At 63.7% G+C, this 115343-nt stretch carries 105 protein-coding genes, 1 tRNA gene and 7 pseudogenes (2 of these 113 only partly in view); 36 read left to right on the top strand and 77 right to left on the bottom strand.

The genetic code is table 11. The features are described 5' to 3' along the window. The 4 genes and pseudogenes from IPN92_05085 to IPN92_05070 form a co-directional block, all read right to left on the bottom strand. A protein-coding gene (locus IPN92_05085; GenBank protein ID MBK8637673.1) for a CPBP family intramembrane metalloprotease crosses the window boundary here: on the bottom strand, positions 1 to 634 show its 5' portion. The gene continues 131 nt to the left of window position 1, outside the view; 634 of the gene's 765 nt are visible here — the first part of the coding sequence; the start codon lies at positions 632 to 634; the stop codon falls past the left edge of the window. A 481-nt stretch (positions 635 to 1115) separates the two neighbouring features. Continuing rightward, positions 1116 to 1721: pseudogene (locus IPN92_05080) on the bottom strand (hypothetical protein). Between the two features lie 63 nt (positions 1722 to 1784). After that, positions 1785 to 1967 (bottom strand): hypothetical protein, encoded by a 183-nt coding sequence (locus tag IPN92_05075; protein MBK8637672.1) that lies wholly within the window; start codon positions 1965 to 1967, stop codon positions 1785 to 1787. A gap of 271 nt (positions 1968 to 2238) precedes the next feature. Further along, positions 2239 to 2706: a hypothetical protein gene (locus IPN92_05070; protein ID MBK8637671.1), complete on the bottom strand. Its 468-nt coding sequence runs from the start codon at positions 2704 to 2706 to the stop codon at positions 2239 to 2241. Between the two features lie 424 nt (positions 2707 to 3130). Between IPN92_05070 and nifE the strand changes: the two are divergent. From nifE to IPN92_05040, 6 genes and pseudogenes are all read left to right on the top strand, one after another. After that, positions 3131 to 6071, top strand: a pseudogene (gene nifE, locus IPN92_05065) (nitrogenase iron-molybdenum cofactor biosynthesis protein NifE). A gap of 69 nt (positions 6072 to 6140) precedes the next feature. Next, positions 6141 to 6626, top strand: coding sequence for a nitrogen fixation protein NifX (locus IPN92_05060; GenBank protein ID MBK8637670.1), 486 nt, complete (start codon positions 6141 to 6143; stop codon positions 6624 to 6626). A gap of 91 nt (positions 6627 to 6717) precedes the next feature. Beyond that, positions 6718 to 7236, top strand: coding sequence for a SoxR reducing system RseC family protein (locus tag IPN92_05055; GenBank protein MBK8637669.1), 519 nt, complete (start codon positions 6718 to 6720; stop codon positions 7234 to 7236). Then, positions 7233 to 7706: a NifX-associated nitrogen fixation protein gene (locus tag IPN92_05050; GenBank protein MBK8637668.1), complete on the top strand. Its 474-nt coding sequence runs from the start codon at positions 7233 to 7235 to the stop codon at positions 7704 to 7706. The genes IPN92_05055 and IPN92_05050 overlap by 4 nt, the downstream gene beginning before the upstream one ends. Before the next feature lie 26 nt (positions 7707 to 7732). Further along, entirely contained in the window at positions 7733 to 8050 is a 318-nt protein-coding gene (fdxB, locus tag IPN92_05045; GenBank protein MBK8637667.1) for a ferredoxin III, nif-specific, read from the top strand. Between the two features lie 49 nt (positions 8051 to 8099). Beyond that, positions 8100 to 8942 (top strand): SIR2 family protein, encoded by an 843-nt coding sequence (locus IPN92_05040; GenBank protein MBK8637666.1) that lies wholly within the window; start codon positions 8100 to 8102, stop codon positions 8940 to 8942. A 35-nt stretch (positions 8943 to 8977) separates the two neighbouring features. Here IPN92_05040 and IPN92_05035 read toward each other — a convergent pair whose 3' ends face one another. The 22 genes and pseudogenes from IPN92_05035 to nifL all read right to left on the bottom strand — a co-directional run bounded on the left by IPN92_05035 (position 8978) and on the right by nifL (position 33231). Continuing rightward, complete coding sequence (locus IPN92_05035) at positions 8978 to 9457, bottom strand: RES domain-containing protein (GenBank protein MBK8637665.1); 480 nt, start codon at positions 9455 to 9457, stop codon at positions 8978 to 8980. Beyond that, positions 9457 to 9915 (bottom strand): DUF2384 domain-containing protein, encoded by a 459-nt coding sequence (locus tag IPN92_05030; GenBank protein ID MBK8637664.1) that lies wholly within the window; start codon positions 9913 to 9915, stop codon positions 9457 to 9459. The genes IPN92_05035 and IPN92_05030 overlap by 1 nt, the downstream gene beginning before the upstream one ends. 110 nt (positions 9916 to 10025) lie before the next feature. After that, entirely contained in the window at positions 10026 to 10976 is a 951-nt protein-coding gene (gene draG / locus IPN92_05025; protein MBK8637663.1) for an ADP-ribosyl-[dinitrogen reductase] hydrolase, read from the bottom strand. Continuing rightward, positions 10951 to 11613 carry a nitrogen fixation protein NifQ gene (locus IPN92_05020; protein MBK8637662.1) on the bottom strand — a complete coding sequence of 221 codons (663 nt, stop codon included), beginning with the start codon at positions 11611 to 11613 and terminating at the stop codon, positions 10951 to 10953. Before IPN92_05020 ends, draG begins: the two co-directional genes overlap by 26 nt. Position 11614: 1 nt before the next feature. Beyond that, the gene (locus IPN92_05015; protein ID MBK8637661.1) at positions 11615 to 11965 is read right to left on the bottom strand and encodes a (2Fe-2S)-binding protein; all 351 of its coding nucleotides are present in this window, start codon (positions 11963 to 11965) and stop codon (positions 11615 to 11617) included. A gap of 43 nt (positions 11966 to 12008) precedes the next feature. Next, complete coding sequence (locus IPN92_05010) at positions 12009 to 12293, bottom strand: 2Fe-2S iron-sulfur cluster binding domain-containing protein (protein MBK8637660.1); 285 nt, start codon at positions 12291 to 12293, stop codon at positions 12009 to 12011. Positions 12294 to 12421: 128 nt separating this feature from the next. Continuing rightward, complete coding sequence (locus tag IPN92_05005) at positions 12422 to 13726, bottom strand: FprA family A-type flavoprotein (GenBank protein MBK8637659.1); 1305 nt, start codon at positions 13724 to 13726, stop codon at positions 12422 to 12424. Between the two features lie 3 nt (positions 13727 to 13729). Beyond that, positions 13730 to 14007, bottom strand: a pseudogene (locus IPN92_05000) (ferredoxin). 23 nt (positions 14008 to 14030) lie between these two features. Further along, on the bottom strand, positions 14031 to 15545 hold the full coding sequence (gene nifB / locus IPN92_04995) for a nitrogenase cofactor biosynthesis protein NifB (protein MBK8637658.1): 1515 nt from the start codon (positions 15543 to 15545) through the stop codon (positions 14031 to 14033). 316 nt (positions 15546 to 15861) lie between these two features. Beyond that, complete coding sequence (locus IPN92_04990; protein MBK8637657.1) at positions 15862 to 19224, bottom strand: DUF499 domain-containing protein; 3363 nt, start codon at positions 19222 to 19224, stop codon at positions 15862 to 15864. Between the two features lie 71 nt (positions 19225 to 19295). Next, on the bottom strand, positions 19296 to 19856 hold the full coding sequence (locus IPN92_04985) for a transposase (GenBank protein ID MBK8637656.1): 561 nt from the start codon (positions 19854 to 19856) through the stop codon (positions 19296 to 19298). Positions 19857 to 19976: 120 nt separating this feature from the next. Next, positions 19977 to 20159, bottom strand: a complete 183-nt coding sequence (locus IPN92_04980) for a hypothetical protein (protein MBK8637655.1) — start codon at positions 20157 to 20159, stop codon at positions 19977 to 19979. Next, on the bottom strand, positions 20135 to 20437 hold the full coding sequence (locus IPN92_04975) for a HEPN domain-containing protein (protein MBK8637654.1): 303 nt from the start codon (positions 20435 to 20437) through the stop codon (positions 20135 to 20137). The genes IPN92_04980 and IPN92_04975 overlap by 25 nt, the downstream gene beginning before the upstream one ends. Continuing rightward, a complete protein-coding gene (locus IPN92_04970) occupies positions 20421 to 20732 on the bottom strand; it encodes a nucleotidyltransferase domain-containing protein (GenBank protein MBK8637653.1) in 312 nt (103 codons plus the stop codon). The genes IPN92_04975 and IPN92_04970 overlap by 17 nt, the downstream gene beginning before the upstream one ends. Positions 20733 to 20784: 52 nt before the next feature. Then, on the bottom strand, positions 20785 to 23904 hold the full coding sequence (locus IPN92_04965; GenBank protein MBK8637652.1) for a DUF1156 domain-containing protein: 3120 nt from the start codon (positions 23902 to 23904) through the stop codon (positions 20785 to 20787). After that, a complete protein-coding gene (locus IPN92_04960) occupies positions 23901 to 24530 on the bottom strand; it encodes a hypothetical protein (protein ID MBK8637651.1) in 630 nt (209 codons plus the stop codon). The genes IPN92_04965 and IPN92_04960 overlap by 4 nt, the downstream gene beginning before the upstream one ends. 3 nt (positions 24531 to 24533) lie before the next feature. Further along, entirely contained in the window at positions 24534 to 25655 is a 1122-nt protein-coding gene (locus tag IPN92_04955) for an AAA family ATPase (GenBank protein ID MBK8637650.1), read from the bottom strand. A 12-nt stretch (positions 25656 to 25667) separates the two neighbouring features. Beyond that, entirely contained in the window at positions 25668 to 26009 is a 342-nt protein-coding gene (locus IPN92_04950; GenBank protein MBK8637649.1) for a type II toxin-antitoxin system PemK/MazF family toxin, read from the bottom strand. Then, positions 25999 to 26229: a type II toxin-antitoxin system PrlF family antitoxin gene (locus IPN92_04945; protein ID MBK8637648.1), complete on the bottom strand. Its 231-nt coding sequence runs from the start codon at positions 26227 to 26229 to the stop codon at positions 25999 to 26001. The genes IPN92_04950 and IPN92_04945 overlap by 11 nt, the downstream gene beginning before the upstream one ends. Positions 26230 to 26300: 71 nt before the next feature. Further along, entirely contained in the window at positions 26301 to 29876 is a 3576-nt protein-coding gene (locus tag IPN92_04940; GenBank protein ID MBK8637647.1) for a DUF3883 domain-containing protein, read from the bottom strand. Positions 29877 to 29973: 97 nt separating this feature from the next. Further along, positions 29974 to 31575, bottom strand: a complete 1602-nt coding sequence (gene nifA / locus IPN92_04935) for a nif-specific transcriptional activator NifA (GenBank protein MBK8637646.1) — start codon at positions 31573 to 31575, stop codon at positions 29974 to 29976. A 15-nt stretch (positions 31576 to 31590) separates the two neighbouring features. Continuing rightward, positions 31591 to 33231, bottom strand: coding sequence for a nitrogen fixation negative regulator NifL (nifL, locus tag IPN92_04930; GenBank protein ID MBK8637645.1), 1641 nt, complete (start codon positions 33229 to 33231; stop codon positions 31591 to 31593). 579 nt (positions 33232 to 33810) lie between these two features. Between nifL and rsxA the strand changes: the two genes are divergently transcribed. The 7 genes from rsxA to IPN92_04895 are packed head-to-tail and all read left to right on the top strand — an operon-like array spanning position 33811 to position 39301. Then, entirely contained in the window at positions 33811 to 34386 is a 576-nt protein-coding gene (gene rsxA / locus IPN92_04925) for an electron transport complex subunit RsxA (GenBank protein MBK8637644.1), read from the top strand. A gap of 43 nt (positions 34387 to 34429) precedes the next feature. Continuing rightward, positions 34430 to 34969: an RnfABCDGE type electron transport complex subunit B gene (locus IPN92_04920; protein ID MBK8637643.1), complete on the top strand. Its 540-nt coding sequence runs from the start codon at positions 34430 to 34432 to the stop codon at positions 34967 to 34969. Positions 34970 to 34988: 19 nt separating this feature from the next. Further along, positions 34989 to 36485 carry an electron transport complex subunit RsxC gene (gene rsxC / locus IPN92_04915; GenBank protein ID MBK8637642.1) on the top strand — a complete coding sequence of 499 codons (1497 nt, stop codon included), beginning with the start codon at positions 34989 to 34991 and terminating at the stop codon, positions 36483 to 36485. Positions 36486 to 36490: 5 nt separating this feature from the next. Further along, positions 36491 to 37573 (top strand): RnfABCDGE type electron transport complex subunit D, encoded by a 1083-nt coding sequence (locus IPN92_04910; protein ID MBK8637641.1) that lies wholly within the window; start codon positions 36491 to 36493, stop codon positions 37571 to 37573. Next, a complete protein-coding gene (rsxG, locus tag IPN92_04905; protein MBK8637640.1) occupies positions 37570 to 38238 on the top strand; it encodes an electron transport complex subunit RsxG in 669 nt (222 codons plus the stop codon). Before IPN92_04910 ends, rsxG begins: the two co-directional genes overlap by 4 nt. Positions 38239 to 38271: 33 nt before the next feature. Further along, positions 38272 to 38988: an electron transport complex subunit E gene (locus IPN92_04900; protein MBK8637639.1), complete on the top strand. Its 717-nt coding sequence runs from the start codon at positions 38272 to 38274 to the stop codon at positions 38986 to 38988. A 49-nt stretch (positions 38989 to 39037) separates the two neighbouring features. Further along, a complete protein-coding gene (locus tag IPN92_04895; protein ID MBK8637638.1) occupies positions 39038 to 39301 on the top strand; it encodes an RnfH family protein in 264 nt (87 codons plus the stop codon). Positions 39302 to 39623: 322 nt separating this feature from the next. On the opposite strand, the gene nifM is transcribed toward IPN92_04895, so the two are convergent. From nifM to IPN92_04865, 6 genes are all read right to left on the bottom strand, one after another. Beyond that, a complete protein-coding gene (gene nifM, locus IPN92_04890) occupies positions 39624 to 40529 on the bottom strand; it encodes a nitrogen fixation protein NifM (protein ID MBK8637637.1) in 906 nt (301 codons plus the stop codon). Continuing rightward, the gene (locus IPN92_04885) at positions 40526 to 41020 is read right to left on the bottom strand and encodes a nitrogen fixation protein NifZ (protein MBK8637636.1); all 495 of its coding nucleotides are present in this window, start codon (positions 41018 to 41020) and stop codon (positions 40526 to 40528) included. Before IPN92_04885 ends, nifM begins: the two co-directional genes overlap by 4 nt. Then, positions 41004 to 41363: a nitrogenase-stabilizing/protective protein NifW gene (locus IPN92_04880; protein MBK8637635.1), complete on the bottom strand. Its 360-nt coding sequence runs from the start codon at positions 41361 to 41363 to the stop codon at positions 41004 to 41006. Before IPN92_04880 ends, IPN92_04885 begins: the two co-directional genes overlap by 17 nt. Before the next feature lie 48 nt (positions 41364 to 41411). Further along, positions 41412 to 42548: a homocitrate synthase gene (gene nifV / locus IPN92_04875; protein MBK8637634.1), complete on the bottom strand. Its 1137-nt coding sequence runs from the start codon at positions 42546 to 42548 to the stop codon at positions 41412 to 41414. A gap of 194 nt (positions 42549 to 42742) precedes the next feature. After that, on the bottom strand, positions 42743 to 43393 hold the full coding sequence (locus tag IPN92_04870; protein ID MBK8637633.1) for a GGDEF domain-containing protein: 651 nt from the start codon (positions 43391 to 43393) through the stop codon (positions 42743 to 42745). After that, complete coding sequence (locus IPN92_04865; GenBank protein MBK8637632.1) at positions 43320 to 45458, bottom strand: CHASE domain-containing protein; 2139 nt, start codon at positions 45456 to 45458, stop codon at positions 43320 to 43322. The genes IPN92_04870 and IPN92_04865 overlap by 74 nt, the downstream gene beginning before the upstream one ends. A gap of 206 nt (positions 45459 to 45664) precedes the next feature. Here IPN92_04865 and modA point away from each other — a divergent pair, with 206 nt between their 5' ends. The 5 genes and pseudogenes from modA (at position 45665) to IPN92_04840 (ending at position 49013) form a co-directional block, all read left to right on the top strand. Further along, the gene (modA, locus tag IPN92_04860; GenBank protein MBK8637631.1) at positions 45665 to 46420 is read left to right on the top strand and encodes a molybdate ABC transporter substrate-binding protein; all 756 of its coding nucleotides are present in this window, start codon (positions 45665 to 45667) and stop codon (positions 46418 to 46420) included. Positions 46421 to 46435: 15 nt separating this feature from the next. After that, the gene (modB, locus tag IPN92_04855) at positions 46436 to 47107 is read left to right on the top strand and encodes a molybdate ABC transporter permease subunit (GenBank protein ID MBK8637630.1); all 672 of its coding nucleotides are present in this window, start codon (positions 46436 to 46438) and stop codon (positions 47105 to 47107) included. A 40-nt stretch (positions 47108 to 47147) separates the two neighbouring features. Then, positions 47148 to 48262: pseudogene (gene modC / locus IPN92_04850) on the top strand (molybdenum ABC transporter ATP-binding protein). 305 nt (positions 48263 to 48567) lie between these two features. Continuing rightward, positions 48568 to 48764 (top strand): annotated as a pseudogene (locus IPN92_04845) (hypothetical protein). Continuing rightward, the gene (locus tag IPN92_04840; protein MBK8637629.1) at positions 48753 to 49013 is read left to right on the top strand and encodes a hypothetical protein; all 261 of its coding nucleotides are present in this window, start codon (positions 48753 to 48755) and stop codon (positions 49011 to 49013) included. Before IPN92_04845 ends, IPN92_04840 begins: the two are co-directional and overlap by 12 nt. A gap of 97 nt (positions 49014 to 49110) precedes the next feature. On the opposite strand, the gene IPN92_04835 is transcribed toward IPN92_04840, so the two are convergent. The 15 genes from IPN92_04835 to IPN92_04765 all read right to left on the bottom strand — a co-directional run bounded on the left by IPN92_04835 (position 49111) and on the right by IPN92_04765 (position 64753). Next, positions 49111 to 50691, bottom strand: coding sequence for a Fic family protein (locus IPN92_04835; GenBank protein ID MBK8637628.1), 1581 nt, complete (start codon positions 50689 to 50691; stop codon positions 49111 to 49113). A 78-nt stretch (positions 50692 to 50769) separates the two neighbouring features. After that, a complete protein-coding gene (locus IPN92_04830; GenBank protein MBK8637627.1) occupies positions 50770 to 52143 on the bottom strand; it encodes an AAA family ATPase in 1374 nt (457 codons plus the stop codon). 210 nt (positions 52144 to 52353) lie between these two features. Then, on the bottom strand, positions 52354 to 52974 hold the full coding sequence (gene ureG, locus IPN92_04825) for an urease accessory protein UreG (protein MBK8637626.1): 621 nt from the start codon (positions 52972 to 52974) through the stop codon (positions 52354 to 52356). An 11-nt stretch (positions 52975 to 52985) separates the two neighbouring features. Beyond that, positions 52986 to 53678, bottom strand: a complete 693-nt coding sequence (locus IPN92_04820) for an urease accessory protein UreF (protein MBK8637625.1) — start codon at positions 53676 to 53678, stop codon at positions 52986 to 52988. Between the two features lie 3 nt (positions 53679 to 53681). Continuing rightward, on the bottom strand, positions 53682 to 54200 hold the full coding sequence (gene ureE, locus IPN92_04815; protein MBK8637624.1) for an urease accessory protein UreE: 519 nt from the start codon (positions 54198 to 54200) through the stop codon (positions 53682 to 53684). Positions 54201 to 54209: 9 nt separating this feature from the next. Next, positions 54210 to 55913 carry an urease subunit alpha gene (gene ureC, locus IPN92_04810; GenBank protein ID MBK8637623.1) on the bottom strand — a complete coding sequence of 568 codons (1704 nt, stop codon included), beginning with the start codon at positions 55911 to 55913 and terminating at the stop codon, positions 54210 to 54212. Then, a complete protein-coding gene (locus IPN92_04805) occupies positions 55913 to 56221 on the bottom strand; it encodes an urease subunit beta (GenBank protein MBK8637622.1) in 309 nt (102 codons plus the stop codon). The genes ureC and IPN92_04805 overlap by 1 nt, the downstream gene beginning before the upstream one ends. 17 nt (positions 56222 to 56238) lie before the next feature. Then, positions 56239 to 56541 carry an urease subunit gamma gene (ureA, locus tag IPN92_04800; protein MBK8637621.1) on the bottom strand — a complete coding sequence of 101 codons (303 nt, stop codon included), beginning with the start codon at positions 56539 to 56541 and terminating at the stop codon, positions 56239 to 56241. Positions 56542 to 56579: 38 nt separating this feature from the next. Further along, entirely contained in the window at positions 56580 to 57554 is a 975-nt protein-coding gene (locus tag IPN92_04795; protein ID MBK8637620.1) for an urease accessory protein UreD, read from the bottom strand. After that, positions 57551 to 58246: an urea ABC transporter ATP-binding subunit UrtE gene (gene urtE / locus IPN92_04790; GenBank protein ID MBK8637619.1), complete on the bottom strand. Its 696-nt coding sequence runs from the start codon at positions 58244 to 58246 to the stop codon at positions 57551 to 57553. Before urtE ends, IPN92_04795 begins: the two co-directional genes overlap by 4 nt. Beyond that, entirely contained in the window at positions 58240 to 59079 is an 840-nt protein-coding gene (gene urtD, locus IPN92_04785; GenBank protein ID MBK8637618.1) for an urea ABC transporter ATP-binding protein UrtD, read from the bottom strand. Before urtD ends, urtE begins: the two co-directional genes overlap by 7 nt. Beyond that, a complete protein-coding gene (gene urtC, locus IPN92_04780) occupies positions 59076 to 60176 on the bottom strand; it encodes an urea ABC transporter permease subunit UrtC (protein ID MBK8637617.1) in 1101 nt (366 codons plus the stop codon). Before urtC ends, urtD begins: the two co-directional genes overlap by 4 nt. Continuing rightward, positions 60173 to 61768 carry an urea ABC transporter permease subunit UrtB gene (gene urtB / locus IPN92_04775; protein ID MBK8637616.1) on the bottom strand — a complete coding sequence of 532 codons (1596 nt, stop codon included), beginning with the start codon at positions 61766 to 61768 and terminating at the stop codon, positions 60173 to 60175. Before urtB ends, urtC begins: the two co-directional genes overlap by 4 nt. A gap of 109 nt (positions 61769 to 61877) precedes the next feature. Further along, positions 61878 to 63167, bottom strand: coding sequence for an urea ABC transporter substrate-binding protein (gene urtA, locus IPN92_04770; GenBank protein ID MBK8637615.1), 1290 nt, complete (start codon positions 63165 to 63167; stop codon positions 61878 to 61880). 266 nt (positions 63168 to 63433) lie between these two features. Continuing rightward, positions 63434 to 64753, bottom strand: coding sequence for a citrate synthase (locus tag IPN92_04765; GenBank protein ID MBK8637614.1), 1320 nt, complete (start codon positions 64751 to 64753; stop codon positions 63434 to 63436). Between the two features lie 274 nt (positions 64754 to 65027). On the opposite strand from IPN92_04765, the gene ahpC reads away from it, so the two are divergent. After that, the gene (gene ahpC, locus IPN92_04760) at positions 65028 to 65594 is read left to right on the top strand and encodes a peroxiredoxin (GenBank protein ID MBK8637613.1); all 567 of its coding nucleotides are present in this window, start codon (positions 65028 to 65030) and stop codon (positions 65592 to 65594) included. Between the two features lie 161 nt (positions 65595 to 65755). Here the strand turns inward: ahpC and IPN92_04755 are convergent, their stop codons facing one another. The 10 genes from IPN92_04755 to IPN92_04710 form a co-directional block, all read right to left on the bottom strand. Continuing rightward, the gene (locus IPN92_04755; protein MBK8637612.1) at positions 65756 to 67687 is read right to left on the bottom strand and encodes a nickel-dependent hydrogenase large subunit; all 1932 of its coding nucleotides are present in this window, start codon (positions 67685 to 67687) and stop codon (positions 65756 to 65758) included. Between the two features lie 128 nt (positions 67688 to 67815). Then, on the bottom strand, positions 67816 to 68928 hold the full coding sequence (locus tag IPN92_04750) for a hydrogenase small subunit (protein ID MBK8637611.1): 1113 nt from the start codon (positions 68926 to 68928) through the stop codon (positions 67816 to 67818). A 161-nt stretch (positions 68929 to 69089) separates the two neighbouring features. Continuing rightward, positions 69090 to 69512 (bottom strand): hypothetical protein, encoded by a 423-nt coding sequence (locus IPN92_04745; GenBank protein ID MBK8637610.1) that lies wholly within the window; start codon positions 69510 to 69512, stop codon positions 69090 to 69092. Positions 69513 to 69753: 241 nt separating this feature from the next. Beyond that, on the bottom strand, positions 69754 to 69987 hold the full coding sequence (locus IPN92_04740) for a hypothetical protein (GenBank protein ID MBK8637609.1): 234 nt from the start codon (positions 69985 to 69987) through the stop codon (positions 69754 to 69756). Positions 69988 to 70339: 352 nt separating this feature from the next. Further along, positions 70340 to 70627, bottom strand: a complete 288-nt coding sequence (locus IPN92_04735) for a hypothetical protein (GenBank protein MBK8637608.1) — start codon at positions 70625 to 70627, stop codon at positions 70340 to 70342. A 451-nt stretch (positions 70628 to 71078) separates the two neighbouring features. Beyond that, on the bottom strand, positions 71079 to 72455 hold the full coding sequence (locus tag IPN92_04730; GenBank protein MBK8637607.1) for a sensor histidine kinase N-terminal domain-containing protein: 1377 nt from the start codon (positions 72453 to 72455) through the stop codon (positions 71079 to 71081). Continuing rightward, a complete protein-coding gene (locus IPN92_04725) occupies positions 72452 to 73111 on the bottom strand; it encodes a response regulator (protein MBK8637606.1) in 660 nt (219 codons plus the stop codon). The genes IPN92_04730 and IPN92_04725 overlap by 4 nt, the downstream gene beginning before the upstream one ends. Before the next feature lie 21 nt (positions 73112 to 73132). After that, positions 73133 to 73759 carry a cytochrome b/b6 domain-containing protein gene (locus tag IPN92_04720; protein ID MBK8637605.1) on the bottom strand — a complete coding sequence of 209 codons (627 nt, stop codon included), beginning with the start codon at positions 73757 to 73759 and terminating at the stop codon, positions 73133 to 73135. After that, positions 73752 to 74246, bottom strand: a complete 495-nt coding sequence (locus IPN92_04715; GenBank protein MBK8637604.1) for a diheme cytochrome c — start codon at positions 74244 to 74246, stop codon at positions 73752 to 73754. Before IPN92_04715 ends, IPN92_04720 begins: the two co-directional genes overlap by 8 nt. A gap of 1 nt (position 74247) precedes the next feature. Beyond that, on the bottom strand, positions 74248 to 74664 hold the full coding sequence (locus IPN92_04710; protein MBK8637603.1) for a DUF1924 domain-containing protein: 417 nt from the start codon (positions 74662 to 74664) through the stop codon (positions 74248 to 74250). A 299-nt stretch (positions 74665 to 74963) separates the two neighbouring features. Between IPN92_04710 and IPN92_04705 the strand changes: the two genes are divergently transcribed. From IPN92_04705 to IPN92_04675, 7 genes are all read left to right on the top strand, one after another. Continuing rightward, positions 74964 to 75338: an energy-coupling factor ABC transporter permease gene (locus IPN92_04705; GenBank protein ID MBK8637602.1), complete on the top strand. Its 375-nt coding sequence runs from the start codon at positions 74964 to 74966 to the stop codon at positions 75336 to 75338. A gap of 4 nt (positions 75339 to 75342) precedes the next feature. Further along, positions 75343 to 75885 (top strand): nickel-responsive transcriptional regulator NikR, encoded by a 543-nt coding sequence (gene nikR, locus IPN92_04700; GenBank protein ID MBK8637601.1) that lies wholly within the window; start codon positions 75343 to 75345, stop codon positions 75883 to 75885. Positions 75886 to 76071: 186 nt separating this feature from the next. After that, complete coding sequence (locus IPN92_04695) at positions 76072 to 77328, top strand: putative DNA binding domain-containing protein (protein MBK8637600.1); 1257 nt, start codon at positions 76072 to 76074, stop codon at positions 77326 to 77328. A 317-nt stretch (positions 77329 to 77645) separates the two neighbouring features. After that, complete coding sequence (locus IPN92_04690; GenBank protein ID MBK8637599.1) at positions 77646 to 78722, top strand: hypothetical protein; 1077 nt, start codon at positions 77646 to 77648, stop codon at positions 78720 to 78722. A 175-nt stretch (positions 78723 to 78897) separates the two neighbouring features. Further along, entirely contained in the window at positions 78898 to 79722 is an 825-nt protein-coding gene (locus IPN92_04685) for a hypothetical protein (GenBank protein MBK8637598.1), read from the top strand. Next, positions 79713 to 80885: a PQQ-like beta-propeller repeat protein gene (locus IPN92_04680; GenBank protein ID MBK8637597.1), complete on the top strand. Its 1173-nt coding sequence runs from the start codon at positions 79713 to 79715 to the stop codon at positions 80883 to 80885. Before IPN92_04685 ends, IPN92_04680 begins: the two co-directional genes overlap by 10 nt. A 39-nt stretch (positions 80886 to 80924) precedes the next feature. After that, the gene (locus tag IPN92_04675; protein MBK8637596.1) at positions 80925 to 81779 is read left to right on the top strand and encodes a pentapeptide repeat-containing protein; all 855 of its coding nucleotides are present in this window, start codon (positions 80925 to 80927) and stop codon (positions 81777 to 81779) included. Positions 81780 to 81906: 127 nt separating this feature from the next. Here IPN92_04675 and IPN92_04670 read toward each other — a convergent pair whose 3' ends face one another. The 16 genes and pseudogenes from IPN92_04670 to IPN92_04595 form a co-directional block, all read right to left on the bottom strand. Further along, positions 81907 to 82218, bottom strand: coding sequence for a M48 family metallopeptidase (locus tag IPN92_04670; GenBank protein ID MBK8637595.1), 312 nt, complete (start codon positions 82216 to 82218; stop codon positions 81907 to 81909). Then, complete coding sequence (locus IPN92_04665) at positions 82215 to 85202, bottom strand: HsdR family type I site-specific deoxyribonuclease (protein ID MBK8637594.1); 2988 nt, start codon at positions 85200 to 85202, stop codon at positions 82215 to 82217. The genes IPN92_04670 and IPN92_04665 overlap by 4 nt, the downstream gene beginning before the upstream one ends. Positions 85203 to 85205: 3 nt before the next feature. After that, complete coding sequence (locus tag IPN92_04660; GenBank protein ID MBK8637593.1) at positions 85206 to 87185, bottom strand: hypothetical protein; 1980 nt, start codon at positions 87183 to 87185, stop codon at positions 85206 to 85208. Then, on the bottom strand, positions 87182 to 87736 hold the full coding sequence (locus IPN92_04655) for a hypothetical protein (protein ID MBK8637592.1): 555 nt from the start codon (positions 87734 to 87736) through the stop codon (positions 87182 to 87184). Before IPN92_04655 ends, IPN92_04660 begins: the two co-directional genes overlap by 4 nt. Next, on the bottom strand, positions 87733 to 88962 hold the full coding sequence (locus IPN92_04650; protein MBK8637591.1) for a DUF4297 domain-containing protein: 1230 nt from the start codon (positions 88960 to 88962) through the stop codon (positions 87733 to 87735). The genes IPN92_04655 and IPN92_04650 overlap by 4 nt, the downstream gene beginning before the upstream one ends. Continuing rightward, positions 88959 to 90080: a restriction endonuclease subunit S gene (locus IPN92_04645; GenBank protein MBK8637590.1), complete on the bottom strand. Its 1122-nt coding sequence runs from the start codon at positions 90078 to 90080 to the stop codon at positions 88959 to 88961. The genes IPN92_04650 and IPN92_04645 overlap by 4 nt, the downstream gene beginning before the upstream one ends. Positions 90081 to 90201: 121 nt before the next feature. Next, positions 90202 to 91248 carry a virulence RhuM family protein gene (locus tag IPN92_04640; protein MBK8637589.1) on the bottom strand — a complete coding sequence of 349 codons (1047 nt, stop codon included), beginning with the start codon at positions 91246 to 91248 and terminating at the stop codon, positions 90202 to 90204. A 52-nt stretch (positions 91249 to 91300) separates the two neighbouring features. Next, positions 91301 to 92845 (bottom strand): DUF4062 domain-containing protein, encoded by a 1545-nt coding sequence (locus IPN92_04635; GenBank protein MBK8637588.1) that lies wholly within the window; start codon positions 92843 to 92845, stop codon positions 91301 to 91303. A gap of 101 nt (positions 92846 to 92946) precedes the next feature. After that, a pseudogene (locus IPN92_04630) lies at positions 92947 to 93051 on the bottom strand (KilA-N domain-containing protein). 251 nt (positions 93052 to 93302) lie between these two features. Beyond that, on the bottom strand, positions 93303 to 93848 hold the full coding sequence (locus tag IPN92_04625) for an HTH domain-containing protein (GenBank protein MBK8637587.1): 546 nt from the start codon (positions 93846 to 93848) through the stop codon (positions 93303 to 93305). A 3-nt stretch (positions 93849 to 93851) separates the two neighbouring features. Beyond that, complete coding sequence (locus tag IPN92_04620; protein MBK8637586.1) at positions 93852 to 95423, bottom strand: SAM-dependent DNA methyltransferase; 1572 nt, start codon at positions 95421 to 95423, stop codon at positions 93852 to 93854. 152 nt (positions 95424 to 95575) lie between these two features. After that, positions 95576 to 96342, bottom strand: a pseudogene (locus IPN92_04615) (ABC transporter). A 43-nt stretch (positions 96343 to 96385) separates the two neighbouring features. Then, positions 96386 to 96982 (bottom strand): ABC-F family ATP-binding cassette domain-containing protein, encoded by a 597-nt coding sequence (locus tag IPN92_04610; protein MBK8637585.1) that lies wholly within the window; start codon positions 96980 to 96982, stop codon positions 96386 to 96388. A gap of 8 nt (positions 96983 to 96990) precedes the next feature. Then, complete coding sequence (locus tag IPN92_04605; protein MBK8637584.1) at positions 96991 to 97881, bottom strand: zinc ABC transporter substrate-binding protein; 891 nt, start codon at positions 97879 to 97881, stop codon at positions 96991 to 96993. A 15-nt stretch (positions 97882 to 97896) separates the two neighbouring features. Continuing rightward, complete coding sequence (locus tag IPN92_04600; protein MBK8637583.1) at positions 97897 to 99528, bottom strand: TonB-dependent receptor; 1632 nt, start codon at positions 99526 to 99528, stop codon at positions 97897 to 97899. Between the two features lie 81 nt (positions 99529 to 99609). After that, positions 99610 to 99873: a hypothetical protein gene (locus IPN92_04595; protein MBK8637582.1), complete on the bottom strand. Its 264-nt coding sequence runs from the start codon at positions 99871 to 99873 to the stop codon at positions 99610 to 99612. A gap of 157 nt (positions 99874 to 100030) precedes the next feature. Here IPN92_04595 and ovoA point away from each other — a divergent pair, with 157 nt between their 5' ends. The 4 genes from ovoA to IPN92_04575 all read left to right on the top strand — a co-directional run bounded on the left by ovoA (position 100031) and on the right by IPN92_04575 (position 106565). Then, positions 100031 to 102157 carry a 5-histidylcysteine sulfoxide synthase gene (ovoA, locus tag IPN92_04590; GenBank protein ID MBK8637581.1) on the top strand — a complete coding sequence of 709 codons (2127 nt, stop codon included), beginning with the start codon at positions 100031 to 100033 and terminating at the stop codon, positions 102155 to 102157. Positions 102158 to 102291: 134 nt separating this feature from the next. Beyond that, positions 102292 to 103704, top strand: a complete 1413-nt coding sequence (locus IPN92_04585; GenBank protein ID MBK8637580.1) for an alkaline phosphatase — start codon at positions 102292 to 102294, stop codon at positions 103702 to 103704. Positions 103705 to 103898: 194 nt separating this feature from the next. Beyond that, positions 103899 to 105350 (top strand): MBOAT family protein, encoded by a 1452-nt coding sequence (locus tag IPN92_04580; GenBank protein MBK8637579.1) that lies wholly within the window; start codon positions 103899 to 103901, stop codon positions 105348 to 105350. Between the two features lie 6 nt (positions 105351 to 105356). Next, the gene (locus tag IPN92_04575; protein ID MBK8637578.1) at positions 105357 to 106565 is read left to right on the top strand and encodes a hypothetical protein; all 1209 of its coding nucleotides are present in this window, start codon (positions 105357 to 105359) and stop codon (positions 106563 to 106565) included. Positions 106566 to 106574: 9 nt separating this feature from the next. On the opposite strand, the gene IPN92_04570 is transcribed toward IPN92_04575, so the two are convergent. Next, positions 106575 to 106662 (bottom strand) — tRNA-Ser (locus IPN92_04570). Positions 106663 to 106906: 244 nt separating this feature from the next. Between IPN92_04570 and IPN92_04565 the strand changes: the two genes are divergently transcribed. Then, positions 106907 to 107731: a methyltransferase domain-containing protein gene (locus tag IPN92_04565; protein ID MBK8637577.1), complete on the top strand. Its 825-nt coding sequence runs from the start codon at positions 106907 to 106909 to the stop codon at positions 107729 to 107731. A 77-nt stretch (positions 107732 to 107808) separates the two neighbouring features. Here the strand turns inward: IPN92_04565 and mobB are convergent, their stop codons facing one another. Then, on the bottom strand, positions 107809 to 108351 hold the full coding sequence (mobB, locus tag IPN92_04560) for a molybdopterin-guanine dinucleotide biosynthesis protein B (protein MBK8637576.1): 543 nt from the start codon (positions 108349 to 108351) through the stop codon (positions 107809 to 107811). Positions 108352 to 108526: 175 nt separating this feature from the next. On the opposite strand from mobB, the gene ettA reads away from it, so the two are divergent. The 4 genes from ettA to IPN92_04540 all read left to right on the top strand — a co-directional run bounded on the left by ettA (position 108527) and on the right by IPN92_04540 (position 113042). After that, the gene (gene ettA, locus IPN92_04555) at positions 108527 to 110194 is read left to right on the top strand and encodes an energy-dependent translational throttle protein EttA (protein ID MBK8637575.1); all 1668 of its coding nucleotides are present in this window, start codon (positions 108527 to 108529) and stop codon (positions 110192 to 110194) included. Between the two features lie 118 nt (positions 110195 to 110312). Next, positions 110313 to 111158, top strand: coding sequence for an ATP-binding protein (locus IPN92_04550; protein MBK8637574.1), 846 nt, complete (start codon positions 110313 to 110315; stop codon positions 111156 to 111158). Between the two features lie 43 nt (positions 111159 to 111201). Then, positions 111202 to 112350 carry a glycerol dehydrogenase gene (locus IPN92_04545; GenBank protein ID MBK8637573.1) on the top strand — a complete coding sequence of 383 codons (1149 nt, stop codon included), beginning with the start codon at positions 111202 to 111204 and terminating at the stop codon, positions 112348 to 112350. A 137-nt stretch (positions 112351 to 112487) separates the two neighbouring features. Continuing rightward, entirely contained in the window at positions 112488 to 113042 is a 555-nt protein-coding gene (locus tag IPN92_04540) for a hypothetical protein (protein ID MBK8637572.1), read from the top strand. Here the strand turns inward: IPN92_04540 and IPN92_04535 are convergent. Then, positions 113033 to 113794: an endonuclease/exonuclease/phosphatase family protein gene (locus IPN92_04535; protein MBK8637571.1), complete on the bottom strand. Its 762-nt coding sequence runs from the start codon at positions 113792 to 113794 to the stop codon at positions 113033 to 113035. The two genes, IPN92_04540 and IPN92_04535, sit on opposite strands and share 10 nt — an antisense overlap. A 150-nt stretch (positions 113795 to 113944) precedes the next feature. After that, complete coding sequence (locus IPN92_04530; protein ID MBK8637570.1) at positions 113945 to 114556, bottom strand: cytochrome c4; 612 nt, start codon at positions 114554 to 114556, stop codon at positions 113945 to 113947. A gap of 235 nt (positions 114557 to 114791) precedes the next feature. Between IPN92_04530 and IPN92_04525 the strand changes: the two genes are divergently transcribed. Further along, positions 114792 to 115343, top strand: the 5' end (the start) of a protein-coding gene (locus IPN92_04525) for an SEC-C domain-containing protein (GenBank protein ID MBK8637569.1). The gene runs 1425 nt beyond the window's last position; 552 of the gene's 1977 nt are visible here — the first part of the coding sequence; its start codon is at positions 114792 to 114794; its stop codon lies beyond the right edge, outside the window.

Below are 115343 nucleotides of genomic sequence, written 5' to 3'. Positions count from 1 at the left end.
GCGTTCCACCTGCGGCGCCCATGGTAAAGACGCCGAAATCCCACAGGCCATGAACGATGATGGCGGGCCACAGGGACCCGGTGCGCAACCGGATGGCGATGAATAAGAGTCCGCTCAGCAGGGCCGCGCCCGTTTGGTTCACGGAGGTCAGCAGGTGACCGGTGGTGAAAACATTCAGACTGTGGATACCGCCAAACAGGAGCGAGGTGACCAGGATGGCCGGCCAGATGGCCATGAGGTGGCGGAACGCCTGGAGCAGGATGCCGCGAAACATCAACTCCTCCGACAGTCCGACGAAAAAGGTATTGACAAGGACGAAGAAGATGACAGCGATTGGGGGCAGTCCCAGGAGAACCCCCAACATCAGGAACACCGCGATATAAAGGGCGGGCAGCCAGAGCAGGCGCAGACTGCCGGCCACGGGCGCGGTCTTGAGCCCCACGTCATCCCAACGCTGCCAGGCGACGACGGCCAGCAGCAAGGCCGCGGCGAGCGGATAGACCCAGTTGACCCCCTGGGTCACCGCTTCCACGAGCTCCGTCTCGCCACCGGCGCGCAGACGCCCGCCGATCACGGTGATGGCGGTCCAGATGACGAAGGCGCCCAGCGCATGCACGATGCGTCGGTTCGTCATCACTGATTCCCGTAGCTATAAGCCGGGGTCTCGCCGCGGGGATCGAACGTCTTCATCGGCATGGACTCCGTGCCAAGTGCAAGAGACGGATCAGAACGTGCAACCCGAGAGAGGGGGGAAAGACCCCGACCCGAAAAAGGCGGGCCGGGGCCGGCGATCGGAAAGAGATCCGCCCGGACGGGACCCTGGTCGCCGAGCGGTTGGTGACCAGACCCTACTCGCAGTCGGCCATGGTCACGTCCACGATGGACTTGTAATGTCCGTCCACGGTGCGCGCCGTGACGCAATGCGAGCCCTTGCGCCAGGTGGTATAGGCGCTGTCGCCGCCTTTGCTGGTGGAGATGAAGTCGTAGCCGCGCTTCTCGAACTCGGATTCGCCAGTGCTCGCCCGGCCTCCCACCAGGTCCTGAAGGCCCGCGGCACCCGCGCCCCCATGGTGGCTCCCACCCTGGTGGCTAGCGTCCCCGCAATCCTCCGTGCCGACATCGACGATAGAATCGAAGTGCCCGTTGGCCGTGCGCACGCTCACGCAGTGGGACCCCTTGCGCCAATTGACGAAGGAGTTGTGGCCGTCCTTGAAGCTCAGGGCACTGCGATAGCCGCGACTCTCAAGCTCAGCCTCACCGCCACTGGCCCGGGCGCCCACCAGATCCTGAAGGCCCGCGGCCCCAGGGGCGTCAGAGTGGGAGTGGCCCTCGCCGCCCTCCTTGCTCGCCTCGTTGATGGCGATCCCGGCGGCGATCACGGCGGCCGCGCCGATGGCCAGCTTCTCCGCCGTGCCCATGCCCTTGGGCTTGGGACCCGAGTACTCGGCGCTGGTCACATGACGGTTCTTGATCTCGCAAGTCCAGGGGTGCTTCTCACCGTCAACCTTGGCCAGGCCATGGACCTTGTAGTGATGCTCCGAGTCGTTGAGCCTCTCGGACTGGGCGTCGCGCAGGTCGCTCACGCCGTATTCGCTGCGGATGTGGCTTTCGCAGTCGCGGATGGCATCATCGTTGCCGTAGGCCAGGGCAATCCCGGGTAGCGCCAGGGTCAGGGTCAGCAGCCCAATGATCCGGGCGGGGGAGGTCTTGGTCGGATACATGGTCGGTGTACTCCAGTTGGGGAAAAGTTGTGTCTCGAATGCGGAGACGGGAGGAAAATCCTGTCAGTTGCGCTCTTCATAGCGGCCAGGCGCAACGGTGCATTGGGTGCCAGCACCCCATTGCAGCGATGGCCATCCGGTTGGCGCGAGGATGCGAAAGAGCCAGTGGGTCCTGATGTCCTCGCCGTATTTATCCCCAGCCACCATGGCGAAGCCATGGACCTGGTAGCGATGTTCCGAGTCCATGAGCTGCTTGGCCTGGGCATCGCGCAGGTCGGTTAATTGGTATTCGCTGCGCAGCTTGCTCTCGCAGTCGCGGATGGCGTCATGCTCGCCATAGGCCAGGGCGGCGGGGGGTGGCGAGGACTAGGGCCAGCAGGGCGGCGACCTGGGTATGGATGGGTTTGATCCGGGGCATCGTTGATAGTCTCCACGGGCGTTGATAGGCAGGATGGGTACTAACCAAGGGGGCGTAATCTATGGACAAGCGTGACCGGTGGCGCCAGGATACCGACCTTCATTTCGCGTGGATCGGCCCCTTGGTCTTGGCATCGGCATCGCTCCAATAGTCCTCGCCCTGCAGCCGGCGATCGCCCTGGATGGTGTAGGTGATGAAGCCTTGCTTGAATACCAGGGCGCCGTCGCTGCGCTTGGCCTTGACCCGCTTGCCGTTGACCCAGACTTGCTCCTTGGCGTCGATGCGGATGGTGGCTACCGTCGCGCCACCCTTCGCCTTGGCCACCCAGTTACCGGCATAGGGCGTCTTGCTCGCGGCGGCGCCGGTCGCGGCCGGAGCACCCGTCCCAAACCCGGCCTTGGCGTTTTCTTTTTTGGTCTTGTTGATGTCGCAGCCTTGCAACTCGCTGGCCTGGGTGCAGCCGGAGCGTTCGAGCTGCTTGGCGTAGTTGGCGTTGATCGCCGGCGCGGAGGTCGCGACCAGCAAGGACACGGCGGCGGCAATGAGGGGTAATGCCTTTCTACTCATGATGAACTCCTGAAGAGGGGGGTTGGACAAGCGGATTGGCTACTTGGGGATAGGCAACCCAACCGCGCGGCGGTGGGAGTGCGGGGCACGATATCCAGTCAGGCAGGATTAAGCAAGACTCGGCCTTGGCCGAGTGCGGATCAGACTGCAGGGGGCCGTGATGCCAAGCTGGGGTGAGGGCCCCGCTCATGAGATGAGCCTACAAGCGGCCGATGCGGCCAGATTTGCCGGGGCGCCACCGGGGGACTCAAGATTGATACCTGCGGGGGTCCGACCACCCCGGTGGCTCACCAGGGTCCGCGCTCCCGCTTGTCGTGAATGCGACAGCCAATTCCCGCTCATAAACTATAAGTTCTAAATATCAATCAGATATAAATTGGCACGCCCCCTGCTTAGGTTAGTACAAACCTAATTGAGGGTCCCCATGAAACAGCAACAGATCGCCGCCCTGCTCGACGAGCCGGCCTGCGCCCACAACAGCAAGGCCAAGTCGGGCTGCGCCAAGACCAAGCCGGGGGCGACGGCGGGCGGCTGTGCCTTCGACGGGGCCCAGATCGCCCTCCTGCCCATCGCCGACGTGGCCCACATCGTCCATGGCTCCATCGCCTGCGCGGGTAGTTCCTGGGACAACCGGGGCACCCGGTCCTCGGGTCCCGCCCTCTACAGGATCGGCATGACCACGGACCTGACCGAGCAGGACGTGATCATGGGCCGGGGCGAGAAGCGCCTCTTCCACGCCATCAAGCAGGCCATCGACACCTATCGGCCGGCGGCGGTCTTTGTTTACAACACCTGTATCCCGGCCCTGATCGGCGACGACATAGAGGCGGTGTGCAAGGAGGCCGCCAGCCGCTGGGGGACGCCGGTGGTGCCCGTGGACGCGGCGGGCTTCTACGGCACCAAGAACCTGGGCAATCGCATCGCCGGGGAGGCGATGGTGAAATATGTCTGCGGGACCCGGGAGCCCGACCCCCTGCCCGCGGGCAGCGAGCGGGCGGGTTTCAAGGTCCACGACGTGGCCCTGATCGGTGAATACAACATCGCCGGCGAGTTCTGGCACCTCCTGCCGCTTCTCGATGAGTTGGGCCTGCGGGTTCTGGGCAACCTCTCGGGCGACGCCCGCTTCCGGGAGGTGCAGACCCTGCACCGTTCGGCGGTCAATATGATGGTCTGCTCCAAGGCCATGATCAATGTCGCCCGCCTGCTCCAGGAGCGCTACGGCACGCCTTGGTTCGAGGGCAGCTTCTATGGGGTGGCCGATGTCTCCCAGGCCTTGCGGGACTTCGCCCGCATCATCGGCGACCCGGACCTGACCGCCCGCACCGAGGCCGTCATCGCGCGGGAGGAGCTGGCCATCCACCGCCAACTCGCACCCTGGCGGGCCCGGCTCCAGGGCCGCAAGGTCTTGCTCTACACGGGTGGCGTCAAATCCTGGTCCATCGTCTCGGCCTTGCAAGACCTCGGCATGGTGGTGGTCGCCACCGGCACCCGTAAGTCCACGGAGGATGACAAGGCCCGTATCCGCGCCCTGATGGGCAAGGACGCCGTCATGATCGATGATGGCAACCCCCGGGGACTCATCAATATCGTCCGTGACCAGGGGGTGGATGTCCTCATCGCCGGCGGGCGCAACCTGTACACGGCCTTGAAGGCGCGCATCCCCTTCCTGGATATCAATCAGGAACGCGACTTCGCCTACGCGGGTTATGGCGGCATGCTGGAGTTGGCCCGGCAACTCTGTCTCACCATAGAGAGCCCGGTATGGTCAGCGGCGCGTCAGCCGGCGCCCTGGTATCGCCCCCCGGATGCCCCGGCCAACGCCGGGCCCGCGAGGGTGCCCGTGGCTGGGGCCCACGCCACGCCCGCCGCCGCTGAGGCCCATCGGGGCTTCTCCCCGGTGGATGAGCATCTTCCTAAGCCCATAACGCCGGCTCAACCCGAGATCCTCAAGCGCGCCAAGGCCCTGTCGGTCAGTCCTCTCAAGGCCAGCGCCACCCTAGGCGCGGCCCTGGCCTTTCTGGGGTTCCGCCGCGCCATTCCCATGCTCCACGGCTCCCAGGGTTGTACCGCCTTCGGCAAGGTCTTCTTCGTCCGCCACTTTCGCGAACCTATCCCCTTGCAGACCACCGCCATCGAACAGGTCAGCGCCATCATGGGGTCGGAGGACCATCTGGTGGAGGGGCTGCGCGTCATCTGCGAAAAGAATGCCCCCGATCTCATTGGGGTGCCCACCACCGGCCTGGTGGAGACCCAGGGCTGCGATATCCGTATGGCGGTCAAGAACTTCCGGTCCCAGTATCCCCAGTACGCGCGGATCGCCGTGGTCCCGGTCGCCACCCCGGACTTCACGGGCTCCCTGGAATCCGGCTACGCCCTGGCCACCCAGGCCATCATCGATTGGCTGGTGCCCACCCAGGAGGCCATCGGGACCCAAGCCGGCCAACCCTCTCCCCCGACCTCGCGGGGGGGAGAGGGTCGAGCAGCCGCTGCAAGTCAACGTACTGGCGGGTTCACACCTCACCCCCGGCGATCTGGAACACCTCAAGGGGCTGATCGAGGCCTTCGGCCTCCAGCCGGTGGTCCTGCCCGATCTGTCGGATTCCCTGGATGGTCACCTGCCCGAGGAGGACTTCAGCCCCCTGACCCTGGGTGGCGCCTCGGTCGGGGCGCTGGCAACCCTCAAGGACGCGGTGGAGACCCTGGTGATCGGGGGCTCCATGAACCCAGCGGCGGATCTGCTCCAGGCTCGCACCGGGGTCCCTGACTATCGTCTCCCGCATCTCATGGGGCTGGAGGCGGTCGATGCCCTGGTGACGATCCTGGCGAACATCGCCGCGCGACCGGTCCCCTCGTCCCTGGAGCGGCAACGCGCCCAACTCCAGGACGCCATGCTGGATTGCCATTTCCTGCTGGGCCAGTCCCGCTTTGCCATCGCCGCCGAACCGGACCTCCTAGTCGGCTTCAGCCAACTCCTCGCCGGCGTTGGGGCCGAGACGGTGGCGGCGGTAGCCCCCATCAATGCCCCCTCCCTGGCGGCGGCGCGGTGCGCGCGGGTGAGGATCGGTGACCTGGAGGACCTGGAACAGGCCGCCCGCGCCGGGTCCGCCGAGCTGGTGATCGGCAACGCCCACGCGGCCCCGACCGCGGAGCGGCTGGGCGTGCCCCTGATCCGTGCCGGTTTCCCCCAATACGATCGGCTGGGCGGCTACCAACGCACCTGGATCGGCTATCAAGGTACGCGGGCCACCCTGTTCGATCTGGCCAACCAGTTGCTCAAGCTGGAGCGTGGGGAGGTCCATCCCTATCGCTCCCGCCTGTCGCCACGGGGCGAGGCGCCGGGCCCTGGCCAGGACCATGCCGCCTGAAGCCGTGGCCAGGCCAGGGCCTCACACCGGGCCGTGGCGAGCGCCGGCCCAGGGTATCGGGAGAGGGAGATGCGACTGACACGACGACTTAAGCTCATGACCCTGGGAGGCGATGCAATGGAGATCGAGACGGCGATCCGGGTGGCCTTTGCCAGCTCGGACAGGCAGCGGGTGGACCAGCACTTCGGGGCGGCGGTGGCCTTCGTCATCCATGCCATTGACAGCCATCGCTCCAGCCTGGTGGAGGTGGTGCAATTCGGGCCACTCCATCAGGACGGCAACGAGGACAAGTTGTCCGTCAAGATCGCCGCCCTGGAGGGCTGTGCCGCGGTTTACTGCGAGGCGATCGGGACCTCCGCCGTCAACCAATTGCGGGTCGCGGGCGTCCAGCCCCTGAAGGTCTCGCCCGGAACCCCGATAGCGGAGATCGTGACCGGGCTGCGGCGGGAGTTGCGGTCCGGACCCAGCGCCTGGCTGGCGCGGGCCGTCGGCGCCCAGCGGGGCCGGGATACGAGCCGCTTCGACGCCATGGTGGCCGAGGGGTGGCGCGAATGAAGCTGGCCTCCCCTGCCGCGACGGCACCTCGGACAGGAGGGCGCCACGCCGCGCCGCGGGCCACCTCCCCAGGCTGGGTGGGGGAAGGCTCATGATCGAGGAAACCGCGGTCGTGGTCGCCCATGAGCCCGGTATTGCCTGGGTCGAGACGAGCCGCCGTAACGCCTGTGGCGCCTGCCATCAGAGCGCGGGCTGTGGCGGCGCCCTCCTGAGCCGGCTCTTTGCCCCAGGCGCCAATCGACTGGCCCTGGAGGATCGCCTCGGGGTCGCGATCGGCGAGCGGGTGGTGATCGGCATCCCGGACAGCCTCCTGGTGCGCGCCGCCTTGATCGCCTACTTCCTGCCGCTGCTGACCCTGGTCCTGGGCGCGGTACTGGCCGAAGGGTGGCAACTGGCGGAGATCGAGGTGGCCCTGACGGGCATCGCGGGGCTCGGCGTCGGCATCTGGCTCACGGGTCATCTGACCGGTGGCGCTCAGGGGCGCCAGCGCTACCGCCCTCTCCTGCTGCGCCGCGAGCCCGGGACCCTTCCCATCCACTGCGCTTCCAGTACCGCGCCCCGCGCGGCAACCCCCACCACGAGACAACCCAACCCAGAGGTACCCAGATGAATACGACACTTGCCGAAGCCGGGACCGAGGACCCGGTCCTCTCCACGCTTTTCGCCAAGGAGATGGTGCGCCAGATGCGCGCCCTCGACAGTTATGGCACCTGCGACAGCTGGTCGGCGGCCGAGATTTTGGAACCCTTCATCCTGACCCCGGAAAAAAAGCGCGCCATCCCCCTGGTGGGGGACCCGGATGAAATCGTCATCGCCCGGGTCAAGGCCTTCTTCAACGCCATCGCGGCCCTCATCGAACAGGAGTGCGGGCTCATGGCGGTGCCCCTGGTCAATCTCAGCCACGAGGGCTTTGGCCGCGCCATCATCACCGTCGGCAAGCTGGTGGTCATGGATCGCACCCTGCGCGATGTCCACCGCTTTGGCTTCCCGTCCCTCTCCAAGATGAAGGACGAGGCCGACAAGATCCTGTCGGTGGCCCTGGAGATCATTGGCCTTTACCCGCGGGTCGCGGGGCTGTAAGGGCATTGCCAAGCGAGGTATGCGACATGAGCACGGTTACGGGCATTACACGGGGCGGGGCCTTCTGGACCCCGGCCTTCGTTACCGACCTGGACCAGGTCCGCTGCATCGGCTGCGGGCGCTGCTATAAGGTCTGCCCACGCGATGTCTTCGAGCTGGTCGATCGCGACGACCTGGATCTGGAGGACATGGCGATGGACGATGACAGCGATGACGATTTCGAGGAGGCCCCCGGCATGGTCATGAATCTCAAGGACCTGCTGGACTGCATTGGCTGCCAGGCCTGCGCCCGGGTCTGTCCCAAGAAATGCCTGAGCCACGAGCCCCTGCCCCTGGCGGCCTAGCCCGGCGGGTGGAAGCGACTCGGCCAACCACGCCATGGAGGACATCGGAATGTCACAAACACTGATCGAGCTGGTGCGGGGCATCGAGAGGGGCGAGATCATCCCCTTTTTAGGCCCCGGGGCCTTGGCCGGGGTCGTCGACCCTCTGAGCCAGGAACACATCCCCGCGGATAGCGACAGCCTCATCATCGGGCTCAACAATGGCCGCCCCATGTCGCCCCGACTCATGTGGGAATTTTCCAGGGCTGCCATGAACGTGGAGCTCAAACGGGGGCGCGGCGCCGTGCAGCGCTTCCTGGATCAGACTTACGGGCAGCGGACCTGGACGCGCGCGCCCCTGCATGACTGGCTGAAGTCCCTGGCGCTACCCTATGTGATTGATCTCAATCGGGATACCCAGCTCCAGGATTCCCACGCGAAGCGGCCCCATACGCTGGTGCGGGGTATCGCCAGGACGGGCGGCACCGATTTCCGCTTTCGCATCCATCATTACGATGGCGCCCGCTACCAGGAGGTGACCCAGGAGGTCGTGGTGCCCGGCCTGCCGGTGCTATTCAAGCCCATGGGCAGCCCGCGCCCCGATGCCACCTACATCGCCTCGGACGCGGACTACGTGGACTATCTCACCGAACTCATGGGCGGCTTTGCCATCCCCGCCTCTCTCAAGGCCTATCGCCCCGGCCGCCAATACGCCTTCCTCGGCCTGCGCCTGCTGCGCGATACCGAACGCATGCTGCTGTCGGATATCACCTATGGGTCGGGATCGCCCCGAGGCTGGGCACTGATCCCCGAGCCGACGGCCAAGGAGCGCCGCTTCTGCGCGGGAAAAGACATTGAGATCATCACGGCGGCCATACCCGACCTGCTCGCCGCGGCGGGTTGCGATGCGTGATGTGGGACATGACGCAGTTGGCCGCCACACCGCCCTCACCGGCCCGCGGGAGTCCTGATCGTCATCAGGCGCAGATCGGTGACCAACTCCCGAGGCTCGCCCACCCGAATACGCGCAAAGTCCGGATGGAGGGGGTTGAGCAGGTAGTTCGTCTCGACGGGAACCACCGCGCTGGGCACCGCTAGCAGGGGCGTGGTCAGCCCGGTGGCCCAGGCGGTCCCAAGGGCCTGGAGAGAGGCCAAGGCCACCGGGGCCCGCCAATCGGGAGGAAGCTGTTCGGGAGTGACCCGCCCCATGGGCAAGTCCCCGGGGATCTCCGCCGGGATCATGAAGTACCGGGCCCTCAGGGGCTCATCTTGTACGAGCATCTCCAGCATCGCCAGGGATTGGCTGCCAGCGGTGTAAACCAGCGGGATACCCTTGCGGTTCCAGCGCCCCCCGTAGCGCCTGGCCCCCTCGCCGGAGAAGGCGCTGTCGGCAAAGCGCGCGGTCACGATTCGCCAGACTGTCAGCATCAGGCGAAGATACCTTGCTCGATCCGTCCCAGGGTATCCATGACCCCTTCGGCGCCGATATCGGTGTCGAGCAGGCTCAGGGGGGTAACGCCGCCGAGGGCGGCATTGGCCGACTGGAGCCAGTGGATGGCCGCCTCCAGGTCCTCGAAGACCTCCTCGCCGCGGGCCACCACGCGGGCCAGGCGGATCAACCGGGACGACTCCTCGCTGTTGAGCCGACCCTCGCGCTTGCGTCGGGCCAGGGTCCGCTCGGGAATTCCCACCGCGGCGGCCAGCTCGGACCGGGACAGGTGGGTGAGCCGGGTCAGGGCGTCGATCGCGGACGCAGGGATGCCGAGGCGAATGAGGGTTATCCAATCAAGTGCCGAGCGGGGTATCGTGGCCAGGACAGGCTGGCCGCCGAGCAGGTCGTCAATCGCAAGCGAAGAGGGTGCGGTTGGGGCAGCGGCGGGGTACATGGGCGAGCTCCAGAATTGCCAGATGGCAGTCATTATAGTAAAAAATGGCAGCACCTGTCCGCCAGGCTTCGCCCCACGGCTTCGTTACTTCGACAAGGGGTAGCCTTCCTTCATCTGTCCCAGCCGAGTTCTCGGCCCTTGGGCGCGACCCTCAAGAGGGCACTGGCCTGTTCCCGGCAGGACTCCCTGATCCGGGGGTCCAGGGCGGCAAGCCAACGTCTGGGGATGGCCTCCCGGCCGTAAAGGGCGCCGGCGATCATGCCGAGGATGGCCCCTGTGGTATCCGCATCCCCGCCCCGGTTGACCACGTCGATCAGGGCGGTCTCGAAGTCAGGGGTGCCGAACAACGCCTGGAAGACCGCTTGCAGGGTCTCGACGATATAGCCGCCCGGGTTTTCCATCGGCTGGTGGTCGTAACGGTATCTTGGCTCCCGATCCACCAGGGCCTCCGCCAATAATTTCAGCTCGGCCAGGTCCCCGCCCCCCAGGCTGGTCTGGACCATGCGGATCACGGTCAGGGTCCCGGCATCCCCGAGGGGGCTGTGATGGGTGGTGTGGGATTGGATCTGGTTGGCCTCGGCCACTGCGGCTGCGTCCAGTCCCAGGGTACAGAGGGCGATGGGCAGGGCGCGCATGCAGGCGCCATTGCCGGCATCCTGGTCGTTCAGCGGCATCACCGTCTGTCCCGTCTGGCGATAGCGGATGATGCCACGCCGTACCGTGTGACCGATATCCACGGGCTTGCCCCGCATCCAGGCGCTGAAGGACTCGGCGATCGCCCCTGCGTCCACCCTGCCTGCATCGAGGATGGCGCGCCCCAGGGCCAGGCTCATCTCGGTGTCGTCCGTGACCTGGCCCCGCCGCAGCCGCAACCAGCCGCCCCCGCTCAGATGCCGATGCACCCCATGGGCCTGGCGAATCTCCCGGGGCGTCATGAACTCCGTAGTGGCGCCGAGGGCGTCGCCCACGGCCAGCCCCAGGTAGGCGCCCTCGGCCCGGGCACTCAGCCCCGCCGGAATCCCGGCGCGGGCAACCTCAATGATGGGGTGAAAAACAAACATGATAATCGGCGCACACCTCGCAGGACGGGGCGAGGCAGGCATGAATACCCTCGGCCTCGCACAATTGCTTGTAGAGGAAACGCTTCCATTTCATATCCCGGACATTGCGGGCGGCGAGGGTCGGGAAGTTGCGGCGCATGAGTTCGGTCAATTCCGGGCGCCTTCTCAGGCCCAGGTCTTCCCAGAGGTGATCGCCGCCCATGCAACCGGCCGCCACCACGGCGGCCATCCAGACCTCCGAGGGTGAACCGCCGGCGCGGTGCGCAAGCATGAGGTCGATCAAATCCTGGCGTTCCGCTTGACGCGGGTCGGGGCACGGCCGCCACCCGGGACCGCGGGTGGCCAATCCCTTCAGGACCAGGGGCAGGGCCAGCGATCCCAGGCCTGGGAAATGGCAGTCCAGCAGGCGCAGGCAGGTCAGGCGCTCCAGGCCAAGCCAGGGCGGCAGGGCACCCCCGCCCGCCCCCCGGGTGGCGATCATGGCGGCAAAGGCCCCGTCATTGCCCATCCCCGTCGCCTGAGTCATGAGCCGGGCATAAAGGTCATCAATCCCGATCGCCAGAGGCAGTGCCTCCGGCCATAGCTGGCAACCCGAGCGGGGCGCCGGCAAGGACGAGGTAGACGACAAGGCCCACATCTCAATAGGCCACCAGGATATCTTCATCCCGCACGATCATCTGGCAGGCCAGACGCCATTCGGTGGGGATGTCGTCCACCGCCATCCGTTCGATATCGTCCGGGGTGATCTTGCCGAGTTCGCGCAGGACCGTTTTTTCCTTATCCGTGAGGGGTCCGCCCATCCGCTGATTCTTATGGTCCACGCTGGTGACGTGGACCAGACAGTTGCCACATTCACCGTCCTGACAGTCATGATGAACCGGGACCTTGTGCTCCTTGGCGATCTTGAGCAGGGTCTCGGTGTGGCTTCCCGCCACGGCATAAACCGTTTTATCCTTGTAATCGGGGCTCGAAAAGGTCACGAGAGCCATGGGTGCTTCTCCACAATCGCTGGGTTAGGGTTAATCGACGTCGTCAAGCAGGCTTGACCTTACAATCGCCAAGGACCTGGGCCTGGCAAGCCAGCCGATCGTGGCGGCTCGCCATGTTTTCGCGCAGAACCTTCTCCTCAAGCACCGAGGGCTCGGTGAGATTATTCCAACCTTCAAGGACATGCATCATGCAGGTACCGCAATCGCCCTCGCGGCACCCGTAGATGATCCCGGCCCCGATCTTCTCGGAGATCTCGATCACCCGGGTACCCGCCGGGACATTGACGGTCTGACGGATATCATCGAAGGTAACTCTGGCTTTTGGCATAGTTCGGGACTCCTGATTGACTGATTAAAATAGAAAAATATCGCGTGCCCCGGTCCATGACGAAGACCGGTTCCGGTAGGGGGACAGGTCATGTTCCGCGCCTGGGCGGTGATCCTGGGTGGCACCCATCAGAGGTCAGCCATCTCGATCACCCGCTCCGCACCCTCGCCCAGCAGGGCCAGCGCGAGCCCATGACCGAAGTCGCGACACGCATCGAGTTCCTCGTCGGTGGGGATGAGCTTGATTCGCAGGCCGGCTACCGGCACCCGCATCTTCAGCCCCCGCATCCGATCCTCGATCATGCGGACCGCCTCGCCGCTCCATCCGAAGGAGCCGAAGGCCGCCCCCAGCTTGCCCTGGAGATTGACCACCGCCAGGGAGGACAGCAGATCCCACACGGGTTTCACCGCATCGCCGTTGATGGTGGGGGAGCCAAAGACGATGGCATCCGCCTCCTCGATCAGATCCACGAAGGGTGCCGTCTCGCCGCCCGCCAGGTCATAGAGGGAGACGCGGACCCCGGGCTCCTCCTCCGCCCCGGCTTGCACCGCCTCGGCCATACGCGCGGTACTGCCGTAGGCACTCATGTAGAAGATGCACAGCGACAGCTCCTCGTTGCCGATGCGCTCGGCAAGGCTGGAAGTGGACAGCTCCCGATAGTGCGTGACGTAGCGTCGGGGCCGGTCCCGCAGGATAGGGCCATGGGTCGGTGCGATCAGGTTGAGCCGCAGGGGCTCGATCAACTTGAGAGCCGTGATCACATGGGCCTTGAAGGGCCGCATGATGTGGGCGTAGTAGTAGTCGAAGGAAAAGCGAAAGTCCCCGACCCGATCGTTAAAGAGCCGGCTGTCGCAATAGTGACAACCGAAGATATCTCCGGAGAACAAGACCCCCTCCTCCACCAGATAGGTGCACTGGGTATCGGGCCAGTGCAGAAAGGGGGTATGGAGGAACCGCAGGGTGCGGTTGCCCAGAGAGACCTCGTCCCCGGTGCCGACCGTCTGGTACTCCAGGGGCCGGTCCGTGGCCTTGGGCTTCAGCAAGGCCTTGAGCATGGCGGTGGCGCGGGTGGAGATATAGAGGCGCGCCTGGGGGGCGCGGCGCATCAACTCCGGCAGCGCCCCGCTGTGATCCGGTTCCAGGTGGTTGAGCACGATGACCCGGATCTCCGCGTAATCCGCGACGGACTCCAGGCGCCGAAAAAACTCCGCCGCGAACTCCAGCTTGACCGTATCCACCACGGCCACCCCCTCATCCCCCCGCACCAGGAAGGCGTTGTAGCTGGTCCCGTTGGCGGTGCGCAGGATGATGTCGAAGGTGCGCAGGGTCGGGTCCATGGCGCCGATCCAGTGGACACCGGGGGCGACCTCGACCGCGCCGGGGAGATTGGCCGGGAGCGGCGCCGGGGCCCAGACGGGTTCCGGGGTAACCATGGCTTAACGAGCCCCGATCTCGGCCCGGGTCGCGGCCCGGCGCTCGGGAGGGATGCCGGTCAGCGAACCGGGCGAATTCAGGGGGATGCCCACGGCATAGAGAATGACCCCTCGACCGGGCAGATACTGGCACACTGGGGATCGGCATAGTGGCCCTCGCACTCGTTGCAACGCCAGGAATCGATCAGGAAGTGCGGCTTGACCGCGAGTATGGCCTGGCTGGGACAGAGGGGCAGGCAGGCCCAGCAGTTCACGCAACCTTCGACGATTTGAAAAGCCATGGCTATTAACCTCCTGGGAGAATTCAGGCGCGCCGCCGCGCCCGCTCGGGACTGGGCATCGCCAACCGCCCCGCTGCGACCCATTCCTGGTACAGGCTGGCCACCGCCTGCTCGATGGGCTCCAGGGCGTGCTCGCCGTTCGGGGTGATGCCCGCCGCCTCCAGTTGGCCCCAGGGTTCAAACCCGATCCGGGAGCAGAGCACCGCCTCGCAGCCGGACAGGGCGCGGAGGGTATCCCCCAGGACCCAATCCAGCTCGCCACAGTCGTCGGGACCGCTGCAATAGGCCCCCACCTTGCGCACGCCGACGAAGCGCACCTCCCGGGCACTGGCCTCGTAGACGAGGAACTCGCGGGCCTGGCCGAAGTGCTGATTAATCAGCCCGCCGCCGCTGGTCGCCACCGCCATCAGGACCGGGCGCGTCTCCCGCCTGACCCGCTGGATGGCGGTCGGCGCGATCAGGATCTCGCCCCGGCCCGGGGGCTGGGCCGCGGCCGCGCGCTGGGCCTCGATGTCGGCATGGACCTGGCGCCGCCGCGCCATGGCCTGGGGGTAATCGATCTCCAGGGTCTCGATCTTGTCCAGGCTGAATTCGGCCCCCCGGTCCTCGCCCAGCATCCCCACCGCGTCGGCCCGGCACTGACGACAGTGACGCATCATGGCCATGTCGCCGGCGCAGGCATCCTGGAGTTGCTGGAGTTCGTCGTGGGTCGGACCGCGCTGGCCCATGAGGCCATAGAAGGTGCCGTGCTCGGGCTCCGCGATCAGGGGCATGACGTTGTGCAGGAAGGCCCCCTTGGCCTTGACCAGCCGGGAGACCTCTTTCAGGTGCTCGTCGTTGACCCCGGGGATCAGCACCGAGTTGACCTTGACCAGGACGCCGCGCGCCACCAGCATCTCCAGGCCCTGTTGCTGCCGTTCGATCAGGATCTCGGCGGCCTTGCGGCCCTTGATCCGGCGGTTCTTCCAGAAGATCCAGGGGTAAATGAGGGCGCCGACATCCGGGTCCACGCAGTTGATGGTGAGGGTGACGTGGTCGATGTTGAGCGCGCACAAATCCTCGACCAGATCTGGCAGGGCCAGCCCATTGGTCGAGACGCAGAGCTTGATGTCGGGGGCCTGCTCGGCGAGGGCCCGGAAGGTGGCCAGGGTGCGCTCGGGATTGGCGAGGGGATCGCCGGGGCCGGCGATGCCCAGCACCGCCATCTGGGGAATGGTGGCCGCCACCGCCAGCACCTTTTTCACCGCCTGGTCGGGGGTCAGGAGTTCCGAAACCACCCCGGGGCGGGACTCGTTGGCACAGTTGTACTTACGATTACAGTAGTGACATTGAATATTGCAGGCCGGGGCCACCGCCACATGCATGCGGGCATAGTGATGATGGGCCTCCTCCGAGTAGCAGGGGTGATTGTGGACCTTGGCGCGGATATGCTCCGGCAGGTGGGAGAGGCCGGCGGATGACCCGCCACAACCGCTCGCTGCACAGCCCTCGGCGGAGGCACCGACCCCGGCGCGGCTCGCGACCTTCAACTCCAACATAGCGCCTCCAGAGATCAGGGGCAGGGTAGCCCCTCGGGATTAAAATGGCTTCTGGAGTCACTACAGCAAGGCCCGTGCCGGACTTACTCCTGGGGAGTTCTGGCCAGGGCGATTTTTGAGATAGATCGCTGATTTTGATATAAATATAAATTATATCCAGCGGGTGGGGCTGGCCTGGAACAGGCCCGTCGCGGGCGAGCCAGACCGCCCGGCAGGGAGGGATGAGCTAGGTATCCAGGGCCGGCTTGTCGTCTATCCGACAGACTCCTGGCCGCCCACTTGTGGGAATGGAAACAGCGGCGGCGCCTGGTCGCCCCTAATCGCGCTCGAACCCATGACTGGTGAACTTCAGGGTCCGGCAGTTCTCGGTCAGGGTCCGCACCACCCGGTCCGGCGCCCCGACGGGCACCTCCGCCTCGATTTCGAGGGTCACGGTGACCCGGGCCCCCACCAGGGCCACGAGATGGGCGATGACCTCCTCGGCGATTCTGCTGGCATCCCGGCCCACGCGGGCCTCATCCAGAGGCACGGTGCCATGAAAGCGCCTCGGCGGAGCAGCTGCCGGCGGCGTGACTGCGGAGGGAGGCACGCGGGGCGGCGTAACGGTGTCAGTCCGCCCTCCGTCCGCGCCATCACCCACCCCCGTCACCAGGCCCGGCGCCGGCGGCACGGCCGCCGCCCGCTCCGCATCCAGTTGCCGGCAGGCCACCTCGGGCCGCACTACCAGCTCGGTGCCCTGGGGATCGGACAGGTTCAGGAGGGTGCCGCCGCGCAGCCCCCGGTAGCGGCCAGCGGCCTCGTCGTAACTGTCGGCCAGGCCGAAGCTGTCCTGGGTCCAGGTCAGCAGATTGAGGCCAGCACCCAGGGCTCCCAGGAGCACGCCGGGCTCCTTGAGGCGAGGCAGGTAGAGGTAGGAGGCGAAATAGGCCACCAACTGCCGCACGGACACATGATCCCCCTGCCAGAGGGGAATCTTGTCCAGTTCCATTTTCAGGCGGCTGGCGCCAAAGCTGGTCAGAAAAAGTTCGTCGGAACGCAGCTTCTTGCTGGCCCGCACCGCCAGGGCGTCGGTCCCGGACAACCGCAGGGCCTCCCAGACGATGGGGGCCTGGGGCGTCGCCTGCCCCGGCACCAGCAGCCACAGATAGGTCTCCGGCAGCCGGGCGGTCACGGTGCCATCGGCGGCGGTCCGCTGGGTCTCGGCCTGGGTCACCTGAAAGGGCGACAGGTTGAGATCCTTCTGTTCGGCCAGGATCGACACCCAGGCCAGATACTTGCGCGCGGCCTCGTCCAGGTCCTGTAAGCGGGTCCTGTCCGCCGCCAGGAAGACCAGGGTGTTGCGATAGAGACGGGGCGTGTTGCCGCGCGACTCCAGGATGGATTTGGCCGCCAACTCCGCCGGGCTGTTGGTCTCCTTGCTGTAAGGATCCCCGATGCCCAGCAACACCAGGCGGGCGTCCAGGTCATCCGGCACATCGGCGCCGCTCTGGGGCAGCGGGTGGATACGGGCGAAGTCACCCATGCGCATGAGATCCTTGCGCAGGCGCTGCTCCAGCTCATGCGCGACCTTGTCCGGCTCGCGTTTCAACTGCTCGGCGCGGTCCTCGGCCAGCTTGGTCACGGTCGGCTGAGTCGAGTACCAATAGTGCGGGCCGTCCTGATACAGATAAGTCGCGGCGCTCGCCATGCGACGCAGGGCATCGCCGAACACGGCGGGGGATTCTCCAGGCATGACGCACCCGAGCTTCACCCGCCGGTCCTCAATGCCCTTGTGCGCGGCGGCCGTGGTCGGCGCCGAGCCCAGGTAAATGGTGCGCGCCACCCGCCGGCAAGCCGAGAGCTTCCCCAGGTTGGGCAAGGCACTGTCCAACTTCAGCGGTAAGGAATTCGGCCCGTCCACGTCCTTCTCGATCACCGGCACCCAGTTGTCCGACAGATAGCGCGTCAGCTCCGACTGCACGCGTGGATCATCGATCGAGACATTGGCCGGCAGGATCAGCGGATTGCGGTCGCCCTTCTCCCACAGGCTATGGATAACCGCCGCCATTAGCCGCAGGACGCCGCGCGTGCGCTGGAATTTCACCAGGGTGGACCAGTCGGTATAGAGCCGGTCGAAGATCTCCGGGTGGATCGGATAGGCGGCCTTGAGGCGGCCCTCGTAGTCCGAGTCGCGACACTCGGGCGGAAACTCCGCCTGCTGGTTCCGGTAGAAGTCGGCGAAGGCCCGCGCCACCACGTCGCGATCCTTGAACTGGGCCGGGTCGGACAGGGGCTGGAAGAGGCGGCGCCGGACGATCTCGAAGCCTTCCTCGGCGCTGGCCGGCCGCCAGGAGGACTCCACCCGCCCCACCACGTTGCGCAGCCGGTCCAGGGCCTCCCGCCCGCGGGTGCCGCCGACCTCCACGTCATCCGCGTGGGACCGGCCCGAGGTATCCGAGGCCGGCAGACTGATGACCAGCAGGCAATGCTTCGCCAACTTGGCCGATTCGGTCAGCACCTGGGCGAAGGTGAATTGGGTCTCGAAGCCACCCGCCGGCAGGTCGCTCTGGTCGTGGAGCTGGCGGGCGTAGGCCACCCACTCGTCCACCAGGATCAGGCAGGGGCCGTAGTCATTGAACAGCTCGCGCAGCACATCGCCGGGGCTGGTGGCCTGCTCGTCGTCGGCCCGCACCCGGGCGAAGGCTGGCGGGCCGCCCAGTTGCCAGGCCAGTTCCCCCCAGAGGGTGCGGATCACGGTGCCGTCCGGCTTGACGCTCGGGTTGCCGGGCGAAATCTTGTTGCCCACCAGGACCACGCGCCGGGCCGTCGGCACCGCATGGGTCCCGGCGGCGGCCATCACCGCATCGATGCCCGCCAGCTCGGTCGGCGCGATGCCAGAGAAGAGGTGATAGAGCGCCAGCATCGAATGCGTCTTGCCGCCGCCGAAGTTGGTCTGCAACTGGATGACCGGATCGCCACCGGCCGCCGTGGCCAAGGGCGCCAACCGCCGCACGGCCCCCACCAGCATCCCTTTGAGGCTCTCGGTGAGGTAGGTCCGGCGGAAGAACTCCACGGGATCGCGGTACTCCGGCGTGCCCTCGCCCAGATGCACCTGCCACAAGTCGGCGGCGAATTCGGCCTGCTGGTAGCGGCCGCTGGCCACGTCCTCATGCGGCATCACCACCTCGCGCCAGGGCTTGAGGTTACCCGTCACCCCGCTCTCGATCGCCTGGCTGACCGACTTGCGCTTCTCGCCGCGCGCCTGCTCGTCGAAGCGCAGGCGCAGCAGCTCCATCTTCATCCGCTCCACCTCATCGGACTCGGGGGCCGAGACGGCGGACAGCAGGCGCTCGGCGGAATCCAGGGCACGGTAGGCGTCATCGCTGGAGAAGGGCTCCTGGTGGGCCCACTGGTTGCGCCAGGTGCGGATCTCCGACACCAGCCCGCGCTCGGCAAAGCCGAGGATCTGGCGGAAGACCTCGTTCCAGGTCTCCGCCATCAGCTTGAGCAGGGCCGCGCTGTCCCACTCCTCGATACCCTTGTGGGCCAGCATCGGGTCCTCGACGAAGCCCCGCACCTTGGCCATGGACAGGGCATTAGCGGCAATGGCCGCCCTGACCTCCCGGTCAACAAAGGGCCCGAGACCCGCCTTCAGCAGTTCCAGGGCCTTGCCGACCCGCTCGTGGTTGGTGATGGCCATGTTATCGGTACTCGTGGTCCACAACGACAGTAAGTCGGATTAGCGCAGCATAATCCGACAATGCGATCTCGTTATTCATGCCCAACTCCATCGAATGCCAATACACCTTGCCCCCAGTTCTCGGGATACAACCCGACCGTGACAAACCGGCGAAAGCTGGAGTAGGGCCAGTCCCCAGCCGAGGCAACAAGCCCATGCTTCACCGGATTGTAATGAATGTAATCAGCGTGGCGCTCATAATCCGTCTCATCGCGAAGAACATGTTCCCAATATCGATTCTGCCAGACGGCATTATCAACCTCCGTGCCCACATCCGTAGGTCGGGTTAGCGCAGCGTAACCCGACGCCATATCGAGCAAACCCGGATCACAATGCTTGGTAAACCAAGTCTTGATCAGCCGCCACCGAGTAGCAAAATCCGCGTCCCCCGGCGGCAAGGTCCAAATACAATGCAGATGATCAGGAAGGACCACCATCGCATCCACAGCAAAGGGGCGCTTAGCCCGCACGGTTCGAATGGCCTGGCGCAGCACCTCAACGGCGGACTCGGTAGCCAACAGAGGTCTCCGATGGTCCGTCACCACCGTAAAGAAATAGGAACCACCGGGGATCCAGGCGCGTCGGTATTGCATGGCTGACTGGGTGTCGGGTTACGCTTCGCTAACCCGACCTACGCCGCTGCTCGGTGATTGAGGTCTTGCCCGCCCCATTGGGGCCGGCCACGACGATCAAACGCGGCTTCAGGGTCTCGCTCATGTCGGAACCTGATGACGATTGGTAGCGGCGATGGTCTCGCGCAGTCGCCGCATCAACTCCTCGCGTGCATGCTCCGCACGTCGATTCGCCTCGGCGGCCACCGACTTCATCAAGGCATCCAGTTGCTCATCCGTGGGCTCATGCTCGATATCATTCAGGTCAAAATGCTCTGTTGGCATCCTTCGGTCCTCAATTCGTTGTTGCATCGAATATCCGGCGGCAACGCAATCGCGGCCGTGCGCAGCAGCTCGCTCAGCATCACCAGATTATGCGTGCGCGGATAGGCCAGCCCGGCGCCGGAGAGCACCGCCTTGAGCGCCTTCTCCACGGCTTGCTGGGCATGAAAGCCGAGCACCCAGCCAGGCGCTTCCGGATCGGCGCCCAGCTGCCGAACGACATAAAGGTCATCGCGCGCACAGACCAGCAGCGCCAGCGCGTGCTCAAGCAGCCAAGTCATACGCCTGCCCCTCCCGCGCCGCATGCCAGGCCAAGGTGTTGACCACCGTTTTCTGGCGCTCGAAGGCATCCAAGCTCATCACCACCACATCGGCGGGGATCAGGCGCCGACCCAACAGGGTGGCAAGGCGCGCCATCTCCGCGAACCGGTCGGGCACGTCCTCTTCCACCACCAGCAGGTCGAGGTCGCTGTTTGCCCGCGCATCGCCGCGCGCCTGGGAGCCAAACACGATCAGTCGGGTCCCGGCCGGAACCGCCGGCTTGAGACAGGCCAGTGCCTCATCGATCAGATTCATCATTGGGTTCGCCCGGTCGATAGCGACTTGCATGATTTGACCTCGCGGGTGGTTATGCAAACAAATCGCCGGTGCCGGTCGCGGCGGCGGGCGGTGTCGCCTGGGCCAGGCGGGTGATCTCGGGCCAGCTCTGCACCAGGCCGTTGTAGGCCATGGCCTCGGTCGCGCGCTTCTTGCGCTCGCACAGGGTGTAGAGGCGGTAGCACAGCTCACGGGCGGTCTCGGCCTGGCCGCCGAGTTTGGCGACCAGGGCCGCCGCCGCGCCCTCGCCGCCGAATTCGAGGACGCGGATCAGTTGGTGGACCATCTCCCAGACGGTGAGGCGCTTGTCGGTCGTCGGATCCCAGTCGGCGGGCAGCTCGGCGGGTTTGAGCAGGCGCACCTTGCCAGCCTTAGAGACCAGGATGCCGGCCTCGGCCAAGCCTTGCACACTGGTGTTCTTGGATTTCGATAACTGTTCGGCCACGCCGAAATCCCCCTCGGCAAAACCCACCTGATCGAACCAGGTCAGCGCCCAGCGGCTGTCGGCGTCGAAGTCGCCCTCCTGCTCGGCGAGGGCCTCGTCCAGGGTCTGGTTGATGAGCGCCAGGGCGGCGCGGACTGGGAGCGGCTGGCCCTCGGCGTCGAGCACTTTTGAATAGCGGGTATAGACCGCCATACCGGGGCCGATGGCGGCCTGGGCCAGATCCACCGGGGCGATGTTGCCGCGCTGAAGATGGGCGAGGGCCTGCGGCAGCTCGGCCTTGAGGGCAGACACGAAGTCGCGGCGGGTGGCGGTGGGGGCGTTGGCAGGGCGCTTGCGGCAGACGAGGACGATGCTGGAGGCAAGGGCGTTGGTGCCCGAGCCGATCATACGGTTACCGAGTTCGGTGCGCATCGGCCAGGTGCCACTGATGGCGAACCCGGCCTCGATGACGGCGGCCAGAAAGGTGTCCCAGCCGGTATTGGTCGTGCCGGCGTCCCCCTTCGTCTCCGCCTGCTTGAAGGCGTAGTAGATGGTGACCGGGAAGGCGGGATGCGCCTGCTCGGCCAGTCGGTGCATGGCGTGCGTCATGCCGTCGAGGAAGAAGGTCTCGGCCTTCTCCTTGCTGCCGTGACGGTAGGGTGTGGCGACCAGTTCCTCGGCCTTTGGGACCGCCATTGTGGCGAAAAGGTCGGGGAACACCGGGCGCAGTGAGCGGCGCAGCCAGACGTAGAAGAAGTCGGAGAGATCAGCGTAGCCGATGTTGTCGTAGTAGGGCGGGTCGGTGGAGACGAGCTTGTCGGTGCTGACTGACTGCGATTGCGCGTAGTCCTGCTTAGCGAAACCGGGATGTTGAGCGGGCACCTGTTCGAGGGCCTTCACCATGTTGCCGAGACTGACCGTGTAATCACCAGCCGCCTTGCCAAACACGTTGTTCTCAGCGTAGTCCCAGATCATTGGAATAGCTTGTCGCCCGAATAGGTTGCGGACCTGGGTCTTCGTGACTTCCCAGCGGCAAAGCGCATTGCAGATATCGGTGAGCCTGCTCAGCGCGATCCCCAAATACACGCCAACCGCCTCCGCATAGGCCGTCGCGCCGGTGCCTCCTTCAGCGAGACTGATACCCGTACGTGGTGAGCCCGTCGAACCACGTACGGGCACGCCGTTCCACCCTTCGACAGGCTCGGGGCGAACGGCGTCATCGGCAGGCCAACTGGCGGCGAGGGCGTCGCGCTGGACCCGCTCGCGCGCCTCGGCCACCAGATCGGAGAAGGTCGTCAGCGCCACGAGTTGGCGGGGGGTGAAGAGGTCGCCGTAGGTCGTCAGCCCGTATTGCACCGTCCAGAAGTTGCGCGGATCGTCGGGCAAGGGCGTTTCCGGCTTCCACTCCGGTTGCGCCTTGAGCGCAGTAGCTTCCTGCTCCGGTGTCGGCGAGAGATAAACGCGACCGCGCGTGCCTTCGGCCACCACCGCCATCAGCCGCGCACCCATGCGCCCGGCCTTGCCCTCGGCCTTGATGTAGTCGCCGGTCATCGGCGCGTCCGACATCAGGCACTTGAAGTTCGCGCCGCGCGAGAGCTTGGTGCCGTTCTTCGCCGCCTCCGCATCCCGCGGTTTACCCACCTTCACCGTAAAGTGATAGCCGCCGGCCCCCTCTCCCCCGCCCTCCCCCGCGAGGGGGGAGGGCGTCAGGACAGGCTCGACATAGGCCTCCTTGCCCGCCTTGGTACTCAGCATGAAGGTCGAGGCGAGCGGCACATCGACATAGGCAAAGGCCGGGTTGGGGCTCTTCACCGTGCGCGCCCAGAGCCAGGCGATGACGGTGAGCTTGCGGCCCAGGTAGGGCTTCAGGTCCGGTCGAGGATTGCGCGGGTCCTCGACCATCTCGGCCGTGACCTCGATCTGGGGATAGAGGTGGCCGATGCGCTTCTCGGCCTCGTTGCGCATCCACTGGCCGTAGTAGCGCACGTCTTCGGCCAGGCCCTGGGCGCCCCGCCACTCGCGAGCAAATAGCTCACCGCTGCCCGTGGGTCGGGTTAGGGCAGCGTAACCCGACGATTTCGGCGCGGCTTGTCGGGTTACGCGGCTGGCGCCGCTAACCCGACCTACGGCGGCTTGGCCTTTACCGGCTTTGGCGGCGCCGAAAGCATCGGGATGCACGGGCGGGCGGCCGACAAAGCGGGGCGGGATCTCGATCATGGCCTTGTTGATGAGCACCGCCACCGGGTTGAGGTCGCTGGCATAGCTCTCCAGCCCCAGCCGCTGCGCCTCCAGGGGCAGGGCGCCGCCGCCGGCGAAGGGGTCATGAAAGGCCGGCAGCTTATAGCGGTCGAACAGCTCCCTGGCCCGCGGGTGGTCGGCGTTCGCGGCGCAGGTGTAGCGCCAGCTCTGCCAGATTTCGTCGCGCGCCGCCTGCAACACGGTTTCGTTGGTGGTGTTCTCCCACAGCACCAGTTGCTCGATGATGCGGAACAGCCGCTGGCGCTCTTTTTCCTGTTTCTTCGCGGTGGGAAAGAGGTCGGGATGCGCCGAGGGGTCATCGACCATCTGGGCAAAGATCACCGCCCGCGCCGCCGCCAACGGCCGCCGCGCCCACCACAGGTGCAAGGTGCTCGGATGCCCGTGACGGATCGACTTCTCGCGCGCCGCCGCCTTGTTGATGGCTTCGAGCGGCAAGGCGACTTCGATGAGTTTTTTCTTGTAGGTCATGGGGAAAAGAATGTTCGCTGCAACCAACTGGCGAAGGTATTTGCGGCGGGTAGGTTGGGATCAAGATAGCGGGCTGAAATGGCTTGTCCGAAAGGTTTGCCCGGCTCCTCTTGCCAGGCAAGCCAGGTATGAATCCGGGCCTTGGGTTTCCTCAATTCAGGAAACTTGATCTGATCAAGTGGAATGCTGTCGATGGATTGCTCGACATGGGCCAGCAAAGAGTCGCCTTCCGGCACCAGGAAACGCAGAAAATCTTCCAGAATGCCCGGCTCTTGATTGTCGGGCATCAGCCAAACACCAACTCGGGGCAACAACGAATCCGCCGGCGACTCAATGATGGTTCCTTCGGGGGCGGGTGCGGCTGGAACATCGCTGTATCCTGCCGCGCTGAGGCGGAAAACCACCGCCTGCCATCGGGCTTGAAGGTCGGTGTCCGCATCCAGGATGATCCCCAACACGCCAATGTCGCTCTCCTTCAGACGGACGTTTATGCCCTCAATCAGCGGATCTTTGCCGCCATAGGGGTGGATAGTTTCAATTTTTCCGAGTTGTCGCTGACCGCAGATGTGCTTAACCACATGCTCGTCATCCGGGCCTTCAACCATAAGTACGCGCTTGCCCGTCATGGCCTACCTAACCTCGATCTGGTCACGCGTAACGATTTCCAGTTCCTTCTCCGAGAACAGTGTCGGAATGATCGCGTCATCTTTCCCTGACAGCCGAACCAGTACGCCATCCTCCGGGCTCTCGCACGCAGCTTCCTGAAATGCACGCACGCAATCCCAGCTATGCGAGGTGGCGAAAACCTGAACATTCAGATCATTTGCGAGATGGAAAATAGTGCGCCATATCTCGGTCTGAACCGAGTAATGCAGGCCATTCTCGATTTCATCCACCAGCAGCACACCATTGCGCGCGTTGCATAAGGAAAGAATTACACCAAATAACCGATTCACCCCGTCACCAAAGCTGCGCAAAGGTACCGGCGATGGATAACGGCTGCTTTTGGCGATGGCCGTGCGCGGGCGGGTACTTCGTTCGTCGCTGCCAATCATGGAAACGGCCTGAATGTCCGCTGAAATTACCTTAAGCGCTTTGACGACCTCCTGCTCGGCGTCGGTCAGAGCAATGGCATCCCAGAGTGCACCCATCTGGCTGGTGGAACGTGAGCTGAACGGGTCCAGATAAACGCATGGGACTGGAGCGGTGTCCGTTTCGGCCCTCATTGGGAATCGCCGCTGAAGGCGATCAAGTGGGACGACACGTTTTCGACCCGAAATATCCAGATCCAGGGCAGGAAAACTATCTGCATCGTCGAACAGGTCAGCCGATGCAGTTTCATACGAGAATGATTGCCGCTCAGAATCAGATTTCCTGACAAACCAATTGATGCTGGCACTCATCCTGGAAATTGCAGGCGGCAAGTCGCCGGTGGCGGCGATGGAAAACCCGTGCTTACTTGATGAAAGGTCGGGAAACCCGTTGAACAGATTGCAAAATGGCGCAAGTTCACTCGGCAAATAGATTTTTTCCGAGTCAATCGTTGCCCCAAGCTCTTCACGGTAATTCAGGATTTCGTAGAGCGTTCTGAGCGCGCCCCCTGTAGCAAGAATCCTAATGGCTTCAAGCAGGGAGGATTTGCCGGAATTATTCTTCCCGGTGACAAGATTGACCTTTCCGAAACCGTCAATATGCACATCATTAAGCGCCCTAAAGCCTCGTATCCCAAGTGTTTTTATGAACGTTGTCATGACTGCATTCTCCTAATAAATATCGAACAACTTAGCCAATCCAGCACGGACAACTTCGCTGTCCGCAGGCGAGAGTTTTCCAAGCTGCCCTCGCACCAAACGATGATCGAGGGTGAAGAGTTTGAAACGCACCATGGATGCCGTCGGCAGTCCAGCGGCGGCGAGGTCGGTCAGCGGGCAATCGAGCGGCCATGGGGCGTTGCCTTGCGAGGTGATCATGGCCATCACCGAATGGCCGGCCGGTGTATTGAAGCTGGCCGCGTCGGACAAAACTAGCGCGGGGCGGTTTTTGGTGGCGTTGCGATCCGAGAAGGGGAACGGCACCCGGACGACGGCGTAACGCTCAAAGCTCACGGTAGGCTTCCTCGTCTGCCGACCCGGCCCATTCGCTCAAGGTGCCTTCGACGGCGCGCAGGTAGTCAATGTCCAGCGGCTGCACGCGGCGCACCGTCGCGGTGCCGTCGGGGGCAACTTCCCAGGCGATCAAGTCGCCGGGGACGACGTGCAGCGCGGCGCGCACCTCCTGCGGGATGGTGGTCTGGCCCTTGGCTGTGATCTTGGCGACAGCGAGCATGTCGTTCTCCGGTAAGGACTGCATTACATCCTTACTTTACGGCGAGCCATGAGGAGGATCAAGACGATCTTTCATCGGGGCACCCCGGCGCGTGCCAGCAATCCGGCGAAGTCGTAATCGACGGTAACGGCGTTGAAATCCGGCTCGCGCTGAAATGGCTGGCGCAGGTAATGCACCTTGTGGTTCGTCTCGTCCAGGAACTCGACGATGGCGAGGATGAAGTCGTCCGGCTTGTTGAGGGAGTACAGAATCTCGTTGCGCGTCACGGTGATGGTCGGGGCGCCCGAGACGCGGCCTTTCACCTCGATAAATCGCAGCTTGCCGGTGCCGGGGACGCGGCTCTCGATGTCATAGCCAAGCTTGTCGAATTCCCGATCGGTGGGCTCGAAGCCAAGGCCGCGCTCGGTGGCCATGACGATGGCGCGGGCACGGGCGGCGCTGGCCTGAGTGTCCGCCGGGTGCGCGGGCGTGCCGGCCGCGACCTGCCCGGTCATTGCCTGGATGAGTCCCAGCGGCACTACCAGCAAGCCACCCAGCACCACTGGCGGCAGCGGCGAGAGCTGGGCCTCGAGTCGCAGATCTTCGAGCCGCTTGTGCAGCCGCCCCTGGAGCAGATCGGCCCGCTTGCGCGCCTCGCCAGAGTTGAGGCGGGCGTTGGGTCGGCCGGCCTGCTCTTGCAGCTTAAGTTCCTCGGCGCGATGGTCCCAGTAGGTGATCTCCTTGGTGAGACGCTCCTTGACCGCCGCCTCGGTCTTGGCGATCAGCTCCAGCTTGGCGCCTTTGACCTCGGCCAGGTGCTCGGGCACGACCTGGGCGATGGCGTACCCCTGCGCCTGCTGTTCCAGCCCCCGGTCGAGCCACTGGCACTCGGGGCGATCCAGGATGCCGTCAATACCCGGCTCGCCGTTCTTCAGCGGACGGTAGTCGAGGTAAGGCGCGTAATGGAGGTGGCGGGTGGCGCCACTGGCATCCTGCTCGACATAGAGCATCCGCCTGGAGACGACCCGGCGCTCGCCCGCGCGGGTCAGGCCGGCGTCCTGGATGGCGTGCTCCAGGTAGAAGAGCACCCGGGGCTGGGTGCCCGGATCGCGCTCGTCCACCAGGACGGTGCCGCGTTTGAGCAGGTCGCGGTGGCGCTCCAGGGTGAGGTCGATGACGGCGTCGAGCAGCGGATGACCGGGACAGACGAAGGCGGCCAGGGGCTGGCCCTGGGGCGCTACCAGGGCCTTCTCGAAGACGATGCGCTCGTAGCGCGGGAGCACCGGCTCGCCGATGCCGATGAGCCGGTCGCGGTTGCGCACGGGGGCCGGGACATGGCTGATCTCGTAGCGGCGGGGCTCGCGTTGCTTGAGGGTGCCGCCGAGCCGCTTGAAGGCCTCGAAGAAGAAGGATTCGATGTAGTGGGGTTGCAGGCGACGGGCATCGGCCCGCTCCATGTCTTCGCGGATGCGCTGGACGCGGCTGGCATCCATGGCGTCGTGGGCCAGCCCCCGCTCGTCGATCAGGGCTTGCAGGTGGCCCCGGTCGAGGCTGATGTCGAGGACGGTATCGAGGAAGGCCTTGACCTCGTCGCGCTCGCCATAGCGGATGGCCTCGATCAGGAGATCGCGCAGAGACTGCCCCTCGAACTGCAGCTTGCCGAGCACGTCGAAGACCTGGCCGCCCAGGGCCTGGCGGGCCTGTTCCAGCTTCTCCAATAGCTTGCGGTAAACATCGCCCTCGCGGGTCTCCGCCGCCACCAGATTCCAGAGGTGGCAGACCTCGTTTTGGCCGATGCGGTGGATGCGGCCGAAGCGCTGTTCCAGCCGGTTGGGGTTCCAGGGCAGGTCGTAGTTGACCATGAGGTGGGCGCGCTGGAGGTTGATGCCCTCGCCCGCGGCGTCGGTGGCCAGAAGGACCTGGACTTGCGGGTCGTGCTTGAAGGACTCCTGAACCTTGAGGCGCGCTTCCCGACCGATGCCGCCGTGGATGATGACGACGGCCTCCTGGCGCCCGAGCAGGGTGGTGATGCGGCCCTCCAGGTAGTTCAGCGTGTCGCGGTGTTCGGTGAAGATGACCAGCTTCTGGTGTGGCGAGGGCTTGGGTGGCGGGATCGCCCCCGCGCCGTACGGAATCTGGGGCTCGGCGACACCGGGGTCCAGCGCGGCCGGGGTGAAAACCGCGCCGAGCAGGCTCGCCAGTTCGCGCCATTTGGTGTCGGTGCCGCTGCGGCGTACCGCCAGGGCCTGGGCTTCGAGCCGTTGCAGGGTGTCGATCTCGCTGCGCAGTTCGTTGATGCTGCGCGCGGCGGTGGCCTGATCGAGGATCGCCTCCTCGGCGGCCGCGATCTCGTTTTCGGGGGCGTCTTCGAGATCTTCGATGTCGTCGGCATCGAGTCCGACCGACGCGGACGGGACGCTCATGCTCCCAGCGCGCTGAAGCAGTTCCAGCTCCCGCAGCCGGCTTTCCAGGCGCTCGCGGCGGCGGCGCAGGGACTGGTAAATGGCCTCCGGCGAGGAGGCGAGCCGCCGTTGCAGGATGGTCAGGGCAAAGCCGACGGTGCCGGCGCGCTTGTCGTTCTCCAGGGCCTCGGCGCGGTTGAACTCCTCCCGCACATACTCGGTAACGGCCTGGTAGAGCGCGGCCTCGGCATCCGAGAGCTTGTAGGGCACCGTGTAGGCGATCCGCTCGGGGAACAGCGGCGTGCCATCGAACTTGAGCAGGCGCTCCTTGACCATGCGGCGCATCAGGTCGGATACGTCGGCGGTATGGACGCCATCGCGGAAACGCCCCTCGAAGCGGTCGCCATCCAGGAGCGCCATGAAGAGCTGAAAGTCCGCCTCCTTGCCGTTGTGGGGCGTGGCCGACATCAGGAGGAAATGCCGGGTCAGGGTCGAGAGCAGTTGTCCCAGCCGGTAGCGCTTGGTGTATTTGACCTCGTTGCCGAACACTGTGGCAGACATCTTGTGGGCCTCGTCGCAGACCACCAGGTCCCAGCGGCAGTCCGGGGCCTGGAGCTTCCCTTGCACCGCCTCGTTGCGCGACAGCTTGTCCAGGCGGGCAATGACCAGGTTGGTTTCGAGAAACCAGTTGCCGGTGCGCGCTGCTTCCAGCTTGTCGTTAGTGAGGATCTCGAAGGGCAGATGAAAGCGTCGAAACAGCTCGTCCTGCCACTGTTCGGCCAGACTGCCGGGGCAGACGATGAGGCAGCGTTGCAGGTCGCCCCGGGCGATCAGTTCCTTGATCAGCAGGCCGGCCATGATGGTCTTGCCGGCGCCGGGGTCGTCGGCCAGCAGGAAGCGCAGCGGCTGGCGCGGCAGCATGGCCTCGTAAACGGCGGTGATCTGGTGCGGCAGCGGATCGACCAGGGAGGTGTGCACCGCCAGCACCGGGTCGAAGAGATGGGCGAGGCGGATGCGGTGGGCCTCGGAGACCAGGCGGAAGAGGGCACCCTCGCCGTCGAAACTCCAGGGCCGGCCCTGCTCCAGCAGCTCCAGACGGGGTTCGTCGTGGCGGTAAAGCAGCTCGTTGGCGACCCTGCCGGCCGGGGTCTTGTAGGTCAGCTCCAGGGCTTGCGAGCCGAACCACTGGACGCTGACCACCGTCACCAGGGCATCGGGGAGGATGCCGCGAATGGCCGCGTTGGTCTGGAGCTGTTCGAGGTGCATGGCCGGTGGGTCGCGTCCTGGTTCTTGATCCTTGCGTCAGTCTCCCATAAGCGGGTTAGGTCCGCACGGACACCTTGAACGCGAGGCGCGCGGCCGACTAGAACTGCCGCACCTTGATATTCAGGGTCTGGATGCGGTAGGCGATCTGGCGGGGGGTCATGTTGAGCAGCCGCGCGGCCTTGGCCTGCACCCAGCCGGCCTCCTCCATGGCGGCGATGACGCGTTCGCGTTCATCCAGGTCCGGGTCGTCCAGGTCGATCCGGGGGGCTGATTCCGCCGCCGGTCCGGCCAGCCGGCCGGCATCGGCGGGCGGCTGGGCGTCCCGGCTGCCCCCATCGAGACCCGTGAGCTCGATGGTATCCCGGTCGATGATCCCAGCCTCGCTCATGACGGCCGCGCGCTCCATGCAGTTCTCCAGCTCCCTCACATTCCCTGGCCAGTCGTGGCGCATCAGGATGCGCAGGGCGCTGTCCGTGATCTTCAATTCGCGGCCCTGACGGCTGGCCACCTTGGTGACCAGGAAGCGGGCCAGGTCCGGCAGGTCCTCGATGCGCTCGCGCAGGGAGGGCATGCGAATGGGCATGACGTTGAGCCGATAGTAGAGGTCCTCCCGGAAGTCACCGGCGCGCACCCCGCTTTCGAGGTCGCGGTTGGTCGCGGCAATAAAGCGCACATCCACCTTGAGGGTCCGGCTCCCGCCGACCCGCTCGAATTCGCCCTCCTGCAGGATCCGCAGCAGCTTGGCCTGGAAGGCGGGGCTGATTTCGCCGATCTCGTCAAGAAAGAAGCTGCCGCCGTCGGCCTGCTCGAAGCGGCCCTTGCGCAGGCTGATAGCGCCCGTGAAGGCCCCCTTTTCATGACCGAAAAGCTCCGATTCCAGCAGGGTGTCGGGCAGGGCCGCGCAGTTGAGCTTGACGAAGGGCCCCCGGGCCCGCGGCGAGTTGTAATGGATGGCATTGGCGACCAGTTCCTTGCCGGTACCCGACTCACCGCGAATCAGCACCGTGGTCGTCCACTTGGCCACCTGCCGCACCTGGTCAAAGACCAGGCGCATGGGCACGGTGTGGCCGATGATGCTCTCGAAACCATGGGTCGCCTTGACCTCGCGGCGCAGCTTGTCGCGTTCGTCCCGGAGGGCCTGTTGCTCGGCCTCGACCGAGCGGGCCAGTCGCACGGCCTGACCCATGAGATTGGCGACCATCTCCAGGAAGCGGGCCCGCTGCGGCAGCAGCCCATCCGCCCGCGGGGGTTGGGCGGCGAAGACCCCCACGGCGCAGCCCTCGCCGATGCGAATGGGCACCCCGATAAAGGGCAAGGCCGGCTGATAGAGGTTCAGCCGGTCCAGAAAGCGGGGCTCATCCCCGACTCTTGGCAGTATCCAGGTCTCGTTGCGTTCCAGAATGCGGCCAATGATCCCCTCTCCGGAGCCATAGCGGACCGGCTCCAGGGGGGCCGCACGACCCTGGTGCAGGGCACAGGTCAGGAGATCGCCGCTTTCCTCGTCCAGGAGCGCCACCAGGCCATGGCTCAGGCGGCCGCGCTCGTGCAGCACCCTCAGCACCTCTTGCAGGGTCTCGCGTAAATTCAGCGAGCGGCTCAGGACGCTGCTCACCTCGAAGAGGGTGTCAAGCTGGGATTCGAGCAGGGCGAGACGGGAGGACTCGTCGGGGATAGCGGAAAGCGGGCGTTCGTCGGTCATGGGTGCGGGGCCTGGTCACAAAGCGGATTTGGCGGTGCTCAGAAAGAGGCGCATGCGGCAGCCATCCTGGAAACCGGGGTCCACCTCGATGGAGCCCCCGTGGGCGTTGACAATCTCCTGGGCGATGGCCAGCCCCATGCCGGCCTTGCCACGGCGACTGCGCCAGCCGATATGGAAGGGTTCGAAGACCTTGTAGCGGTCGGTGCTGGGGATGCCGACGCCGTTATCCTGAATCTCCACGACCACCGCGCCCTCCAGTGCCCGGGTGTTGAGCAGGAGCTCTGGGTTCATGCGCCCGCTCTCGTTGAGGGCATAAATGGCGTTTTCAATCAATTCCTTGAATACCGAGCGCAACTGATTCTCGTGACCCGGGAGGGCCGGGAGCACCTCGGCGGGGCGCCAATCCACCACGATCCCCGCCGCGAGCAGCCGATCGGTCTCCAGATCCAGGACCTGGCGCAGGAGCTCGTTGACATTGACCATGGCCTCGGCCTCGCGCGGCTCCTCGGGCAGGGCGCCGCGCAGCGTTTCAAGGGCCCGGGCCCCGGAGGCGCAGATCTGGTCCAGCATGGCAGCCAGAGTCTCCAGGCTGGCGGTGCCGCACCGGACCATGACCGAGGCGGCATTGATGACGTTCATGGGGGCCTGGAGTTGGTAGATGGCCGCCGCCAGGGCCTCGTGCATCCCCTGTATCAGTTGCTGCTCGGCGAGTCTGGCCCGCAGGTTCTCCAGATGGGCGCGGGCCATCTCGCGGCGGCGCGCCGTGATCTCCGTGGCGATCAGGAGGAGTTGCCGATCACCCCGGGTCCCACTGGCGAAGTAACCGCGAGCACTGGGGTCTGGCTCGTCCGCCGGGGTTCCGGAGCAGGAGAACCAGCGTGGGCCTCGCCCATTCGGGGTCTCCAGGCTGATCTCGAGATTCTTGAAACCCTGCCCCGCCAGGCAGGCCTCTATCGGGTCCGTGCCCGCTTGCCCCAGGATGGCCTCGATCAGCACCTTGGCCGGCTCGCGCCCCCGCAGATCCCCCAGGAGCTTTTTATATTCCTGGTTGTCGAGCAGCACCCGTCCCTGGGCATCCAGCAACATCACCACCACGGGGGCGGCGTCCAACACCATCTCGATGCGTGCCTTCTGCTGGCGCAGCCTGGCCTCCAATTCGTGCTCCTTAGTGACATCACGCTGCTTGCCGAGGAAGTAGCCCAGTTCGCCGTGCCGATCCAGGACCGGGGCGATCGTCAGCTCCACCAGGTAGTCGCCCCCTTGCTTGGTGCGGTTGACCAGGATGCCGGTCCAGGTTTGCTTGCGCGTGATGGTCCGCCACAACTCCTGGTAAATGCTTTCCGGGGTTGCCCGGTTGTTGAGAATGGACTGGTTCTGGCCAATCACCTCCTCCCGCGCGTAACCGGTCAGGGCCTCGAAGGCACGGTTGACATAGAGGATGGTCGCCTGGGGGTCCGCGATGGAGATGGCGGAGGGCGTCTGCTCGACCGCCTCGAAAAAGAGCCGGGGTGGTAAGGCGTCGGCGGCAGGCCCGGACAGTTGGTTCAGGGCCTCGATCACCTCGCCAGGGGTGCCGGGCGGTGGCGAGGCGAGAAACTCGACCAGGGCCTGGGTGAAGATCCCGTGAGGGAGTTCTGGGATGTGAGTAGCCGTCACGGGGGTGCTCCAACAAAAGGGCCGCAGGGTATTAATTCATAGCAATATTCGTGCCCCTTGCCACCCTTCGGTGCCAGGCCTGAGGTCTTGACTTCCCGCCACGGCCCCCATTGCCCGGCTAACTACTTGATCCCGGCTTCCGCTCGAGGATGACAGCATCCTTGTCGGGTCGGCAACAAAGCCGAACCGCCCGCCATCCCGGCCTTGTCGCAACCCCCACAAGCGCCTCTTCCCCCATGCCCCGCGCTATGAGGGCGCGCATCCGCGCCCAGCGACCTACCCGTGCCCCCTAACGGTTCGGACCCCTCTCCCCAACCCTCCCCCGCAAGGGGGGAGGAAGCAAGAGAATCAGTGGTTTGAGCTATCGAACCCAACCCATGCAGCCCGAGGGTCCGAAGGGTTACCCCGCGCCCAGACCCCTGTCTTTTCTGGAGCCACGCCGCCTGCCTGGCGCCCCGGCCACTCCCGAGGAGCCCCGGTACCAATGACTGGCACCTAATTTGCGTTCCCCCTATCGACGGACCCGATCACGGGTCTGGGCAAGCGCCTTCCCCCCTTGACCCCGAGGCTTCGATTCCCATGGGTGAATATTTGTTACTGATCCTGGCGACCGCGCTGGTCAATAACGTGCTGCTGGTGAAGTTCCTGGGGCTTTGTTCCTTCATGGGCGTCTCGAGCCGACTCGACTCCGCCTTGGGGATGAGCCTGGCGACCACCTTCGTACTGACCCTGGCCGTGGTGGCGGGCTGGCTCCTGGAGCATCTGCTCATCCAGCCCCTCGGGCTGGGCTATCTGCGGATCCTCACCTTTATCCTGGTCATCGCCTCGGTGGTGCAGTTCACCGAAATGGTGGTCCGCAAGGTCTCGCCGGCGCTCCATCAGGTGCTGGGCATCTACCTGCCCCTGATTACCACCAACTGCGCCGTCCTGGGCGTGACCTTGCTCAATGTCCAGGAGGACCATGGCTTCATGTACAGCCTGCTCAACGGCATCGGCTCCGCCCTCGGCTTTTCGCTGGTGATGGTGCTGTTCGCCGGGCTGCGGGAGCGCCTGGCCCTGGCCCAGGTCCCAGCCCTCTTCGCGGGGCAGCCCATCGCCTTCATCACGGCGGGGTTGCTGTCACTGGGCTTCATGGGTTTCGTGGGACTGGCGTGACGCCCGCGCCCCGAGCCCCGAGCCCCTAGGGAGATATAGGAAGATGATCGTCGCCATAAGTAGTCTCACCTTCCTCGGCCTGACCCTGGGCGGTCTCCTCGCCATCGCCGGGCGCTATTTGCGGGTCGAGGGCAATCCGCTCGCCGAGCAGGTCGTGGCCCTGCTACCCGGGTCCCAGTGTGGACAGTGTGGCTATGCGGGCTGTGGACCCGCGGGGGAAGCCATCGCCTCGGGGGCCGCCTCGCCGGCCATCTGCCCCCCCGGCGGCAGGGCCGTGGCGGGCGAGATCGCCAACCTGCTGGGCGTTTCCCTGGACCTGTCGTGCCTGGTGGAGAAGGCCCCCAGGATCGCCTTTATCAAGGAGAGCCTCTGTATCGGCTGCTGCAAGTGCTTCAAGCGCTGCCCCACGGACGCCATCATGGGGGCCAACAACATGATTCACAGCGTCTTTACCGACGCCTGTATCGGTTGCGAACAGTGCTTCGCGGTCTGTCCCACCGAGTGCATTGAGATGCGCCCCCTCGTGGCCAACCTCCAGACCTGGTTCTGGCCCAATCCGACCGCCCTGGCGGCGGCCCCATGAAACGCCGGGAGTAGCGGACATGAGACTTTTCAGGATTCGCGGGGGCGTTCACCCAGAGGCACGCAAGCATCTGGCGGCGGGGCAGCCCATCGAGGACCTGCCCCTGCCCGCCTTGCTGCATGTCCCCCTGCAGCAGCATATCGGCACCCCCGCCGCGCCCCTGGTCCATCGGGGCCAAAGGGTCGCCAAGGGCGATCTCCTGGGCCATGCCCAGGGGGCCATCTCGGCCCCGGTCCATGCCCCGACCTCGGGACGCATCATGGGTGTCGGCAGCTACCCAGCCCATCATGCCTCCGGTCTCTCGGTCCGCACCATCACCCTCCAGCCCGATGGGCAGGACCGCTGGCGTGACGATCTCGCGGGGACCGGGGACCCCTTCGCGCTGGAACCGGAAGAAATCACGGCCCGGGTCTCGGCCGCGGGCATCGTCGGGATGGGTGGGGCGACCTTCCCCGCCGCCGTCAAGCTCAACCTGCGGCAGCGCTATCGGCTCCATACCCTGGTGATCAACGGCGCCGAATGTGAGCCCTATCTCACCTGCGATGACCGGCTGATGCGCGAGCACACCGATCAGGTCATCGACGGTATTCGCATCATGGCCCACGCCCTGGGCCTGGGCCTGGCCCAGATCCTGATCGCCATCGAGAAGAACAAGCCCGAGGCTCTGGCGGCCATGTCCCAGGCAGCGGCCAGCCAGACGGGAATTCGGGTCATCGGCCTGCCGGTCCGCTATCCCATGGGCTCGGAAAAGCATCTGGTGCAGGCGCTGCTGGGCCGCGAGATCCCGGCGCGGGGTCTCACCGCGGACCTGGGGGTGGTGGTACACAACCCCGCCACCGCCTTCGCCGTGCATCAGGCCCTGCGGCTGGGCCGGCCCCTGGTCTCGCGGGTGGTGACGGTCAGCGGTGGGGCGATCCGGACCCCCCGCAATCTGCGCGTCCCCCTGGGGACTCCGGTTCAGCATCTGATCGACCATTGTGGCGGCTTCCGGGAGGAGCCAACACGGCTGGTGAGCGGGGGGCCCATGATGGGCCAACCCCTGCCCAGCACGCGCGTACCCATCGTCAAGGGTTGCAACGGCATCCTGGCACTCACCGCCGCCGAGACGCGTTCCCGCCCGGCCATGCCCTGTATCCGCTGCGCCAGTTGTGTCTCCGCCTGCCCCTGCGGGCTGCTGCCCCTGGAGATGGCGGCGCGAACCCGCGCCGGGGATCTGGAGGGGGCCGTGGCCCTGGGGCTCATGGATTGTGTCGCCTGCGGCTCCTGCTCCTATGTGTGCCCGGCCCATATCCCCCTGGTGCAGTATTTCAACTTCGCCAAGGGCGAGATGGCCGCCCGGGGCCGGGCCAAACAGAAACAGGCCGAGACGCGCCGGCTGGCCGAGCAACGCACCGCGCGGATCGAGGCCATCCAGCAGGCCAAGCGGGAGGCCATGGCGGCACGCAAGCGGGAGGCGTCCGCCAATCATAAACCCCAGACGCCGGTGACCAGCACCGCGTCCCTGGCGGAGGCTTGACCATGATGAACCCTGGCATCTTCCCCGGACCCTATACCCATGCCGGCACCTGCGTGGGGCGCGCCATGGGTCTGGTGACCCTGGCCCTGGTGCCGGCCACCCTGTTCGGGCTGGGGCAGTTTGGCTGGCCCGCCGTCTTCCTGTTCCTCGTCACCCTCGGCGCCGCGCTGGCCGCGGAGGCGGCCAGTCTGATGATCGCGGGCAAGCCCCCCTTGCCCTATCTGCTGGATGGCTCGGCACTCCTGACCGGCTGGCTCCTGGCCCTCTCCTTGCCCCCCTGGGCGCCCTGGTGGCTCGGAGTCATCGGGGCCCTGGTGGCCATTCCCTTGACCAAGCAGGTGTACGGCGGGATCGGCCAGAATCTCTTCAATCCGGCCATGGTGGCTCGGGTCGCACTGCTGGTCGCCTTTCCCTTGGAGATGACGAGCTTTACCGCCCCCCTATCGCCCTGGTCCGCCAATGCGCCCGATTTCGCGACAGGCCTGGCGGTCACCTTCGGCGGTGCAATCCCTGACGGTTTCAGCGGGGCCACCGTCCTTGGCCAGGTGCGAACAGGCCTGAGCCAGGGTCGTGACCTCGGCGGCATTTTGGCGGGGATTTACGACCCCCTGTCTGGGGCCTTCGGCTGGATCGGGGGCAGCATGGGCGAGACCTCGGCCCTTCTCCTCCTGTTGGGCGGGCTCTTCCTGCTCCAACGGCGGGTCATCACCTGGCACATCCCCGTTTCTCTGCTGGGCGCCTTGGTACTGATGGCCAGCCTGATGCACCTGATCAATCCGGCCCGGTACCCCGACGCCATGCTGCATCTCGTCTCCGGCGCCACCCTGCTGGCGGCCTTTTTCATAGCCACGGACCCGGTCACCTCCCCGGTCTCGCCGCGTGGCCAGTTGCTCTTTGGGGCCGGTTGCGGGCTGCTGATTTACGCCATCCGCACCTGGGCCGGCTATCCGGAGGGAGTCGCCTTCGCGATCGTCCTCATGAACGCCTGCACCCCGCTCATCGACCACTATGCGCGCCCGCGCATCTATGGGCGGGACCGCCGCGGCGTACCTATCGAATATGCGGATCAAGCGGAGAGGCCCCGATGAACGACATCACCACCGCCTCGGAGGGTGGCCCGGCCTATCGCCAACATGCCAGCTACCCGTCCCTGCTCCTGGGAGCTTTCACCCTGCTGGCCGCTACCCTGCTGGTGGTCGCCGACCGCTTCACCCGCGACCCCATCGCCGCGCGCGGCGCCGAGGATCTCAAGGCCTCCCTGGCCCAGGTCATCCCCCCTTCCCTCCAGGACAACGACCCCGTGGCGGATGCCTTGACCATCGAATCGGCATCGGGCCAGCCGGTCAGGGTGTACCGCGCGATGCAACAGGGTCAGGTCACCGCCGTGGCCTTCCAGGTTACCGGCCTGGGGTATGCAGGCCCGATCGAGCTGATCATGGGCCTCGACACCCAGGGCCGAATCCTGGGTGTCCGGGTGCTGTCCCATCGGGAAACACCTGGGCTGGGGGACAGAATCGAGGCCGCCAAGGACGACTGGATACTGGGCTTCGCAGGGCACTCCTTGGGTGACCCACCCGAGAGCCGTTGGGCCGTGAAGAAGGACGGCGGTGACTTCGACCAGTTTAGTGGCGCCACTATCACTCCGCGCGCCGTGGTCGGCGCCTTCAAAAAGGGGCTACAACTCTTCACTGCCCAGCAGGCCACCCTGCTCGCGCCGCCGCCACGAGACCCGGGCACAGCGGCCACACCTTGATCCGGCACCTGAACCCACGCCAGGAGATGGCCCATGAGTACTAACCTCGCTTCGCCGCCCAAAGCCGCCACGGCCTGGGGCGCAATCGCCCAGCAAGGGCTCTGGGGCAACAATGTCATCCTGGCCCAAGGCCTGGCCCTGTGCCCGGCACTGGCAGTGACCAGCACCACCACCAATGGCCTGGGCATGGGGCTGGCGACCACCGCGGTCCTCGCGGTCTCCAACCTGCTGGTGTCCTGGATGCGCCCGATCATGAGTGCGGAGGTGCGCATCCCCGTCTATATCGTGATGATCGCCACCCTGGTGACCCTGGTCGATCTGGGTCTCAACGCCTATGCCCACGACCTGCATAAGGCCCTTGGCCTCTTCATCGCCCTCATTGTCGTCAACTGCGCCGTTCTGGGCCGCGCCGAAGTCTTCGCCTCCAGGAATCCGGCGCTGGCCTCGACCCTGGATGGGCTCGCTACCGGCCTGGGCTTCACCGCCGTCCTCATGGTCCTGGGCGGGGTGCGCGAGATCATCGGCAGCGGCACCCTGTTCGCGGGCGCCTCCCAGTTGCTGGGGTCCGGCTTCGCCTTCCTGGAAATGCGGTTGATCCCGGACTACCGGGGCTTCCTGCTGGCGATCCTGCCCCCCGGCGGCTTTCTGGCTCTGGGGTTGCTGCTGGCCGGCAAACGGCTGATCGATGCCCGGCTGGCGGCGAGCCAACAATCACGAGCCCTGGCTCGGGCCGCCCGGGCAGCGGCCTAAGCCGGGGCAACCGCGCTCACCCACCCGACCCCTCCGAGGAGACCCTTCCATGCACATCGGCGTCGCCTACACGGATAAGTTCAAGCAGACCTGGCTCAAGCTGGATATGCCGGAGGGCAGCCGGGTGCGGGATGCCATCCTGAGCTCCGGCCTACTCATCCAGTTTCCCGAAATCGACCTGGACCAGAACCAGGTGGGTATATTCGGCAAGATCGCCCGGCTCGATACGCCCCTCGCGGACGGCAACCGGGTGGAGATCTACCGCCCCATCATCGCCGATCCGGAGACCGTCGAGCGGCGGGACCAGGACTGAGGCCCGCTTACTACCTGATTTATATACTTCTCTCACACCGGGACCCCGGAAGGAATGGCCGCGGGTCGGCCACCCTGGCTGATCTCCCTCGGCGTGGGCCTGCAACACGCCATGGTCGCCCTGAGTTGGCGGCGGGCTTGCCATGCACCGCTGTGTCCGGCAGCCGCGGCAGCTTCTTGATAGCGAGGTCTTGCGGGGGCGTTGCGGGCGGATTCCACTCGGTCATTGCACGGGTGCCTCAGATGCTTCGGCGTGGCAAATTAAGCCATCCGCTCACCGGTGAGGGCAGGCCGCGCCAACCTTACACCCTATCCCAGACCCGTCAGGCCTGACTCGCGCGGAGTGCCGCCAGCCAGGCCTTTTGATAATCCCGCCGGCTGCGTTCCACCAGACGCGTCTGGATGGCATCGCGAATCTGGGAAAAGGCCGGGGCGGTGGCGGCATGGATGTGCTCGCATAAAATCAGGTGAAACCCAAGCTCGGTCTCCACGGGCCCGCCGAAATGGCTCTCCTGGAGGCTAAAGAGCACCGCATCCAGTTCGGGATAGAGCTTGCCACGCTCGACCTCGCCCAACAGGCCCTGCTCCAGGGCGCTGGGGCATTCGGAATGGATCTCGGCCAGGTTGGCAAAGTGGCGGGCACCCCCCATGCCGGGAACCCGCAATTGATCGGCCAGGTGCTCGATGCGGGCCAGGGCGGCAGGCCGCTGGTTTTCCGGGTAATCCTCGTTGATAGTAATCAGGATATGGCGCGCGGTGCGCCGCTCCGGCCGGGTGAGACGATCTCGATGCAACTCGTAATAGAGGCGGGCATCGATCGCCTCGACCGGGGGATGGCGAGCGGCAACCCGCCGCATAACGGCGTCGAAGACCAGCTCGCGGCGCAGCGCCAAACCCAGGGCGGCGAGGGTCAAGTGGTTACGCTCCAGATCCAGGCTGAAAGCCGTGTCATCCGGATAGCGGGCTCGCAGCACTCCCACGGCGTTTTCCACCTGCTCGGTCGGGATCACCACCCCGATCACCTCCCCTGAACCCAGCACCAGGTTTTCCAGTTCGAGGGTACGCCGGGCCTGGCGACTTACCTCCTCCCGCCGCCGGGAGTCCAGGCCCAGGGGATCCCTCTGGAAACGCTCACTGGCCGCCCGCAAGAGGTGATAGCAATAGAGCGGATCGCTGTCCTTTCCGCCAGCTTCCTGGGCGCCGATAGGGGCAGGGGGGACGGCCTTCATGAGGGTGGGGATTGACCTAGGGTGGGCGCCAGGCTGGGGTCGGGGGTCCCATCCGCGATCTCTGCCAGGGCGGATTCGGGCACCTGCAGGGTGTTGCAACCCGCGAAAACGACCTGATAAGCGACCCCTTCCGGGGTATCGCGCAAGACCTTAATGACCTCGCCGACCTCGCCCCGCTCCACCAGGACGCGGCCGCCGACGCCGAGCCGGAGGCGGGTCGCGACCTTGTCACGGAACTCGAAGCGGCTGGCGGTCCAGGGCTCGCTAGCCAGTTGCAACTCCTCCTCGCGACAACCGACCCGCCGGTCTTCGGCGAGAAAGTGCACCGTATAAATGATCTGGTCCTGAAGGAAGAGGCCCAGGTCGCACACATAGCCGGTATTGCCGCGGCGTACCAGGGGGGCGCCCAAGGCCAGACCCGGGAAGGTGCCGTCATTGCGCACATTGCGCAGGACCCTCACCTCGGCACCCGTTTCAAATCGGGGGCGCATGGCGATCCGTCTCCGAGTCAGCGCGACGCTGGAGGTCGCCGAGGGGGAGGCTCACCCGCTGGGGCTGGCGCGGCCGCAGGACCCGAAAGACCTTCTCGGTCCGGGCATCCGAGGTCACGAAGTCCTGATAGGCCTTGGCCAGGAGTTGGGCGTGGAGGGCGAAGCGCGGGGCATCGGCGTCCGGCATCTCGTCGTAATCGTTCAGGTAATCGTGGAAGCGCTGGAGAATGTGCAGGCGGTTCACCTGGACGATGCGCGGGTCGTAGCTGACCCCGAAGTAGTCGAGAAAATCCTCGGCGCTGGATAGCTCCTTGAGGTCGGATTCGAAGTCGTCCGTCATCATCATCTCCTCGGGGGGTTAGGGTTCAAGGGACCGGGCGGCACCGCCACCTCAATGCAGGCTGGCATACTCGATTTCGGTCAGAAAGCGCCGTAGGTCCCGCCGCCCCGGACTGCGCTTGGTGGCGGTCACGAAGCGCCGGACCAAGGGCAGCACCTGGGCCGCCTGCTCGGGCGCCAGGTCCAGGCTCAGGTGTTCGGCATAGGCATGGCACACCCCCTGGGTGCCCGAATGCTTGCCGAGCACCAGCCGATGCTGGCGCCCGACCTCGGCGGGATCTAGGCCTTCATAGTTACGGGTATCCTTCAGCAGGCCATCCACATGGATGCCCGCCTCGTGAGTGAAGGCCCCCCCGCCCACCAGGCTCTTATGCCAGGCGACGGGCTTACCCGAGGCCCGGGCGACCAGTCGGGAAAGTTCGCCATAGCCGGACAGGTCCAGCCCGGTCGCCACCCCATGCAGGTGCTTGAGGGCCAGGGCCACCTCCTCCAGCGCCGCGTTGCCGGCCCGCTCGCCCAACCCATGGACCGTGGTATTGACATGCGTCGCCCCGGCCCTGACCGCGGCCAGGGTATTGGCGGTGGCCAGGCCCAGGTCGTCGTGGGCGTGCATCTCGATGTCCAGATCGACCATGGCCCGCAAGTCCCGCAGGCTATCGAGGGTCGTGAAGGGATCCATCATGCCCAGGGTATCGGCGAAACGGATACGGCTGGCCCCCGCCTCCTGGGCGGCCTCGGCGACCATCCAGAGGAACTCGGGATCGGCGCGGGAGGCATCCTCGGCACCGACGCAGACCTCCAGCCCCAGATCCAGGGCGATGGGCACCTGGCGCCGGATCTGTCCCAGAACCCAGTCCCGGTCCTGGCCCAGCTTGCTCGCCATCTGCTGGTCGGAGACGGGTACCGACAGGTCCACCAGATCGACTCCCAGCCCCCGGCACTGGGCAATATCCGCGGGCAGCAGGCGGGCCCACACCATGAGCCGGGGACCGAGATCCAGCGCCGCCAGGGCTCGGATGGACTCGCACTCCTCCTCCCCCATGGCCGGGATGCCGACCTCCAGCTCGGGCACGCCGAGGGCCGCGAGCCCCCGGGCGATGGCCAGCTTCTCCTCCCGGGTGAAGGCCACCCCGGCGGACTGTTCACCATCCCGGAGGGTGGTATCGTTGATGATGACGGCGCGTGGCATGGAGAGGCTCCTCAATCGACTTGCTAATACTTAGCAAGCCTCATGCCGCCTTTATTAATCAAGAGGTTGATTGTTCCAGGGCCAGGCCCTGTCGGCTTTCCGACATCAAGCTTGGGGCGAATTCCCCCCTCGCCACGCCTGCCAGTACCGTCATCCGGTCCTCGGCGTCCACGATCAGCCTAGGAATAACCACATCAAGTCGCCAGGCGGACCTGATTCCTACCCCCGGACTTGGCTGCGTAAAGGGCATCGTCCACCCGCTTGAGCCAGGTATCCAGCGTCTCTCCGGCCTGGAACTCCGCGACCCCGAAGCTGGCGGTCAGCGGACCGGCCGGGGGGAACGGCTCGGAGGCGATGAGGTGGCAGAGGTTTTCCGCCAGTTTGACTGCCGCCTCCCTGCCGCAGTGGGGCAGCAGCACCACGAATTCCTCGCCGCCCCAACGGGCCAGAAGGTCCGTGGCGCGCAGCCGGGGGCGAACCCGCTGCGACAGTTCGACCAGCACCTTGTCCCCCACCGGGTGCCCGTGGGTGTCGTTGAGTAACTTGAAGTGGTCGATATCAAGCATGAGCAGGGCCAGGGGCCCGCCATAACGATCGGTCCGGGCGATCTCGAGGGCCGCAGCCTGCTCGAAGTACCGCCGGTTCCAGGCCCCGGTCAGGCTGTCCGTAGTGGCGAGGCGGTTGAGCTCCAGGATGAGATCACGCAACTCCACTGTGCGCTCCCCCACCTTCCGTTCCAGTTCGGCGTTGAGTTCCCGATAGCGTTGTTCGCTAGCGTGCAGGGCCTCCGCCACCCGCCGGCGCTCGGCGACCTCGGCCTGGAGGGTGGCGGTGCGCTGCGCCACCCGGGTCTCCAGTTCCGCATTGAGGGCGCTCGCCTGCGCCCGGTGATCTCGGGCCAGCACAAAGCCCCCGTCCGGGCCACCCCCGCTTCGAACCACGAGGTCCCTGGGGGGCCATAGGTCGCGCCCTGGTGCCCAGCCGGGCGGCCTCCGCGAGGCGCCCCCCGACGGCCCCCCCCCGGGGACCCGACGGTCTTGCCGAAAGATCCGGCGTGACAGAGGTAGTCAAGCCGGTGGTATTCAGGACGCCCTCCCGATCCACCCGGAACATAAGATCGGGGAGGGCGCTGATCATGGCCTCGAGCCGGTCCCTGGTGGCGCGCAGTTCGGCGGTCTGCTCCGCCACCTGCCGCTCCAGGGTGACGTTGAGTTCCCGCAGCCTGGCCTCGGCGGCCTCCAGGGCGGTGTTATGGAACTGGATCAGGTGGGCACGGCCGGTGTAACCCAGCAGCATGATCTGCAGCAGGGCGGCGAAGACCAGACCGACCACGCCGACGCCCCAGGCGGCCCAGGTACGGTGTTGCCGGAGATAGGCCGGGGTGGCACTCAGGGTCAGGCGCCAGTCGCGGTCGCCCACCCGCAGGTGCCCCCGCCACTGATCCGCGGGGTGGCGGCTGGCGCCGTTCTGGTCCGGGAGGTCGTCGGGGCGGTAAATCACCCCTTCCTCCGCCCCCGCCGGCAGGGGCTGACGCGCGGACGCGGCCGGGTTCTCCGCCTCGGTCACTTGCAATTGCAACCCGGCGGGGATCTTGTCCTGGGTGGCGAGGGTAATCAGATGATCGATGCGGACCACCCCCACCACGAAGCCCAGCAGGCGGGGCAGGCCCGCCGCGTCGGTCACCTGGTGGTCCTCGACCGGGAGCATCTCCAGCATGCCGCTGTGCCGGGCCTCCTCCTGCACCAGATCAATGGGCACGGCCACCGCCAGGCGGCGGTGATTGCTGGCACGTTCGGTGGCGGCGCGGCGCACCGGCTCGGAAAAATTGTCAAAACCCAGGACCGCCTGGCTGGGTTCCCAGGGCACGATGTAGGTGACTGGCGCATACTCCGGCCGCATCCCGGCGGGCACCGGGCGTCGCTCGGCGTCCCGTTCCAGGATCTGGAAGCGGCCCGTGGGCACCTGCTGACTCATGCGCGCCTCGAAGGCCTCCCGTTCCGCGGCCCTGACCAGGGGATTGAAGTTCAGGGCGAGGAGATCCGGATTGTCGGCCAGGGTGGCGCGGGTGAACTGCTCGAACGCCGCGAAGCTCAGGTCGGGCTTGGCCTCGATGAAGTACCGCAGGGCAGACAAGACCTCGCGGTGGGTATGCAGGCGGTTGTCGATGTCGCGGGCCAGGGCCTCGCCGACCTGGGCCAGGCGGGCCTGCCGCTCCTGGACTTCCCACTGCCCGGCACCGTGGAAGGCCATGACCGCCAGGGCCAGGGTGATCAGCAGGGGCACAAGGATGCGACGCCGGCGGTCTCGCCACAAGGGGTCCCGTCCCTCCAGCAGCGCCAGAGTCAGGGGGGCGAAGACCAGGATGCCGATGACATCCCCCACATACCAGGTCCACCAGGTGTAGGCCAAGTCGGTGACATCGATCCGGCCGAAGGCGCCGAGACCCGCGGTGCCGACGGAGGCGGATACCAGTCCCGCCAGCACCCCACCCAAGAGGAGGAAACGCAGGGTGTCCTGCTCCCGTGCCAGTGCCTGCCACGCCTCGCCCTGCCAGCGCCGGACCAGCCAGCTTCCCCACCAGGCCTGCAGGCTGGCGCCGGTGGCGATGGTGGCGGCGGTTGCTACCAGGGTTAAGGTTGCGCCATCCCCCAACCAAGGTTTGCCGAGCCAATGCAGACCGAGATTGAGCACCAGGGCCCCCACCCAGATGCCGGGCAGGGCGCAGTTGCCGAACCAGAGCAGAGCCGCCAGGGCCAGGCCGGCGGAGGGAAAGACGGGGCTAGGGGAACCTAGCAGCAGGCCCAGGGCACCGAGCAGAACATAAGGTAAGGCCAGGAGCGCGAGCAGACCCGGAGCCCCGACGCTTGGCGAGGGGCTGTCCATCTTCAGGTCTCGGAATTCGGCAGGCATTTGCTCAGGATACACCATGGGTACAGACGCGATGGCTTCCCTTGGCCTTGATGGTTGCCGGCCAATCGTTATTCGCTTAATTTATCTTGAAGAGTCTCGGGGAACTGGGTCTCGCCGAGGGTGGCGGTGCCTGCGCCCTCATCAAGGCCCCCCATGTCATCCTGGCCGTGGATGACTAACACGAACCCTTGGAGTTACCCCCCATCATGACCCCTCGTCGCAAACACACCCTGCTCGCCCTCGGCCTGGCCATCCTGGCGGGCAATAGCCTGGCCGACGAGGTTCAGGTCGCCGTGGCGGCCAACTTTACCGCCCCCATGGAGCAGATCGCCGCCGACTTCGAGCGCGCGACCGGCCATCGCCCCCTCCTCTCCTTTGGCGCCACCGGCAAATTCTATGCCCAGATCAAGAACGGGGCACCCTTCGCGGTCTTCCTGGCCGCCGATGCCAAGACCCCGGCCAGGCTGATCGTGGAGGGCGACGCTATCCCGGACAGCCGCTACACCTATGCTATCGGCAGGCTGGTCCTCTGGTCGGCCCGGGAGGGCTATGTTGACGACCAGGGTGCTGTCCTCGCGAGCGGCGCCTTTGAGCATCTGGCTATCGCCAATCCCAAGACGGCCCCCTATGGTGCCGCGGCGATCCAGGTGCTGGAGAAGATGAAGCTGCTGACCGCCCTGGAGCCCAAGTTCGTCACCGGCGAGAACATCACCCAGGCCCAGCAGTTCATCGCCACCGGCAATGCCGAGCTGGGCTTCGTCGCCCTCTCCCAGGTGTGGAAGAATGGCCAGCCGATCGGTGGCTCCTTCTGGCGGGTCCCGGCGGAACTCCATGGGGAGATCAAGCAGGACGCAGTCCTGCTCAAGAGGGGCGCCGACCAACCCGCGGCCCAGGCCCTGATGGCGTATTTGCGGAGCGACCAGGCCAGGGCCGTGATCAAGGCCTACGGCTACGAGCTATAGGGTCGGGGCCGGAACTTGCTGGAACAAATCGATTTCGCCGCGATCCGGCTGACCCTGGAGCTGGCGACCACCAGCACCCTCATCCTGCTGGTGGTCGGCACCCCCATTGCCTGGTGGCTGGCGCGCACCCGCTCGCGGTGGAAAGGGGTCATCGGGGCTCTGGTCGCCCTCCCCCTGGTGCTGCCACCGACCGTCATCGGCTTCTATCTGTTGCTGACCCTGGGACCCCAGGGCACCATCGGTCAGTTCACCCAGTGGCTGGGCATTGGCCTGCTGCCCTTCACCTTCGCGGGACTGGTGGTGGGGTCGGTCTTCTACTCCCTGCCCTTCGTGGTGCAGCCCCTCCAGAATGCCTTCGCCGCCTGCGGAGACCGTCCCCTGGAGGTGGCTGCCACCCTCCGCGCCGGGCCCTGGGACCGCTTTTTCACCGTGGCCCTGCCCCTAGCCCGGCCGGGTTTCGTCACCGCAGCCATCCTGGGCTTCGCCCATACCGTCGGGGAATTCGGCGTGGTGCTGATGCTCGGCGGCAACATCCCGGAGCAGACGCGCGTGGTGTCGGTCGCCATCTATGACCATGTCGAGGCCCTGGAGTACGCCGAGGCCCATGTCCTGGCCGGCGGCATGCTGGTCTTCAGCTTCCTGGTATTGCTGGCGCTCTATAGCCGCAACAGCCGGCCCTGGACCTGACCGGGACATGAGCGCCCCGGCCTCCGCACCACCACCCATCATCCCCGACACCGAGGCGGTGATCGCCCAATTTAGGGTGCGCTGGCCGGGCTTCGCCCTAGAGGTGGATCTGCGCCTGCCCGGCCGGGGCGTGACGGCCTTCCTGGGACCCTCGGGGTCGGGCAAGACCACCCTCCTTCGCTGTATCGCAGGGCTGGAGCCCCAAGGGCAGGGCTATCTGGTCTTCAAGGGCGAGGTCTGGCAGGACAGCGGACGCGGCCTCTTCCTGCCGACCCACCAGCGCCCCCTGGGCTACGTCTTCCAGGAGGCCAGCCTCTTCCCCCACCTCTCGGTCAGCCGCAATCTCGACTATGGGCGACGGCGGGCCGCCCGTTCCCACCCAGGGCCGCACCCCGTGGCGCTGGACCAGATCATCGTCTTGCTGGGCATCGGCCATCTGCTGGACCGGATGCCGGAGCGTCTCTCGGGCGGCGAGCGCCAGCGGGTCGCCATCGCCCGGGCCCTGGCCACCCGCCCGCGCCTGCTGCTGATGGACGAGCCCCTGGCGGCCCTCGACCCGCCGCGCAAGGCCGAGATCCTGCCTTATCTGGAGAAGCTCCACGACGAACTGGCGATCCCGGTCCTCTATGTCAGCCATTCCCCCGACGAGGTAGCGCGGCTGGCGGATCACATCCTGGTCTTCGCGGACGGCCGCATCCGGGCGGCGGGCCCGGCCCGGGAGATCCTGTCGCGCCTCGACCTGCCCCTGGCCCGCGACAACGAGGTCAGCAGCTTCCTCGACGGCCAGGTACTCGCTTACGACCCGGAGTACGAACTCCTGCGCATCCAGGTCCCCGGTGCCCGCCTCTGGGTACCGGGTGCACCCCGACCCAGCGGCGCCCGCGCCCGGGTGCGCATCCAGGCCCGTGATGTCAGCATCGCCATTGGCGCACCTACCGCCTCCAGCATTCTCAACGTCCTGCCCGCCCGCATCCTGGAAATGGGCGCCAGCGAAGGCCCCGGCTGCTGGTCAAGCTGGGCCTGGGGCCCCGAGAGGGGACCGACGCGACAGCCTTCATCCTGGCCCGCATCACCCGCCAATCCCGCGACCGCCTGGACCTGACTCTCGGTCAGCAGGTCCATGCCCAGGTCAAGGCCGTGGCCTTGATGGAATAGGGGGATGAGTACGCGTTTGGCCTTGTTTCGAGCCCTTGGGCGTCCGGTTCCGTGCCCCCGCAAAATGGGTTCGTTTGGTAATTTGACCCAAAACGCGGGTCGGCGACAGACGGATCATGCCGAAATAATGACGCCTTTCCGGGTGCGCATCAGTGGCACCGCAGGCTATGGCAAGACGCTGCTCGCCCGTGTCTTCGCCCGGCGGCGGCGCGGTATCGGCAGAGTTGGTAATCTTCTGACAGCCGCCAGAAAAATGCTTCGAATCATGAGCGCACGCCGAGCCACCCCGCAGGAGCGAAGCGACCATGAGAAAAACCGCCGTCACTGAGCAGATGGCCGATGGCTCCGATGAACTCCGGGAGGAGTACCGCTTCGACTACAGCAAGGCCAAGCCGCACCGCTTTGCGGGACTGCCAGCCGAACCCCGCCTTGTGGTTGTGCTCGATCCTGACGTAGCCGAGGTTTTGAGACCCCGGATGCGGTCAATGAGGTGCTTTGGGCGGCAGGCATCAACCGGGTCATACTGGCCACCGATGGCGACTTCAACGTCGGCATGGTCAACCAGGGGGCCTTGATCCAGCTCATCGAGCAGGAGCGGGCCAAGGGCATCAGCCTGACCACCCTGGTCACCCCCGGCAACGCCGCCAGCCTTGGCCGTCTCGCTGGCTGGCCATCCCTCTCTCCGCCGTCGCCGGACTGCTGCTGGCTCTGGGCCTGGCCTGGCGGATGGTGGAGTTGCCGCCAGAAGTAGGAGTTACCCAGCAATCCCCGAGATCAGGCCTGGTGCGGTTGGCCCCGGCGCCAGGATGGATTCGGTCCTGAGTTCGTCAATAAAGATCACCGGCATCTCAGCTACCGGGACTATCCTCCCGAAATGCATCCTGGATAGCCTCGCGGATCGCCTCCCAGATACCCTCCTCGGCGAGCGCAGGGATTTCCTTGGCCAGTACCCGAGATAGTTGACCTTGATTGGCCTCCGCGGACCGGATGACCCGGTCAATCTGATGGTCGGGCATCTCCATGACCGCCTTGATCGCCTGTCGCGCCCAGCCATGGCTGCGCAGGGAGCGTGATTCTTCCCGCATGTCCTCGCGGAGGGTGTGTTGGAGCAGTTGCGCCAGGTAGATGACATGGCGACTGAGATCCGGCATCCGCCAGGCCGGCCGGACCACATCGTCCCCCCGGCAAATGAAATTGGAAAGGATGCCGTCCGGATAGGTGCTAGGCTGGGCGGCGAACTCATAGCGACCAGCCAGAGCGCTCATGATCGGCCGGGAAACTTCGTCTAGGATCTCGTCATAGGCCCGCCGTTCTGCCGGATCACGGGTGATCGTGGCGGAAACGGGCAGAATCATCGGGGCCGCGATCGCTCCATCCCTACGCAGTTGGTCATTGATCAGGAAGCGGTGCAGCCGGCCGTTCCCGTCGGCTAGGGGATGGAGATAGACGAAGCCAAAAGCCGCCACGGCACTGCGCATCACCGGCGATTGCCCTTGGGTTCTCATCAGGAAGGTGCGCAAGCCCTCTAACATGGCGGCTAACTCATCGGCCGGGGGCGCCACGTAATGGACAACCTGGTGAAAGCGCACCACCTCCCCCACGAACACGGGTGACTGGCGGATGCCGAACGAGGCGAGGGACGTGCGCTGGCCCAGAATTTCGGCCTGCAACCCGGCCAGCGCGGCTTCATCCAGGGGCCAGTCACCCTGGCCGGCGCGGCGTGCCAGCACATCCGCAAAACGTTGAATGCGACCGGCTTGATTGCCCTCGCCTTCGATGGCGAAACTGGACCTACTTTCGCGCAGCGTCATCCAGACCGCTGAACGCAAAAGCAACTCATCGCCAAATTCGACCGCCAGGTCATGGAGGAGCGCCGGCACGTCCAGGGCCATCGCGCTCAGAACCTCGGGCGTTTTGTGGATCACGGGGCAAAAGGCACGGGTACCTGGCAGGTTATTGCGAACCCGCCATCGCCGTTCAGATACCTCCCGTCCCTTGGAGGCTGCCACGAGTTTATGACTATCGATGGCATCGACATAACCGCCGCCGACGGCGACGCTGATGTCCAGTTGCCGACCCGTGAGGAATTCGTAGAGGAAACCCGCCCGGCGGGCGTATTGGCCCGTGGGTTCGGTTGCTACCCAGTCAGCGACTTCACTGCCCTCGATTCTTTCGAATAATCGGTAAAGCAGCTCCAGATGGGGCAACTCATGCTTGAGGTGAAAGGTCAGGTGACCACGCCAGGTCGCGACCGGTCGCATGGCCGCCACGAAGGTTTCCGCCGTGACGCCCGCGACGCTTTTCGTCACCCGCCGCCCCCCAATCCGGCTGACGACCTTGAGCGGCATGACCAGTTCCAAGCCATAGGCGGTCACCAGCCAAGCCCCGCCAATCCCATCGTTCATCGTGTCAGGTATCTGGACAGGCATCGGCTCAGAGTGCGCAAAAATAGTCAATGATGCGTAAAAATGATAACAATCGGCATCCAATGCACCAATTATTCCTGATCATGCTCCAAACTCATAACCTCCCATCCCCCTATCCCGGCACGCAGGGTCCGAGCTGTCCTCCAGGATGATGTTCAGGCCCAGGGAGGCAAAGTAGGCATAGAAGACGCTGGCGTAGTAGCCCTCGTAGCGGGCGATGGGATTGTTGCGATACCAGTCGCTGGGGATGCTGGCGAAGAAGGCGGTAAAGAGGGCCTCCAGCCCGGCAAAATCATTGGCCAGCAGCAGCCGGTAGAGGGATTTGCGGTTGTGGACTTCCGCCTGGGTATCCCGGGTCCAGACCCGCAACAGGGCGCCGTTGAGGCTCTGGTAAACCTCGCGGTTGGGGTAACGCAGGCGGTAAAAATAGGTCCCGCTGATTACTTCCTCGGTGTCGATGGTCAGGTAGCCGGTCTGAAACATCAGGGCCTCGGTGGGGATGTCATCCACCTCGAAGGTGGAGAGCAGATCGGCACTCGTCTCGATCCGCCCCAGGTCGGGCAACCAGGTCTGCCGCTCTTTCAGCACCTCGACGAGAAAGGTCGGCGTGGCGGTTTCGAACCACCAGGGATGAAACTTGCGTTTCTGAAACAGCAGCAGCAGGTCGAAGGGGTTGTAGACCGCCTCCCCCGTCCAGTTGTAGCCGTTATACCAGGTCCGGATCTCCTTACGATCCAGGCCCTCCAGTTCGGCCGCGAAGACCTGGTCAAGGTCGCCCTCTGTATAGCCGCAGACGGCCGAGTAATGGCTATCAAGGGTGATGTCGTTGAGATTGTTGAGGCCGGAAAACAGGCTGACCTTGCTGAACTTGCTCACCCCGGTCAGGAAGGCGAAGCGGACATGGGCGTCTGAATCCTTAATAACCGAGTAGAGATTGCGCAGGCCGTCGCGCATCGTCCGCGCCGTGTCCGGATCGGTGAGGTTGTCGAGAATGGGCTTGTCGTATTCGTCAACCAGGACGACCACTCGCTCACCGGTCGCTGCATGGGCCATGCGAATTAACTCACCGAAACAGCCAGGAATACTGGGCTGTTCGCAGTTCAACCCCAGGGCCTCTTGATTGATGGTGAGTAATTCGCGGATTTTCAGGTCCAGTTCCGCCGCATCGCGCATGACACCGCCACCGAAGCTGAGCCGGATGACCGGAAAGCGGCGCGACCAGTCCCAGCGGTCATGAATCGCCAGGCCACGGAACAGGGGTTCGTTACCGGCAAAGAGTTCCCCCAAGGTATCGAGGAACAGCGATTTGCCGAACCGACGCGGCCGGGAGAGGAAGTAATGGGTACCCTCCTCGATCAGCTTCCAGGCAAACGGCGTCTTATCGACATAGTAATGATCGTCCTCCCGGATCTTCTGGAAGGTCTGGATGCCGATGGGAAGGCGTTTGCGGGTCATGGTGGTCATCGCCGCAGTATAGCGCTACACCGGTTCCAGAAACCCTATCCCACCCGGGCGAAGCGCCCGGTCTTTCTTCAACGCTACTTCATCCTGAAGCCCTTGAAGCAGCCTCTCCGGCGTCAGGCTGGTCGGGCAAGTCGCTCACGCTGCACCTCGGTGGTGAAGTCACCGGGCGTCAGATGATCGGCGCCGGCAGCCCGCTGAGCCTCAACCCGTGGGCAGCATCCCCTGATGCCGAATGAAGCGGATTACCTCATCCAGCCCTTCGCCCGTTTTCAGGTTGGTAAAGACGAAGGGCCGGGGGCCGCGCATGCGGCGGCTGTCGGTCGCCATGACCTCCAGGGAGGCGCCCACATAGGGCGCCAGGTCGATCTTATTGATAACCAGCAGGTCCGAGGCGGTGATGCCTGGCCCGCCCTTGCGGGGGATCTTTTCCCCCTCGGCCACATCGATGACGTAGATCGTCAGGTCCGCCAGTTCCGGACTGAAGGTCGCCGCCAGGTTATCGCCGCCGCTCTCGATGAAGATCAGGTCCAGGTCCGGGAAACGCAGGCAGAGATCCTCCACCGCCGCCAGGTTCATGGAGGCGTCCTCGCGGATGGCGGTATGGGGGCAGCCCCCGGTCTCGACGCCGAGGATGCGCTCCGCCGGCAGGGCCCCGGCCTGGGTCAGGATGCGCGCATCCTCCTGGGTGTAGATGTCGTTGGTGACCACCGCCAGGCTCAGGTCGTCACGCAGGGCCTTGCAGAGGGCTTCCAGCAGGGCCGTCTTGCCGGAGCCCACCGGGCCACCGACGCCCAGACGCAGGGGTTGCTTGTCAGGATTCATGGCGTCCTCTCTCAGGATCGGAATAAGCGGCAATATTGTTGGGGATGGCGGCTGCTGGCGATGGCCAGGGCGGGGGCCGAGGCCCCTACCTCGGCGTCCGTCAGGGTCAGGCCCCGGCCCACGGCGCCGACCAGGACGGGACCCAGGTCCCGCAGCAGCCGCTGGCCCGCGGTCTGCCCCAGGGGGACCAGCTTGACCCCGGCCAGGATGAGATTTTCCAGCCAGCCCCAGGCAAAGCCCAGAGCGGCCTGGGGCAAGGGGATGCCCCAGCCGACCGCCGCCAGGGCGAAGCCGGCGCTCTGGCAAGCGGCCAGGCTGGGCCGCCACTCCCGGGCCCGGGGCAGCTCCAGGTCCACCAGCAGGGTGGCGAGGGCGCGGCCACGCTGGCGCTCCTCGTCACGCAATTCGCTGGTTTCCCGACTCGCCAGGAGCCACTGGCACCCCTGGTCCAGGGCCAGGGCATCGCCCACCTCGACCGCGCGATAGAGCCGCGCCAGCAGGGGGATTTCCACGGAGGCGAGATTGGTGGTGGCCAGGTCACTCAGCCAATCGCCCAGGCTGGCCTGATCCCGGATCCAGCCGGCCGCTACCGCCCACTCGATGCCCTGGGAGAAGCTGAAGGCGCCGATGGGCAGGCTGCCGCTGCACAATTGCAGGAGCCGGATCAGGGCCAGATCGGCCGGTTCCGGCCAGGACTCGCTCACGGATCAGTGGGATGGAGCATGGGAATGAGGGTGGGCAGGGTCATCATGGGTATGGCCGTGGGAGTCGGCCTGGGCCGGGCCGTGGGCATGACCGGCGCCACTGGCGTAGGCCCCGGGCTCGGGCTCGAAGGGGCCCAGCTCGACCCGCACCGCCAGACCCAGGCCCCGCACCATGGCATCCAGCACCGGGTCGTGGGGGTAACTCAGCCGGTCGGCCTGGATGCAGACGGGAACATGCCGGTTGCCCAGGTGATAACAGGCCCGCGCCAACAGCAAGTGATCCCGGCAGTCCGCCACCGACAGGGTCTCGGGCGCCGCCCGCACCTGGACCACCCGCCCCTCCTCATCGCCCAGCAGATCGCCATCCTTGAGACCGAGGCCACCACGCTCCAGGAAAAGCCCCGCCTCGCGGCCATCGTCCAGGGTGACCCGCAAACGGCTTTTGACGCGGCTGGCCAGGGGCAGAGTCAGGGTGGCATCGGCCTGGGCCGCCTGGGTCAATTTTTGGGTCAGGCGAATCATGCTCCCCCCTCAAAAGAGGAAATAGCGCTGGGTCAGAGGGAGTTCGGTGGCCGGCTCGCAGACCAGTAATTCCCCATCGGCCCGCACCTGGTAGGTCTGGGCATCCACCTCGATCCGCGGCTGGTAGTCGTTGAGGCGCATGTCCGACTTGCGCAGGCCCCGGCAGTGGGCCACGGTCCCGATCAGGCTGCCGAGGCCCAATTGGGCGGGAATCCCGGCGGCCGCCGCCGTTTGGGAGATGAAGGTCATGCGGGTCGCCAGGCGGGCACCGCCGAGGGCGCCGAACATGGTCCGGTAATGCACGGGCTGGGGGGTGGGAATGCTGGCGTTAGGGTCGCCCATGGGCGCGGCCACGATCATGCCGCCCTTGATGATAAGGCTGGGCTTGACGCCAAAAAAGGCGGGCCGCCACAGCACCAGATCAGCCAGTTTGCCGACCTCGACCGAACCCACCTCGTGGCTGATGCCATGAGTGATGGCCGGGTTGATGCCGTATTTGGCGATATAGCGCTTGGCCCGCCGGTTGTCATGATGAGCCGGGTCGCCGGCCAGGCTGCCGCGCTGGACCTTCATCTTATGGGCGGTCTGCCAGGTCCGGCAGATGACCTCCCCCACCCGGCCCATGGCCTGGCTATCGGAGGCGATCATGGAGAAGGCCCCCAGGTCATGCAGGATATCCTCGGCGGCGATGGTCTCGCGGCGGATGCGCGACTCGGCGAAGGCCACGTCCTCGGCGATGCTGGGGTCCAGGTGATGGCAGACCATCAACATGTCGAGATGCTCGTCCACCGTATTAACGGTGTAGGGGCGGGTGGGGTTGGTCGAGGAGGGCAGCACCCAGGACTCGCCGCAGGCCTTGATGATGTCGGGGGCATGACCCCCGCCAGCACCCTCGGTGTGGTAGGTGTGGATGGTGCGGCCCTTCATGGCCGCCAGGCTCTGCTCGACGAAACCGGACTCGTTGAGGGTATCGGTGTGGATGGCCACCTGGACATCCAGCGCCTCGGCCACCGTGAGGCAGTTGTCGATGGTGGCGGGGGTCGTGCCCCAATCTTCGTGCAGCTTGAGCCCGATAGCGCCGGCGGCGACCTGCTCCACCAGGGGCTCGGGCCGGCTGGCGTTGCCCTTGCCCAGGAAACCCAGGTTCATGGGCAGGGCCTCGGCGGCCTGGAGCATGCGGTGGAGGTTCCAGGGTCCCGGGGTGCAGGTGGTCGCGTTGGTGCCGGTGGCGGGCCCGGTGCCGCCCCCGAGCATGGTCGTAACGCCCGACATCAGGGCCTCTTCCACCTGCTGGGGGCAAATGAAATGGATGTGGCTATCGATCCCCCCGGCGGTCAGGATCTGGCCCTCGCCGGCTATGACCTCGGTGCCCGGCCCGACCAGGATCGTGACCCCAGGTTGCACGTCGGGGTTGCCGGCCTTGCCGATGGCGGCGATGCGCCCGCCCTTGATGCCCAGGTCGGCCTTGACGATGCCCCAGTAATCCAGGATCAGGGCATTGGTGATAACCAGGTCTACCACCTCGGCGGCGGGTCTCTGGCATTGGCCCATGCCGTCGCGGATCACCTTGCCGCCACCGAATTTCACCTCCTCTCCATAGAGGGTGTAATCCTTTTCCACCTGAATCCAGAGTTCGGTATCCCCCAGGCGCACCCGGTCGCCCGTGGTGGGGCCATACATCTCGGCATAGGCCCGCCGGCTGATCGTTGCCATCAGTCCAACCTCCCCATGACCTGGGCATTGAAGCCCTGGACGATCCGGTCACCAGCGTAGGCCACCAACTCGACCTCGCGGGTCTGACCCGGCTCGAAGCGGACCGCGGTGCCGGCGGCGATATTGAGGCGGAAGCCGCGGGCGGCCGCGCGATCAAAGACCAGGGCGGGATTGGTCTCCTGGAAGTGGTAGTGGGAACCGACCTGAATCGGCCGGTCGCCGTGATTGGCCACCCGCAGCCGGAGGGTTGGCCGGCCAGGGTTGAGTTCGATCGTGCCGGGCAGGACCCGGATTTCACCTGGGATCATGGCAAGCTCCGCTGGGCTCAAACAATGGGGTCATGCACGGTCACCAGCTTGGTGCCGTCCGGAAAGGTCGCCTCGACCTGGACTTGCATGATCATCTCGGGGATGCCCACCATCACCTCCTCGCGGCTCAGCAGGGTACGGCCATAGTCCATCAGCTCGGCGACGCTACAGCCATCGCGGGCACCCTCCAGAATGGCGGCGCTGATGTAGGCCACCGCCTCCGGGTAGTTGAGCTTGAGTCCCCGCGCCTTGCGGCGTTCGGCCAAAAGGGCGGCGGTGAAAATCAGCAGTTTGTCTTTTTCTCGGGGGGTCAGTTCCACGGCTTCTCCTGCACGGCATCGCGCGGGGGGATCAGGGTTCAGGTAGCCCAGATGCGAGGGGGACAGGGTTCCAGCCCCAGCACCGGGGGACGCAGTCCGGCCCAGATCCGGGTGAAGAGGTTGCGACACTCCTCGGTGGAATCGCCCAGATAACGGACCACCAGGAGATTATCCAGGAGTGTGACGCCGCTGGTAAGGGCTTCATCCAACTGGGATCGCACCCAGTCCAACTCGGCCGCCCCCGCCGGCGTGGCCAGGAGGGTCGCCGTTACCGGCAGGCCACGCAGCCCCGCGGCCCCGCGCCGGCTGTGGGGCGTGACCCGCAGCCGCTCCAGGAGGAGGGGCCGGTCATCCAACCAGAGTTGGAACTGGCAATCCAGATCCCCGCTGTCGAAGCCCTCGGCCAGCGCGGGACGGCCCAGGCATTGACACTCCCAGCCCAGGAAGCGGGAGCTCGGGGTCAATTCAACCCGGGTCTTGAGCGAGGCCCGGACCCCCGTGAAATGGATATTTTCCTGGGGTAGCCATTCCAGGGTGGCATGAGAGCCCAGACGCAGGGTGGTGAATTGATGCGCTCGATCACCGGCGCTGCGATAGAACTTAGTCGCCCCAGGGGTGGTCACCAGGGCGCGGGCGTCGGCCTCCAGATTGATCTGGATCTCCAGGCCATCGCCGCCCACCACCCCGCCGGGGGGGTGCAGGAGATACAGATGGCAGACATCCCCTTCCGGATAGAAGGGCCTTTGCACCGAGAGGGGCCCGCGTTGACGGCGATAGGTGAGAGCGGTCCGGCCATGCCAGGGGCTCAGGCCCAGTTCCAGGCTGGCTTGCCAGCCAGGGCTTGCCGTCTGGCCCCCGATCGGAGGGCCAAACCGATGGGCTGGACTGTTCGCGGCCTCGCGGCCGTTGGGTGCCAGGTTGGGGCCAGCACCCGCCCCCCGGTCTAGGAAGAGGGGACGAGGGCGTGCCTGTGCCGGGGATGGGATGGAGGAAAGGCGGGAGTTCGTGCTCATACGGTCAAATACTCCTTCACCAGGGTCTCGTTAAGATCCGCCATGGCGCCACTGGCCATGGATCGGCCGCGGTCGAGGATAGCGAACCGATCCCCCACCTTGCGGGCGAAGGGCAGTTTCTGCTCGACCAATAGCAGGGTCAGGCCGGCCTCGCGATTGAGCCGGCGCAGAATATCGCCGATTTCCTGGACGATATTGGGCTGAATCCCCTCCGTGGGCTCGTCCAGAATCAGTAACTTAGGGTCCAGAACCAGGGCCCGGCCGATGGCGAGCTGTTGTTGCTGACCACCCGAGAGGTCGCCGCCGCGCCGCCCCAGCATCTCCTTCAGTACCGGAAACAGCTCGTAGATGAAGCCTGGCACCTGGCGCAGCCGGTCCCGCCGCGCCGGCAGACCGATCCGCAGATTCTCCTCCACCGTGAGCATGGGGAAAACCTGACGGCCCTGGGGAACATAGCCAATGCCAAGATTGGCGCGGCGTTCCGCCGTGGTCTTGAGCAGATCGACACCGGCAAAGTCCAGGGTCCCGGTACGCACGGGCAGGAGCCCCATCAGGCACTGCAACAGGGTGGTTTTGCCCACGCCGTTGCGCCCCATGAGCACGGTGCACTGGCCCGCGGGGACCTCCAGGTCCAGATCTCGCAGGGCGTGGCTCTCGCCATAATACTGGTTGATGCCCTTAACGCTCAGCATAATGCCGGCCCTCCCAGATAGACATCGATGACCCTGGGGTCGTTTTGCACCTTGTCCATGGTCCCCTCCGCCAGCACGCTACCCTGATGCAGGACCGTCACCTTGCGGGCGATGGAGCGGACGAACTCCATGTCATGTTCCACCACCACGACCGTATGCTCCCCCGCCAGGGAGGTCAGCAAGGCCGCGGTATGGTCCATTTCCTGATGAGTCATGCCCGTCACCGGCTCGTCCACCAAGAGGAGCCGGGGCCGCTGCACCAACAGCATGCCGATCTCCAGCCACTGTTTTTGGCCGTGGGACAGGACCCGGGCGGGGAGATCACGCCGATTCAGCAGCCCAACGGTCTCCAGCACCTGGTCGATCAGATCCCGCTGCTCCGGGGTGATCCGGGCGAACAGGGTCGGCCAGACCCGCTTGTCCGCGGCCATGGCCAGCTCCAGGTTGCCGAAAACACTATGGTTCTCGAAAACGGTCGGCTTCTGGAACTTGCGGCCAATACCGGCGTTGGCGATTTCTGCCTCGCTGAGCTTGAGCAGATCGGTGATCTGGCCGAAATAGACGCTGCCGCAGTCCGGCCGGGTGCGACCGGTGATGATGTCCATCATGGTGGTCTTGCCGGCACCGTTGGGACCTATGATGCAGCGCAGTTCGCCGTCGTCGATGTAGAGGTTGAGGTTATTGATCGCCTTGAAGCCATCGAAAGTCACCGACACCCCCTCGACATGGAGAATGGTGCGATGGCTGATGTCCAGTTCGGGGGTGACATCGGGCTTGAACCAATCCAAACCCTGACCGTGCATCAGCTTGCGGGTTTTTTCCAGGAGTCTCATGGCCTGACCTCCCCGGCCCGTTGCGAGGAGCGCCCCAGGCCCGCGAGCCCCTTGGGCAGAAAGAGCGTCACCACCACGAAGATGGCGCCCAGGGCATAGAGCCAGACCTCGGGCAGAGCAGCGGTGAACCAGGTCTTGGAGTAGTTCACCAGCAAGGCGCCGGCCACCGCCCCATAGAGGGTGGCGCGCCCGCCCACCGCCACCCAGATGACGATCTCGATGGAGAAGAGGGGCGAAAACTCCCCGGGGTTGATGATGCCGACCTGGGGGACATAGAGGGCCCCGGCGATCCCCGCCAGCACGGCGGAGAAGGTGAAGATCCAGAGCATCACATACTCCACCCGATAACCGGTGAAGCGGGTCCGCTCCTCGGCGTCGCGAATGGCCATGGCCACCCGGCCAAGTTTGGAGAGGACCACGGCGCGGCAGGCCAGATAACCCAGCGCCAGGGCTAGGGCCGAGGTCAGGAAGAGGCCGACCCGGGTGCTGTCCGCCTGGAGGTCGAAGCCCAGCAGGTCCTTGAAATCGGTGAGACCATTGTTGCCGCCAAAGCCCATCTCGTTGCGGAAAAAGGCCAGCATGAGGGCATAGGTGAGGGCCTGGGTAATGATCGACAGATAGACCCCGGTGACCCGGGAACGAAAGGCAAACCAGCCGAAGACGAAGGCCAGCAGGCCCGGGACCAGCACCACCATCAGGAGCGCGAACCCAAGATGGTCGAAACCCCACCAGTACCAGGGCAGTCCCTCCCAATTGAGAAAAACCATGAAATCGGGCAATTCGGGATGACCATAGACCCCGCGGTCACCGATCTGGCGCATCAGGTACATGCCCATGGCATAGCCACCCAGGGCAAAGAAGGCCCCATGCCCCAGGGAGAGGATGCCCAGGTAGCCCCAGACCAGATCCACCGCCACCGCCAGCAGGGCATAGCTGAGGTACTTGCCCAGGAGAGTCAGGGTATAGGTGGAGAGATGCAGGGGATGTTCCGGCGGCAGTCCCAGATTCAGGATGGGCGCCAGTATCGCCAACAGCAGCAGGGCCCCCAGCAGGACCTGGCCACCCCGGTCGCCTTTGAGCAGTCGCGCCAGCATCATGTCGCCGCCCTCCCCTTTTGCGGGAAGAGGCCCTTGGGGCGCTTCTGGATGAAGAGGATGATGAAGACCAGCACCAGGATCTTGGCCAGGACCGCCCCGGCCCAGGGCTCCAGCAGTTTGTTGGCCACGCCCAACCCCAGTCCCGCCACCAGAGTGCCCCAGAGATTACCGACACCGCCGAAGACCACCACCATGAAGCTATCGATGATGTAGCTCTGCCCCAGATTGGGGCCGACGTTGGTGAGTTGGCTCAGGGCCACCCCGGCGATGCCGGCGATGCCCGAACCCAGGCCAAAGGTCATGGCGTCCACCCATTGGGAACGCACCCCCATGGCACGGGCCATGGCCCGGTTCTGCGACACCGCCCGTACCTGCAGGCCCAGCCGGGTCTTGTTCAGAATCAGGAACAGGAGGGCAAAGACCAGCAGGCAGAACAAAATGATATACATCCGGTTCAGGGTCAGGGACAGCACATCGTTGACTTGCCAGGAGCCGGACATCCAGGCCGGTGTCTCCACGGAACGGTTGAGGGGGGAGAAGACCGACCGAACCAGTTGCTGCAGGATCAGACTGATACCGAAGGTGGCCAGCAAGGTCTCCAGGGGCCGGCCATAGAGGAAGCGGATCACCCCGCGCTCGATCAGGACGCCGACCAGGCCGGCGACGACAAAGGCCGCGGGAATGGCGATGAACACCGAAATGCCGATCTGATCCGGCAGCCATTGCTGGATGACGTAAGTGGTATAGGCGCCCAGCATCATGAGTTCGCCGTGGGCCATGTTGATGACCCCCATGACGCCGAAGGTGATGGCCAGACCAATGGCCGCCAGCACCAGCACCGACCCCAGGGAGAGCCCAAAAAAGAGGGTCTCAAGGGTGGCGTACCAGCGAATACGGGCCTCGGTCCCTTCCAGGACCCGTTGCGCGGCGCTCTTGGCCCGGGGGTCGGTCTCCCGCTCCAGCAGCTTGGTCAAGGCACCGCGCACCTGGGGGTGCAAAGCGCCCTCCAGACCCCGGATGGCCGCCACCCGGGTCTCGGGTTCCGAGCTGCTCAAGTCCATCAACGCCAGGACCAGGGCCATGGCCTCCTGGACGCCGGCGTCGGTCTCCCGATTCCGCTGCTCCAACAGGAGGGCGCGGCTCGCGGGGTCCGGGTCGTTGATCAGGCTGTTGACGGCGGCAAGGCGCTTGCCGGGATCGGCGTGACTAAAATTCAGACGGGCCATGGCCGCCTTGAGCTGGCCACGCATCCGATTGTTGAGGGTGATCTTTTTCAGATCCTGCTGGCCGACGTCCCTGACCACCTGGCCGCTGATGACCTCGGTCACCTCCAGGTCGGCCTCCTTGCCGCGGCCAATCACCAGACTCGCGTTGGACTTGAGCTGGTAAAGCTCGCCATTGAGCAAGGCCGGGAAGAGCTGTTCGAGACGGGCATCCCCGGTTTGGGAAAGTTGCTCGATGCCCTGCTCCTTGACGGGAAACTTGGCATCCAGCAGCAGAGGCAGGGCCTCTTCAAAGCTCGCCGCGCTGGCCACGCCCGCGGTCGCGGTCGTCAACAAGAGGGCAAGCATGAGCCTGGCAAGCATGGGCATTGGATATTCTCGCTAGCGAGGGGCCACCCGATTCATCGGCATGCCCGGGGCATCGGGGATGGGGCGAACCAGGCCCGGGGCCTGGCTCGCCATCACTACCCTTTTCCAATCAATAGGTCTGACCGGAACAGGTCTTGGTCTTGGTGTTGTAGTTACCACACTTGAGGGTCACCCAATCGGCCTCGATGTCCTTGGAGCCTTCCAGGTAATCAGACCAGGCATCCCCCGGCACCAGGCCCGCGGTCTCCCAGACCACCGAGAACTGGCCATCGTCCTGGATTTCGCCGATCAGCACCGGCTTGGTGATGTGATGGTTGGGTAGCATCTTGGTCATGCCGCCCGTCAGGTTGGGGGTTTCCAGGCCGATCATGGCCGCTATCACCTTGTCGGTATCCGTGGTTCCGGCCTTCTCCACCGCCTGCACCCACAGATTGAAACCGATGAAGTGGGCCTCCATGGGGTCGTTGCTTACCCGCTTGGGGTTCTTGGTAAAGCCCTGCCATTGCTTGATGAAGGCGGCGTTTTCCGGCGCATCCACGCTCATGAAATAGTTCCAGGCGGCCAGATGCCCCACCAGGGGCTTGGTGTCGATACCCGAAAGCTCCTCCTCGCCCACCGAAAAGGCGACCACGGGGATGTCCTGAGCAGAGACGCCCTGATTGCCCAACTCCTTGTAGAAGGGCACATTGGCGTCGCCATTGATGGTCGATACCACGGCGGTCTTCTTGCCAGCGGAGCCAAACTTCTTGATCTCGGCGACGATGGACTGCCAGTCGGAATGGCCAAAGGGGGTGTAGTTGATCATGATGTCCTCCGGCGCCACCCCCTTTGCCTTGAGGTAGGACTCCAGGATTTTATTGGTGGTACGCGGATAAACGTAGTCGGTGCCCGCCAGCACCCAACGTTGGACGCCCTGATCCATCAGGTAATTCACCGCCGGGATGGCCTGCTGATTGGGCGCCGCGCCGGTATAGAAGACGTTTTTGGAGGATTCCTCTCCCTCGTACTGGACGGGGTAGAAGAGGAGGCCATTCAACTCCTCGAAGACCGGCAGCACGGACTTGCGCGAGACCGAGGTCCAGCAGCCAAAGACCGCCGCCACCTGATCCTTGGTCAGCAGTTCACGGGCCTTTTCGGCGAACAGGGGCCAGTTGGAGGCCGGGTCCACCACTACGGCCTCGAGCTGCTTGCCGAGCAGACCGCCCTTCTTGTTCTGCTCCTCGATCAGCATCAGCATGGTGTCCTTCAGCGTGGTTTCGCTGATGGCCATGGTGCCAGACAAGGAATGCAGGATACCCACCTTGATGGTGTCGGCGGCCTGCGCCAACGCCGAACCCGCCAGGGTCGCAACCAGGCCGGTTGCCAACATAAGCCTTCGATAACCCTTGGAAAGGTGCATGGTGCCATTCTCCGGTTGTTAGCGTGATTGGCCTGAGTGGCCAATTCCATGAAGGGATCCCCGGGCTTATGCGGCCCGGGGATTAGGAGGTGACATAAAGTGTCATTGACACTACAGCACAATCCAGGCCAACCAAAAAAATTACAGAGAATTACAAAAGGTAAGGCCTGGACATGAGTAGCGGATGCAGAAGAGCGGGGGCCTCGGCACCGAATCGGTGCAGCCGCTGGGGCGCCTCGCCCGCCTTGGTGCATCGGCGCGCCTGGCTAATCCCTTTGCTCCATCGGGATATAGTGGGCCTGGGTCCGACCCGTATAGACCTGACGCGGACGGGCGATGCGGCTGGTCGGGGCCTGGTTCTGCTCCCACCAGTGGGCGATCCAGCCCGGCAGGCGCCCAATCGCGAAGATGACGGTGAACATGTTGGTGGGGATACCGATGGCGCGCAGGAGGATGCCGCTGTAGAAATCGACGTTGGGATAGAGGTTGCGCTCGATGAAATAGGGGTCGGAGCGGGCGATCTCCTCCAGCCGGCGGGCGATGTCCAGGAGCGGATCATTGCCACACAACTGCGGCACCAGTTCCTCCGCCACCTTCTGCAGCATCTGGGCACGCGGATCGAAATTCTTGTACACCCGATGACCGAAGCCCATCAACCGTACCTTGCTGTTTTTGTCCTTGGCGAGCCGGACGTACTCCTCGGGGGTCATGTTGCCCTTGTGGATCTGCTCCAGCATATCCAGCACCTCGACGTTGGCCCCGCCATGGAGGGGTCCCCACAGGGCGCAGACCCCGGCGGCGCAGGAGGCAAAGAGGTTGGCGCCGCTGGAGCCCACTACTCGCACCGTCGAGGTCGAGCAGTTCTGCTCGTGGTCGGCGTGAAGAATAAGTATTAAATTTAATGCTTTACGAACTATACTCGGGCACAGATACTGCTGGTAGGGCTGCGAAAACATCATATGCAGGAAGTTCGGCACGTAGCGCAGAGCCGGATCTGGATAGATGTAAGGCAGGCCGCGAGAGTGGCGAAAGGCGTAGGCGGCGATGGTGCGGATCTTGCTGACCAGGCGCGCCGCCGCATGGAGAAACTGGCGTTTATCCTCCAGTTCGTGCAACTCCGGGTGGTAACAGGCCAAGGAGTTGATCATGGCCGAGAGGATGGCCATGGGCGGGGCATTGTGCGGGAAGCCCCCGAACTGATGCTTCATGCCCTCGTCGAGATAGGCAAAGCGCGTCAGGTCCTCGGAAAACTCGTCATATTCGGCCGGGCTGGGCAGATGACCGAAGATCAGCAGCAGGGCCACCTCGATAAAGGTGGGACTGGCGGCGAACTCCTCGATGGGGATACCCCGATAGCGCAGAATGCCCTGATCGCCGTCGATAAAGGTGATGGCGCTCTCGCAACTGCCGGTGTTGCCATAGCCGGGATCGAGGGTGATGTGGCCGGTCTGGGCCCGGAGATTAGAGATGTCGATGGCGCGCTCACCCTCGCTGCCCTCCACGACGGGGAAGCGGTAGCTCTTGCCGTCCAGGGTCAGGGTGGCGGGTTCCAGGATGGCGGTATTTGGGTCGGATGGCTGGACCATGTGCATAGACTCCGGGGCATATGAAGGGTGACGCTGTCCCGACGACGAGGGCGCCGCATGATGGCGGGCGCAAGTCCGAGAGTCCCAAGGGCGGCTCGGTCCTCATGCGCCTCGCTGATCAGGATGGCTGCAAAAGATGGGCCAAGCCGGGACGGGGCATTACCATAGTCAACGCCTATCACCAGCATCGTAACAATCAATTGGCTGCCGGATCGGTGGGTATCTACCATGCACCCATCGTTTCTGATTAACCCCTCATCCACAGGTAACCAGCATGCACTCCCTCATCAATACCGAAGTCCAGCCCTTCAACGCCACCGCCTTCCACCAGGGCAAGTTCGTCGCCGTGTCCGCCGACGATCTGCGGGGCAAGTGGTCCGTGGTCTTCTTCTACCCGGCCGATTTCACCTTCGTCTGCCCCACCGAACTGGGCGACCTGGCCGACAACTACGCCGAATTCCAGAAGCTGGGGGTGGAAATCTACTCGGTCTCGACGGACACCCACTTCACCCACAAGGCCTGGCACGACAGCTCCGCGACCATCGGCAAGATCAACTATCCCATGATCGGGGATCCGACCGGGGTCATCACCCGCAACTTTGGGGTCATGATCGAGGAGGTCGGCCTGGCGGAGCGGGGCACCTTCGTCATCGATCCCCAGGGCAAAATTCAGATCATCGAGATCAACGCCGGCGGCATCGGCCGCGACGCCGCCGAGTTGCTGCGCAAGATCAAGGCCGCCCAGTACGTCGCGGCGCATCCGGGTGAAGTCTGCCCCGCCAAGTGGAAGGAAGGCGAAGCCACCCTGGCGCCGTCCCTCGACCTGGTGGGCAAGATTTAAGATTGGAAGTAAGAGCCCCCGCCGCCAGAGCTACCCAGGGATCGCCTTGGCGGCGGGGTGTACTCAACCCGAAAACCGAGTACCAATCACAGGAGTCTTTTTGGCCCCGATCATTGCAACCAGGGCCCTGAAGCTTAGCGCCAAACAGGATCTTGGGGGGGTTAGCAGCGGAAGGTGTGGTTGACCTCGACCCTGGTCAGGGGCTCACCATCCGGATCGAGGATGTGGACCGCGCAACCAATACAGGGATCGAAACTGTGGATCGTCCTGAGGACCTCTAGGGGCCTGTTGAGATCGGCTAGCACCTGCCCCATGAGCGCCTCTTCATAAGGCCCAGGTGTTCCGCCAACATCACGCGGACCAGCATTCCATTGGCTGGCAACCACGCATTCATATTTTTCGATCATGCTGGTGGCCGGGTCAATCTTGATCCAGTGTCCGAGTGCACCGCGCGGTGCCTCGGTAAACCCGAATCCAACCGGGTTAGTCGGCCAAGCGACGGGGTTTTCGAGCCGCTTGAAGGTTTCGGGATTCCAATAGGGGCCTGTCCTGTTGTTGTAATAGAGCTGATACCAACCCGCATAGGCCTGGGTCCCGGCAGTCGTATCCGCGGGTCTGCCCGCCATCTGGTCGGCGACAATCTTGGTCTCCAGCATCCGGCTGAAGATTCTACCCAAGGTCGAATTCAGTTGGTTAAAGGCCAGCCCCAGTCCGCCCTTGGCTGCGGGATTCGTCCAGAATCTCTGCACATAACTGCGGACCAATTTGTCAGTTGGCTGTGCCTTAGTGGTACCGCCACGGGCATGCATGATCAGGACATGGGCCAAGGGGCCCACTTCCATGGGTTCATCCTGGTAGCGGGGCGACTTGATCCAGGAATATTTCTGGGTTTCATCCAACATGTACTTGGATGTCCCATCGGGGTTGAGTCCCTGATCGGGCTTGGGACCTGTGTAATTGAGACTCGTGACGCTGACCGCTGGATGCTCGCCTACATTCGAACCCCTATACCAGGCATGAGCGACATTCTCGGTCACCTGATCCTGGTGGAAGGGTACCAGCGTATTGATGGCATTCGCCCAGATGACTCCCTGAGGAAAGACATATCTATTGGGATAATCAATTGCGCCATCCGCGAACTCCTTTTTGACCCGTGTGGGGTCGGGAAACTCACCGAAGGACAAAAAGTTGCCGACCGTTGCGCCAAAATTGGCCCATTCCGGGTACTTTTTAGCCAGCAAGATGACATCCGGGAGATAGACCTGATCAACGAAGGCCTTCATCTTGGTGACCACAGTTTTGACGGTCGCAAATCCCGCGGCATTAAGGGAGGTGCCACCAGCATCTTCGTTGATGGCCCCTTGATTGTCGCTTAGGGTACAGGCCATGCCGCCCACCACCAGGTTAGGGTGAGGGTCCTTGCCACCAAATATCGCATGCAGTTTGACGACTTCACGGGCCCAGCCCAGCGCTTCCAGATAGTGGGACACCAGGAGCAGATTCTCTTCGGGGCGTAATTTATAGGCGGGGTGCCCCCAATAGCCATTCGCAAACAGACCAAGCTGCCCCCTATTTACCAACCCATTGAGTTTATTAATTATACCTTGAAAATAAGCGGCATCTGGTAGCTTGTTTTTATTGGGTTTATAGCTAGGATAATTAAGTTTGGCAAAAGCCCCGGTTTTGACGGGGTCACCCTTGAGCGCACTCACTACATCCACCCAGTCGAGGGCATGAAGATGATAAAAGTGCATGACATGATCATGCACATACTGGGCGCCAATCATCATATTGCGGATGTAGTCGGCATTTTTCGACACCTTGATGCCAATGGCATTTTCCACGGCGCGCACCGATGTCAAACCATGCACCACGGTACATACGCCGCAGATGCGTTGGGTAAAGGCCCAGGCATCCCGTGGGTCACGGCCCTTGAGGATAGCTTCGACCCCCCTGACCATGGTGCTGGCGCTGAGCCCGGGGTTAGTGATGGTACCGCCGCCCTTGCCATCGGGAACGGCATGGGCCTGAATTCGCAAATGACCCTCAATACGGGTCACGGGATCAATAACGATGGTTTTTGTGGTAGCCATGGGCATTCTCCAGTCTTTCAATCTAGGCAATGTCGAAGGCGAAGTCAGGGCCTGACGGCGAAGGCCAACCCTTTGGGGTAAGCGAGTTCGGCGTCAGTAGCGTTCGCGGTTGGCGGCCAATCTGGCCATCAATCGTCATCGTGACAGTTACTACAAGGCTGGCTACCGCCATGGCCATCGTAGGGTTCATCGTCATCGCCATCGCCATCGTCATCATCGTGACAGTTGCTACAAGGCTGGCTACCGCCATGGGCATCGTAGGGTTCATCGGCAATCGGGACATAGAAGCCCTTTTGATTATTCAGGTTCAAGCGATCCCAGAAATCGGGCTCCGAGCAACCGATACACCCATGACCCGCCATGATGGGATTGCTGGTGCCCTGGTTCCAACGAATAGTCGAACAGGCATTGTAAGTGACTGGGCCCTTACAGCCGATCCAGTATAGGCAGCCGCCCTTACGTGACGCATTGTCATCGAAAGCCTGTACATAAGGTCCATCCTCGAAGCATTCCTCGCGGTAGCAGTCTTCATGGACGGTTTCGCCATAGAAGACCTTGGGCCGACGCAGCTTGTCGAGCTCGGGCATACCGCTCGCCAGATAATAGAGAATGGTGCCCGTAATCACCTCGGGAATCGGGGGACATCCTGAGATGTTGATCAGGGGTTTGGAGATCTTAAGTTGTGTCATGAGGGTACCAATCGATACCGCGCCGGTCGGATTGGGATCGGCCTTAGGCAAGCCGCCAAAACTCGCGCAGGTGCCCACCGCGATGATCAAACCGGCCTTTTTGGCGGCATCCCGGAAGCGGGCAACCCCGCTCCTTTCGCCACTAACGAAATAGCCGCTGTCCCATTGGGAGGGAATAGAGCCATCCACGATCAGCACATAGCCCGTCTTGCTGGTGAGCGTCTTGAGCAGCCCCTCCGCCTGGGCGCCCGCCGCCGCCATCAGGGTTTCCTGGTAATCCAGCGAAATCAGATTGAGAATCAGATTATTGATGGTGGTGCCGCCGTTGAAGGCAAAGGAGTTCACCAGGGACTCCAGGCAACCCGTGCATTCCTGAAAGGACATGTAAACAACCGATGGCTTGGCCGGCGATAGCGCTGCCTGGGCCAACCTCGGTACCATGGCTTGTGGCAAAGCCATCAGCGAGGCCAGCCCCGCACAATAGGACATGAATCTTCGGCGACTGATCCCAAGCTCTTGCAGCGCGGTCACGGTGGCATCGTCCAGTACCATATCCGTGGTCAAGCGTGACCCGTCCTTGGACGGGTTAAATTCACTACCCAAATCCGCACCCATGATGGTTTCCCCTCATCGTTCAGTCAGAAAATGTGTGGCGGACGCCCGCCTAGATACCTTAATGATTTAGGATGACCTAGCTCAGGAGTAGGCTTCTTTTAGTGCGAGATTGCCACCGCTTGTTCAAGCCGTTTCAAGCCGGCATGCATATCCGAGACATGAGATGCCAATATTCCCGGAATCCTCGATACTTCAATCAGCTCGGTAACGATTCCACCCTGTTCGTTATGGTGGGTCAGCCACCAAACCCCGGCGTATTGGGTTTCCCTGATCTCGACATTTACCTCTGCTTCGATCAAGGCGGTTACTTCTCCATTGGAGAGAATATCCTTGATATGCTTGTAGGTAGCCGCATTCATCCTTGGCATTAACCGCATATCGACGACACCCGATTCTCCCGACTCAAGGAAACGTATAAGCAATTCCTTTAGTTGATTCAGAATCTTACTGACCATGGCTTGATTGATAGCCTGACCCTGGTTACGCCCAAGACGCACTGGGATTTCGCCCGTCTGATTCATAAGATCTCCACCTGATAACCACGCATGAATCACCTGTAAAGCCAGACAACGGTGTCTGGTTCACCCCTCCCGGCAGCCCCAAAATATCTTGCCCGAGGGCTTTGGTGGTGCCGAGACGACGCCTAAACGATATGAGGGATTTTTTCCACCCACCCACGGGGCGGCTGCAGCCCCCCTGAACACCCCATTATTTTCACTGGGGCAAAAAATGACTTGACAAGGGGGTCGCGACAGGCTCGAATTATATGTTGTAAAACAGTAAGATACGGAAAAAATCCTGTTCGATCGTCTCAAGAACCTCATGCATCGTCTCACTGACCATACCGTCCTGGCCGACCTCCTCCATCCCGTCACGCGGGCCATTGCGCGGGTGCGCCATGCGGCGGCGGGCCGCAGCCTGACTATGGCGGATTTCATCGCCCTGGGGGTTCTCCGGCAAGTGCAGGGGATGCCGAACCTGCGCGAACAGGTGCAAACCTTGCTCCATCTGGACCCAGAGACCGCGGCGCCGGGGCCACTGGCCCGCTCGACCTGGTCCGCTGCCCTGGCGGCACCGACCCGGCAGGTGGTCTTACGCGACGTGGTGCCGGCCTTGGTCAAGCAGGCCAACGCGGTGCTGCCCGATCGGCTGGCCGGCATACCGGGTCTGGGAGATCGCCCGGTGCGGGCCATCGATGGTACCTGCCAGGCCGAAAGCGCCCATTTCCGGCGTTGCACGCCCCAACAGGGTTGCGATGATAATCCCAAGGGCCATGCCCTGCTGAGCAGCAGTTCTCATTTTGGCAGTAGCCCGTTAAGGTGTTCAGAGCATCGCTACCGGAAGCCCCCTAATGAGGGTCCCCTTTGGCCCCTTTGTTCTGACCTTGGACGACCTCACTCAGCGACTGCGCTGAACCTTCGAGGGCTTCACCGACCGGCGCTGGGGGCAAGAACACCCGGTACACGCGGGTCGATGCGGGGCTGAGCGCCTGCGCGGTGTTCTTCAGGCCAAGCCCCCCGTTCTTGGGGTAGCCCTGGTTCTTGAGCCAGGTGAGGTTGGCCTCGGTGGCGATGCCGGCATCGAGCACCACCGTCGGGGCCACGGCAGCGGGGGCGAGGGCGAGGCGCTCCAGCATCTGCTTACACCAAACCCAGTCGCCAGCGCTTGACGAAGAAGACGGTATCTACGGGCTCCTTCCCGGCTGCCCCCTGCGGGCGCGAGGCACCGAATCGGTGATGCCCCATCCTCACACAAATCCTCCCCCTCCCAGGAGAGGCGACTTCTATCCTGACGCCTGGGGTCCTTCCAGCGCCGAATGGAATGGTGTCTTCCGTGACGCCCAGTTCGATTGCCAGCGCCGCCACCGACAAGGGTAAAGTTGGATGTACGCCCGACGGACCGGTGTGGTCGTGGCATTTTTGTGCAGGCGGATGTTCATGCCGATTCGCCCCGGAGTTCGTCCATCAGGCCGCGCATGACGTCACGGCTGACAAACAATGCACAACGTTTCGGGTCTATGCAATCGTCCGGTACTCCACAGCTAAAGACAAAACCCAGGGATATATTCACCTATGGAAATTCAATCTTTATGGAGCTGCGTCGAAGACAACCCCAACTCGCAAACCCCTTCCCCCCGTGTCGTTCTCCAGGCCATCGCCCAATTCCAGACAGGCACCATGCTGCTCGGCGATGCGCGCAACGATGGAGAGGCCGAGCCCGCTCCCTTCAATTTCCTGCCCCACCAGCCTATGGAAGCGCTCCCAGGCCCGACCCCGCTGGGCATTGGGTATGCCAGGGCCATTGTCACTGACGCCAAGGTGGGCCTTGCCCGCGGCCATCACCAGGGTGATCAGGACCTGCCCCCCGGCCGGGCTGTAGCGCAAGGCGTTGTCCACCAGATTGCGCAGCAGGATGCGCAACAGGTCGGCATTACCCCTGACCCAGGCCTCCGCCCCGGCATCCAGTTCGAGTTGTATCCCCTTGGCCAGAGCGGCGCCGGCCTGGTCGGCGCAGACCTCGGCGGCCAATTCATCCAGGCGAACGGCGCACTGGGTGATTCCCAGGTTGGGATCAAGGCGAGCGAGGGTCAGGAGTTGTTCAACCAGGTGGCTGGCGCGTTTGGTCCCCGCCGCGATTTGGGCCAGGGCATGATCGCGTTCGGCACTGTCCCGGGCCCGCGCGGCGACGCTGGCCTGCACCCCGAGGGCGGCCAGGGGGGTGCGCAGTTCATGAGCGGCATCGGCAGTGAAGCGACGCTCGCTTTCCAGAGCCTGGTCAACGCGAGCGAGCAGGCCGTTGAGGGCCCCGAGCAGGGGGCGGATCTCCGTGGGCGCCGTAGAGGGTGTCAAGGGCCCCAGGTGCTGGGGTTCGCGCCGTCCAACCTGGTCGGCGATGGCATCGATGGGGGCCAGGGCGCGGCGGGTGGCAAACCAGATCCAGGCCGCCAGCAGGGGCAGACCGAGGAGGGCGGAGACGAGCAGGCGGCTGGCGATGTTGCCAGCCAATTCCTGGCGCACCTCGTGATTCTCGCCCACCACCGCCCGCAAACTCCGCTCCGCGTCCCATTGGTTGTAATAACGCCAGCGCGCCTGGTCGGCGCCGATGGCCTCGGAAAAGCCATCCTCCTGGGTCAGGGGCTCCGTGGGGGCATGCCGCGACCTCAAGAGCAGGTAGCCATCCCGGGTCCAAAGTTGGAATACGATTTTTTTCTGGTACTTATGAACATCGGCGGGCAGACGGGCGATGTCGTCGTCATCGTCATATTCGCTGGCCAGGGCCAGGAGCATCTGGCCAACCTGGACCAGGTTAGCGTCGAAGATCTCATCAATCTCGTGGTGGGCGTCATGGTAGGACAGGGCCAGGGACGCGACCCAGCCCAGGGTAACGCCCCCGAGCAGGAGCGCCAGGAGGCGCCGGCGCAGGGAGAACCAACGGGTGGTGGACGTAGCCTTCTCCTGGGTCATGGCTTGGGTATCAGGTAGCCGATACCGCGCAGGGTGCGGATCCGCTCGACGCCGAGCTTGCGGCGCAGGTGATGCACATGAACCTCGATGGCGTTGCTGCCCGGCTCGTCCTGCCAGCCGTACACGGCGCCTTCGAGTTGGGCGCGGGTCATGGCCCGGCCCGCGTTTTCCGCCAGCGCCAGCAGAAGCGCGAACTCCCGTCCCGACAACTCCACCGGGACCTCCTCCAGGCGCGCCACCCGGGCCGCCGGGTCGATTTCCAGGTCGCCGAGGCGCAACAGGGGCGCGGCATGACCGGCCGAGCGCCGGGCCAGGGCCCGCACGCGGGCCGCCACCTCGTCGAGATCGAAGGGTTTGACCAGGTAGTCGTCGGCACCGGCATCCAGGGCCTGGACCTTGTCATGGGTGGCATCGCGCGCGGTCAGGATCAGCACCGGCAGGGCCTGGCCCCGCCCCCGCAACCGCCGCAGGACCTCCATGCCCGCCAGGCGTGGCAGGCCCAGATCCAGCACCAGGAGATCAAACTCCTCGGTCTTGAGGGCCAGATCCGCCGCCTCGCCGTCCCGCACCCAATCCACCGCATGACCTGCCTGACGCAGGCCGATGCTGAGGCCATCGCCCAGGGGAGGATCATCTTCAACCAGGAGGATGCGCATGGGGATTCCTGACCAAGCGGACTAAAGGGTGAACCACCAGGCGCAAGCGGCAACCCAGGCCAGCAGCATGAGTACCGCGAGCGGCTGGGCATTGGCAATGGCCTCGCCGGGACGGCCGAGCTTATGGCCGCTGAACATGGCCCACGTCAGATTTTCACCATGCGTCAGACTACTCACCAAGACGCCAGCGACATGGAACAAGGCGACCCCCAGCATGGCCGAGGCCAGCAGCTCATGAACCTCTCCCAGCCCCTCCCAGGCCTCCCCCTGATAGGCGACCCAGCCGGTAATCCCCGTCAGGAGCCCCAGCCCCAGTAAGGCGAGGATGGCCCAGCCAGCAGCGGCATTGTGACCCGCATACGCCGGTTCCTGACTCCCAGAGTGACGGCCCAGCAGGCTGGTAACATAGCCCCATACCGCTTGCCGCCCGCGCACGAAGCTTGAAAAGCGGGCATGGTAGCTGCCAATCAGGCCCCACAGCACGCGAAACAGCAGGATACCCACCAAGGCCCCACCCAAGGCGGCATGGACCAGGCGCAACTCCTCGCTGTCGCCCGTTAGCCAGGCCAGGGCGAAGAGCACCACCAGCAGCCAATGGCCGACCCGCACCGGCCAGTCCCAGACCAGGATCCGTTGACGGTCAATCATCTTCCTTCTCCTCCCAGCGGCGGCCATCGGGCATGACGATTTCCCGCTCGCGGTAGCTGCCCGCGGCGGCGCGCGTATGGCAGGCGGCGCAGTTGGCGGGGCTCTTGACCTTGGGGTCTGGCCAGACCTTGGCCGGTACCTCGTGATGCTTGCGCTTGAACCAGGGCGTGGCGGTCAGGCGCGGCGGCTCACCCTTCGCCAGGGGCGCCCCGCTGACTTTATCGCCACCGGCGTTCCGGACCAGGAAGGTCTCGATGGCCTGGCGAGTCTTGTCGTCGAGGTCGGCATTGTCGCCATAATGGTTGTCAAGCTGGGTCATGACCTGACGCCAGCCCCTGGCATCGAGCAGGGCGGGGGGGAAAGCCAGATGACAGGCGCCGCATTCCGCCTCAAAGGCGGGTGGGGCGTTGGCGGGGATCACCAGCTTGTCCGCCCGAGCGGCCAAGGGCAGTAGCAGGCAGGCGGCGACCAGATAAGGGGTCTTCATTTCAGCGTCCTCCGGTCAGAAAGGCCACGAAATCGGCCTTTTCGGCGGCCGTGCAGTCCCGACCGACCACCTCCTTACAGTTGCGACCAAACCATTTATCCGCCTTGGCCAGGTCGGTGAACCGCTCCGGATTGGCGGAGGGAGCCAGGGGCTTGATGGGTTTGTCGGTGACGACATGGCGACCTGCCTTGGCGGGGTCATCCGTGTGGCAACTCGTACAGGTAGGCATCTTGGCGGAAACCCCGAACTTGCGTGCATAAAAGGCGGCTCCCCGTTGGGCCGAGGGGGTGAAGCCCGCCTGTTGGCTCCTGGCCTCGGCACTGTAGCCCTTGATCAGGTCGGCGGGGGTGGCGGCCTGGACACTCGCCATGAAGGGGGCCACTAACAGGGCCAGGATCGGAAAAGGGGCGGTTCTCATGTTGGGAATCTCCGTGGCGTGGATCAGTGGGGCAAAGTTTGCCAGGTCAACCTTAAGGCGGGCTTATCGTGATCGCGGTTCTCGGTCTCCCGGGCCGGGTGACGGCGGGCGGGGGACGCCGTGAATACATCCCTGTAGGCTTGGCGACAGCATCCCTGCTGTCGACACCCCCGCCCGCCGCCACCCGGCCCTCCTGCTCAGGACCAAGGCGTCTGCGGCTCTGGGTAGCTTCATAGGCAGGACAGAAATTTGGCGGGGGCTCTCCCCCGGTGTTATCATTTTTCCCATTGGTAACACGGGTGCGGCGCCTCCAGGGTCCCGGCGACCGCCCTGATCCCTGTAGTGAGGAAAGATGCACATCCCGGAAGGCATGCTCAATCCCCGTCATTGGCCTGGCGGGCCTGGTCTCGATCCCGACGGTCGCCTACGCCGTCGCCTGGGTCCGCCGGCGCCTGGACGACCGTAAGGTGGTCCTGATGGCGGTCTTGGGCGCCCTTATTTTCGCCCTGCAAATGCTCAACTTCCCTATCCAGGCGGGTACCTCCGGTCACTTCGCCAGGGGCGCCCTCGCCGGCCTGGTCGGACTAACCATCGTGGGCGCCCTCCTCGTTGCCGTCGTCATCCGCCGGCGCCGACAGGCCGGACCGCAACCTGGACTGACAACGACGGAGTGAAAAATTGGAAGAACTGGTACGTTTCAGCATCACCATGGAGGCGGACCTGCTCGCACGCTTCGACGACCTGGTCGCCCGGCGCGGCACCAAGGCCAACCGTTCCGAGGCGGTCCGCGACCTGGTCCGGGAGGCCCTGGTCGAACAGGCGGTCGCGGACCCGGATGCCGAGATCGCGGGCACCATCACCATGGTGTTCGACCATCACGAGTCCGATCTCTCGGACAAACTGAACGCTATCCAGCACCAATACATCCACGAGATCGTGTCCACGGTGCATGTCCACCTGGACGCCCGCTATTGTCTCGAGGTCATCGTGCTGCGCGGCGCCAACGCCAGGATCCGGGCCATTGCCCACACCCTGCTCGGCACCAAGGGGGTGAAACATGGCAAGCTGGTGACCACCACCACTGGGGATGGCGAGACGACGGTCGCCGGCCAGGCGCGCGACCAGGGCCATTCACATAGCCATGCCCATACCTCCAGCCATACCTCCAGCTTCACTCATTCGCACAGCCACTCGCATAGCCCCGGCCAGGGCAAGGCCTAGGATGCAGGGCACCAGGCCGACAGGGCCAGCCAACAGTTTTACGGCCCAGGTCGCCGTGAGTTTTGACCAGCCCCACATCGCCCTTGAGGTGGAGAAACACCACCAGAACAGGGCGCTGGTCGATGCCCCCGTAATGAAGGAAAATGGGTTCATCAGGGTAAAGGCAAGGTACCGCGGGCCACTTACATGAATATCGATCAGTTGCAACAACGGATCCGGCTCGGTGAAGACTCCACCCTAGAGTTGAAAAAACTGCTGGTGCGCGACGATGGAAAAACCATCGAGCCCCATCCCGACGGGCTATCGGATGAGCTGGCGGCGCTGGCGAATGCCAAGGGTGGGCTCTTGATTCTGGGCGTCGATGACAAGAGCCGCGAGATCAGTGGCATTGCCACGGCGCAGCTTGATCGAGTGGAGGCTTGGCTGACGGCCATTTGTAACGACCGCGTCAAACCACCCCTGGATGTGGTGACACGCCATCTTGAGCTACCCGACGCGCAAGGGGTGTTGCAAGCGGTAATCCTGGTGGAGGTGCCGCAAAGCCTCTGGGTGCATCAAAGTGCGCATGGCTATTTTCGCCGGGTAGGTCACGCCAAACGCGAATTGCCGCCTGACGCCCTGGCGCGGCTGTTTCAGCAACGCAGTCAGACCCGGATCATTCGCTTCGAGGAGCAGGAGGTACCGGATTGCCATTTTGACGATCTGGACGGGTTACTGCTCCGGCGATTCATTAAGGCCGACCAGGGCGATGCCGTGACCCAGCTTGGGCGACTGCATCTCGTGAGCCTGCGCGACGACGAGCCGATTCCCACCGTGGCCGGGGTGCTGCTGTGCAGCCTTAATCCGGCGCGCTGGTTGCGCAATAGCGAAATCATCGCGGTCGCCCATGCGGGCGTTCGTCTCGATCCCAACGACCAGATCGATGCATTGGACATTCAGGGGCCACTGGATCGACAGATTATTGATGCCTTCCATTTTGTGCGCCGCAACATGCAAACGGCGGCCCGTAAGCAATTTGGACGGGTCGATTACCCGCAATATCACCTGGACGCCGTCTTCGAAGCCATCGTCAATGCGGTGGCGCATCGGGATTATTCCCTGTATTCCCAGAGGATTCGGTTATTTATGTTTGCCGACCGGCTGGAGATTCATTCGCCCGGGGCCTTGCCCAATACCCTGTCTCTGGAATCGATGAGCAAATTATCGGTGTCGCGCAACGACATTCTGGCGAGCCTCTTTTCTCGCTATTACCCGGTCGATGATCCTACCTTGGGCAAGAGTTATCTGATGGATCGCCGAGGGTTTGGGGTGGAGATGATTTTGCGCGAAAGCGAGAAACTGTCGGGGAAACAACCCCTGTACGAAGCCATCGGCGATCTGGAGTTGTGTTTGACCCTCTATGCGCAGGAACCGCCTGGGGCTCAATCCGCCTGTGGCACGTAAATCATTCGATGACGGCGCTGGCCAGGCGCTGGCGCGTGGCCGGCGTGGGTGGGCCAAATATCTCGGTCACCAGTCAGCCGTGTCCCGATCTTCTTGGGCTAGCAGGGCAGCGCCCCCGTCCCCCCATAAACAAAATTTTTGATGACAATTCTCAATTTTGTGCTTGGATAGCAGGCAGAGGGCGCCGGTAAGAGCGCCCCAGTCATCGGACTCCAAAATAATAAGATCCCCCGGCTCTGTACAGGCAGGTACCCGTGTCACGGGTAACGCCGTATCGCTACTCGGGGTTTGACGCCACCAAGAGGAGCAAGCGACGGATGAATGGCAAAGAAAACTCGGGCTACCCCGCGCGGGGCCTGTTACAACGCCTGAACGGCTGGCGGCTGGAGCGGCGTACGGTACGGAACTGGGAACGGGAGCGGGCCCTGTCCCGCGCCGAGGCGATCGAGGAGGTCGTGTCGGGGACCGAGCCCAAGCTGCGCGCCCTGAGCGGTTACGACCGGGAACTGGGGCCAGCGGTGGAGCGCACCCTCGGCTACATCGCCGACCTGATCGACCGCTTGCCGCCCCCCGTCGAACTGAGCCGCGCGGCCTGGCAGCGGGATCCCCATATCAACGCCTTCTTTGCCTCGGCCGCCGACTTGCCGGCCTTCCTGGGGCGCGCCCGGGTCCTCCAGGATTTTTTCAAGCGTCAGCCAGGGGTAACCCAGGCCTTTGCCATCATGACCTCGACCCGCGAGGAGAAGCAGGTTTACGGCATCAGCCTCCAGGAAGACCGGGTGCGGCGGGATGTGGCCCAGACCAGTATCGGCTTTGTCGACCCCCTCATCCTGGGCCCAGCGGCGACGGAGGCGGAGTTGAGCGAGGAGGCCAAGCGCTGCGCCCTGCAACTCTTCATCGGCCTGGCGCGGGAACAACTGGCAACCTGCCAGGGCCACCGCGAGGGCCTGGAGCGGGAGCGCCAAATCCGGGAGGTCCGGTTACGCAGCCTGCGCGCCCAAAGCAAGGAGCTGGTGGAGAACCCCGATCTCCAAGCCAAGATCGCGGCCGTGGAACTGGCCCTGGCGGAGACGGCAAACGCCCTGGCGGCGCTGGGTGGTCCCCGGCTCCGCCTGGAGGACATGCTGGAACAGGTCCGCGACGCCTTCGCGACGCCCGAGGACCAGTTGCGGCTGGCGCCGGCGGCGTTGCGGGTGGACCGGCTGGGCATCAAGCAGGAGGCTTACACGACGGCGCCAGCCCATGAGCTGTCCCTGCTGGAATGCACTACCCCCTCCAGCCGGCGCGTCATCACCCTGATCCGCTGCCCGCGCGCCGAGATGCCAGCCCTGGACCAGACCATCGCGCGGCTGGACAGCTTCCTGGCCCCCCAACTCGGGATGCGGGCGGCCTGAGGCCGAGGGTTCTGGATCGGCATGGCGGGCGGCTTGCCCTTAGAATAGGGACGAGACACATTCAGGACTCATGGACAATCAGATGAAACCAAGCCCCTCCCTGACGCCTGCCCGCCTCGGGTGTCCCCTGGCCCTGCTGCTGTTGGCGGCGGGGACTGCTCTTACCAGCCCCGGCCTGCTGGCCAAGGATCATGATGACCGAGACCATGACGAACATCATCATAAGGCTTCGGCATCGGCTCAATGGGTCGAGGACCTGCGCCAGGGCCGCATCCGCCTGGAAGGCGACGACGCCGCCGTGGATATGCTGATCCTCGGCCGCAATATCCCTATTCCCTACGACTACATCGCCACCCTGATGCGCACCCCGAATGCCTTCGGCCAAGGCGCCGCCTGCATCATCTGCCATTCCTCCAGCGATCCCGCCAAGAGCTATCGCGGCCTGAACCTCTCGACCTGCGAGGGGATCAAGGCCGGCTCGACCGAGCCGCCGGTGCGTCCCATCTTCGCCCCAGGCCAACCCGCCAAGAAGAGCATCCTCGGCCGACGCATGCGTAACAACCGTATGCCGCTCGGGGTGCATTTCAGCGCCAAGCCCAATGATCGGAACATCACCACCGTCTTCAACTGGATCCAGGCCGGCGCCAAGAAGGACGAGCATTTCAAAAAGGAGGTCCAGCCGCTATTCAAGACCGATAACGCCTTCGCCGCCGACACCCCCTCCTGTACCACCTGCCACATGTCTAACCAGGAGCCGCCCAGTTTTCACGAACTCGACCTGACCAGCCATGAGGGCATCATGCTGGGTGCCGATTCCGTGGCCAAGGGCGTGGATAAGGCCACCCCGGTCGTCATCCCGGGCCAGCCGCTGGAGAGCGGCCTCTACCAGCATCTGGTGGAGGACCGCATGCCCCCGGGCATTCCCCCGACCGCGGATCGCGATCATCCCAACACCCTCATCCTGCTGCGCTGGATCGAGCAGGGGGCGAGTTGCAGCTAACCCGGCGCCGCTGGCTGCAAGGGCTCGGCCTGGGGTTAGTCGGCGCCCCCCTCCTCGCGCGGGCCGACCGCCCCGGGATACCGCCCGCGGGCGAGGCGCGACTTCCGCGACGCTGGGCAACTGGCAATCAACATCTGGCACCGGCGGCCTTGATCGGGGGTCGTATCCTCTTCGCGGGTGAAGAGACCCTGGGGCTGTTGGATCCCAGCGCCGCGACGCCGCTCTGGGTCCGACCCCACCAACTCCCGGAGGGGGCCGTCTTCCGCCCCCGGGCCGCGGCGGGCATCGCTATCTGCGCGGGCCGGCGCGAGGTCGGGGCCTGGGATTTGGAGACGGGCGAGCCCCTCTGGCGCCGCGCCGCCCTCCGTCAACTGGGCGTACCCTGCCTGGCGGGCGATACCCTCTGCCTGGGCGATGGCCACGAACTGCTGGCCCTCGACCTGGCCAGCGGCGACCCGCGTTGGCGCTTCGCCGCCATCGCCGATACCCAGATCAGCTATGCCCCGGTCGCCACGGACGACACCGTCCTGATCGGGCCCGGCGATGGGCGCCTCTACGCCCTGGACCGGACGAACGGCCAGCCCCGCTGGGTCCTGAATCGCAGCGAGGATTGGCAATACCTGCGTCAACTCCAGATCGCGGGCCATATCCTGGTCGCGGGCGGCTACACCGAGAAACTCTACGGTATCGATCTGACCAGCGGCACCCTCCTCTGGACCTTCGGCGCCGGCAACTTCATCAATTCCCACCATGTCGCCGGCGACACGGCCTTCCTCTGGTCTCCCACGGGCTGGCTGTACGCCATCGACATTCATTCCGGCGAGGTGCGCTGGCGCCATCAGACCACGGGCTATCGGGGTGGCCCCCATGACTGGGCGTCCCTGATGGCGGAATTGACCAGCCAGGACGGGCGACTTTATGCCCTTGATCTCGCCCATGTCCTACATATTCTGGATCAAAGCCAGGGTGAGGAAATCGCCCGCTACCGCCTGCCCGCGCCCGCCCGGCCCTTTGTGCTGCCGCTAACGACCCAGGAGGTGGTAGTGGGCGGCCATGACGGGGACCTGTGGCTCCTGGCCATGGGCGATATCCCCGGGCCGGAGGTGCAAACGCCAGGCTCTGGAGTGACCGGGCGCCAGCCCCTCCCGGACAATCTGAACTAGACTAAGAATTAACAAACCACACAAGCGGAGAGCCCGGACGTGATCCTGATTAAACACAAGGTAACTGGCGCGATACTGGCGGAACTGGGGGGAACCAGCCTGGCGGGAGAGGACCTGCGGGATATGGACCTGGCGGGGGCCGACCTGAGCGGTCAGGATCTGAACGGCGCCAATCTGGAATATAGCGATCTCACCGGGGCCGACTTGAGCGGGGCCCAGCTCCAGGGCGCCAACCTGGTGGCCGCCCATCTGGCGGGGGCCAGCCTGCGGGGTGCCGACCTGCGCCGTGCCCGGCTGGGTGCCGATAGCCCCTCGCGCTCGGCCGAGCTGAGCCGCGCGGACCTGTCCGAAGCCCGGTTGGAGGGGGCGGATCTCCGCCGGGTAGCGGCCCACGACGCCAATCTCCGCGAGGCGACGCTGGATGGCGCCGATCTGCGTGGCGCCGATTTCCTGGGTGCCGACCTGACGCGGATCAAGGCCCGCAAAACCCTCTTCATCCAGGCGAACCTGCGCGAGGTCAATCTGGAGGGCGCGGATCTGCGCGACAGCCACCTCAATGATGCCAACCTGGCCAAGGCCAATCTCCGCGGGGCCGACCTCTCCAGCCGCTACGGGGACGGCTTCAGCGTCATTAACCTGGCCAATCTGGAGGGCGCGGACCTGAGCGGCGCCGATCTCCGCAATATCTCGGCCCAGGACACCAACCTGCGTAACGCCAACCTGACCGGCGTCAATTTCACCAGCGCCGTACTGGGCGGGTCCATCCTCCACCGTGCCAATGTCACCGACGCCGACTTTTCCGCCGTGGAACTGGCCAGCGTCACCATGGAATTCGCCAACTTTTCCAAGGCCCGCAACGCCGCCATCCCACCCTACAAGAAAAACCTGCGCTAAGGGGGCGCCCTACCAGGGAATAGGGAGGGGATAGGAATTCCAACGTCGCGCCCGTAGGCAGTGGTGGCCAGGCGCGGCGGCGGGATCAGGGCGGCAAGGTGGTCGCTGAACGCCAGCAGGGGGTGAGTCAATCAGCTCCGTCCGCCAACCTCCGCTCCAGCTGCTCATAATCCCCCAGGTGCGCACGCATCAGCATTTTCCACAGCTTGCCGTGGTTCGGCACGGCGAAGTGGAGCAGTTCGTGGACGATGACGTAATCACCGAGCGGCTTGTCCATGCCGATCAATTCATCGTTGAAGCTCAAGGTGCCCGCCGTGGAGCAGGAGGCCCATTTGTGGCGCATGGGACGGATGTAGATGGCGCGCGCTTTCACGTCGAACTTGGTGGCCCATTCAAGCACGCGGGCTTTGAACTCCTCCCTGTCGCGCCAGCGCTTCACCCCTTGTACATCCTTCGCAGCAGCGTGAACAGCGCATCCACGGTGGCAGTCACCTTGTTCAGGTCATCCTCTTCGGAGAAAATCGCGAAGGTTACCTGCTTGCGCGCTTCCCGCATCTCCGCCTCGCCCGTCTTCCAGTTCGGGTGCTTCTCGAAGGCTTCCCGCACCTTCCCGGCCACCTTCTCGGCGTTCGGGATACCCTCGTCGGTGAACGTGGACATCATGAAATAGGTCAGGCTGTCCAGTCCTTTGGCCGCCTGCTCCTTCTTGCGTTCTTCGTTCTTCGCGATTGCGGCAAACAATTCCTCCAGCGCCTTCTCGGTGCTGTCTTGCCGGGCCTCGAAGGCCTCCTGCACGGCTTTCGCCCGGTCCGCCATGGTGAGCAGGAAGGGATCGTCGCTCCTTTCCTCGGCTTCTTTCTGGATGGCCTTGATCAGGTTGATCACTTTCGTGGCCTTGCCTTCGTCCCTGAGCTTGATGGTCTCAATCGTGCTGCGGTCGATCACCACATATTCAGCCGCGGGATCGGCCATGGATGCCCCGATGTGCTTCTGCACCAGCGCGTTGGTCTTCTTTTGGAAGTCCCGGTCCACATAGACTCGCCGCCTGTAGGCGTTGCGAACCACCTGATAGATGGCGCTCAGCGTCGCATAGTCGTCGATGAACGGCCGCAGAAACGCATCCGGCGAGATGATCTCGTAGAGCATCTCCAGCTCTTTGTACTCCTTGAAGAACTCCTTTCGCCGCTCCGGGTTGCGAAAGTGCTCGATGAGGGTGTCGACGTCCTTGTCGTTGAAGTTGCGCTCGATCAGGCCGAGATATTCCGGGGCCTTGGTCTCCATCTTGTTCTTGAACAGCACCTTCAGGAGCTTAAGATCCTTGACGATGGCGTTGATCTCGTCGCTGTCGAAGGCGAGGGCCTTTTCAAGCTTGTCGAAGATGCCGACGAAATCGAGGACGAAGCCGTGAGGCTTCACCATCTCCTGCGCCTCGTTCTCATAGGGGCGGTTCACCCGGGCGATGGCCTGCAGCAGGGTGTGGTCGCGCATCGGCTTGTCGAGATACATGGCGTAGAGCACGGGCGCGTCGAAGCCGGTGAGCAGTTTCTCGGTGACGATGAGAATCTTCGGCTGCTGATCGAGCTTGCCGAAGCTCTTGCGGATCTGCCGCTCCTTCTTGGGGTCGAGGTGGAATTCCTTCAGCAGGGCCGAGTCGTTGTTGTTGCCGGTGTAAACAACCTCGGAATACTCGGGCGGCAGGAACTGATCGAGTGCGTGCTTGTAGTGGGCGCAGGCCTCGCGGTCCACGCCGACAAGGAAGGCCTTGTAACCGAGCGGCTCGACGTTCTCGCGGTAGTGGTCGGCGACGAACTTCGCCACCTTTTGGATGCGCTCCTTGCCCTTGAGGAAGTTCTTCAGGTTCACCGCCCGTTCGAGGATCTTGTTCAGCTCCTCGATATCGGCCACGCCTTCGGCTTCGGCCAGCGACAGGAACTCCTTGTCCAGCGTCTCGTGCGGCACGAGCATTTCATTGGGGGCAAGCTGGTAGTAGAGCGGCAGCGTGGTGCCGTCCTCGATGCTGTCGGCGATGGAATACTTGTGCAGATAGCCCTGGTCGTCCTCGCAGCCGAAGGTCTTGAAGGTGCCCTTGCCATACGCCGTCTTGTCCACCGGCGTGCCGGTAAAGCCGAGGAAGGTCGCGTTCGGCAGGCCAGCCATCAGGAAGTTGCCGAGGTCGCCGCCGGTGGTGCGGTGGGCTTCGTCGATGAGAACGTAGATGTTCTTCCGCGTGTTCAGGTCCGCCGGCATGTCGCGGAACTTGTGGATCATCGTCACGATGATGCCCCGGTAGTCGTCGCGCAGGAGCTGGTTGAGCCGGGCGATGCTGCTGGCGTGTTCCAGATTGCCCAGGCCGAGCGCGGCGAGGTTCTTGAGCATCTGGTCTTCCAGCTCGTTGCGGTCGATCATCAGCAGCACGGTGGGCTTGTCCGCCCCGGGGGCGCGAAACAACCGCTCGGCCGCCTTGATCATGGTGAAGGTCTTGCCGCTGCCCTGGGTGTGCCAGACGAGGCCGCGCGTGCGCCCGGGATCGAGGGCGCGGCTGACGGCAGCATCCACCGCGCCGGTCTGGTGCTGGCGCAGGATGTATTTGTTCAGCTCCTCGTCCTTCTCGGCAAAGACGATGTAGTCCTTCAGGAAGGCGAGCACCTGCGGGATGGCGCAGAAGCTCTTCACCTTGGCCTCCAGCTTGCCGACCTCCTCATCCTTCCAGTTGAAGATGTTCCGCCGCACCGTGTTCCAGCTCACCCCGTAGGAAAAGCCGATGGCGTCGGTGGCGGTAAACAACTGCTGCGACACGAACAGCTCGGGCGTCTCGCGGTGGTAACGGCGGATCTGGTCCACCCCCAGGGCAATCGCCTCGTCCTTGTTGGCGTTCTTGCACTCGATCACCAGCACCGGGATACCGTTGATGAGAAAGACGATATCCACCCGCGTGCCGTAGTGGCCATTGTGAAAGGCCCACTCCTCGGTGACCTCGTAGACGTTCCTCGCCGGGTCGTCGTAATCGATCAGGATCAGGTCGCGCTCACGCTTCTCCTCGTGGTCGAAGAACTTGCCCCGGTTGCGCAGGTGTTCGACGAATTCGCGGTTGCCGTAGATGTCGGTGTGCAGATGGCGAAACTGCCCGAGCAAGGCGCCCTCGGCCTCGGCGTAGCGCGGGTTGAATTCCCGCAGCTTGGCGTCAAGCAGGTCGTCGAAGAACAGGGATAAGCCCTTGCCGTCCGAAAAGCACTTAACCGCAGATTTCGCAGATTTACGCAGATGAACTATTTGAGGTTCTGCATCTGCGCCCATCTGCGCCATCTGCGGTTCAAACCCGCGCCGCCGCTCGGCTTCCTCGCGGGACACAATCGTCCAGCCGATGGCCTCGGCGTAGGCGAGGATTCGGGCTTGGACGGTTTTGTGCTCTCCGGGTGTGGGCATAGCCTACTTGTCTTGATGATATGGAATCAAAGGTGGGTGCGGATTTGTCTTCGGATCCTTTCCTCGCTCATTTGGCTGCATTTGGCGGGAGGAAAACGCACGTGAATATTGGCCGGGCGGTGCAAAAAGCTCTTTGTCGACCACCACAAATTGGGTGTCCGCTAGTTCAGTCTGAGACAGGTCGTAAAGCATATTTATGAAGCCCTCAAACTGGTCTCGATTCTGCCGCTCACTCGTGTTTTTCATCGGCGAGTCGATGATCAAAATAGACGGGAGAAGCGCGCCAATTTCCGACGCAAGACGATGCACGGCAACCGCGAAACAACACTTGAACAAGGTCTTCTTTCCGCCGCTACCAAGGTTACTGAAAGAGGTGACGGCTAAATCTCCACTACCAGCTGAAGTCACCTCTGGCAAAAAATGAGGAGACTTCATTTCCACACAGTCATCAGTGTAGAACCCAGATAACTTCGCACGCAACAGACAGTCGAGAAACAGAGTCTTGAGACGACTCAGATTCTGAGTGTCCCTTTCCGCCTTCTCTCTTGCTTCCTTGAGTGCTGATCTCGTGCTGCGTTCTTCCACAATCAGCCGTTCAACTTTTTCGTTCAATTCGCCGATTCTTTGGACCAAAATCGCTATTCTGGACAAGTCCGACAGTTGCTGCCGAATCGCAGCCCTTTGTTTCTCCGATTCAAGAGCAGCTGAAAGATAGGCAGAATCGTAATCCCGAGCGACACGATTTAACTCGCTATCAACAGAAGATTTTCGTTCCCGAATTTCCCTAATCACCCGATCGCTTTTCCGTAGAGCTGTTTCGTGCCGTCGGATTAAGTCATTTAGCTCCGTGACACGTGCATCCATATCCTTTTCAGCGCTAGCTTCGTCTAGACTTCCGGTCGGATCTTTTGAATGAATCTGCCCGCAGACCGGACACTCATCGCTTGCTCTCGGGGGAAGATCCCTGCCGCATTGGGGGCAATCTTCAAAACAGACTCCACTGAGAACCTCCCGCGCAGATTGGCACCGCCGAAAACGAGTGGAAAGCGAAAGTAGTTCGTTTCGATGAGACCGGTCTCTACCCAAAACTTCTCTTAGTTCGCGAGATGCTTGTTCAATTGCAGATGCCTCCTCGGCAAGGGCTCGGGCCTGAGATTGGAGGCCCTCCATTGCATGTGGCTTAGTAGAACCGACATCCGCGCGTATCGATACAATCGAGCTCTCCACGTCAGAAAGCTTTCGCTCAAGACTCTGTCGAATTCCGGCAAGCTCCACTTCTGTCGCTATGTCTGCTTCGCTGAGGGCTTCTTTGATCGCTTGTGCTCCTGCTTCGCACTTCAATCTCTCTGAGTGTTGAACCTCGAGTTTCACCTCAAGCTCAGAGACTTGTTCTTGATAGAACCCGACAAGAAAACGAAGAACATCGCGACTTTTTAGTCTTTTGTGCGGATGTGCGTCTGCTTCCAGATGAAAGAAGCTACTGTCCATTGAATCTTGGTCGAGGTAGCAATACCAGAGGAGATCCCGCAAACTTAGTCTAGCCAGATCAGAATCGTCCTTGATTTTGCTTTTCCTAACCTTCGGAGGCGTTCTGCCCCCCAGTACGTAAATTAAGTCAGAAAGCACCTCGATTCCAGATTGCGGTATTACTTCACCGTCGCCCGAACGAGCCGGAATCATTACTTCAACAGGTTCCCCTTCGTGTATCCAATTGGCTCGAATGAGGTTGGCTCCAGAATCACGCCTTAGGAATAACTCAGTATCCTCAACCGTTAGTGACAAACTTGCAGACACAAACTCAGACTGCAGCGCTGGGGTCATCTCCGCTTCACCGAGGTGCCCGCCGAGGCAAAAATCAACCAATCTCGCGATCGTCGATTTTCCAGCGCCCATCGGGCCGTAGAAATAGTTGAAGTCCGTAAACTCAATCGTCTCTTTGCTCTTCTTGAAGCTAACGTGCAGTTCCTTTATCACAAATTTCATAACTCGATCTCCTCCCCCCACTTCATCGTGGCTATTTCCGGGAAAACTTTGTAGACGAAGTCTTTCAGTTTTGTGGCGTTATAGCTGCCGACTGCAGTCGATATGATCGTGCTTCGAGCTGCCAGATCCTGAAACTCTTCTTTTTGGGCGAGGCTCTCAGCCAGCTCAAGTCCACTGTCGGTCAGAACAACTTTAACGGTGCGCCCTTCAACGTATGTATGCGCCAAACGCTTAGCGACCAAGAGGCCGATCCACCTTCTGTAACGCTCGTCCCAAGGCCCAAATCGAAACCTGATCATCCGAGCCTCAATCGTATTGCGTTCTTCCTCGCTGATGTGCGCAGCAAGATCGCCTTTGTTGAGCGCCTTAAGCACCCGCACGAGACAATTAGGGTAACGCAGCAGGAAGTCGAGTTTAGCTAGCTTCATAATCCCATCGACAGGCTTGTTGCTTCGCTTTCCACAGGCCCTAAGGAGAAGAAGCAATCGAGAGAGATGGAACTCATCCGAATTCTCGATATCTGCCGCGAGATGAATCGTCTTTAAACTCATTGATCGCCCTCCAATTCAAATTTTTCACTCCACCAGACTTGGCAAGCATCGGTAAGCAATCCGGCTACACCTACCAACACTTCGTAAGGTTGATAGTTCACTTTTGAAGGAGCTTCCCTTGCTATCCGCTTTAATCGATCTTGGACATTGATGAGCATCGGGGGTCCTAGCGGGTTGGCTTCAGCGCCAACTCGCAGGCTGGCTTCGGCACACTCCGACAACACGACGTTCTCGACTTGGGAAATCTTCTGTTTTCCATCCGCAGATCTTGAAGCAACCTCCAAAAGAGCATATTCGGCAGTTATGGCTTTCCTGCGCATTGCTTCGAATTGCGCCCATAACCCTCCTCGTTCCATCTTCTTCCTTAGAACACTACGAGTGGCCTCCCCGGGATTCAGATGCAAAGTTGCGAGCTCTTCGGGATATTGAACTCCGAGATCACAGGCTTCTCGAATCGTAAGAATAATATCTTCTGCGAGAATTCTCTTCCCCAGAAGAACTGGATCATCCTCGTCAGATGAATTGATGCCGATACAGTGCCTCATTGGATCCGAGCACTGCACATCGGCGGCTCGCTCCATCAAGCTGACTAGTGAATTCAAAACCCTAGCAAGCGACTTGGGAGTTAATCCTTGGCACTCCTTGATGCTCGGAAGATGGCTTTGGCAAATTTCATCCTCGAAAGCGCTCTCAGTTGGTCCATTGACAAGTTCAACATGTTTCAGAACCAAAAATAGCGCATCTTCGGTGCGGCCAGTCGCCTTCGCTAAAGCCGCGAATCCTTTTGCGGCATCACAGCTTAGCTCTCTTTGGGTGCCAACACTCCTCACGGCTGCGAGGAGCTTCACTGGACTCAGATGTGAACTCTTTTTCGAATCTGAATTGGAATAATCGGCGTTGGAAACAAAATAGAATCGCCTGATTTGCCCAGGGAACTTGATGTTTAAATCGATGAAGCGGGTGACGCTTTTGACGAAAGCTTCATCTGAAATATTCCACGTGCCAGTTTCCGCTTTCCGAGTTTTGACTTGAATCGCATCAAACCTATCGTCATTCCGTTCAGCCAATAAGTCCTCGTGCTGCTCACACCAAATTGCACGGTAAGGGCGATCCTTCTTGATCATCATGACGGAAAGAATAACTCCGTATGCGTGCTGATAACGGAACTTCCTGATGACTTCGTCACCAGGATCAGATTCGTCACGGGAATCGATGGGGCTGCTCATGCGTCGATCTGGAGTTTGGGAACGCGCGTCTTCGCGGTCATCAGTTCGTGGAGGAGGGTGCGGAAGAGGTCTTGGAGCAGTTTCCGTTTTGCTTCGTGCTCTTTGATCTTCTGATCTGTTGTATTCAACCAATCGCCAATTTTAACGCCGGCGGCGTATGGCGGGATCGCCACGGGGAGATTGAGGAGGAGCCCGAGGGTCAGGTATTTAGTTGAACTACCAATCGAGATTGTGCGTAGCCTTTCCAAACTCCGAGAAAGCATTTGGGACAAGAATCGATAAGAAATCCGAGCCGTGTCCTTAACTGTTATGACGTAAGTTCTCTGGTAAGCATTGAACTTCCCCTCGTAGTGTTTCACGGAATAGATTGCCTGCGCATTGTTCCCTGAAAGAAGAATTGCTTCGGTGTCGAAAGCGTAGTGGTCGATCCAAAACGTTTCCTTAGAGCATGTGAAAAATGGATACTCACCATCTTCGACTGCAGCATTCGAATTCAGCTTCCCGGTCGTAAAATTGACGAGTTCACCCAGCGGCACCAACTCCCAGCTCTCGGGGACGAGGCCGATTTCGGTTTGTTTTTGGGGTTCGTTGCGGAGGCCTTCGGTGAAGAGCTTGTGCATGAGGGCCTTTTTCAGCTCGGTGGTGGTCTGAATGATCCGCTCTTGCGCTTCGATCGCCCGCTGCACCGTCGAAAGGATGTGCGCGATCTTCTTCTGCTCGGGGAGTGGGGGGACAAGCACAGGCAACGTTTTGAACGAATTGCGATCAAGCGTCGGAACAGACGCACCGGTCTTGAACCGTGCGAGATTCAGCGAGCCGAGGAGGAAACCGGCGAAGTAGGGATCGTTGCCGTGGAAATCACGGACATACAGGGATGTGTTATGTGGCCAAAAATCTTCCTCGTAGACGGTGACTTTCCCGGCTGAACCACTTCGCCCGACAGTAATACCCGGCGCTTTTGCTATCGCGGTGTCGTGATAGCCAATGACTCCGTTCGATCCGGCGACTGGGACGGTTCCCTCGCGAAATTCTGCTTTGGTTAGGTCTTTGCCACGCTGGAGCGTCGTGAAGTTGTCGAACTCCACCTTTGACCAGCCACTTGGAACGGAATCGCTCATACCCCGATCTTCTCCAGAGTTTTCTTCAAGATCTTGTTTAACAGCAGATTTCGCAGATGGGCGCAGATTAAAAATTTCAAAAAACCTTCTGCGTTCATCTGCGGTTGAAAAATCTTACCGGTCATTCCTCGCCGCCTTCCACGTTGTGCATCTCCAGCACTTGGGAATCGAAATCCGAGACATACAAGCGATCCTGAACGATGCGGTATTTCTCAAACTCGGATTCGGCGTGGGCTTTGGCGATTTCGGCGGTGACTTTGCCGGCGTCCTGCAGGATTTCCCGGTCGGTGGCTTCGATGAAGCGGTTGAGGCGTGTTTCCCAGTCCTGCATGGTCATGGGGATCTGCCGCTGGGCCATGTCCTCGGCGACATCGAGGTAGGCGTTGACGAGGCGGGAGAGTTGCGCCATCTCCGGCTCGGTCAGGTAGTTCTTGGCGACGCTGACATCGAACTTCTGGATTTTTCCATGGGGCGCGTCCTTCCATGTGGTCAGGCCCATGTGCTGTTTCCCGGCATCGGCCCGGTCCACAATCACCTCGGCGGCGGTGTGGCCGTGGATGGCCCAGTGGAGCTTGTTTTGCACGGCGGCGAAGAAGCGCTGGGTGGCGGTGGCGCTGCGGTCGTAATCAATGGCGGTGGCGTAGATGTCGGTGATCTTCTGGTAGAACTTGCGCTCGCTGAGGCGGATTTCGCGGACGCGCTGGAGTTGTTCTTCGAAGTACTGTTTGGTCAGGACGGTGCCGCCTGCCTTGAGGCGTTCGTCGTCCATGACGAAGCCCTTGACGGTGAATTCCTTGACCACGGTGGTCGCCCATTTGCGGAATTGGACGGCCCGCTCGGAGTTGACCTTGTAGCCGACGGCGATGATGGCGGAGAGGTTGTAGTGGCCGGTGTCGTAGTTTTTGCCATCGGCGGCAGTTATCCGAAATTTTCGGATAACTGATTCTTCCGCCAACTCACTGTCTTTGAATACTTTCTGCAGGTGGTAGTTGATCGTCCGGACGTCAACGTCATAAAGAACCGCCATCATTTTCTGGCTGAGCCAGACGTCTTCATCCGCGTAAATCGCCTCAACGCCGCCTTCGCCCTTGGCGGTGATGAAGGTGAGGTATTCCGCTGCGGAGGAGCGCGTGAGGGAAGTTTCCTTGTTGTCTGGCTTCTTTATCATGCGTTGCCTCCTTCCTGAAGGTCAGCCGTGCTCCGCTTGTTCCTCCGCGAGTTCACGGCTTGTCTCCCGGCTTTTCCAACTCCGCCAGCAAGGCCTGGCCCTTGGCGGTGAGCCGGTACTTCTGGAGGCGACTGGTGGGTTTTTCGGGGATGGTGGGCTCGATGAGGCCGCCGTCCACCATGCGCTTGATCTGCTTGTGGAGCTCGCCGGAGACCGTCTTGTGTCCGAGGATCGGCGCAATGGCGGCTTTGCCGAGAGGCTGCGGTCGGATGGCCAGCACGACCTTGGCGGCCAAAGCCGACTCTAGCCGTGACTCTAGCCGTGACTCTAGCCGTGACTCTAGCTGTCCGCCTTGGTCCTGACCTGGTCCCGATTGGGTCCGTGACTCGGCGGCCGGTCTGCGGACGGTCAGGACGAACGAACCGCCGTCCAGCCGGATTTCGGGTTCGGGGAGCCCGGCCTTCCGGCAGCGGTTGATCATGTCCCGGATGCCGGTGCCCATGCGCTCAATGTATTTGGTGAGATACATGGGCTCGGCGAGCAGCGGGTTGTGCGGGACGGAGGCGTGCGGGCCGCGCAGGTTTTCGAGGGTCAGTGTGGGCGGCAGGGAACCGGGGTTCCAAATTTCCAGCCGGTCCTTGAAGAGCATGACCTGCACGCTGGCGTTGCTGGTGTAGTCGCGATGCACGACGGCGTTGACGATGGCCTCGGCGACGACCTCCTGCGGTATTTCGTATTTCGTGGGCGCCTGGGTGCCGTGCTCGCGGGTGCCGACCCAGAGATCGATTTTGGAGAGCACGAAATCCTTGGCCTGGTCCACGAGGTCGAAGACCGTGCCTTTGTACACCTGATAGGAAGGGATGGGCTTGGCCACTTCATAGCCGTGGAAGTGGGCGCATTTCACCTCGGAGGTGATCAGGAAGCGTTGCGGCTGTTTGCCGAACAACAGGATGGCGGCATGGGTTGGCCGCCCCTTGTCGAGCAGGTTGAGGTGGGCCAGTACCTCATGGGGCGGCGTGTCCTCCGGCAACGGGAAATTGCGCCCACGGCGGGCCAGTCCGAGAAAGCGGGTGATTTTGTCCTGGTCCAGGTCGTCGAGAGCGGCGTTTCGACAGAACGTGGCATCGAAGGGCCCCAAACGGATCAGCTCGCGCTCTTCAAGAATCCGGACCAGGCTGGCATAGACGGCGGCGACAAGTTCTTCGGAGGAATTGAAACGCCGCCGGACGAGGTTGTCCCCGGCGTCGCGGATCAAGGCGCGCATTTTCGGGTGCTTGCCATCATCGGCAGCGCCCTTGACGAAGATCAGGCGGGTCTTGCCCAGCCGGGTGGCCTCGTTCAATTCGAGGTGGGTGGGCGAGAGGCCGTCCTTGTTTTCCCAGCCGTAGTCGTCTCCAAAGAGACCGAGGTAGAGATCGCAGTTCCGGACTTCATCGAGATAGACGGCATCGGGCCGACGGTCGGAAGCGGGGACATCGCGCTCGAAGAGGAAGGTCTCGAAAAAACGCCGCAGCAACGGGTCGCCGGAGAGGTATTCGGCCAGAGCCTTGCGCTCGGCGGCGAATTCCTTCTGGACGCTGCTGATGAAGATCCTCATGTGCCGATTCCGAGTTGTTTGAGAATTCTGCGGAGAGCCTGGTCGGTTTCTTTGGCCTCCGCCTCAACCGCGTTCAGTTCCTCGACGATCTCCGCGCAGGGCCGGTAGCTGTTGAGCCCGGCCTGGCTTTTAATTGTGGCGAATTCGCCGGAATTAAAATCGGGGTTGTGGACCGTCTCCCAGATGCCAAGGAATTCGACGGGATTAGCGGCACTGCAGATTGCGGGGCTTGGACGTCTCGGGCGTTTCACCCGACGATCCCTGACGACTTTGGCCGCTGCATCGGACGATTGCCGACGAAAAATCGGCCGATTATCAGTCGATTCAGGCCGCGCAACGAGGCGTGGGCTGGCCGAAATCGGATGATTCGGGCCGGGAAATCGGATAATTATCGGATGATTAGGATGCACGGTTCTTTGGGGAACAGTGGGTGGGAAAATCTGACGATTCGAAAATTTCATCTGACGATTCCTGACGATTCGGACAGAGCGTAGATGTAACGAGTGGCGCGGGCTTTGCCGATTTTCTGCGCAAGCTTCAGCTCGATGAGCGCCGCCATGTCTTGGGCAACTGTTTCCCGGGTCACGGAAAAATCGCTCTGCATGCGGGCACTGGTTAGTTCTTCGCCAGCCGCAAGCCGCTCGAGAATGGCGCGCTGCCGTTGGTTGAGCTCCTCCACGACGGACCTGGGCAAGCCTTCCGCTGTGGAGGCGGGTGCCTTGATGCGGCTGAGGTCGTCGCCGGGTCCGGGGAGGGTGAGGACGAAGCGATCTTCGTCAACGGCGACGTGCGGGAGTTCCAGCCCATGATTGAGCATCGCCGCGCGCATGCGCCGGATGCCGGTGCCGCGTTCCTCCATGAGCCCGAGGAAGACGAGCCCCTGGCTTAGGAGCGGATTGCGGGAGCGCGATCGGGCTTCCCCTTTTTCCAAGCGCTTCAGCGAATTTTGAACGGAACTGATGAAGACGCGAAGCTTCAGATTGGCTGCGGGATCCATGCTCATTTTTTAAATCCCGATCTTCTCCAGAATCTCCTTCAAGGCCTTGTCCGTCTCCCGCGCCTCGGCTTCGATGACCTTCAGTTCCTCGACGATCTCCGCCATGGGCCGGTAGGTTTCGGCGTCGCTGGTGTGGATGTAGCGGCTCGGGGAGATGTTGTAGTCGTTCTTCTTCAGCTCGGCGAGATCAACGATACGGCTGAGTTTTTCCTCTTCCTTCCACCCGATGAGGGTGTCGGCGATGCGCTGGATGCCGGCTTCGGGGATGAAGTTCTTGGGGTCGCCTTTTTCGAAGACCTGGGATGCGTTGACGAGCAAGACCTTGCCCTGGCGCTCCATCGGCTTGGCCTTGTTCAGGAACAGCACGATGCCCGGGGCGGTGGTGTTGTAGAAGAGGTTTTCCGGCAGGTAGAGCACGCTTTCGATGAGGTCGTGGTCGACGAACCACTGGCGGATGGTCTTTTCCTTATTGGTGCCGGCATTGCCCGAGCCGCGCGAGGCGGCGCCGGTGTCGAGGACGACGGCGGCGCGGCCGGTGGTGTTCATGCTGGCGTGGATGTGCTGCACCCAGCCCCAGTCGGCGGAGGATTTGCCGGGGAAGCCGGCCCCGGCGGGGAAGCGGTCGAGCTCGTCGTTGTCGTAGTCAGCCTCGGTGAACCCGTCCTGGTTCCACATGGGATTGGCGACGACGCGGTCGAAGGTGCGGAGCTTCCCGCGCCAGCGGAATTTGGGGTTCTTGAAGGTATCGCCGATCTCGATCTGGCCTTCCATGTCATGGATGATCATGTTCATGTTGGCCATGGCCCAGGTCTCGGGGGTGAATTCCTGGCCGAACAGTTTCAGCGGGGCGACGGTGCGCTTTTTACCCGCATCTTTGTCATGAACGCTTTCCTCCATGGCGATCTCGCATTTCACGAGCAGACCGCCGGAGCCGCAGGTGGGGTCGTAGATTTCCATGCCGGGCTCGGGCTGGAGGACGCGGGACATGATGGTGCCAACCTCGGGCGGGGTGTAGAACTCGCCGGCGCTCTGGCCGCCACCTTCGGCGAACTTGCGGATGAGGTATTCGTAACTCTTGCCGATGATGTCGGCCTCGACGTCGTCGAGCCCCAGGCGCTTGGTGCTGATGGCCTCGATGAGGTTGGAGAGGCGGTCGTCGTCGAGATCGCGCTGGCCGTGGGTAGTGGCGTTGAAGTCGACGCGGTCGATGATGCCCTGCAGCAGCGGGTTTTCCCGGGCGATGGCGCGCATGTGGGTGGTGACGCCTTCGCCGATCCTGTCGGAGAGCTTGCGGATGACGGACCAGACCGGCTGCTCGGGATCGTCCGGCACCAGAGGGAGGTAAAAGCGCACCAGCTTGTGGTCGGCCTTGGCGAGCTGGAAGGCCTTGTTGCGCGAGCCGACCTCGGCGGCGATGCGGTTCAGCTCGTCGTCGAAGACGTCGCAGAGGCGCTTGGTGAAGATGAGCGGAAGGATGTAGTCCTTGTATTTCGGCGCATCCTTGGCCCCACGGATGGAGCAGGCGGCATCCCAGATCCAGGATTCCAGGGATTTGTTTTTTTCGGGTTTACCGTTGGCCATGGGAGAAGCGGGTTTCAGAGGGTGGGCGTGGTGGGCGGGACGAGTGAAGTGTGAAGGAAGAATTTAGAAGTAGGAAGTGGCGAGTGGCCCTTTTCGAAGACCTGGCTGGCGTTTTGGGCTCGGTCACTGCCACCCTACAAGAAAAACCCGCGCTAAGCGGATCGCCCTACCAAGCCACCAAGCCCCAGACAAACGATCACCAAGATTGGCCCGAAGGGCTGGTCCAGCCCCAAGGCCAGGACGAAGGCGCCCCCATAGGCCGTGATGCCAAGCAGGGCGGAGATCCCCAGGGTCCAGCCCCAACTCGGGGCTACCCTAAAGGCCGCCCAAGCGGGCACTAGGATGAGGACGAAGGCACCCATGATCCCCAAGCGAGCCCCAGGGCGACCAGCAGATCGAAGCCCAGATGCCAGCGCCAGGCAGGCATTTGGTTGGCATCTTCGTGTCGGGGGAAAAACCGGGCGTGCAACAACTTGGGCATCAATCCGGGCAGGGCTATCCCGGCGGCCAGGACCAGCAGCAGGGCGGCGGTCAACTCTGGCCAGCCGGCAAAGTAAAGTTGGCCGTCGATCAAGGCATATCCCAGGGCCTCCCCGCCGGGGACATTGGCGGCGACCAGCATGAGCCCCGACCAGCCGATCAGGATCATGAAGGCGTAGGCGCCATTGCCGCGGATGCCCATCAATGACTTAGCCATCCCGCCCGCGCCGGCACCGAGTCCCGCCCCGAACAGGGCGGGTACCCCCAGGGCTATGCCCAAGAGGGCGCCGGCCGCCGCCAAATGCGCGAGCCCCAGGGCGGCCAGCCACTCCTCCCGGAGCATCAGCAGCACCCCGAGCACCGGCAGCACCCCGGCCAGCAACAGACCGGCCAGGAAGGGTAGACGAAAGATCGGGTCGGCAAGCAGATCCCAGGTCATGGCAGGCCTCCCACTCGGTCAAAATAACGGGCGAGTGGCGAACTCAGTCCCATGCCCCGATCTCCAGAACTCGTGTACAGGCTCCTTCAAGAAAGGCGCGCTCATGGCTCACCAGCAGCACTCCGCGAAGCTGATCGGGCCCCGGGCTGGGGGTCGACAACAGCTCCGTGAGTAACAACTCATGGCGGGGGTCCATATTATTAGTGGGCTCGTCCAGGAGCACCAGATCGGCGCCCCTAGCCAGAACGGCCCAGACGCATAAGAACTGAAACTGACCACCACTCAGGCGATCGACCCGCCGACCCAAGACCTCGCCCGGCATCCCAGGAGGGGATCGTTCAGGCGGTACCCCGGCACAGCCCAGCAGATCCCGGCCCGTGACAGGCATGGTGGCCGGCCGCGCCGGCCTTTGCTCCTGATAGGCAAGGGTCAGACCGTCCGCCCGCTCTATCTTTCCGGAAAAGACCCGCGCACCCGCGGCGATAGCCTGAAGCAGGGTTGATTTACCGCTGCCATTGGACCCCCAGAGGCCCAGGGTCTCGCCAGGGCGGATCTCGAAGGAGACGGGCCCAACCACCGGCGACGCATACCCCGCCACCAGGTCTATGACCCGGAGCAGGGCGGCGGACCGGTCCGGCATTGCCTGGCTCATCGGACACTCGCGAGCGCCGCGACCCAACGCCCGATATGTGCCAGATAGCCCTCCCCATCGGCATCCACCGGGGGTTCAAGGGGAAGCTGAATGGCCTGCCAACCCAAATCCCGGGCGAGAGCCTGGGGAGCCTGCGGAGACTGGTATGGCGTGAAGAGGATGACTCCGCGACTATCCTTGAGGGCCCTGGTCAGCTCACTCAGTTGGCGGCCCGTGGGCGGCACCCCGGGAACGGGTTCGATGACGCCCAGCAAGGGCACGCCAAAACGACTCAGCAGATAAATCGCGTCCCGGTGATAGAGCACCGCCCCCGGGGCGCCCGTCAGGGTCTTGTTCCACTCGGCCACCCGTGCACGGACCTGGGTGGTAAAGGCGTCAGCCCGCTGACGATAACCGGCGGCCCCCGCTGGATCGAGCTGGCCCAGGCGCGCGGCCAGGGCCTGGCCAACGGCTGCCATGCGCAGGGGATCCAGGTCCAGATGCGGGTTGCCCACCGGATGGACGTCACCCATGGCACGATCCGCTGCTCCACCGGTCTCTAGCAGCTCAACCTGGGCGGCCGCCTCGAAGTAACCGGGCTTGCCGGGCTGGATGTTCGGATTGGCGGCCCCGCTAATGGCCGCCGGCAGCCAACCGGACTCCAGTTCAGCCCCTAGGGCCACAACCAGGTCGGCATCACGCAGGTGACGAATCATGCTGGGCTTGGCCTGGAGTTGGTGCAGATCCCGATCGGGACCCGCTAACACCGTCAGGGTCGCACCCGGGCCCGCAACCTCCCGGGCCAGCGCGCCCAGGCTCGAAGCGGTTGCCACGATTTCCAGGGCGGCGGCTTGGGCCGACGCCAGGGCCAGGAGCACGACCAGGGCCATCTTGAGTTGTGTGATCATGGAATGTCTCCGGGGTTAAAAGCCATGGGCGCCATGGCTACCCATGCTCACCAGAAATTGCAGGTAGAAGGCATCGAAATGCGCCCGTTCGCCGGGCTCCACGAGGATGTCATTCTTGGCGTACTGGGCCCGCAGGAGCGAAAACTCCGAGAGTTTCCAGGTCAGATCCAAGGTCCAGCGGTTAGAGGCCCCAAAGGAGGCCTGCTCGCCACCACCACTGACCTCGTTGGTCAGCCCCAGCACGTCGTAGCGCAGACCCGCGGTCCAGCGGGGTGCGAATCCATAGAGCGCCTGGGCATAAAGACCATCGGTGGTGAAGGTGGGGCGCAACCCCAACTCCTCCGGGTCAGGACTGGAGCGGATTTCCATATCCTTGATGGACCGGAGATACTCGGTCTGAAATTTGAAGTCCCCCTGACCCTGGGGGCGGCCTCCCGCGTACTTGTACACCAGATCGATCCCCCAGAGTCCCGCATCACCCGCGAGACCAATCTCCTCGGGCAATTCCGGGTCCTCGGCCGGGTGGTCGTGTCCCTCCTCGCCGTGAAGGTAGGGCTGAACCTCCTGATGTTGGCGATTATGGGCGTAGGAGATACCCAATTGCAGGGCATGGCGGTCGCCAAGCTCGGGTGCCACCTTGGCAAAGGCCGTCCAGAGTCGCGGCCCGCCACCGGTGTCCCCCAGCCCTAGCTCCTGCTGCTCCACCGAGTCCAGGGTAGCGCCAAGGATCTCTTGATTGCCCTGGGCCAACTCGGCCCCGACCAAGGTGTAAAAGGGCAGCTTGGGCAGCCAGGTGAGCTGGACCCCCGTGTCCTGAAGCCCATGGGGGCCGAGCAGATTCAGATACGGCAGATTCTGGTCCACGAAATCCCATTGATGAGGATGCTGTCTGTTGATATACCCAAAGTCACTCAAGAACTTGCCGGCCTTGATACGCAGCCCATAGGGCAGGCCGCGGGTTTGGAGCCAGCCCTCCTCCAGTTCGACCCCCCCGTCCCCGTCTATCGAGATAAAGAGGCTGGCGTCGAAGTAGGGGTCCACGGTGGCCGAGAAGGCCAGCTCCGCCTCCCGAAAGTTGAACCCGTTCTCCGCCGCCCCGTGGGCATGGGCCTCGGACTCCAGGGCCGCCGTGCCGGCGTGGGCATGAGGGAGCAGCCGGGACGGTTGATAGGCCGCGCCCACCAGCACGGAGCCCTCGCCATCGACCCCATCCTGGTAATAATTGCCGTCCAGAAAGACGGAGATTTGGGGATTGAAGGCACTACCGGAGGTCAGGGCACCCAAGGCGCCGCCGCTCGCCGCGGCTGGGGGCGACGCCACAAGGGGCACGGCACCCGGAGCGGTGGGGGCGGTCATGGGTCGGGGCTCCGCCGTGGCGGCCGCCTTATCCGCCCGTGAGGCGACGCGGTCCGACTCTCGATTACTGGAACTGGCGTCGCGCGCGGCCTTGGCGAGACGGGACTCCAATGCCGCGATACGGCTTTCGTACTGAGACTTCATCTGGTTGAGCATGGATCTCAGCTCGGCGATCTCGGTATCGCTCGCCGCCATGGTGGTGCCAGGGGCAAGCAGGGCCGCCAGCAGTAGATAGGGCCGGGGGGTGGGCAGGGTGGCGCACAGCACCCCCTGCGACAGGGAATGACGCATGTTTTAAGGTTCCGATCAGGGTCAGCAATCACCCTACCGCGTCCGGGACGGGTATAGGGAGGGTTTAGGGTCTAATCGGGATTAGGCGGGCGGGGCGCGCGCCACCGGGGCGCGCTGGGGACGAATGATGGGGCTATCGGCGATCGTGGATGGGACTTCGACGCGCCAGGCTAGGCTGGGCGTTGGAGGCGGGGATACGGTGGACAACAAGGCGGGGGCTGCGCCCATCATGCAGATCGGACAGGGGTCCGCTTCACCCTGCGTGAGGTGATCCAGTTCGTGAGCCCCCAGCAAGAACTGGAAGACCACCAGGGCGAAGGCGAGTATGAGCCGCCGGGATTTCATCCTAAATTTTATCTGACCTTGCTGATCCGCTGGCTCCAGCATACTTCGCCACCCCCCGGGGCCGTCAAGGACCCGAGGTATCCCAACCCCGAGAGTTCTTGAACCCCCGTGCGCTTTGGGGCAAGCTGAGCCATCCTCCAAAGCAGTCACCAAGGCCATGCCAACCACACTCCTTGCCCGCACCCCACGCCTGGATGGCACGGACCCGGAAGCCAAGCGCGCCGAGATCCTGAGCTATTTTCACGCCACCTGGGACCGCTACGAATCCCTGTTCCAGTTGCTGGCTAACGACCTGGCCTATACCCGCAAGCCGATCAGCCTGCGCCATCCCCTCATCTTCTACCTGGGTCACACCGCCACCTTCTTCGTCAACAAGCTGGTGCTGGCCGGGCTGCTGGACCAGCGCATCGACCCCCGGCTGGAATCCCTGTTCGCCGTCGGCGTGGATGAGATGAGCTGGGACGACCTGGACGAGTCCCATTACGACTGGCCAAGCCTGGACCAGCTCTGGGACTACCGCCGCCAGGTGCGCGCCTCGGTGGACCAGGTGATCCGCGACACGCCCCTGGCCTTGCCCATCGGCTGGCACGACCCCTTTTGGGTGGTGCTGATGGGTATCGAGCACGAACGCATCCACCTGGAAACCTCTTCGGTGCTGATCCGCCAGCAGGTGCTGGACTGGGTGCGGCCCCACCCGGACTGGTCACCCTGCCCCATCAGCGGCGCGGCGCCCGAGAATAGTCTGGTGGAGATCCCTGCCGGCCAGGTCCGACTGGGCCGGGACTTCGATGACCCCTGGTATGGCTGGGACAATGAATACGGTCACCACGAGGCCGAGATCACCGCCTTCCGCGCCGCCCGCTATTTGACCAGCAACGGCGAGTTCCTGCCCTTTGTCCTGGCCGGCGGCTACGCCGACGCCAGCCTCTGGGACGAGGAAGGCCAGGGCTGGTTGCGCTTCGCCCAAGCCCGGCATCCGACCTTCTGGGTGGCGGATGGCGATACCTGGAGGCTGCGTCTGCTGGCTGAGGTCGTACCCATGCCCTGGGACTGGCCGGTGGAGACCAACTGCCACGAGGCACGAGCCTTCTGCCGCTGGAAGGCGCGGGAGACCGGCCTGGCTGTCCGACTGCCGAGCGAGGATGAATGGCACCGCCTCCATGACCATGCCGGCCTGGCCAACGTGCCGATGGACGGGCCCGCGACCGCCAATCTGCACCTCGACCACTGGGCCTCCAGTTGTCCGGTCGACCGCTTCCCCCACGGCGACTTGTTCGACGTGGTCGGTAACGTCTGGCAGTGGTGCGAGACGCCCACCTACCCCTTCGCGGGCTTCGCGGTCCATCCCATTTATGACGACTTCACCACGCCCACCTTCGATAACCGTCACAACATTATCAAGGGCGGGTCCTGGATCGCGACCGGCAACGAGTCCCGCCTTGCCTCGCGCTATGCCTTCCGCCGCCACTTTTTCCAGCACGCGGGCTTCCGCTACATCGTCAGCGCGGCGCCGGCGACCCAGCCCGACTCCCGGTACGAAACCGATGCACTGCTGTCGCAGTATGCCGAATTCCACTATGGCGACGCCTACTTCGGCGTGCCTAACTTCCCCCGCGCCGTGGCGGACATCGCCCTCGCCGCCTGGGCCCGCCACGGCCAGGGCCGGGCGGCGGGGCGAGCCCTGGACCTGGGCTGCGCCACCGGTCGGTCCAGCTTTGAACTGGCACGCCATTTCACTCAGGTCGAGGGGATCGATTTCTCCGCCCGTTTCATTCAGACCGGCGTGCAACTGGCCGAAAGCGGCGTCATCCGCTACACCCTCCCGGACGAGGGCGAACTGGTGCTGTACCGCGAACGCCGCCTGGTGGACCTGGGTCTGGCGGAGGTCGCGCCACGGGTGGCCTTCTGGCAGGGCGACGCCTGCAACCTGAAACCGGTGTTCAGCGGCTATGACCTGATCCTGGCGGTCAATCTCATCGACCGCCTCTATGCCCCGCGCCGCTTCCTGGCTGAGGTACATGAACGGCTCAACCCCGGTGGCCTGCTGGTGCTGGCCTCACCCTACACCTGGCTGGAGGAACATACCCCGCGCGAGGAATGGGTCGGCGGCTTCAAGAAGGATGGCGAGTCCTACACCACCCTCGACGGCCTCCAGGACCTCCTCGGCCCCCATTTCGATCTGGTCGAGGGCCCGGTCGAGGTCCCCTTTGTCATCCGCGAGACGCGCCGCAAGTTCCAGCACAGCCTGTCGGAGCTGACGGTCTGGAAGCGCCGGGGGCCATGATGAACCCGATTCGATTAGCCGGCGCTTGGCCGCCCCCGCTGGCGACGGGCCATCCGGGGCATCCCGGGAGCCCACCAACGAGGTCTCGGCCCCCAAGCGATTCATGGCTAAGCCGGTATGCGGGAATGGTGGGCTTGGCGCTGATCCTCGCCGTTTATTCCTCAATGACCCTGGGCGACCCTGGCCCCAGGGTCAAGCATGTCATCCTCATGATCGCGGATGGGGCCGGCTACAACAGTTGGGATGCGGCCAGCATGTACCAGGGTCGATGGGATGCCAGCACCGGCCGGAGCACGCAGCTTTATGACGGACCTGGCTGGGTCAAGCTGGGCTGCAGCACCTACCCCTTAAATTTGTCGAGCGCGCCAACCGGCAAGGGCGCCCAGGACCCCAACCTGGTTTACGACCCGGTCAAGGCCTGGGACCGGGAGCAAGCCTATGGCTGGCTGATCGCCACCCCCACGGATTCCGCCGCGGCGGCCACGGCCCTGTCCATGGGGACCAAGACCTACAACAGGGCCATCAACTGGAGCGACCAGGATCAACCCCTGCAACCCACCCTGGCGGAGGTGGCCAAGGCCGCGGGCAAGGCCGTTGGCGTCGTGACCACGGTCCCCTGGTCCCACGCCACGCCGGCGGGCTTGAGTAACGCCCACAATGTCCACCGCGACCACTACGTCGAGATCGCCAACGAGATGCTGGCGGTTGGGGTCATGGATGTCATCATGGGTTGCGGCAACCCGGACTATGACAACAACGGCGCGCCGATCGAGACCGCCAAGGAGTACCGCTATGTCGGTGGTCCAGAGACCTGGAGTGCCATAGAGGCCGCCCGGGCCCGTCCGGACGGCACCTATCAGGGTTTTCGACCCCTTTCCACCCAGGCGGAATTCACGGCCCTGACCACCGGCCCCACGCCCCCGCGGGTGCTCGGTACGGCCCAGGTCGCGACGACGCTGCAACAGGGCCGGCAGGCCGCGGATGCGGGGAACCCGGCTGCTGACACACCGCGCAACGCCCAGGTTCCGGACCTGGTCACCCTGGTTCAAGGGGCACTGAATGTCCTTGACGAGGATCCTGAAGGCTTCTTTCTCGCTATCGAGGGAGGCGCCATCGACTGGGCGTCCCACAACCAGGATGCCAACCGCCTGATCCAGGAACAGGTGGATTTCATCGCGGCGATCGAGGCGGTCGTGCACTGGGTTGAGGCGCACAGCCACTGGGGGGAATCGCTGCTCATCATCACCAGTGATCATGAAACAGGATTGCTCTGGGGACCCGGGTCGGACAAGTTGCCCTTCACGCCCCTGGTGGACCAGGGCCCTGGCCGCCTGCCGCAACTGGCCTTCAATGCCAAGGGGCACACCAATAGCCTGGTAGGGGTCTATGCGCGTGGCACTGGCAGCGAAGGGCTGGCCCGGTTCGTGATCGGCGATGACCCGGTCAGGGAGGCCTATGTTGACAACACCGGCGTGGCCAACGTCCTGAGATATGCAGTGGCGGGGCCAGCGCCGGCCCTACCGGCCACAGCCACCCCTGGGCCCTGAGGGCATCTTGATGCGAGTGGCACTCGCTGCCGTCACGGCTCTGGCCTGAAACGCCATTGCCAAGCGTCGGCCAGGGGTTTCTAATGCCAGGCTGCGGAATTGGCCAGCCTCTTAACCCTTGGGGCCTTGGCGGGCCTCTATTTGAACCTTGAAGACGATCTCCCTCGAGATCGATTTCCCCCCAGGGCAAGCCCATGGTTTTCAGTTCGTTTAATTTCATCTTTTTCTTTTTACCCATCACCCTCGCGGGCTTCTTCCTCCTCGGGAGAAGAAACACGGACTGGGCCGCGACCTGGCTGCTGCTGGCCTCCCTGGTTTTTTACGCCTCCTGGAATTACAAATATCTGCCGATCATTGCCCTATCAATCATTGGCAATTATCTAGCCTATCGCAGCATTTTGCGCGCCGCCGAGTCCCGCAAAAGGATCTGGCTGGCAGGGGCTATCGTTTTCAACATCGCCCTGCTGGGCTACTTTAAGTATGCCAATTTCTTTATCGACTCCCTCAACAACCTGACGGGAGAAGACCTGCACCTGCTGGATGTGCTGCTCCCGATTGGCATCTCGTTTTTCACCTTCACGCAGATTTCGTTTCTGGTTGACGCCCGCCATGGCAAGGTCGAGGAGGTCGGCCTGGGGAAATATGCCCTCTTTGCCTCCTATTTCCCCTACATCGTGGCAGGCCCCGTCCTGCATCACAAGGATATGATCCCGCAGTTCGCCGACAGCCGTAATTATTTGCCCAGCGCCAATAATTTCGCCGTGGGCATTACCCTCTTCACCTTTGGTCTGGCCAAAAAGATCCTAATCGCCGATAACCTGGTGCCCGTGGTCAATGCCGCCTTCGCGGCGGATAACCCGGATCTTCTCAGCGCCTGGCTCGGCCTCTTTGCCTACAGTTTTCAACTCTACTTCGATTTTTCCGGATACTCGGATATGGCGATCGGGGTATCGCGCATGCTGGGGTTCCAGATACCCTTTAACTTTGATTCGCCCTACAAGGCTGCCAGTGTCAGCGAATTCTGGTTACGCTGGCATATCTCCCTGTCGCGCTTCCTGCGTAATTACCTCTACATCCCCCTGGGCGGTAACCGGCGTGGCCAACTGGCGCGCTATCGCAACCTGCTGCTGACCATGCTGCTGGGCGGCCTCTGGCATGGTGCTAACTGGACCTTCGTCATCTGGGGCGGCCTGCATGGCCTCTATCTCTGTATCCAGCATGGCTGGCAATCCTTTGCGGGCCCGGCGCGGCAACCTCCCGGAAAATTAGTCGTTTTCCTGAATCGGGTCCTGACCTTCCTGGCGGTGATGCTGGCCTGGTGCTTTTTCCGCGCGCCGGATGTCGATGCCGCCCTGCAAACCTTGAGCGGTCTGACCGGACTCAATGGCCTCTCCGCCAACCTGGCGATCAGCCCCTGGGAATACGCCCTGGTTGGCCTGAGCGCCCTGATCGCCTTCCTGATGCCCAACACCAACGAGATATTCCTGTATTTCGAAAACCGCTATCCCAATGCCCTCGCCTCCTTCTCCCTGTGGCGACTGCAATGGCGGCCCAGTCTCGGCTGGGGCCTGGTGACGGGCATCATCATTGCCATCTCCATTTTGAGCATGGACAGGCCCACCGATTTCATTTACGCCCAATTCTGATTCACTATGTCCTCCTCCCCAACCCCCGCCGATTCCCGCCGTTATCTCTGGTATCTGGGCCTGACCGCGTTCGGCCTGCTCGCCAGCCTGGTCACCCTCACCTACTGGGTTGACCCTTACGTCATTCATCAGTGGGATACCCCCGTCCTGGCGAGGCTGAGCCCGCCCCAGCAGAAGATAGTCCCCTGGGGCAAAACCTATGCGGCCTACCGCTACAAGCCGGAGATCGTGTTCCTTGGCAGTTCCCGGACTGAAATAGGGCTACCCACGGATGCCGATGAACTATTCTCCGGCCGACGGGCGTTTAATCTTGCAATTAGCGGCGCCACCCTGGGTGATGCCATCAAGATGCTACGCCATACCAGCTACTTTCATCGACCCGACGTGGTCGTATGGGGTTTCGACTATGGTTGGCAATTCGGGACCCAGGGCGGGAATAGCGACTTGGTCGATGAATTGATTGCCCAGGAACCCTGGTACCCCCTCAAGCGCGCACTGATCAATATCAAACGTTCCATCTCCATGACCCTGTCAATAGAAGCCTGGAAAATCCTGCTCGGCCTTTCCGACCAAAAATGTCTGCCCATACTCGCCACCCATGGACATAAATCCGACCGGTGTCTGACTTATATCATGGCGGACGAAGGCGGGGCGGGGAAGGCCTTCGATAAGATAGTGAACGAGGGCGATCCCTCCTCATTGCCAGATACCATCCCCGAGGCCATGGGCGCCCTGGATGCCGTGACCCGCGATTACTGCCAGCAAGGGGTGGCCTTCCGCTTCTTCCTGCACCCCGTGCATGCCCTGGCGGAATTATCCTACTGGGAAAATATCTGGAAAGATCAGGAGGAATGGAAACGCGGCCTGGTCCGACTCTTCGACCAAAGGCGCCAGGAGGGCTGTGATATCCGCTTTATGGATTTTACCGGCTACAACCCGGTCACCATGGAGGACATTCCCCAGGTGACCGGCAGTGACACCATGCGTTACTACTGGGAATATTCCCATTACAACAGCGTCGCCGGGCGGAAAATTCTGGAAAGATTTTTTTTGCCATCCCAGCCTGGCGGTGGGGATGAATTTGGCGTCGAACTGACGGGCGGAAACATTGAGCGGCATTTAGCCAGCTTTAGGGACCAACGCCTGGCCTATTGCGCAAGCCACCCCCAGGAAACACACAACATGGTCTTGTGTCAGGGTGACAAACATGAGTAATCAAGTATGTGGCGGAGAGAGAGGGATTCGAACCCTCGATACGTTGCCGTATACACGCTTTCCAGGCGTGCTCCTTAAGCCACTCGGACACCTCTCCAGGGTTTGACCCAACAAGCGGGCGCTCGGGCTAGGCCCGGGATGCCTTTCCTGCCGTTGGGAGGGCGCAAGATAATGGAATCCTTTCTAAGGCGCAAGTTTTCCGGGCTCCCCGCCCACCTTGCCGTTCCCATCCAGGACCGCCGGGAGCGAAGGTGCAGGTATCTAAGCTTCGCGAGTCATGCCCAGCCGTGGTTTATAGGGGCGTGCGCTTCTCCACTCCCGGACTCAACAGCCTGTAGGCCATGACTAAGCTACCGCCCTCCCCCACCCTCGCCGATCAGGCGGATCGCCACCAGCTCTATGAGCAATCGGTCCAGTGCCCCCAGGCGGAGGTGGATTTCATCGACCGTACCTACCGCGACCTGCGCCTGAAAACCGCCCGGCGGCTGCGGGAGGATTTCTGCGGCACCGCGGCCCTGTGCTGTCAATGGGTACGTCGGCGCAAGACCAACCTGGCAACGGGGGTCGATATCGACCCCGAGGTGCTGGATTGGGGGCGTAAGCATAATCTGGAGCCACTGGACGAGGCCCAGGCTAAACGGGTGACGCTGCGTTTGGACAACGTCCTCGCCGTGGAAACGGGCACCCAGGATATCGTCTGCGCCTTGAACTTCAGTTACTGGCTGCTGACGAAGCGGGCGTCCCTCCTGACCTATTTCCGCCAGGTCCGTAACAGTCTCAAACCGGACGGGGTGTTTTTCCTGGATGCCTATGGCGGCTATGACGCCTACCGGTTGACGGCGGAGGAGCGGGTCATCCAGGGTGACGAGGGTCTTTTCACCTATATCTGGGACCAGGCCCACTACGACCCCATCAGCGGCCGGCTGATCTGTCACATCCACTTCGCTTTCAGTGACGGCTCGCGGCTGGAGCAGGCCTTCAGCTATGACTGGCGGCTCTGGTCCCTGCCCGAGATTCGGGAACTGCTGGCGGAGGCGGGCTTTGGCCGCGTGCTGTGCTATTGGCAGGGCTGGGATGCCCAGGGCGAGCCGGATGGCATCTTCGTACCCGTGGAGGAAGGCGAGCCCGAGGCAGGCTGGATCGCCTACCTCACGGCGGAGCGGTGATGACCGGGGCTAAGGGTCATGGCAAAGAGGTGCTCAGCCACCCCCACGGCGGGAAGGGCCCGGGCGGCAACTCCAGTTTAGGGGGGCGCCGTGGCGAGAGCGGCCAGGATGAAATCGGCGATAGCCTCCGTATCCCCCAGAGGCAGCAGAGGCGGGTGCCTTCCCACCGGCGGCGCGCCATCCGAGATCAGGGCAAGGATATGCGGATCAGCGGCATAGAGATAAGGCCCACCCAGGGCGGCGCGGTGGACCTCGATCTTGGGGAAGGCGCTGAACTTAAAGCCCTCCACCAGGATCAGATCGACCTGTTCCGGATCGAAGCGGGCGAGCATCTCCGCTAGGTCCGGGTCCGGGCCGCTGGCCTTGGGGGTACCTTGCAAGACCCAGCGGTCTCCCGATGCGAGCAGGACCTGGTGGGCGCCAGCCGCGCGGATCTCATAGCTATCCTTGCCAGGCCGATCGACCTCGAAACCATGATGGGCATGCTTGAGGTAGCCGATCCGCCGCCCCCGCTGCCGCAAGACGGGCACCAGCTTCTGGAGCAGGGTCGTCTTGCCAGTCCCGCTCGGGGCGACAAAGCCAATAACGGGGATGGCGCTCCCCTTGGGGTAAAAATTCATCACGAACCTCAGGCCCGCGGCGGGGATCGGAACCGCCAGCGGCATTTATGAAATAATGATACCCAGTTTAGGCCCCCGTTAAAGCCCAGCCCTGGCGGGCGGGCCTTGATCCCCAGCCCAGCTCATCCCCCTCAATCCCCTGCAACCCCCCAGACGAGAACCGCATCCTTCAGCCATGGCGCAGTATATCTACACAATGAATCGGGTCGGCAAGATCGTGCCGCCCAAGCGCGTGATCCTGCGCGACATCTCCCTGTCCTTCTTCCCCGGCGCCAAGATCGGCGTCCTCGGCATCAACGGCTCGGGCAAATCCACCCTGCTGCGCATCATGGCCGGTCTCGACACCGAGATCGAGGGCGAGGCCCGGCCTCAGCCCGGCACCAAGGTCGGCTTCCTGCCCCAGGAACCCCAGCTCGATCCCACCAAGGACGTGCGCGGCAATGTCGAGGAGGCCCTGGGCCATATCAAGGCTGCCCTGGAGCGCCTGGACGCCGTCTATGCCGCCTACGCCGAGCCGGACGCCGATTTCGACGCCCTGGCCAAGGAGCAGGCGGAACTGGAGAATCTGATCGAGACCACCGACGGTCATAACCTGGACCGCACCCTGGAGGTAGCCGCCGAGGCCCTGCGCCTGCCGCCCTGGGACGCCGACGTGGCCAAGCTCTCCGGTGGCGAGCGGCGCCGGGTGGCCCTGTGCCGGCTGCTGTTGTCCAAGCCCGACATGCTGCTCCTGGACGAGCCCACCAACCACCTGGACGCCGAGTCCGTGGCCTGGCTGGAACGTTTCCTCCACGAATACCCCGGCACCGTCGTCGCCGTCACCCATGACCGCTACTTCCTCGACAATGTCGCCGGCTGGATCCTGGAACTGGACCGCGGCTACGGCATCCCCTGGGAGGGCAACTACTCCTCCTGGCTAGCGCAGAAGGAGGCCCGCCTGGAGCAGGAGCAGAAGCAGGAGGGCGCCCGCATCAAGACCATGAAGCAAGAGTTGGAGTGGGTGCGCGCCAACCCCAAGGGTCGCCATGCCAAGAGCAAGGCCCGCCTGGCCCGCTTCGACGAACTCCAGTCCCAGGAATTCCAGGCCCGCAACGAGACCAACGAGATCTATATCCCGCCCGGCCCGCGCCTGGGCGACCTGGTGGTCGAGGCCCAGGGCCTGAGTAAGGCCTACGGCGACCGCCTGCTTTACGAGAATATCTCCTTCAATCTGCCCAAGGGCGGCATCGTCGGTATCATTGGCCCCAACGGCGCGGGGAAGACCACCCTTTTCCGCCTCCTGACCGGCATGGAGCAGCCCGACGCCGGTACCCTGCGCATTGGCGAAACGGTGCAGATCGCCTATGTCGATCAGAGCCGCGACGCCCTGGATGGTGGCAAGACGGTGTGGGAGGAGATCTCCAATGGCTCGGACACCATCATCGTCGGCCGCTACGAGATGCCCTCGCGGGCCTATTGCGGGCGCTTCAACTTCAAGGGCACCGACCAGCAGAAACGCATCGGCGAACTTTCCGGCGGCGAGCGCAACCGTATCCACCTCGCCAAGGTCCTAAAAAGCGGTGGCAATCTCCTGCTCCTCGACGAGCCCACCAACGACCTGGACGTGGAGACCCTGCGCGCCCTAGAAGAGGCCATCCTCGCCTTCCCCGGCTGCGCCCTGGTTATCAGCCATGATCGCTGGTTCCTGGACCGCATCGCCACCCACATCCTGGCCTTCGAGGACGACTCCCAGATCACCTGGTTCGAGGGCAATTACGCCGACTACGAGGCCGACCGCCATCGCCGCCTGGGGGCGGAGGCGGACCAGCCCCATCGGTTGAAGTACCGGCGGATACATGCCTGAAACTTGCAGCAAATCATCTGGCCGAAACTAAGGGCAGGGGGCAGGTTAGCCAGATGCCGGACTGGACCGGGAGCCAACCGATGGACAGAGGGTCGCCGTGACGGATACTCCTGACCTGATGGAGCAGGCGGCGCGGCTGCTGGACCGCCTTGAGGCACTGCTGCCAGCGCCCCCCGCCGCCCCCGATTGGGAGGCCCAGGCCTTCCGCTGGCGCCGTGGAGGTGGGCGCGGGCACCTGCAGGCCCTGGCTCACCCCCAGCGGCTGGCCCTGGACGACCTGCTCTGCCTCGACCGTCAGAAGGCCGAGATTCTCCGCAACAGCCGCCAGTTCCTGGCCGGGCGCGGCGCCAACAACATCCTGCTCTGGGGGTCTCGGGGGACCGGCAAGTCGTCCCTGATCAAGGCCATCTTCAACGCGCTACGCGACCAAGGCCTGCGGCTTATCGAGATGGACAAGGACGATCTGGCGGACCTGCCGGAGGTGCTGGACTTGATTCACGGCCGGCCGGAGCGTTTCGTCATCTTTTGCGACGACCTCTCCTTCGACGCCGGCGAGTTCGGCTTCAAGGCCCTCAAGGCGGTGCTGGAGGGCTCTCTCAGCGCCGCGCCGGACAACCTGCTCATCTACGCCACCTCCAACCGCCGCCACCTGCTACCCGAGTTCCAGCGCGAGAACCGCGAGACGGCCCTGATCGACGGCGAGATCCACCCGGGAGAGGGCGTGGAGGAGAAGATCTCCCTCTCCGATCGCTTCGGTCTCTGGATCGCCTTCCACCCCTTCACCCAGGACCAGTACCTGGCCATCGTCCACCACTGGCTGGGGCGGCTCGGGGCCGCCCGACGCGCCCCGGAGACGGTTGATCCCGCCGCCCTGCGCTGGGCCCTCCAACGGGGCTCGCGCAGTGGACGCACGGCCTGGCAGTTTGCCCGGGACTGGGCCGGCAGGGGCGCGGATGAATCCTGAAACCCCATGCCCATCCCTGGCGCACCCTTTAAGGAGAGAGCCCGTGCTCAAGATTTTCTGCTCCCCCTCGCGTTATGTCCAAGGTCCCGATGCCAGCCGCGCACTCGCCAGGGAAATGGGCAAGATGGGCATCGCTACCCGACCCTTGATCATCGCCAGCCCCACCGCGCGTCGCCAAACCGAGCCCCTCTGGATCGAGGCCTTCGGGACCGAGAAGATCCCTTTTGAGGTCGTTGAATTTGGCGGTGAATGTACCCTGCCGGAAATCGAACGCTGCACGGCGGAGGCCCGGCGCACCCAGGCCGGGAGCATCGTGGGCGCCGGTGGCGGCAAGGCCCTCGACACCGCCCGGGCAGTAGCCGCCGCCTTGAATCTGCCGGTGGTGTGCTGCCCCACGGTCGCGGCCAGCGATGCCCCCTGCAGCGCCCTGTCCGTGGTTTACACGCCCGTCGGCGTTTTTGACAAATGTCTATTTTACAAACGCAATCCGGATCTGGTCCTGGTGGATACCCGCATCATCGCCCGGGCGCCGGTGCGCTATCTCATCGCCGGCATGGGCGACGCCCTGGCGACCTGGTTCGAGGCAGACACGGCACACCACGCCTGCAAGCGCAATCAGGTAGGAGGGGGCAGCACGCTGGCGGCCATGGCGATCGCGCGCACCTGCTACCAAACCCTGCTGCAAGATGGCACCGCCGCTGTCGCCGCAGCTCGGGCTGGCGCGGTGACCCCGGCTTTGGAGCGCATCATCGAGGCTAATACCCTGCTATCAGGGCTAGGTTTTGAGTCGGGTGGCCTGGCTGTCGCCCACGCCGTTCATAACGGTCTGACGGCCGCGCCGGAGACCCATCATTGCCTGCATGGGGAAAAAGTCGCCTTTGGCACCTTGGTGCAATTGGTGCTGGAAGGCCGGGAGTCTGCCGAGATCCGGGAGCTGATGACATTCTCCGCGTCCGTTGGTCTGCCGTTGACACTCGCGGAGCTTGGCATCGAGACCCTGTCCGCGGAGCGGGCAAGGATCATCGCCGAACGGGCCGTGGCACCGGGGGAGACTTCCCATAATGAAGCTTTCGAGGTGACCTGGGTCGCAGTCAAGGATGCCATCCTGGCCGCGGACGCCCTAGGGCGAGACTTCATCGCTCCCCCCATCGCAGCGGAGGAACGGCAAGGGGCGTCTGGCCGAAACGGTTGACTTGCCGCGCGGGCACGCCCCCGCATCGCCAAGGCACGGCGTCTGACCGGTTAGTGGCTGGCCACTTTGACCTTCATCTTTGCCACCCTACAGACCCTTAGCCAATTCACGCCAGAATGGCGAAAAGGAGAGATTCCATGCGCATCCATACTGGGCGCCTGCTACTGACGCCCGCCAACCCTATGCTGGCGATCGATGCCGCTGCTCTACAAACCGACCTGAAGGCTATTGGCTTCATTGGCGAGCCCTTGCCTGGCATGGATAGCACCTTTGTTGTCGGGACGAACTTCCTGGGCCTGCTGACCTTTGCCGGCTGCTCAGTCAATCTCTCACTGGAGCCGAGACCCGATGGTGACCCCTTCACCCATGTGCGCCTGCTTGGCCCCCTGCCGCGACCGACCTTACTCCAGGGCCGCAACACCCGCCCGCCACGCTGTCCCGTCTGTCGGGCTCTTCATCATGACTGGGCTCGGATCTTAGAGAGCCGTGAGCACAAATACTTGGCCTGCCCCACCTGCGGCTCTGGTCATCCGGCCTGGGACTGGGACTGGCGGGATAAGGCCGGTTACGGCCGGAGCTTCATCGCGGTGGAGGAGGTCTTCCCCGGCGAGGCAGAGCCCACTCCAGGTTTTCAAGCGGCTCTTACGACCTTTACCGCCAGCCCTTGGCGATGCCTCTTCATTCAAGACTGATCAACAACGATCCCCTCCGGCAGGCCGATAGTCATGCTCAGGGGCAAATGGTCGGAGAGGGGGTAATCGAGGACCTCGACATCCAGGATGCGCAGGGTGTGGGAGACGAGGATGTGGTCCAGGCGGCGCTTGGGCTGCCAGCTTGGGAAGGTCTTGAGCTCGCAATCCAGGCCACGCAGGTCGGACTCCCGCACCAGTTGCCGCAGGGACCGGCTACGGCAGCCACAGTTGAAATCCCCCATGACCACCAGGTAGGGATAGCGTTCGGTCAGTTGGGCGATGTAGCGCAACTGGCGGCTGCGCGCCCGCCAGCCGAGGGCCAGGTGCAGGATGCAGACGCCCAGCAGGGCGCCATCGGACAGGTCCATCTCGACGATGACGGCGCCGCGCCCCGGCAGGCCGGGGAGCTTGTGCTCGACGACTCGCGCCGGGCGAAGCCGGCTGAGGACGCCGTTGCCGTGCTGAGCCAGCTTGCCGAGGTCGCGGTTGACCTGGCGATACCAGAAGGGGAACTGGGCCTCCTCGGCGAGATATTCGATCTGATCGATGAAGCGGGTGCGCAGGCTGCCCCCGTCGATTTCCTGCAAACCCACCAGGTCGAAGTCCCCCAACAGGCTGGCGATGCGCCCAAGGTTGACCTGCCGCTCGCGGTGGGGCAGCAGGTGTTTCCAACTCTTGGTCAGGTATTCGCGATATTGACGGGTGTGAATTCCCGCCTGGATGTTGTAGCTGAGCAGTTTGATCCGCTGCATGACGTCCTTTCGAAGGAGGGGGAAGATGGGATCTGGCCAATAAGCGGGAGGATACCCCGAAAGAGGACTGGCCCCAATGAGAAAGGGCAGCGGATGGCTGCCCTTTCGCGTGGCGCTGGTTCCGGGAGCCGCGCCCCCGGTGGGTTTGCCTTACTGGCTCAGACCCTGAACATACTGGGACACGGCGGCGATCTCGGCGTCGGTCATCCGGGCGGCGACGCCGCGCATCATGCCATTAGGATCGTTGGCGCGAAGGCTGTCGCGGTAGAGCTTGAGGGTGGATTCGACATAGGTCGCGTACTGTCCGGACAGGCGCGGGAATTTGGCGAGGCCTAAGCCAGCACCCGCCGGGCCATGACAACCGGTGCAGGCGGGCACGCCCGTCTCGGCGTTGCCGCCCCGGAAGATGCGCCCGCCGAGTTCCACCGCGGACTGATCCGTGGTGCCGCCGGTCTGGGTCTGCGCGGCATAATAAGCGGCCAGGTCGGCAAAATCCTGCTCATTGAGGGTCAGGACCTGGGGGCTCATGCTCTCGTTAACGCGGGCGGCGGACTTGAAGTCCATCAGTTGCTTGTAGATATACTCAGGATGCTGACCGGCCAGCTTGGGCCAGGTCGGCACCAGGCTGTTACCTGCGGGGCCATGGCAGGCCATGCAGACAGCGGTCTTGGCCTCTCCCGCCTTGGCGTCGCCCGCCGCCTGAACGCCCGTGGAAAGGAATACCGCCGCAACGGCGACCGTGGTCAGCCATGTCTTCTTCATGTCAATTGCCCGTTTCTAGTTAGAGAAACCCGTCGCGGCCGCCCGAACGGACTACTGCCCGGCGGAAATTGGCGATTGTATAGCAGATCAGGGCCGAAGTGGTCAATCTGGCCAGCCCGGCGGAAATTTTCACGGGGGCCGGTGGGGCCTCCACCTTTCGCCATCCTCCCGCGGTCATAGTCCCGGGCGCCGGGTTAAAATACCCTTCCTAACCGCCCCCGCCAGGGAGTTCGCCATGTTCAGCCCAGGACCGCCAGAACAACCTCCTTCCGAGGACGATGGCCCTTTCGAGCAGATCCTGCTCCTGTGTCTCCAGCGGATCCTGGAGGACGAGCATCCGATGCGCTTCCTGCGCTGGGCCCAGGACGAATTGACGCCCATCCTCAACCGGGAACAACCCGACCTGGGCCCCGGCGAGGATCGCCGGCTGGCCTTTCTACTGGCTCGCGCTATCTGGAACGCCACTCCCCTGCCGGGACAGGGCTTTCATCCCCAGCCCCTGACCGCGCCGGATGACGCCATGCCCTGCCCCTGCGGCTCACGGGCCTTCTATGGTCATTGCTGCGGCGCGATCCAGGACGCCCCCGAGATGCCCCCCGACCTGCTCTGGGAACTCCTGCTGGCGGAACTGGGCGAGCCCCTCTTCAAGAAGGCCCTGGCCTCGGGCCAGGTGCCACCGCACCTGCTGGGGCTAGCGGCGGAACGCTGGCTGATGGAGGACAAGCCCGGCCGCGCCATTGCCCTGCTCGAAGCCCTCTTTGATGACCGCGCCGCCGCCAAGCTGGAC

The sequence above is a fragment of the Chromatiaceae bacterium genome, assembly GCA_016714645.1.
GTDB lineage: Bacteria > Pseudomonadota > Gammaproteobacteria > Chromatiales > Chromatiaceae > M0108.
This window is presented reverse-complemented; position numbering and strand designations above follow the sequence as displayed.

Coding starts and splice junctions, on each gene's coding strand:
- IPN92_04725 (MBK8637606.1), bottom strand. CDS start 73,111: ATGCGCATCCTCCTGGTTGAAGATGATCCTCCCCTGGGCGATGGCCTC.
- urtA (MBK8637615.1), bottom strand. CDS start 63,167: ATGCACCTTTCCAAGGGTTATCGAAGGCTTATGTTGGCAACCGGCCTG.
- nifV (MBK8637634.1), bottom strand. CDS start 42,548: ATGCCACGCGCCGTCATCATCAACGATACCACCCTCCGGGATGGTGAA.
- IPN92_04625 (MBK8637587.1), bottom strand. CDS start 93,848: ATGAGCATGGATCCCGCAGCCAATCTGAAGCTTCGCGTCTTCATCAGT.
- IPN92_04945 (MBK8637648.1), bottom strand. CDS start 26,229: ATGCTCGCTGTCGCCAAGATCACAGCCAAGGGCCAGACCACCATCCCG.
- fdxB (MBK8637667.1), top strand. CDS start 7,733: ATGAGCACGGTTACGGGCATTACACGGGGCGGGGCCTTCTGGACCCCG.
- IPN92_04690 (MBK8637599.1), top strand. CDS start 77,646: ATGAATGGCAAAGAAAACTCGGGCTACCCCGCGCGGGGCCTGTTACAA.
- nifM (MBK8637637.1), bottom strand. CDS start 40,529: ATGAAGGCCGTCCCCCCTGCCCCTATCGGCGCCCAGGAAGCTGGCGGA.
- IPN92_04730 (MBK8637607.1), bottom strand. CDS start 72,455: ATGACCCAGGAGAAGGCTACGTCCACCACCCGTTGGTTCTCCCTGCGC.
- IPN92_04600 (MBK8637583.1), bottom strand. CDS start 99,528: ATGCGTCATTCCCTGTCGCAGGGGGTGCTGTGCGCCACCCTGCCCACC.
- IPN92_04720 (MBK8637605.1), bottom strand. CDS start 73,759: ATGATTGACCGTCAACGGATCCTGGTCTGGGACTGGCCGGTGCGGGTC.
- IPN92_04975 (MBK8637654.1), bottom strand. CDS start 20,437: ATGACTTGGCTGCTTGAGCACGCGCTGGCGCTGCTGGTCTGTGCGCGC.
- IPN92_04885 (MBK8637636.1), bottom strand. CDS start 41,020: ATGCGCCCCCGATTTGAAACGGGTGCCGAGGTGAGGGTCCTGCGCAAT.
- IPN92_05005 (MBK8637659.1), bottom strand. CDS start 13,726: ATGGTTACCCCGGAACCCGTCTGGGCCCCGGCGCCGCTCCCGGCCAAT.
- IPN92_04660 (MBK8637593.1), bottom strand. CDS start 87,185: ATGAAATTTGTGATAAAGGAACTGCACGTTAGCTTCAAGAAGAGCAAA.
- IPN92_04575 (MBK8637578.1), top strand. CDS start 105,357: ATGTCCTCCTCCCCAACCCCCGCCGATTCCCGCCGTTATCTCTGGTAT.
- IPN92_05010 (MBK8637660.1), bottom strand. CDS start 12,293: ATGCCAAAAGCCAGAGTTACCTTCGATGATATCCGTCAGACCGTCAAT.
- IPN92_04920 (MBK8637643.1), top strand. CDS start 34,430: ATGATCGTCGCCATAAGTAGTCTCACCTTCCTCGGCCTGACCCTGGGC.
- IPN92_04710 (MBK8637603.1), bottom strand. CDS start 74,664: ATGAGAACCGCCCCTTTTCCGATCCTGGCCCTGTTAGTGGCCCCCTTC.
- ovoA (MBK8637581.1), top strand. CDS start 100,031: ATGCCAACCACACTCCTTGCCCGCACCCCACGCCTGGATGGCACGGAC.
- IPN92_05070 (MBK8637671.1), bottom strand. CDS start 2,706: ATGAGTAGAAAGGCATTACCCCTCATTGCCGCCGCCGTGTCCTTGCTG.
- IPN92_04610 (MBK8637585.1), bottom strand. CDS start 96,982: ATGCCGGACCGGTCCGCCGCCCTGCTCCGGGTCATAGACCTGGTGGCG.
- IPN92_04910 (MBK8637641.1), top strand. CDS start 36,491: ATGAACCCTGGCATCTTCCCCGGACCCTATACCCATGCCGGCACCTGC.
- IPN92_04635 (MBK8637588.1), bottom strand. CDS start 92,845: ATGAGGATCTTCATCAGCAGCGTCCAGAAGGAATTCGCCGCCGAGCGC.
- IPN92_04655 (MBK8637592.1), bottom strand. CDS start 87,736: ATGAGTTTAAAGACGATTCATCTCGCGGCAGATATCGAGAATTCGGAT.
- IPN92_04750 (MBK8637611.1), bottom strand. CDS start 68,928: ATGGTACTGGACGATGCCACCGTGACCGCGCTGCAAGAGCTTGGGATC.
- IPN92_04595 (MBK8637582.1), bottom strand. CDS start 99,873: ATGAAATCCCGGCGGCTCATACTCGCCTTCGCCCTGGTGGTCTTCCAG.
- IPN92_04665 (MBK8637594.1), bottom strand. CDS start 85,202: ATGCCCACACCCGGAGAGCACAAAACCGTCCAAGCCCGAATCCTCGCC.
- IPN92_04550 (MBK8637574.1), top strand. CDS start 110,313: ATGGAGCAGGCGGCGCGGCTGCTGGACCGCCTTGAGGCACTGCTGCCA.
- IPN92_04535 (MBK8637571.1), bottom strand. CDS start 113,794: ATGCAGCGGATCAAACTGCTCAGCTACAACATCCAGGCGGGAATTCAC.
- modA (MBK8637631.1), top strand. CDS start 45,665: ATGACCCCTCGTCGCAAACACACCCTGCTCGCCCTCGGCCTGGCCATC.
- mobB (MBK8637576.1), bottom strand. CDS start 108,351: ATGAATTTTTACCCCAAGGGGAGCGCCATCCCCGTTATTGGCTTTGTC.
- IPN92_04830 (MBK8637627.1), bottom strand. CDS start 52,143: ATGACCCGCAAACGCCTTCCCATCGGCATCCAGACCTTCCAGAAGATC.
- IPN92_04540 (MBK8637572.1), top strand. CDS start 112,488: ATGCGCATCCATACTGGGCGCCTGCTACTGACGCCCGCCAACCCTATG.
- IPN92_04755 (MBK8637612.1), bottom strand. CDS start 67,687: ATGGCTACCACAAAAACCATCGTTATTGATCCCGTGACCCGTATTGAG.
- IPN92_05030 (MBK8637664.1), bottom strand. CDS start 9,915: ATGTACCCCGCCGCTGCCCCAACCGCACCCTCTTCGCTTGCGATTGAC.
- rsxC (MBK8637642.1), top strand. CDS start 34,989: ATGAGACTTTTCAGGATTCGCGGGGGCGTTCACCCAGAGGCACGCAAG.
- ettA (MBK8637575.1), top strand. CDS start 108,527: ATGGCGCAGTATATCTACACAATGAATCGGGTCGGCAAGATCGTGCCG.
- nifB (MBK8637658.1), bottom strand. CDS start 15,545: ATGTTGGAGTTGAAGGTCGCGAGCCGCGCCGGGGTCGGTGCCTCCGCC.
- ureC (MBK8637623.1), bottom strand. CDS start 55,913: ATGGCAACGATCAGCCGGCGGGCCTATGCCGAGATGTATGGCCCCACC.
- IPN92_04940 (MBK8637647.1), bottom strand. CDS start 29,876: ATGCACCTCGAACAGCTCCAGACCAACGCGGCCATTCGCGGCATCCTC.
- urtB (MBK8637616.1), bottom strand. CDS start 61,768: ATGCCCATGCTTGCCAGGCTCATGCTTGCCCTCTTGTTGACGACCGCG.
- ureE (MBK8637624.1), bottom strand. CDS start 54,200: ATGATTCGCCTGACCCAAAAATTGACCCAGGCGGCCCAGGCCGATGCC.
- IPN92_04880 (MBK8637635.1), bottom strand. CDS start 41,363: ATGATGACGGACGACTTCGAATCCGACCTCAAGGAGCTATCCAGCGCC.
- IPN92_05055 (MBK8637669.1), top strand. CDS start 6,718: ATGATCGAGGAAACCGCGGTCGTGGTCGCCCATGAGCCCGGTATTGCC.
- IPN92_04715 (MBK8637604.1), bottom strand. CDS start 74,246: ATGAAGACCCCTTATCTGGTCGCCGCCTGCCTGCTACTGCCCTTGGCC.
- IPN92_04605 (MBK8637584.1), bottom strand. CDS start 97,881: ATGATCACACAACTCAAGATGGCCCTGGTCGTGCTCCTGGCCCTGGCG.
- IPN92_04695 (MBK8637600.1), top strand. CDS start 76,072: ATGAATATCGATCAGTTGCAACAACGGATCCGGCTCGGTGAAGACTCC.
- IPN92_05040 (MBK8637666.1), top strand. CDS start 8,100: ATGTCACAAACACTGATCGAGCTGGTGCGGGGCATCGAGAGGGGCGAG.
- IPN92_04565 (MBK8637577.1), top strand. CDS start 106,907: ATGACTAAGCTACCGCCCTCCCCCACCCTCGCCGATCAGGCGGATCGC.
- IPN92_04990 (MBK8637657.1), bottom strand. CDS start 19,224: ATGGCCATCACCAACCACGAGCGGGTCGGCAAGGCCCTGGAACTGCTG.
- IPN92_04900 (MBK8637639.1), top strand. CDS start 38,272: ATGAGTACTAACCTCGCTTCGCCGCCCAAAGCCGCCACGGCCTGGGGC.
- IPN92_04640 (MBK8637589.1), bottom strand. CDS start 91,248: ATGATAAAGAAGCCAGACAACAAGGAAACTTCCCTCACGCGCTCCTCC.
- IPN92_05020 (MBK8637662.1), bottom strand. CDS start 11,613: ATGTGGGCCTTGTCGTCTACCTCGTCCTTGCCGGCGCCCCGCTCGGGT.
- IPN92_04985 (MBK8637656.1), bottom strand. CDS start 19,856: ATGCAATACCGACGCGCCTGGATCCCCGGTGGTTCCTATTTCTTTACG.
- IPN92_04980 (MBK8637655.1), bottom strand. CDS start 20,159: ATGCCAACAGAGCATTTTGACCTGAATGATATCGAGCATGAGCCCACG.
- urtE (MBK8637619.1), bottom strand. CDS start 58,246: ATGCTGAGCGTTAAGGGCATCAACCAGTATTATGGCGAGAGCCACGCC.
- rsxA (MBK8637644.1), top strand. CDS start 33,811: ATGGGTGAATATTTGTTACTGATCCTGGCGACCGCGCTGGTCAATAAC.
- ureG (MBK8637626.1), bottom strand. CDS start 52,974: ATGAATCCTGACAAGCAACCCCTGCGTCTGGGCGTCGGTGGCCCGGTG.
- IPN92_05050 (MBK8637668.1), top strand. CDS start 7,233: ATGAATACGACACTTGCCGAAGCCGGGACCGAGGACCCGGTCCTCTCC.
- IPN92_04645 (MBK8637590.1), bottom strand. CDS start 90,080: ATGAGCGATTCCGTTCCAAGTGGCTGGTCAAAGGTGGAGTTCGACAAC.
- IPN92_04805 (MBK8637622.1), bottom strand. CDS start 56,221: ATGATCCCAGGTGAAATCCGGGTCCTGCCCGGCACGATCGAACTCAAC.
- ahpC (MBK8637613.1), top strand. CDS start 65,028: ATGCACTCCCTCATCAATACCGAAGTCCAGCCCTTCAACGCCACCGCC.
- IPN92_04530 (MBK8637570.1), bottom strand. CDS start 114,556: ATGAAGAAGACATGGCTGACCACGGTCGCCGTTGCGGCGGTATTCCTT.
- IPN92_04865 (MBK8637632.1), bottom strand. CDS start 45,458: ATGCCTGCCGAATTCCGAGACCTGAAGATGGACAGCCCCTCGCCAAGC.
- IPN92_04795 (MBK8637620.1), bottom strand. CDS start 57,554: ATGAGCACGAACTCCCGCCTTTCCTCCATCCCATCCCCGGCACAGGCA.
- IPN92_04735 (MBK8637608.1), bottom strand. CDS start 70,627: ATGCTGGAGCGCCTCGCCCTCGCCCCCGCTGCCGTGGCCCCGACGGTG.
- urtD (MBK8637618.1), bottom strand. CDS start 59,079: ATGAGACTCCTGGAAAAAACCCGCAAGCTGATGCACGGTCAGGGTTTG.
- IPN92_05035 (MBK8637665.1), bottom strand. CDS start 9,457: ATGCTGACAGTCTGGCGAATCGTGACCGCGCGCTTTGCCGACAGCGCC.
- nifA (MBK8637646.1), bottom strand. CDS start 31,575: ATGACCGACGAACGCCCGCTTTCCGCTATCCCCGACGAGTCCTCCCGT.
- IPN92_05075 (MBK8637672.1), bottom strand. CDS start 1,967: ATGGACTCGGAACATCGCTACCAGGTCCATGGCTTCGCCATGGTGGCT.
- IPN92_04745 (MBK8637610.1), bottom strand. CDS start 69,512: ATGAATCAGACGGGCGAAATCCCAGTGCGTCTTGGGCGTAACCAGGGT.
- IPN92_05060 (MBK8637670.1), top strand. CDS start 6,141: ATGCGACTGACACGACGACTTAAGCTCATGACCCTGGGAGGCGATGCA.
- IPN92_04895 (MBK8637638.1), top strand. CDS start 39,038: ATGCACATCGGCGTCGCCTACACGGATAAGTTCAAGCAGACCTGGCTC.
- rsxG (MBK8637640.1), top strand. CDS start 37,570: ATGAACGACATCACCACCGCCTCGGAGGGTGGCCCGGCCTATCGCCAA.
- IPN92_04650 (MBK8637591.1), bottom strand. CDS start 88,962: ATGAGCAGCCCCATCGATTCCCGTGACGAATCTGATCCTGGTGACGAA.
- draG (MBK8637663.1), bottom strand. CDS start 10,976: ATGTTTGTTTTTCACCCCATCATTGAGGTTGCCCGCGCCGGGATTCCG.
- IPN92_04620 (MBK8637586.1), bottom strand. CDS start 95,423: ATGGCCAACGGTAAACCCGAAAAAAACAAATCCCTGGAATCCTGGATC.
- IPN92_04965 (MBK8637652.1), bottom strand. CDS start 23,904: ATGACCTACAAGAAAAAACTCATCGAAGTCGCCTTGCCGCTCGAAGCC.
- IPN92_04960 (MBK8637651.1), bottom strand. CDS start 24,530: ATGACGGGCAAGCGCGTACTTATGGTTGAAGGCCCGGATGACGAGCAT.
- urtC (MBK8637617.1), bottom strand. CDS start 60,176: ATGATGCTGGCGCGACTGCTCAAAGGCGACCGGGGTGGCCAGGTCCTG.
- IPN92_04955 (MBK8637650.1), bottom strand. CDS start 25,655: ATGACAACGTTCATAAAAACACTTGGGATACGAGGCTTTAGGGCGCTT.
- IPN92_04765 (MBK8637614.1), bottom strand. CDS start 64,753: ATGGTCCAGCCATCCGACCCAAATACCGCCATCCTGGAACCCGCCACC.
- IPN92_04970 (MBK8637653.1), bottom strand. CDS start 20,732: ATGAATCTGATCGATGAGGCACTGGCCTGTCTCAAGCCGGCGGTTCCG.
- IPN92_04580 (MBK8637579.1), top strand. CDS start 103,899: ATGGTTTTCAGTTCGTTTAATTTCATCTTTTTCTTTTTACCCATCACC.
- IPN92_05015 (MBK8637661.1), bottom strand. CDS start 11,965: ATGGCTCTCGTGACCTTTTCGAGCCCCGATTACAAGGATAAAACGGTT.
- IPN92_04835 (MBK8637628.1), bottom strand. CDS start 50,691: ATGCCTGTCCAGATACCTGACACGATGAACGATGGGATTGGCGGGGCT.